Raw genomic sequence first — 110,660 nt, 5'->3', positions numbered from 1 at the left:
CGGAGAGCAGCGCGCGGCGCTTCTCATACTCGGCTTGCGACAGGCGGCCGCTGCTGACGGTGCGCTGCCAGTTCGCCTCGCAGCGCTTCAGGCCCCTGTCCAGCGCCTCCTGGCTCGTCTCGACGATGGTCACGGGCAGGCCGAAATTCGCCGCCGACATGGCGATGCCGCCGCCCATGGTGCCGCCGCCGATGACGACCAGCCTGTTCACCGGCAGCGGCTTCGCATCCGCCGGCAGGTCGGGGATGCGCTGCGCCTCGCGCTCACCGAAGAAGATGTGCCGCAGCGCCTGGCTCTGCTCGCCCTGGACGAGGCGGGTGAACTGCTCGCGCTCGACATTCAGCCCCTCCTCGAAGGGCTGGGTGAAGGCGGCGCGGACGGCGGCGACGCAGCCGAGCGGGCTCTCCTGCCCGCGGCTGCGCGCGGTCAGCTTCTTCGCGGCCTCATCGAATTTTGCGGCGTCGAAGCCCTCGATCTTGTCCTTCCGATGCCGCGCCAGGGTGAACTGCCTGCCGGCATTCTCCCGCGCCCAGGCGACCGCGGCATGCTCGAGGTCGCCGGGCAGCACCGCATCGACGAAGCCGAGCTTCTGCGCCTCCTCCGCCGTCACCGGCTCGCCTGACACGATGATGCGCAGCGCCTCCAGCCCGATGAGCCGCGGCAGGCGCTGGGTGCCGCCGGCGCCCGGCACGAAGCCGCGCTTGACCTCGGGCAGCCCGACCTGCGCGCCCGGGGTTGCGACGCGCGCGTGGCAGGCGAGCGCAAGCTCCAGCCCGCCGCCCAGCGCATTGCCGTGGATGGCGGCGAAGACCGGCACCTTCGACTGCTCGATGGCGTCGAAGACCTCGGGCAGCGAGGGCGGCTTCCGCGGCTTGCCGAATTCCGTCATCTCGGCGCCGGCCGAGAAATTGCGGCCGTTGCCGATCAGCAGGATCGCCCGCGCGCCTTCCCGCTGCGCCGCCTGGATCCCGTCCAGCAGCCCGGCGCGCACCTCGGTGCGCAGGGTGTTCACCGGGGGATTGGCGAGGCGGAGGACATGCACGTCGCCGTCGCGGGCATGCTCGACGAATTGCTCTCCGGCCATGGGGTCTCCTCTCCGGCACATTCTTGATTGCGGGTGTGGCGTCGGGCCGCACTCTCGTCCCGCCTGCCGCTTACGTCAACCGGCGGCGCCGATCATGCCGGCCTGCTGCAGCCCGGCATAGAGCATGGCGACCACCAGCAGCACCAGATAGGGACTGGCGCCGCGGACCAGCGCCGCCGTGCAGGCCGCGAGCACCGCCAGTTCCAGCCAGCCCGCGCCATCGGCCCGCAGCAGCGTCAGCACGCCGGCGAAGATCAACCCGACCGCGATGGGCGCCAGCCCGCGCTCGATCACCTTGCGCACCGGGCTGTCGCCCTTCCGCCGCCACCAATGCCCGACCGCCAGCAGCAGGAGCGTCGAGGGGAGGTAGAGCGCCAGCGCCGCCGCCAGCGCCCCGACGAAGCCCGCCGCCTGCCACCCGACCAGCGCACAGATCAGTGAGCCGGGGCCTGGCGCGGCGCGGGAGATGGCGAAGAGGCCGACGAACTGCGCATCCGTCATCCAGCCATGCACCTCCACCGCCTGGCGTTGCATTTCGGCGAAGATGGAGGGCCCGCCGCCGAGCGAGACGAGGGAGAGCGGGGCGAAGACCAGCACCAGGGCGAGCAGGCGCTCAGGCATGTGGCGTCGCCCGCCAGGCGAGCGCGATGCTGGCCGGCACCAGCACCAGCACCACGGGGATCATCGGCAGCCGCAGCAGGCCGATGGCGGCGAAGGTCAGCCCTGCCATGGCCCAAGGCCAGGCGCCCTTCATGCGGCGCGCGGTCTTGAGGCCGACGGTGAGCGAGTTCGCCAGCCCGGCCGCGGCCACGCCCGCCAGCACCACGCCGATCCCGGCCGCGCCGCCCGCCCAGGCATAGAGCAGCGCGAGGCCGAGGATGAACAGGAAGGGCGGCCCGAGGATGCCGAGGAAGGCGCAGGCCGCGCCGGGCCAGCCCCGCAATTGCTGCCCGATATAGAGCGCGAGGTTCACGCTGTTCGGCCCGGGCAGCACCTGCCCCAACGCGATGCCGGCGAGGAAGGCCTCCTCCGACATCCAGCGGCGCTTCTCCACCACCTCCCGATGCATCCAGCCGGGCAGGCCGCCACCGAAGCTCGCCATGCCGAGGGCAGTGAAGACGCGGAGGATGTCTGCAAGCTGCGCCTGCGGCCGCTGGGGGGTCGGGAGCATGGTCATCCGCATTGCTGTCGTCGCCTTGTCCCGCGCCGGCGCGCGGCTGTCGAGGCGCCGCCCCGCGGCCGCCATCATGCCGCCGCGGGATCGTCGCGCCGCGGGCGCGTTATGGCGGCGATGACCGGAGTGACCCGCATGCGCGCTGCCCTGCTGGCCCTGCTCGCCCTGCCGCTTGCCGCCTGCGTCTATGTCCAGGAGCCGGCCTATGCGCCCTATGCCTATGCGCCGGCGGTCGGGCCGAATGCCGGCACGGGCGCCGCGCTCGGCGCCGTGGCGGGCGGGCTGATCGGCGCCACGGCCGCCGGCCGGCATGACCGCGGCGCCGGGATCGTCGGCGGCGCCGCGGCCGGCGCGCTGCTCGGCGGCCTGGTCGGCAATGGCCTGGACCGGCAGGAGGCGGAGCGGACGCCGCCGCCCTATGCCGCGCCCTACCCGGCGCAGCCCGGCGATCCCCTGCCCTATGATGCCCAGAGAACCTGGCAGGAGGAGCCGCCCGAATCCCCCTACCGACGCTGGTAGCGCGGACCCTGGCGGGCAGGCCGCATCCCGCGCATCCTGTCTCCGAGACGAACGGAGGAAGCGCCGCGCAACCGGAGTCGCGCCGGGGTCCGGGCCTGCATCCCGGCCGAGGCAGGGTCCGGCCCGCGACCTGGGGCGCATGCTCCGCGCCGCCGCAGCCGTTCGGCACAAGGCCGGATCAGGGGGAAACGACCATGCGCAGACGAGCCATCCTCGGCGCCCTTGCGGCGCTGCCCGCGACACCTGCCCTGGCGCAACCGGCCTGGCCGAACCGGCCCATCCGCATCATCGTGCCCTATCCGCCCGGCGGGCCGAACGACATCATCGCGCGGCTCTATGCTCCCGCGCTGACCGCGGCGCTCGGCCAGACCGTGCTGATCGAGAACCGCGCCGGCGGCTCCGGCGTCATCGGCACGGACTATGTGCTGAAATCGCCGCCGGATGGCTACGTCGTCGGCATCGTCGATGGCGGCTCGCTGACCATCGCGCCGCATACCCAGCCGAGCATGCCCTACCGCGTGCCGGAGGATGTCAGCTTCCTCAGCGTGGTGACGAAGGTGCCGGAGGCGCTGGTGGCGAGCCCCGCCATCGGCGCGAAGACCCTGCCGGAGCTGCTGGACCTGGCGAAGCGCCGGCCGGGGACGCTCAACATCGGCACCGCGGGCGCGGCCGGCATCAGCCACCTGACGGCGCTGCGCTTCCGCATCGAGACCGGCGCGCAGGTCGAGGTCGTGCCCTATCGCGGCGCGGCGCCGGCCGTGACGGACCTGGTCGCCGGGCAGATCCAGCTCCTCTTCGCGGACCTGCCGGTCATCCTGCCGCATATCAAGGCCGGCGCGATCACCGCCATCGCGCTGGCGGCGCGGCAGCGCAGCCCCTCGCTGCCGGAGCTGCGCACGACGGTGGAGTACGGCGTGCCGCGGCTGCTGGCGGAGAACTGGTACTGCGCCGTCGCGCCGCGCGGCCTGCCGGCGGAGATCGCCGCGACGCTCTCCGCCGCGCTGAAGACGGCGAGCGGGACGGCATCGGTGAAGGACGGACTCTTTGCCCAGGGTGCCGAGGCGGCCTGGACCACGCCGCAGGACTTCGCCGCGCTGGCCCGGCAGGAATCGGCGGACTGGCGGCAGATCGTCGGCGCCTCCGGCGTGAAGGCGGAGTAGCGCGCTATTCCGCCGTGGCGCCGGCACGCCGCACCAGCGCGCCCCAGCGTGCCTGCTCCCGCGCGATCAGGGCGGCGAAATCGCCCGGACTGTCGCTCGACACCGCCTCGGTCGCGCTCTGGGCGAAGCGGCGGCGGAGATCGGGCACGCGCAACACCTCCCGCAGCACGCCATGCCAGCGCGCGAGGATCGGCGCCGGCGTGCCGGTGGGCGCCAGCATGCCCTGCCAGGAGCTGGCGACGAAGTCGCCGTATCCGCTCTCGACCATGCTCGGCACCGCCGGCAGCGATGCGGTGCGCGCCGCCGTCGTCACGGCCAGCGCCTTCAGCCGCCCCGCCTGCACCTGGCCGAGGGCCGAGGAGAGCGTGACGAAGAGACAGTGGACATCGCCCGCGACCGCCGCCGTCACCGCCGGCCCGGCGCCGCCGGGATAAGGGACATGCACCATGTCCAGTCCGCCGCCGCCCTCGCGCAGCAACTCCATCTCCAGCCGGTTCAGGCTGCCGGCGCCGGGCGAGCCGTAGTTCACCCGGCCCGGATTGGCGCGGGCATAGGCCACCAGCCCGGCGACGCTGTCGAAGGGCGCCGCGGGATGCGCGACCAGGGCGTCCGGCGTGTCGGAGACGAGGGAGATGGCGGCGAAATCCTCGGCCGGCCGCACCTTCAGCGTGCGGGCGAAGACGCTGGGGTTCACCGCCAGGGTGCCGACATTGCCGAGGAAGAGGGTGTAGCCGTCCGGCGCGGCGCGCGCCGCGGCCTCCATGCCGACATTGCCGGCGGCGCCGGTGCGGTTCTCGATGACAATGGGCTGGCCCAGCCCCTCCTGCAGGTGCAGCTGCAGGATGCGGGCGGCGAGGTCGCTGGCGCCGCCCGGGGCGAAGGGCACGATGAGGCGCACCGGCCGGTCCGGATAGGCCTGCGCCCGTGCCAGCCCCGGCAGGGCCAGCGGCGCCGCGAGCAGCGCGCGGCGCGTCGCCATGGCCTTCGGCATGGTCGTCCTCCCCCGTCTTTGGGAGGCAGGCTGGCTCAGCCGCGGCGGCGGTGCAATGCCAGCATGGCGCCACCGGCCAGCAGCCCCCAGAAGGCGCCGCTGATGCCGAGGACCGTGAGGCCGGAGGCGGTGGTGACGAATGTGATCACCGCGGCCTCGCGGCTTGCCGGCTCGGCCAGCGCCGCCTGCAACGACGCGGCGAAGGCGCCGAGCAGGGCGAGGCCGGCGACCGCCTGGATCAGGATGGGCGGCGCGGCGCCGACAAAGGCCGTGGCGGTGCCGGCCAGCAGGCCGAAGAGGATATAGACCAGCCCCGCCCAGACCGCGGCCTGCCAGCGCCGCCGCGGGTCCGGCTCTGCCTCCGGGTTCGCGCAGAGCGCGGCGGTGATGGCGGCGAGATTCACCGCATGCCCGCCGAGCGGCGCGGCGGCGAGGGTGAAGAGGCCGGTGACGGTGAAGAGCGGCCCCGGCGCCGGCCGATAGCCGTTCACGTTCAGCACCGCCATGCCCGGGATGTTCTGCGAGGCCATGGTCACCAGGAACAGCGGCAGGGCGATGCCGAGGATCGCCGCCGGCGAGAATTCCGGCATGACCAGGATCGGCACCGGCCCGGCGGCGCCGAGCAGCCCGGCCGGCAGGTCGATGGTCAGCAGGATGGTCGCCACCATCACCAGCACCGCCGCCGGCACGGCCAGCAGCCGGTTGATCCGCGCCATGAGCGCCCAGGCGAGCACGATGGCGAGGCCGGCAACCGGCGCCTCCGCCACCGCCTTCACCGGCGCGAGGCAGAGGCCGAGCAGCACGCCCGCCAGCATGGCATTGGCGAGCGGCGCGGGAATGGCCGCAACGCCGCGGCCGAGCGGCTTCCACAGCCCCGCCAGCACGATCAGCGCCCCCGAGACCAGGAAGGCCCCGACCGCCGCCGCGAAGCCGCCCGCCGGCAGGGCGGAGGCGGCGAGCAGCGCCGCCCCGGGCGTCGACCAGGCGACGCTGACGGGCATCCGCCGCCAGAGGCTGAGGACGATGCCGCAGAGTCCCATGGCGATGGAGAGCGCCATGAGCCCGGAGGCCGCCTGGGCCGGGCTGGCGCCCATGGCGGAGAGCCCCTGCAGGACGACGGCGAAGGAGGAGGCGAAGCCGACGAAGCCGGCCAGCAGCCCGGCGGCGAGCGCCGGGACCGAAAGAGAGACAGGCATGGTCGGTCCTGTAGCAGGGCCGCGCGGGCCGCGCTGCCTCCCCCTCCCCCGGCCTGGTATGTCGGGCGAGCCGATTCAGACCTTCGCGCCCTGCGGCCCTTCGGTCATCGGCGCGCCTTGTCTGTCGGGCGAGCCGTTTCAGACCTTCGCGCCCTGCGGCCATTCGGTCATCGGCGCGCCTTGTCTGTCGGGCGAGCCGATTCAGACCTCCGGGCCATCCGGGGCACCCCACGAAGCGCCGCTTCGTGGGGACCCCTTCGGCCCTTCGGTCATCGGCGCGCCTCAGGCCGCCGCGGCGATGAGCGCCGGGTCGATCTCCAGGCCCAGCCCGGGTGCCTGCGGCACGGCGACGTATCCATCGCGCGGGATCAGCGCGGGATAGGGCGGCTGCTCGAGGTCGGCGAAGTAGTATTCCAGCGGCTCCTCCACCTCCGCCGCGGCGAGGACATGCAGCGAGGCCAGCAGGCCGGGCCCGAAATAGGGGCAGTGCGGCACCAGCGCCGCGCCATGCCGCGCCGCCAGGTCGCGCACCGCGAGCATGGCCGAGATCCCGCCGACCTTGGTCACGCTCGGCTGCACCACATCCACCGCGCCGGCCGCCAGCATGGAGCCGATGCTCTCCGGGCTGCCGAGGCACTCGCCGGCGGCGATGCCGACACCGCCCGCTGCACGCACGGCGGCAATCGAGGAAAAATCCTCGGGCGGCCAGACCGGCTCCTCCACCCAGCGGACATTCATGCCCTGCACCGCGCGGCAGAAATCCACCGCCTCCTCCACCGTGTCGTGGTGGCAGTTGATGTCGAGCATCAGCGGCACCTCGGCCGGCGCCGCCTCGCGCGCCGCGCGGATGCAGTCGAGCCTGACCTCGTGCAGCTTGATCCGCCGGTAGCCGCGCGCGATCGCCTCCGCCGTGTTGCGCGCGACCAGCGCCGGGTCGCCGTAGCGCAGCAGGCTGGCATAGGCCGGCACCCTGTCCCGCTTCGCCCCGCCCAGCAGCGCGTGCAGCGGCTTGCCCGCCGCCTTGGCCGCGATGTCCCAGAGCGCGATGTCGATGCCGGAGAGCGCGAAGGTCGCCGCGCCGTTGCGGCCGAAATTGTGGAAGCGCCGCTGCAGCCGCCGCATCAGGCCACCGATGTCGCGCGCGTCCTCACCGATGCAGACCGGCGCGATCAGTTCCGTCAGCGCCTGCCGCGTCGTGCGCACCAGGTTGAAGCCGAAGCCCTCCCCCCAGCCGATGATGCCGGCATCGGTCTCGACCCGCACCAGCAGCGTGTCGATGTCCTTGAGGTGCAGGTTGCCGCCCCGGTTCGTGCCGTGCGGCCCTGCCGGGTTGCCGTAGGTGAATTTGCTGCTCAGCACATGGCCGGTGACCGCGGTGATGCGCATGGACGTCTCCCTTCCCGGCCGGCGATCCTCGCAGGCCGGCGGTCGGCGCGGAAGACCCCTGGCGGCGCCGCCCACCGCGAGTTGCCTCCGCCCTCACGCCCCGCCTAGGATTTCCGCAACGGGTCCGCGCCAAGGTCCCGCATCGGAGGGACATCCATGACCCGCAGAAGGCTCCTCGGCACCGCCGCGGCGCTGCCGCTCTTCCGCATCCTGCCCGGCCATGCCCAAGGGGGCGGCGCTGGCCAGGTATCCGACGGCGTCGTGAAGATCGGCGTGCTCAACGACATGACGGGCGTCTTCGCCGACCAGCAGGGCATGGGCGAGGTCGTCGCGGCCCGGCTGGCGATCGAGGATGTCGGCGGCAAGGTCCTCGGCGCGCCGGTCGAGCTCGTCCATGGTGACCTGCTGAACCGCGCCGATATCGGCATGGGCATCGCCCGCCGCTGGTTCGACCAGGAGAAGGTGGACATCATCACCGGCCTCGGCAACTCCGCCGTCGCGCTGGCCGTACAGACGCTATCGAAGGAGAAGCAGAGGATCGTCATCCCCATGTCGGCCGGCACCACCGACCTGACGGGCAAGGATTGCGGCCCCTGGACGGCGCACTGGGTCTACGACAACTACTCCGCCGCCAAGGGGCCGGTGACCGCGCTGTTCCGCGGCGGCAAGACGAAGTGGTTCTTCGTCACCTCCGACTACGCCTTCGGCCATTCGCTGGAGGCGAACGCGACCGCCATCCTGAAATCCCTCGGCGGCGAGGTGACGGGCAGCGTGCGCGCGCCGCTGGGGGAGACCGACTATTCCTCCTACCTCGTGCGTGCCGCGGCCTCCGGCGCGCAGGCGGTCGGCATCTGCGCCGGCGGCGCTGATATGATCAACATCGCCAAGCAGATGGGCGAGTTCGGCCTGATCCGGCGCGGCATCGTCCCCGCGGCGCTCAACTGCTCGCTGACCAATATCCGCTCCATCGGGCTCGAGACCGGCCAGGGCATGGTCTATGCGGCCAGCTACTACTGGGACCAGAACGAGGGCACGCGCGCCTTCGCCGAACGCTTCCGAGCCCTGCACGGCCGACCGCCGACCGCCTTCCAGGCCGGCTCCTACGGCGCGGTGCTGCACTACCTGAAGGCGGTGCAGGCGGCGGGGACGGATGCGACGGCGCCGGTCATGGCGAAGATGCGGGAGATGCCGATCAACGACTTCATGACGGTGAACGGCGTGCTGCGGCCGGATGGGCGCGTGGTCCGCGACGTCCACCTGCTGCGGGTCAAGCAGCCCAGCCAGTCCAGGGGCGAATGGGACCTGCTGGAGGTCGTGGGGACGATCAGCGGCGCCGACGCCTTCCGGCCGATGGACCAGGGGGGCTGCCCGCTGGTGAAGGCATAGGGCGTGCCTGGGTGGACCCGCCCAGGCGCCGCGCTTCGTGCGATCCGGCGGCAGGCCGGACCGGTCCGGCCTTTCCCAGGGGCGCGTCACGCGCGTTGACCCTGCCGGCGCCCTCCGGTAGGTCGCGGGCAGAACGAACAGCGGCCGCGACGCGCCGCGCGCCTCCTGGGGGAACTCATCCATGACCTCGCCCATCATCGGGCGCCGCGCCGCCCTGGCCGGCGCCATCCTGCTGCCCGGCCTCGCCCGTGGCGCGCTGCCCGACCGGCCGCTGCGCATCCTCCTCGGCTTCGCCGCCGGCAGCGGGCCGGACCTGCTGGCGCGCCTGGTCGCCGATGCGCTGAAGGAGGCGCTGCCGGCCGGCGTGGTGGTGGACAACCGGCCGGGCGCGGGCGGGCTGATCGCGGCGCAGGAAGTGGCGAGGACCGCCCCGGCCGACGGCTCCACCCTGCTGCTCGGCGAGGTCGGGCAGCTTGCGATGGCGCCCAGCACCTATGCGCGGCTGCCCTACGACCCGGCCAAGGACTTCGCCGCCGTGGCGCAGCTCGCCTCGGCCGATTTCGCCTTCGTCGTGCCCGCTAGCGTGCCGGCTGACGACCTGGACGGCTATATCCGCTGGGGCAAGGGCCAGGCGCAGCTCACCATGGGCACCTTCGGCGCCGGCACCCCGGGGCATTTCGGCGCGGCGATGCTCGGCGCCGCGGCCGGGCTGGCGGTGGAGCCGGTGCATTTCCGCTCGACGGGCGATGCGGTGGGCGCGGTGCTGAACGGCACCGTGCAGGGGATGTTCGGCTCCGTCGCGGTGGCCGCGCCGCATGTGAAGGCGGGGCGGCTGAAGGCGCTGGCGGTCACCGGCCCGGTCCGCTCGCCGGTGCTGCCTGACGTGCCGACCATGGCCGAGCTCGGCCGCCCGAGCCTGAGCTTCAGCGCCTGGTTTGGCCTCGTCGCGCCGGCGGCGACGCCCGCGCCGGTGCTGGAGGCGACCGAGGCCGCGGTGCTCCGCGCCCTGGCCGCCCCGGCGCTGATCGCGCGGCTGCAGGAGGCCGGCTTCCGCCCCTCGCCCGCCGGCCGCACCGCCTTTGCCGCGCTGATGCGGGAGGAGACGGCGCGCTGGGCGGAGGTGGTGCGCGCCACGGGCTTCAAGGCGATCGAATAGCTACACCGCGTAGATCCGCACCAGCACCGCCGAGGGCTGCCGCTCCCCGAAGCCGAGGAAGAGGCTCCGGTGCAGCCAGGCATGCGCCGGCGCGGCGGTCTCGAAGACCGGCGTGGTGCGGAAATAGACGCGCTCGGGCGGCACCGGCTCGCCGCGCAGCAGCCGCGCCATGTCCTCCGGCGCCGCGTGCCGGATGCCGCGGTTGACCACATAGACCAGCGCGCCGTCGTCCAGCTTCAGCGTGTAGCGCGCGACGATCTCCGTCACGCCGTCTCCGCGGATGACCTGGTAGTCGGCGCCGCCGGGCAGGATCTCGCCGGCGAGGCGCGGGCCGGTCACGCGCCCGCCCAGGATGGGCACGATCCGCCGCTCGCCCACCGGCCCCGCGCCTATGCCGAGGGGCGGCGCGACCTCGGCCTCCACCTGCCCGACGAACTCCATCCCTGGCGTCGCGTCCATCCCCTGCGTCCTCCTCAATCCGGCCGGATATCGGCGCGGCGCACCACCTCGCCCCAGCGCTCGGTCTCGGCGGCGATGAAGCGCGCCGCCTCCTCCGGAGTGCCGCCGATGATGCGCGCGCCCGAGGCCTCGTAGCGCTCGGCCGTCTCCGGCTGCGCCAGCGTTGCCTGCAGCGCGCGGGAGAGGGCGGCGATGCGCTCCGGCGGCACCCGCGCGGGCGCGATCAGGGCATACCAGTTCTCCACCTCCAGCCCCGGCTGCCCGGCCTCGGCCATGGTCGGGACCTCCGGCAGCACCGGGGCGCGGGCGGCGGCGGCCAGGCCGAGGGCGCGGAACTTTCCTTCCCGCACATGCGGCAGCAGCACCGGCAGGTCGAGGAAGGCCATGTCCACCTCCTCCGTCAGCAGTGCGGTAACGGTCGGCGCGGCGCCGCGATAGGCGACATGGGTGATGTCGAGGCCCGCCCGCAGCTTCAGCAACTCGGCCGCGAGATGCGGCGTCCCGCCCGGGCCGGTGCTGCCGAAGGTGAGCCGGCCCGGCTGCCGCCGCGCCATGGCGAGCAGCTCGCCGAAGTCTCCCACCGCCAGTCCCGGCCGCACCACGAGCAGCGAGGGCACGCCGATCACCATCCCGACCGGCGCCAGGTCGCGCCGCGGGTCGTAGGGCAGGCTCGGCATGAGCGTGACGTTCACGGCGACCGCGCCGGTGGAGCCGAGCGCCAGGGTCAGCCCGTCCGGCGCGGACTTGGCGACGGCATCGATGCCGACCGAGCCGCCGGCGCCCGAGCGGTTCTCGACCACCATGGGCTGGCCGAGCAGCGGGCCCATGGCCTGGGCCAGGATGCGCGCCGCGGTATCCACCGGCCCGCCCGGCGGGAAGGGCACGACCAGGCGCACCGGCCGGTCCGGGAAGCCCTGCGCCCGCGCCGCCGCCGGCGCGAGCCCCAGCGCGAATGCCGCGCGCCGCGTGATCCGTCCTGCCGCCATGCGCCCTTCCCCCCGGCGCGGAGTAGAGCCGCGCGCGGGGGACGGCGCAACCGCGCCCCATGTGTCGGGTGGGCCGGGCCACCGAACGGCCTTCGACAACCTCCGCACCTCACGGTGCGCCGGTGGTCGGCGCGCGTCAGCCGGCCTGCAACGCCGCCATCTCCGCATGCACCCGCCGCGCCAGGCTGGCTGGGTCGGTCAGGCCGCGCGCCGGGCAGTCGGCGCAATGAGCATTGAGCGCGCCGGTCAGGAGCTGCCGCCGCACCTCCCTGATCGCCGCGCCGTCCAGCGCGGCATCCAGCGACTCGCCAGGCGCGAGCGTCGCGACTGCGGGGTGCCAGCAGCAGGGCGCGAGGCTGCGGTCGGCATTGAACAACACGAAGAACCAGGGGTCCGTGCAGTCACGGGTGGAGCGCGCCGCATCCGGCGCCGCGGCGTAGCGCGTCGCGGCCGTCATGCCGCGACCTCCGCCGGCAGGCCGCGCCGCGCCAGTTCCAGCCGCAGCGTGTCCAGCAGCCCGGCCTGGATGGTCAGCGTCACGCCCTTCCGCGCCGCCAGCGCCCGGCCCTCCCGCAGCACATCGGCGAAGCGGAGCAGCTCGGCATCGGGCAGGGTCGTCGCATGCTCCGGCATCTCGACGCCGGGCAGGTCGGGGTAGCGCGAGAGGTTGCAGACATCGAAGGCGCGGACGCCAGCGGCGATGCCGAAGCGGAGATAGTCGGCGAAGTCGAGCGCGACCTTATCGCTCATCACGCAGCTCCAGGCGAAGACCGGCTGCGGCAGGCCGAGCGCCTCGGCGCGCGCCCGCACCCCGTTCATGTTCAGCAGGATGTTGCCGAGGTCGACGCGCCGGCGGACGGCGCGCAGCACCTCCGGCCGGTGGGTGTCCACGCTGACCTGAATGCTGGCGATGCGGGCCATGGCGTCCAGCTCCTCCTCCCGCAGCAGGCGGGCGAAGTTGCTGATGATAGCGAGCCGGAAGCCGGCCGCGGCCAGCGCCAGGATGCGGTGGTGCCAGCCCGGGATGCCGGTGGTTTCGCCATGGCCGTTGACCACCAGCGTCTGCACCCGGCGCGCCCGCAGCGTCGCAACCAGCGCGTCGAAGTCGCCGAGGTCCATGTCCTCGCCCCGGTAGTTCGGCTGGCTGACGGCGCAATAGGTGCAGCGCAGGTTGCACTGGCGCGTCATCTCCCAGTGCAGCACGCGCGTCACCGGGCTTTCCAGCAGCGCCTCGAGATCGGCGGGCGCAGGGGCAGCGTGGCTCTCCTGCCAGGCGGCGAGGCAGGCCGCGCTCGGCCGCACCGGCGTGCCGTCGGCGAAGCGCAGCTCGAGCCGCGCCGGGTCGAAGCCGGGCGTGTCCAGGCGGAAGCGGAAGGCGTGGCGGCCCTCGCCGAGGCCGGCCGCGGCGAGGTCGGGCCGGTAGCCATCCGCCAGCACCTCGACCGGCGCCGCGCCCGGATGCCGGGCGAGGAGGCGCGCCGGCCCATCGCGCCCGCCCTCCCGCGCCCAGCCCTGGACCCAGCCATGCCGGACATCGTCGATGCAGCCGATGGAGGGCTGCGCACCCATGCCGTGTTCCCCGTCGCGGAGGCGGCAAGGAAGCCGGGGCCGGTTGCCCGAAAGCTACCGGCAATCGTGGAAGCCGCCCTCCGGCAGCGGGGCGAGGGCGAGGATGCCGAGCAGCGCGAAACGGTCCCCGCCCGGCGCGACGACCAGCGCGGCGCCTTCGGGGAAGGCGCGGCCGGCGACGGCCTCGCCCGCGACCAGGATGGCGGGCGTACGATGGCCGACCAGGACGCGGTTGCTGCCGGCCGGCACGGGGGCGCCGAGCAGCCGGCGATGCTCGGACAGCACCCAGTCCAGGCGCCCGCCGGCATAATCGTCCGCCAGCAGCCCGTCCGTGACCGTTACGCGCGCCGTGCCGAAGGCAAGCTCGGCGGTGTCGCGCGCCCGGAAGACCGGGCCGGCGAGGACCGGGACCTCGATGGGAATGCCAAGCTCGGCGATGCGGGCGCCGATGCGGACGGCCTGGGCGCGGCCCTCCGGCGCCAGGTTGCGCTGGCCGGCGCGGTCGCCGATGCGGAAGCTGCGGTCGCAAGGCTCGCCGCGCGTATCGGCATGGCGGAAGAACAGCACCAGGCCGCCGGCGCGCAGCCGCGCGACCAGCGCCTCGGCCTCCGGCGTCCCGGCCTCCACGGCGCGCAGGCGGTCCTCGGCCGCGGCGGCGAGGGGCAGCAGGAGCAGCGGCAGGGCGCGGCGGGGCAGCGTCATCGCCCTGAGCTTGCCGCAGCCGGCGCGCCGGGCCAATCAGGCAGGCAAGGAATGCGGGAGGATGCAATGACGGATGCGCTGCTGGCGGGCGACACCGCGCTGGTGACCGGGGCCGCCAACGGGATCGGGCGCGCGGTGGCCGAGGCGCTGGCGGCGGAAGGCGCGCGCGTGGTGCTGGCCGATGTCAATGCCGACCAGGGCGAGGCGGTGGCCGCGGCGCTGCGGCATGCCGGGCGCGACGCGCGATTCATCGCGACGGACCTCGCGGCGCCGGGCGCGGCGGAGACGCTCTTCACCGCGGCGCTCGGATCACTCGGCCGCCTCAGCATCCTCGTCCATTGCGCCAGCCCCCGGAGGCACGAGACCGAGACGGCGCTGGAGGTCACGCCGGAGGCCTGGCGGCGGATGGTCGCGGTGAATCTCGAGGCCGGGTTCACGCTCGGCCAGCTCGCCGGGCGGCACATGCGCGACACCGCGACGGCGGGACCGCGCGGGCGGATCGTCCTCGTCACCTCGCTGCATGCCGAGAGCCCGCGCAACCTGCCGCATTACAGCGCCAGCAAGGCCGGGCTGACCATGGTGATGAAGGAGCTCGCGCGGGCGCTCGGGCCGCACGGCATCCGGGTGAATGCCATCGCGCCGGGCGCCATCGCGGGCGGCGGCTTCCAGGCCAATCCGGAATTGGCGGCGAGGATCGCGCTCGGGCGGCTCGGCGCGCCGGAGGACGTGGCGCGCGCCGCGGTCGGGCTGCTGGCCGAGCGCTTCTCGGCCTATGTCACCGGCACCACTGTCGTGGTGGATGGCGGCCTCGCGCTGCACAACTGGATCGCGCCGCCGGCCTGAAGGAGCGCACGCATGCACCGACGCTGCCTGCCGGCCCTGGCGCTGGCCCTCGCCGCCCGCCCAGCCCTCGCCGCCGAGATCCGCGTGCTGAGCGCCGGCGCGGTCGAGCCCGGGCTGGAGGCGGCGGTCGCCGGCTTCCGTGCCGCGACCGGCCAGGCCGTGCGCATCGCCTATGCGACCGCGCCAAGACTGCGCGAGCGGATTCTCGCCGGCGAGGCGCCGGACCTGCTGGTCGCGCCCGCGGCGCTGCTGGAGGACCTGGCGCCGCGCCTCGCCGGGCCGGCGGTGCCGATCGGGCGCGTCGGCGTCGGCATCGCGGTGCGGCCCAACGCGCCGGCGCCGGCGATCCGCGACGAAGCCTCGCTGCGGGAGGCGGTGCGGCAGGCCGATGCGGTGGTCTTCAACCGCGCCTCGACCGGCCTGTACATGGAAAGGCTCTTCGAGCGGCTGGGGCTGGCCGCCGAGGTCGCGCCCAAAGCGAAGCGCTACGCCACGGGCGCGGAGGTGATGGAGCACCTGCTGCACGGCACCGGTCGGGAGATCGGCTTCGGCGCCATCACCGAGATCAGGCTGGTCCCCGCCCTGCACTTCCTCGGCCCGCTGCCGCCCGGGCTGCAGAACACCACCGCCTATGGCGCGGCCGCGCTGCCCGGCAGTGGCGGCGCCGACCTGCTGCGCTGGCTCGGCGGGCCGGAGGCGCGGCGCGCCTTCGACGCCGCCGGCGTCGAGGGCTGAGCCCCGCCGGTCGGGGCGGCCTTCGCCGATTGCGGCCAGGCGGCACGCAGGCCCGGACCGGCCCGCCCGAGCCATCGTCGCCCCACCTGCGCGTGCGGCCGGGAACCGCCATCGACCCGCCCTGTTGCCTCGGCGAGCGGGCGCGACAGAGGAGACACCATCATGGCCGAGGCGGAGACGAAGGGCGTCCAACTCCAGGTCGCCAATGCGCGGGCGGAGGATGTCGGCAAGGGCGTCGCGCGCATTAGCCGCAAGGCCTTCCAGGCCCTCGGCATACGCAGCGGCGATGCCATCGAGGTCGCGGGCAAGCGCCACACCGCGGCGCTGGCGATGCCGCCGACGCCGGAGGACGAGGATCTCGAGATCATCCGCCTCGACGGGTTGCAGCGCGCCAATGCCGGGGTCACGGCCGGCGAGCGGGTCGCCGTGACGCGGTCCGAGGCGCGGCCGGCCATCCGCGTCACCCTCGCGCCGGCGCAGAAGAATCTTCGCCTCTCCGGCTCCTCCGAGGCGTTGCGGCGCACCTTCCTCGGCCGGCCGCTGGCGGCGGGGGATATCGTCTCGACCTCGGTCTACCAGCGGCGCCCGGGTGCCGAGGGGGTGCCGGAGGAGGTGGTGCGCCAGCTCCTGGGGCAGCAGGCCTATGCGCTGCAGGAAATCCGGCTGAGCGTGGTCGGCACCACCCCGCGCGGCATCGTGCGCGTCGGGCCGGAGACGGAAATCGAGCTGCTGCCCGAATTCGTCGAGGCGAAGGAGACGCGCCGCGCCGACGTCACTTATGACGATATCGGCGGCCTCGGCAATGCGGTGGACCAGGTGCGGGAGATGGTGGAGCTGCCGCTGCGCCACCCAGAGCTGTTCCAGCGCCTCGGCATCGACCCGCCGAAGGGTGTCATCCTCCACGGTCCGCCCGGCACCGGCAAGACGCTGCTGGCCAAGGCGGTGGCGAACGAGTCGGAAGCAAGCTTCTTCTCCATCGCCGGCCCGGAGATCATGGGCAGCCATTACGGCGAGAGCGAGCAGCGGCTGCGCGACATCTTCCAGGAGGCAGGGCGACGCGCCCCCTCCATCATCTTCATCGACGAGATCGACAGCATCGCGCCCAAGCGCAGCGAGGCGCGCGGCGAGACCGAGCGCCGCATCGTCGCGCAGCTCCTCACGCTCATGGACGGGCTGGAGCCGCGGCAGAACGTGGTGGTGATCGCCGCCACCAACCGCGTCGATGCGCTGGACGAGGCGCTGCGCCGCCCCGGCCGCTTCGACCGGGAGATCGTGATCGGCGTGCCCGACCAGGACGGGCGGCGGGAGGTGCTGGCGATCCATACCCGCGGCATGCCGCTTTCGGACGACGTGGACCTCGATGCGCTGGCGCGCACCACCTATGGCTTCGTCGGCGCCGACATCTCGGCCCTGGCGCGGGAGGCGGCGATCGACGCGGTCCGCCGCATGCTGCCACGCATCAACCTGCGCGAGGGCATCCCGCCCGAGGTGCTGGAGGAGCTGCGCGTCACCCGCGCCGATTTCGACAATGCGCTGAAGCGCATCCAGCCCTCGGCGCTGCGCGAGATCATGATCCAGGTGCCGAACGTGACCTGGGAGGATATCGGCGGCGTCAGCACGGCGCGGGAGCAACTGCGCGAGGGGATCGAGCTGCCGCTCAGGCACCCCGATGCCTTCCGCCGCCTCGGCATCCGCCCGGCCAAGGGGTTCCTGCTGTTCGGCCCACCGGGCACCGGCAAGACCCTGATGGCCAAGGCCGTGGCGCGGGAGGCGAATGCCAATTTCATCGCCACCAAGTCGTCGGACCTGCTGTCCAAGTGGTATGGCGAGAGCGAGCAGCAGGTCAGCCGGCTCTTCGCCCGCGCCCGGCAGGTGGCGCCGACCGTGATCTTCATCGACGAGATCGACAGCCTGGTCCCGGCCCGCGGCGGCGGGCTCGGCGAGCCGGCGGTGACCGAGCGCGTGGTGAACACCATCCTCGCCGAGATGGACGGGCTCGAGGAGCTGCAGGGCGTGGTCGTCATGGGCGCGACCAACCGGCCGAACCTGCTCGACCCGGCGCTGCTGCGGCCGGGCCGCTTCGACGAGCTGGTCTATGTGCCGGTGCCGGACGAGGCCGGGCGGCTGCAGATCCTCCGTATCCAGACCAAGGGCATGCCGCTGGCCGAGGATGTGGACCTGGCGCCGATCGCCGGCCGCACCCAGGGCTATACCGGCGCCGACCTCGGCGACGTGGTGCGGCGCGCCGGCCTCTCGGCGCTGCGGCAGGACCTCGAGAGCGCGACGGTCGGGCGCGAGGCCTTCGAGCAGGCGCTGCGCGACACGCGGGCCAGCGTCACGCCCGACATGGAGCGGGAGTACGAGGCGCTGCGCGCCAGCCTGAAGCAGCAGGGCCCGATGGCGCAGCGGCCGCGCATCGGCTTCGACATCGGCGGCGGCTGACCTCCGCCGCACGCGGCGTGCGCCAGGTCATATCGCGTCCCGGCGCCCATGCGTCAGCATGGGCCTGCCGGGACACGACCCTGGGAGGTTTCCGATGCGCCGCGCCTGGTTCCTCGCGCTGCTGACCGCCCTGCCCGCCCCCGCCCTGGCCTGGGACGGCACCGGGCACATGATGGTGGCGGCGGTGGCCTATGACCGGCTCACCCCCGCGGCCCGCAGCAAGGCGGATGCGCTGCTCCGCCGCAATCCGGACTATGCGTCCTGGGTGGCGAACGTCGCGCCGGCGGACCGCGCCCGCGCCGCCTTCGTGCATGCCGCGACCTGGCCGGACGACATCAAGGGCCGGCACGGCTACATCGCCGCCAGCGAGGACCCGAACGCCCCCGCCGCCATGCGCATCACCGGCTATGCCGACCGGCAGGAGCACCGGGAATGGCACTATGTGGACATCGCCTTCTCGCCGGACGGAAAGCGGGTGAACCCGCCGCCGAAGGCCAATGCGCAGGCCATGATCGTGGCGATGCGCGGCGTGCTGGCGACGGCGGACCGGACGGCCGATGCGCGGTCCTATTCGCTGGTCTGGCTGCTGCACCTCGTCGGCGACATCCACCAGCCCCTGCATGCGGCCGAGCGGGTGACGGCGGAGATGCCGGACGGCGACAGGGGCGGCAATTCGGTGCATGTCTGCACCACCTCCTGCGGCCACAACCTGCATGCGGTCTGGGACGACATCCTGGGGCAGAACCTGTCGATGGATGCCGTGCTCGCCAAGGCGAAGGCCCTGCCGGCCGCCCCCGCTCCGGCGGCGGCGAAGACGGACCCGGCCGCCTGGGCGCAGGAGAGCAATGCGCTGGCCCGGAGCGTCGTTTATGCGCCGCCGGTGCAGGCGGAGGGCCAGAACTTCCAGCTCGACATGGCCTACCTGCAGCGCGCGGAGGCGGTGGCGCAATCCCAGGTCGCGCTCGCCGGCGCCCGCCTGGCGCTGCTGCTGAACACGGCGCTGCGCTGACTCAGGCCGGGGTCCGGGGGGTCGCTCGACCCCCCGGCGGGGGTGCAGGGGGCAGCGCCCCCTGCGGCATCGTCAGAGCCCGGCCTGGCTGACGAACTTGGTGTTCAGGTAGGCCTCGATCGCCTCGGACCCGCCCTCCGAGCCATAGCCGCTGTCCTTGATGCCGCCGAAGGGCACCTCGGGCAAAGCGAGGCCGAGGTGATTGATCGTCATCATCCCGCTCTCGACCTTGGACGCGATGGCATTGGCGGTCTTGGCGCTGCGGGTGAAGGCATAGCTGGCGAGGCCGTAGGGCAGGCGGTTCGCCTCCTCGACCACCTCGTCGAAGTCGCGGAAGGGCGCGATCATGGCGACAGGGGCGAAGGGCTCCTCGTTCATCATGCGCGCGTCCTTGCCGACATTGGTCAGCACGGTCGGCTGGTAGAAATAGCCCTTGTTGCCGATGCGCTCGCCGCCGGCGCGGACATCCGCACCCTTCTGCCGGGCATCGGCCATCAGCCCGTCCACCCAGGGGATGCGGCGGTCATGCACCAGCGGGCCCATCTGGGTCCCCTGCTCCAGGCCATTGCCGACCTTCACGCCCTTGGCATAGGCGACGAACTTCTCGACGAAGGGCTCGTAGAGGCTCTCCTGCACCAGGAAGCGCGTCGGAGAGACGCAGACCTGGCCGGCATTGCGGAACTTCGCCGCCGCGAGCGTCTTCGCCGCGAGGTCGAGATCGGCATCATCGAAGACGATCGCCGGCGCATGGCCGCCGAGCTCCATCGTCACGCGCTTCATGTGCTGGCCGGCCAGCGCCGCGAGCTGCTTGCCGACGGGGGTCGAGCCGGTGAAGGTCACCTTCCGGATGACGGGATGCGGGATCAGGTACTCGCTGATCTCGGCCGGGTTGCCGTAGACCAGGTTGCAGACGCCCGCGGGCAGGCCGGCATCGATGAAGCAGCGGATCAGCTCGGCCGGCGAGGCCGGGGTGTCCTCCGGCGCCTTGACGATGATCGAGCAGCCGGCGGCGACGGCGCCGGAGAGCTTGCGCACGACCTGGTTGATCGGGAAGTTCCAGGGCGTGAAGGCGGCGACCGGCCCGACCGGCTCCTTCACCACGAGCTGGTAGACGCCCTCGGCGCGAGCGGGGATGACGCGGCCATAGGCGCGGCGGGCTTCCTCGGCGAACCAGTCGATGATGTCGGCGCCGGCCAGCGTCTCCATCTTCGCCTCGGGCAGCGGCTTGCCCTGCTCCAGCGTCATCATCTCCGCGATCGCGTCGGCCCGGCTGCGCAGGATATCGGCCGCCTTGCGCATCAGCTTGGACCGGTCGAAGGCCGAGACCTTCTTCCAGGCGGCGAAGCCCTTCGCCGCGGCCTCCAGCGCCTCGTCCAGGTCCTCCTTGCCGGCATGGGCGCAGGTGCCGATCACCTCCTCCGTCGCCGGATTGATGACCGGCAGGGTGCGGCCGGAACGGGCAGGGCGCCACTCGCCATTGATGTGCAACTGGACGTTCGGATAGGCCATCGACTGTCTCCTCCGGCCCGGCTGCGCGGCCGGGCGTCACGGGGGCGCACTCTGGCGCCGGGGCGGGCCCTGGGCAATGGGGGGTGCCCCGGCCCGATGGCAGCCCCATCCTGCCGGTCAGACCGCCGCCCGCAGCCGCTCCGCCAGCGCGTCCTGCTGCGCCGCGAGGTCGGCCGCGTAGCGGATGGCCATCAGCCGCGAGGCCTCGGCCAGGTCCGCCCGGAAGGCCGCGCTCCGCCGCCACTCCCGCATCAGCCCGACCATCTCCTCCGCGCCAGTGGCGCAATGGCCGGGATGCTCGGCCGGCAGGCCGGTGAAGGCATGGCGGGTGCCGAGCACGGGCCGGCCGAAGGCCAGCGCCTCGACGGTCTTGATCTTGAGGCCGGTGGCCGGGACCATCGGGTTCAGCACGCAGTCCACCGCGTCGTAGAAGGTGTCCGGCTCCGGCACCTGCGGCAGCCGCTGCGGCGCGCTGTGCAGCACCAGGTCGCGCCGCTGCAGGATGCGGCCGGCCAGGAGCCAGGGCAGGTCCGCCTCCCCCGTCAGCAGGGCGTCGAGCGCGCGGACGGAGGCGAGGTTCCAGGGATTGGCGCTGCCGAAATAGCCGAAGGGCGCCCGCACCGCGCCGGCAGCCCGCGGCTCGAGAAAGCGCAGCGGCGGCATGTGGCCGAGCGTCATGACCGGCGCCGGGCCGCGGCTGCGGAGGATCTCCGCCTCCTCGGACTGGATCGCCAGGACGAGGTCGGCGCGGGCGAGGCCACGCCCCTCCTCGGCCACCGTGGTGAAGAACCAGGAGGGATCGATGCCCGCGGCGCGGGCCACGAGATGGCGGTCGCCGAACAGGTCATGGGTGTCGATCAGGCGGAAGGTGCCCGGCACCGCCTCCAGCACCCGCGACATCCAGACATAGTTCACCAGCACCGCGTCGTAGCCGGCGCGGCGGTGCAGCGCCGCCACCTGCTCGCAGAGGCTCTCGTCGCACCAGTCATCCAGTGCCCAGACGCCGGGGAAGCCCATCCGTCCCGTCGGCACCGGCGGCATGACATGCAGCGCGTGCCAGAAGCCGGCCATGGCCTCGCGCTGCGCCGGCGCGCAGCCCTCGGTCGCGTAGTAGAGGAAGTCGCAGGCGATGCCGCGGGCCATCAGCGCCGCGCCCATCACCTGGATGCGGGCCGAATTGCCCTGGTCCGCCGGATGCGACGGCGCCGGGGAGACGATCAGCAGGCGCGGCGCGCGCGTCATGGCGCCACCTCCAGGCCGAGGATGGCGAGGCCCGGCGGCGCGGCCGCCGGCAGGGCGAGGCCGACCACGCCGGCCCGGTCCGGGCGGAACCGCGCCAGTGCCTCCAGCACCAGCACGCCCTCCTCCGTCGCGGACCGCGTGGCGAGCGGCAGGCCGTCGAGGAAGAGCGCCGGCGGCTGCGCCGGATCGGCGCCGCCCAGCTTCAGGCCCAGGCGGGACGGCAGGTCCGGCAGCGCGCCGAGCAGGATGCGGGCCTGTCGCGCGCTGCCGAGCGGCAAGGCATCGCCCTGCAGGAGGCCGGGCAGGTCGTGCCACAGCGCCTTGGCCGGCAGGACGAGCGGCGGCATGCGCTCCGGCCCCGTCGCCAGGATGCCGAGGCTGGCGAGTTGCCGCTGGGCGACGCGCCCGCCCACCTGCCAGCGCGCATGGCCGCCCAGCCTGGCGGCCAGGCGATGCGCCGCGACATGCAGCCGGTCGAACAGCGCGCCGACCGCGTCGCGCGGCACCAGCAGGTCCCAGCGCTCGATCCGGCCGGTGCTGCCGCCGAGCAGCATGATGCGCCCCCGCTCCGGCCCCGGCAGCGGCGCCTGGCCTTCGCTGCCGCCGCGCTGCAGCACCATGATGTCGCCCGCCTCCAGCGCGGCGGGGAGGCGCCGCGGCAGGCCATCCAGGACCAGCAGCCGGAACGCCCCTGCCGCCTGGTCCAGCCCGGCCGTGCCGTCCAGCCCGAGCACCCCGAGGCCCGCGCCGCCCAGGCGGAAGCGCCGCAGCAGCGCCGCCTCGGCCGGCGGCAGCGCCTCGGCATCGGCGACGCCGCAGCGCGCCCCGGGCCACCAGGGGAAGATGCGGCCGGCGGGCAGGCCGAGGTCGAGGACGGGCGTCTCCGGCAATGCCTCCTGCAGCAGCGTGCCGAGCACCGCGGCGGCGGTCATGCCGGCCATCCCAGTTCGAGGTCGAGGAGCAGTCCGGGCCGCGGCGCCTGCTGCACGCGGGTCGCCCGCAGCCGGGCCCCGAGCGGCAGCACCTCCGCCAGCAGGCGCGGGCGGTCGAGCGTGAGGCGGGCGAGGGCCGCGAGGTCCGGCAGGGCCAGCAGCAGGCGGCAGGGCCCCTGCCGGCCGGCCAGCGCGCGCGCGACCGTGCCGGCCTGCAACCGCGGCCCGGCCTCCAGCACCAGGAGCGGCGGCGGGCCGGCCGGGGCCGGCGCGGCGACCGGACGGTCCAGCGAGTCCTCGATGACCGCGCGGTAGCGCGCCGCGACGCCGGGCAGCGCCATCTCCGCCAGGGCATAGCGGCGCCCCCGCTCGCCGATCGCCCGGGCGCGCGCCGGGTCATGCGCCAGGGCGTGCAGCGTGCGCGCCAGCAGCGGGACGCTGTCGGTCAGCGGGACCTGCACCACGGTGTCGCGCGGGATCTCGGCATAGGCGGCGGTGTCGGAGACGATGCAGCAGGTCCCGGCGGCGAAGGCGCGGGCGAGCGAGCCGGAACTCTCGCCGCTCGAGGGGAAGCGGAGGTTGACCAGCACGTCGGCGGCGGCGACGTGGTCGTCCAGCCTGGCCTCGTCGAGATAGCCCGTCACCCTCGCGCGCCCGGCGAGCCCAGGACGGGCGGCGATCGCCCGGCTCAGGGCGAACTCCTCGGCGCGCTCGGCGCCGGCATGGATCCAGCGGGCCTCCGCCCCGGCGGCCATCGCCATGTCGAGGGCCTGGATGAGCCAGTCGAAGCGCTTGGCGCGGGTGGCGAAGCCGGCGGTGAGCACGAGGAACTCGTCGGCGCCGATGCCGAGCCGCGCGCGCGCCGCGGCGCGCTCCGGCATCCTGCCAGGCGGGAGGAAATGCGGGATGACGGCCACATGCGCCGTCGCGGCGGGCCCATGCACAAGCCGCAGGCGGTTCAGTGCATAGCGCGAATGCACGATGACCGCGCGCGACCGCGCCAGCGTCTCGCCGGCGAGGTCGAAGAGCAGGTGGTTGGCCACGGTCTGCAGGCCCTGCTCGCGGTGGTGCCGGCCATAGACCTGCGCGAGGCCGGGCAGCGCGGCCGCCATGCCGGCGCGGATGGAGCCCGCATCCTCGCCCGCCGTCTCGTAGAGGTAGAGCAGCCCGGGATCGTGCAGGGTGACGACGCCCGGCACGCGCCGCAGCGCATGCAACACGAAGCCATGGCCCGGGTTATTGCCGATCTGGTGCAGCACGCGCGGGCCGGCGTCGCGATGCGCCAGCGCCGCATCGACCACGGCGACGCCCGCGGGCGCGCTGGCCAGCCAGTCCTCGCAGGCCGCGCGGCAATCGTAGTGCGCCGCAAGTCCGCCGAGCAGGACATGGGCATAGTCGGCGATGCCGTTCCGTTCGGGCGGCAAGGGCGTCCACGCGGTCAGGCCGCTGCGCGCATCCGTCATCACCCGGCGAGCCACCCCAGTCGCTTGCTGCATTCCGCGACTAATGCGCGCGATGGTTTATGTCCAGCAATTGGATCGGCTTGAATGCCGCGCTGCGGCATGGTAGCCGGATCTTCCATGGATGGCATTGTAGCTGGACATTTCCCGTTTCTGGCGATCGGACTTGGCCAGGATGGCCTGTGCCTCCGCGCCATCCGCAATCTCGAGCGCGGTCGGACCCTCCTCCTGCACTGCCGGGGCATCGAGGTCGGCCGGCTCGTGCTGCCGCGGGCGGTGACCGAGGGGATGTCGATCGAGGTGCCGGTCACGCGCCTGCCCTGCGTGCCGCTGCCGGCCGAACTGCGCCTCTCGACCGAACTCGACGGTCCCGACCTCGCCGCGCCCTGGACGATCGACACCCCGCAATCCGCGCTGACGCTGCTCGGCGCGCCCGAGGTGCAGGTGGAGGACCTGCGCCTCGAGCACGGCGTGCTGCGCGGCACCGGGCGGGAAGCCCGCAACGGCCTGCTCGAGCCGGTCCTCTTCGCACGCATCAACGGCAGCGCCGCGCGCATGGTGACCGCCGAACCGCCGGTCGGCCTGCCGGAGGGCGGCTGCGCCTTCCGCTTCTCCCTGCCGATCCGTCCCGCCGACCTGCAGGACACGGGCCTGTCGGTCGAGCTCTACCTGATCGGCCGGGATGCGCCGATCGCCAGCTTCGGCTGGACGCGCGCCGGGGCGGGCGAGGCCGAGCGGCGCCTCGCCGAGCTCGAGAGCCGCCTGCGGCAGCTCGAGGAGGAGGCGCTCGCGCAGCAGCAGAGCCTGCAGGCGACGCTGCGCCGGCAGCTCGACATCCAGCAGGAACGGATCGACGCCTTCATCGCCGCCGCGGCCACGCTGCTGCTGGACCGCCTGGCCGCGGCCCCCGGATCGGAGCCGGAGGCGCTGCGCAGCCTGCTGGCGACCGGCGCGCCGGCGCATGCCGGCCAGCCGGTCTTCGACCGGACCGCGCCGCAACTGACGGTCCTGCCGGAGGACGGGCTCTTCGGTGCCGGCTGGCACACCGAGGAGTCCTATCCGAGCGGCTCCTTCCGCTGGATGAGCCTGCGCGGCCTGCTGCTGAACCCGGCGCCGGAGCGGCCGCTGGCCGCCGTCACCCTGCAGGTCTGCCATCTCTACAACGTCGAGGCCCCGGCGCTCTCCGCGATGCTGGACGATGCGCCGGCCGAGGCCGAGGTGAGCGCCGACGGCTATGGCGGCTTCACCCTGCGCCTCCGGCCCGCCGAAGGGCCGCGGCCGGTGCGGCTGGTGCGGCTGGAGAGCCTGACCGGCGGCAGCCCGGCCGAGGATGGCGAGAGCACGGACCGGCGCGTCCTCTCCTTCGCCGTCTCCTGCGTGGTCTTCGACTACGCGGGATAGCGCCCGCGCGGATTGACCCGACCGGGCTTTGGTCGGAGGGTCCCCGCCGCAATGCGACGGAGGGGGATGCGGCATGGACCTGCAGGGCATCGCGGCGCTGGTGACGGGCGGCGGCTCGGGCCTCGGCGCGGCGACGGCGGAGGCGCTGGCCGCGGCCGGCGCCAGGGTCGTGGTCTTCGACCTGCGGGCGGATGCGGCGGCGGAGGTCGCGGCGCGGGTCGGCGGCGTGGCGGCCGCGGGCGACGTCGCCGATCCGGCGGCAGTGGCGGCGGCACTCGATGCCGCGGCGGCGCTCGGGCCTCTCCGCCTCGCGGTCTCCTGCGCCGGCATTGCCCCGCCCGCCCGCGTGGTCGGCCGCGACGGGCCGCACGACCTCGCGCTCTTCGAGAAGGTCCTGCGCGTCAACCTCGTCGGCACCTTCAACGTCATGCGCCTCGCCGCGGCGCGCATGCAGGCGACGGAGCCGGCGGGGCCGGAGGGCGAGCGCGGGCTGATCGTCAACACCGCCTCGATCGCCGCCTATGAGGGGCAGTTCGGGCAATGCGCCTATGCCTCGAGCAAGGCGGGCGTGGTCGGCCTGACGCTGCCCGCGGCGCGCGAGCTGGCGCGGACCGGCATCCGGGTGATGACCATCGCGCCGGGGCTGATGGAGACGCCGATGCTGGCGGGCCTGCCGGACCCGGCGCGCGAGGCGCTGCTCAGGCTGCCGCTCTTCCCGCAGCGGCTCGGCGCGGGCGCGGATTTCGCCCGGCTGGTCCTCGCGATCGCGGCCAATCCGATGCTGAACGGCGAGACCATCCGGCTCGACGGCGCGCTGCGGTTGCCGCCGCAATAGCCTGACGGCCGCGGGCCGATCCGGGGCCCTGCGCCGGACAGCGCGCCGCGCGGCCATTGCCCGGCGCAGCACCCGCGGGCCGGCCTGGACATCCTTCGATTCAGACTCTGGTCATCGATGCTGTGCGCTGGCGCACATCGCGAGCCGACCACACGTGCCATTGATCGAGCCATGAGCGCCTTCGGCAATGATCTGCCGGGGTTGCACGGGGCAAGCGCATGGCAAACCACCGTCCGACCGATCCCGAACTGCCGCCTCGCCCGCGGCGCGGGCCGCCGCCGCGGCTCTACGTCATCGCCCGGCAGTCCCCCGTGCCCTGGCTGCGCATCCGCCGGCTCGGCGAGGCGGACCGCGGCGCCTTCGTCGCCCATCTGCTCGGCCTGGCGGCGGAGCAGGCGGGGCGGCACGGCGCGCCGGATCGCGGCGCCGTCGCCACGCTGTCCCAGGCGGTCGAGTTCCGCGCCGTCATCCTGTTCGGCGCCATCGCCGGCAATGCCGTCATCGCCGCGGCCTGCGGCCTGCCGGGGGCGGCGGGGCGGGAGGTGGTGGCGACCGAGGATGCCGGCTACCGGCAGCGCGGCCTCGGCGAGATGCTGATCCGGCAGGTGCTGGGCGCGCAGCCCATGGCCGAGGTCGCGCCGCGCCGCATCCCCGATCCGGCCGCGGCCCTGCCGGCGCTGATGCTCCGGCTCGGCGGCTGGTCCGGCACGGCGTTGGACGACGCGGCCGGGCCGGGCTGACGCGGCCGGCCCCCGGCGCGGCACGGGCCGGCCGTCAGGCCGTGATCGGCGGCTCCGCCGCGACCACCACGCCGCTGGCCGAGAGGGCGGTGATCTCCGCCGCGCCATAGCCGGCCTCGGCCAGCACCTCGGCATTGTGCTCGCCCATGCGCGGCGGCTGGCGGCGCAGCCGGACGCGGGCGCGGTCCTCGCCGAATTCCAGCGGCAGGGCCGGCAGCCCGACCCTGGCGCCGCCGCCGAGCGCCGAGATGGCGGTCTGCAGCAGCCCGTCCCCGGCCAGCAGGTGGGCGTCGTGGAACAGGTCGGCCGGCTTGCCGACCGGCGCCCAGGAGATGCCGGCGCCCTCGCAGAGCCGCTCGACCTCGGCCTGCGGCATGGTCTCGACCACCTCCTGCAGGGCTGGGATCAGCCAGGACCGCTCCTTCGCGCGCTGGGCATTGGTGGCCAGGCGCGGGTCCTCGGCCAGCGCCGGCAGCCGGAAGGCCCTGGTGAAGCGCGCCCATTGCTGGTCGCTGGTGACGCCGATGAAGAGCTGGCCGTCGGCGGTCTGGAAGGTGTCGTAGATGCCCCAGGCGCCGCGCCGCGCCGGCATGGGCGGCGGCGGCTCGCCGGTCGCGGCGGTGCCGGCCATGTGGCTGCCCATCAGGAAGACCGCGCTCTCGAAGAGCGAGGAGCAGACCCGCTGCCCCTGCCCTGTCGCATCCCGCTCCCGCAGCGCCGCGAGCGTCGCGGTGACGCCGAAGACGGCGCCGAGGATGTCGATGATCGAGGCGCCGGCGCGCAGCGGCCGGCCGGGCGGCCCGGTCATGTAGGCGAGGCCGGACTGGAACTGCACCACCTCGTCCAGCGCCGGCCGGTGCTCATAGGGCCCGGCGAGGAAGCCCTTCAGCGCGAGGTAGACCAGCCGTGGGTTGACGGCGCGAAGCTGCTCCCAGCCGCAGCCGAGCCGCTCCATGGTCCCCGGGCCGTAATTCTCCAGCACGATATCGGCCTGCGCGGCGAGGCGATGCGCCGCCGCCTGCCCCTCCGGCCGCTTCAGGTCCAGCGCCAGGCTGCGCTTGTTGCGGTTGAAGGTGGCGAAGAAGCCGGCGGCGAAGCCCGGCAGCCGGCGGGTATGGTCGCCCATCGGCGCCGGCTCCACCTTCACCACCTCGGCGCCGAGATCGGCCAGCAGCAGCCCGGCGCAGGGGCCCATGATGGTATGGCTGAACTCGAGGACGCGCAGACCTTTCAGCGGCTGCGGCCCGTCGATGGCGCGGCGGGGTTCGCTCATGCGGCCTTCCGGCGGAAGGCGTCGAGGCTGCCGGCGCGGATGAGCTCGGAGGGAAGCTGGTGGCCGACGATGCGCTCGGCCATGCGGCCGACCTCGATCAGCGCGTCGAGGTCGATGCCGGTCGAGATGCCCATCTCCTCGCAGAGCAGGACCAATTCCTCGGTGCAGATATTGCCCGCGGCACCCTTCTGCCCGGCGAAGGGGCAGCCGCCGAGGCCGCCGACCGTGCTGTCGAACTTCGTCACGCCGAGCCTGAGGCCGGCATGGGCGTTGGCGACGGCAAGGCCCCGCGTGTCGTGCAGGTGCAGGCCGATGCGCAGGTGCGGCCAGCGCTCCCGCACCGCGCCGATGCCGCGCTCGATCCGGATCGGCGTCGCCCAGCCCATGGTGTCGGCCAGCGACAGGTCGGTGATGGCGACGCCCGCCTCCGCGGCGATGGCGAGCCCGTCCGCCACCGTCCGCACCACCTGCTCCGGCGTGATGTCCCCCTGGTAGTTGCAGCCGAAGGCGGCCATGACGCCGAGGCGGGTGACCGGCGCGCCCGCAGCCAGATGGACCTGCGTCTGCTTGCGCATCGCCTCCAGGTTCTCGGCATGGCCGCGGTTGAGGTTCTTGCGGGAGAAGGCGTCCGAGGCGGCGAGCGAGATGGACCCGGTGATGCTCAGCCGGTCGCGGAAGGCGAGCGCCCGGTTCAGCCCGTTCTCGTTGAACCAGAGCGCGGCGTAGTGGATGCCCGGCTTCGGGGTGAAGCCGCCCGCCACGGTCTCGGCATCCGCCCAGCCCGGAACGAGGCGCGGATTGACGAAGGAGCAGATCTGGATGTGCCGGAGGCCGGTCTCGGCCAGCGCCTCGATCAGCGCGATCTTGTCGGTGGTCGGGATCGGGCCCGGCTCGATCTGGAAGCCCTCGCGCGGGCCTTCCTCATGGATGTCGACATGCTGCGGCAGGTCGGCCACGGGCCCCTCCCCTCCTATGCTGCGGGCCCAAGATGCCCCTGCCCCGGCCGGCGCGCCAGCCATCTTGCCCCCCGGCGCCTCGCCCGCCACAAGGCGGGCAAGCCAGGAGGAGATCGAGCGATGAGCGCCGCCGCGAAGACCCGGGACGAGGGACGCCTGCCCACCCTCTCCATCGACGGCAGCCGCGCCACGCTGCACCTGAACCGGCCGGAGGTGATGAACCGCATCCAGCCGGAGGACATCGCCGAGATCATGCGCATCCTGGCCGCGGTCGAGGCCGATCCGGAGATCCGGGTCCTGGTCATCGCCAGCACCGGCAAGTCCTTCTCCGCCGGCGCGCATCTCGGCGACATGGCCCGGCAGGCCGAGACCGGCGGGATCAGGGATACCGGCGGCGCCGGCTTCGAGGACATGATCAACCGCCTCGAGATGCTGACGGTGCCGACCATCGCCCGCCTGCATGGCGGGGTCTATGGCGGCAGCACCGACCTGGCGCTGGCCTGCGACTTCCGCGTCGGCGTGACCCCGGCGACCGTGATGTTCATGCCCGCCGCCCGCATCGGGGTGCATTATTACGAGAGCGGCTTGCGGCGCTACGTCTCCCGCCTCGGCTTCAACAACGCCAAGCGGCTGTTCATGCTGGCCGAGGAGCAGTCCTCCGAGGAGCTGCTGCGGATCGGCTACCTGACCGACCTGGTCCCGCCCGAGGCGCTCGACGCCCGGATCGACGCCATCGCCGCCCGGCTGGGCGAGCTTGCGCCGCTCGCGGTGCAGGGGGCCAAGCGGGCGATCAACGAGATCGGCCACCAGGCACTCGATACCGCCGCGCTCGAGGACCGGATCCGCATCGCCAAGGCGAGCGAGGACCTGCGGGAGGGGCTGACGGCCTTCCGGGAACGGCGCAGGCCGGTCTTCAAGGGGCGCTGAGGCGTGCCGACGACCGAAGGGCCGGATGGCCCGGAGGTCTGAATCGGCCCGCCCGACATATAAGGCGGACCGATGACCGGAGCGCCGCAGGGCGCGAAGGTCTGAATCGGCCCGCCCGACATGCAAGGCCGGCCGCCGCACAGGCAATTGGTCAGCGCCGGGCTTGACCCGGCCGCCCCAGCACGAAGCTTAGGGCCAGGGCAGGATGGCCGGGGCGCGCCCACCGGAGTCGAGGACAGGATGGACGAATACGATTGCGTGGTGATCGGCGCGGGCGTGGTGGGGCTGGCGGTCGCCCGCAGCCTGGCGCTGGCGGGACGCGAGGTGCTGGTGCTCGACGCCGCCGAGGGCATCGGCACCGAGACCTCCTCCCGCAACTCGGAGGTCATCCATGCCGGTATCTACTACCCCGCCGGCAGCCTGATGGCCCGCGCCTGTGTCGCCGGCAAGCACATGCTCTACGACTATTGCCGGGAGCGCGGCATCCCGCATGCGAACTGCGGCAAGCTGATCGTGGCGACCGACGAGGCCGAGGCGGAGCGGCTGGACGGGATCAGGGCCCGCGCCGCGGCGAACGGCGTGCCCGACCTGCGCAGGCTGACGCGAGCGGAGGCGCTGGACCTCGAGCCGGCGCTGCACTGCAGCGCGGCACTGCTCTCCCCCTCCACCGGCATCATCGACAGCCATGCCTATATGCTCTCGCTGCAGGGCGATGCCGAGAATGCCGGGGCGGTCTTCGTCTTCCACGCGCCGGTCACGGGCGGCCGGGCGACGGAGGACGGCGTCGTCATCGAGGTGGGCGGCGAGGAGCCGATGGCGCTCCGCTGCCGGACGCTGGTGAATGCGGCCGGGCTGCACGCGCCGAAGCTGGCGCGGGCCATCCAGGGCATGCCGAGCCAGCTCATCCCGACCGCCTACTACGCCAAGGGCAACTACTTCACTCTGACCGGGAAGAATCCCTTCTCCCGCCTGATCTACCCGGTGCCGGTGCCGGGGGGCCTGGGCACGCACCTGACCATCGACCTCGGCGGCCAGGCGCGCTTCGGGCCGGACGTGGAGTGGGTCCAGGCGATTGACTACGAGGTCGATCCGCGCCGCGGCGACAGTTTCTACGCCGCAATCCGGCGCTACTGGCCCGGGCTGCAGGACGGCGCCCTCGCGCCCGGCTATTCCGGCATCCGGCCGAAGATCGTCCCGCCCGGCGCGCCGGCGCAGGACTTCACCGTCATGGGGCCGCGGGAGCATGGCATCCCCGGCCTGATCCACCTCTTCGGGATCGAGAGCCCGGGGCTGACCGCCTCGCTCGCCCTCGGCGCCCTGGTCGGGGAGGTGGCGGCGGGTTGAGCGGTTTCCACGCCGCCTCCATGTAATTCTTTAAAATATTGATAAACGACATTTTTACCCGAAATTTGCCGCCCGATTGTCATCGGTCCGTGCGAGAACTCCGCGGGCCGGCCGGGCATGGAGCGGCAGCCACCAGACTGGGAATGACAGCGTGCCTGACGGTTTCGACCTGCTGACCTATCTCGCCGGGGAGCCCGGGCCGGGTGTCGAGCGGCCCCGGGTGGGTGATCCGGTGGAACTGCGGGTCCTCCAGGGGGGCCTGTCCATCGAGGCCTTCTCCGCCGCCGGGCAGCGGCTCGGCCGGTTGCCGCCCACGGAGCGCGACGCGCTGACGAGCATGCTGCCGGAGGGCCGCACCGCCTTCCATGGGCGGATCGCGGCGCTGGTCCCGCGGCCGCGGCAACTCGGCGATGGGCGCATCCATATCCGGGTCAGTGCGGGGTAGAGGGGGTCCGGCGGCGCGCCTCGGGGGCCGGAGGGTCCCGATTCGGCCCCTGCGACGAGTCGCCGCCGGCGCCCTCTCCGGCCAGGGGAAGACGACAACGGGGTGGACCGGCCGCCATCGGGACCCGCTCCACCGCACGGAAGGCCGGACCGGCCGAGGCGCGCCGATGAGGACGGGCTCAGCCCCGGGGCGAGCGGGTCCGGGCCGACAGCCTCACCAGAGGGTCCGGACCAGGATCGCCAGCCCGACCCAGAGGCCGGAAGACAGGGCGACCCCGAGCACGACGGCGCGGGCGGGATCCAGGGGATGCCCCGACAGGTCCTCCTCGGCCTCAATCACCCAGTTCAGGTTGTGCATATGCAGCCCCATCGACCCTGCGAGACCGCCTTCCGGCGCGGATGATGGCACAACGCAGTCCCGGCGCGTCCTTTGCGGGGCAGCTTCTTATTCAAATGTGAATGAACGGTTGGAACCATTCTGAGTTCTCCCCAACCGTTGCCGCCTTGTGCGGCGCCACAATCCGGCCGCAAGCGCGTCGCAATCCGGCGCTTCCGTTGCGGCATATCAGCACGATCCGGATGCGTCCCGGCCAGCCGGCCGGTCCCGCCCCGGGCAGTTTGGTCACCCCGCGTTCCGTGCCAGCGCGTGGTTCGAGGAAGGGCAGGCCGCCATGCTTGGCGTTGAGGTCTACCGGACGATGACACCCGAGGTCGCCATCCCCGCGCTGGCGGCACCCGGCTCCGCCCTGCCGCGGCACGGCCGCGCGCCGGTCCGCACCGCCGCGCCGCAACCGGCGCTGAAGCGCGCCATGGACATCCTCGGCGCCGCCCTGCTCCTGCTCGTCACCGCCCCGCTCTTCGCCCTGCTCGCGCTGCTGATCCGCGCCGATGGCGGCCCGGTCCTCTACGCGCATGAGCGGGTGGGGCGCGGCGGCAGGCGCTTCGGCTGCCTCAAGTTCCGCTCCATGGTGGTCGATTCGCAGGCCCGCCTGGCCGCCCTGCTCGCCGCCGACCCGGAGGCCCGGGCGGAGTGGGAGGCGACCCGCAAGCTGAAGGACGATCCGCGCGTCACCCGCATCGGCCGCTTCCTGCGCGCCACCAGCCTCGACGAGTTGCCGCAGGTGCTGAACGTGCTGCGCGGCGAGATGAGCCTGGTCGGCCCGCGCCCGGTCGTCGCCGCGGAGCTCGAGGAGCACTACGGCAAGGCCGCCGAGCATTACCTCTCGGTCCGCCCCGGCATCACCGGCCTCTGGCAGATCAGCGGCCGCAGCGACACCACCTACGCGACCCGCGTCGCCCTCGACATCGACTATGCCAGCAACCCCTCGCTGCTGGCCGATCTCAGGATCCTGCTGCGCACGCCGCTGGCCGTGCTCTCGCGCCGCGGCGCCTATTGACCGGCAGGGGCGGGGCTGCCACGCCCCGCCCCGCGCAGGAGGCAGGCCGGACCCGCACCCGCCCCGGGAACCCCGCCTGCCCCTCTCCCGAAAGGTTCGCATGGACCATCCCGAATCCCGCACCCGGGCGCGCACGATGGTCGCCGGGGTTGCCTGGAACGCGGCCGGCCGCGGCCTGCCGCTCCTCCTCGCCCTCCTTCTCACCCCCATCCTCGTCCATCAGCTCGGCGTCGAGCGCTGGGGCCTCTTCACCCTCGCCCTCGCCATGGTCGGCGTCTTCGGCGTCTTCGACCTCGGCGTCGGCCAGGCCCTGACCCGCGCCCTGTCGGAGCGGATCGGCGCCGGGCGCGGCGAGGAGGCTGCGGGGCTGGTGGGCGCCGCGCTCAGCGTCCTCGCGGCCTTGAGCCTCCTCCTCGCGGTCCTGCTCTGGCTCGGCGTGCCGCTGCTGGTCGAGCGGCTGCTGAGCGTCCCGCCGGCGCTGCAGCCGCAGGCGATCGCGGGCATGCGCGTCCTCGCCGCGGCGGCGCCGCTGGTGGTGCTGAACGCCGCGCTCTGGGGCGTGCTCGCGGCCTATCAGCGCTTCCGCGCGGCCAACCTGGTCAACATCCCGGTCAACCTCTTCTACTACCTGGGCCCGGTGCTGATCCTGCTGGTCTGGGACGACCTGACGGCCGTCATGCTGGTCCTGGTCGCGGTGCGGCTGGCCAATACCCTCTCCTACCTGCTGCTGCTCCGCCCCCTGGTCCGCCGGGTGCTCGCCACCCCGCTGCGCCTGCCGCTGGTCTATCCGCTGCTGCGCATGGGCGGCTGGATGACCTTCTCCGGCGTGCTGACCCAGGCGCTGCTCTATGCCGACCGCTTCCTGATCGGCGCCCTGCTCTCGCTGGCCGCCGTCGCCTGGTATGCGACGCCGCTCGACCTGGTGATCCGGGTCTGGATGGTGCCGGTCGCGGTGGCGCAGACGCTGCTGCCGGCCTTCGCCTCCGCCTATGCCACCCTGCCGCGGCAGACCGCAGCGCTGCTCCGCCGCGGGGCGCTGATGGTCATGGGCCTGGTGCTGCCCATCGCCCTCGTGCTGGCGGGTGGCGGGCGGGAGATCCTCGGCCTCTGGCTCGGCCCCGATTTCGCCGCGGGCGGGGGGATGGTGCTGCGGATCCTCGGCGTCGGCATCTTCTTCTCCTGCCTCGCCTTCGTGCCGGGCGCCTTCCTCGACGCCATCGGCCGGCCGGACGCGACGGCGCGCTTCGCCCTGCTGCAGGCGGTGCTCTACCTGCCGCTGGCCGCCCTGCTCCTGCTCTGGCAGGGGATCGAGGGCGCGGCGGTCGCCTGGACCCTGCGCTGCGCCGCCGACTGCCTCGGCAAGCTCTGGCTGGCGGCGCGGCTCTATCCGGATGCGGCCGGGGCGGTGCGGCGCCTGCGGCCGCCCCTGGCCGCGGCGGGGATCGGGCTCGCCGTCATGCCCGCCATGCCGGGCCATGCCGCCATGCTCGCCGCCGGCCTCGCCGCGCTGCTCGCCTTCGCCTGGCTCGCGCTGCAGGCGCTGGAGTCGGCGGAGCGCGGCATGCTGCGCGGCGCGCTCCGCCACCCCGGCGGGCTGCTGCGGGCCGCAGGCCGGCCCTGATGCCGATCGCCGTCAATGGCCGCTTCCTGTCCCAGCGGGTGACGGGCGTGCAGCGCTTCGCGCTCGAGGTGACGCGCGCGCTGGATGCCATGGCCGGGGCCGGACAACTGCCCGGCGCGCGGCTGCTCCGCCCCGCCGGCGGCCCGCCCTCGCCCTTCGCGCATCTGGCGGAGGACCGCGCCTCCATCCTCCGCGGCCAGGCCTGGGAGCAAGCCGAACTGCCGCTGCGCGCCCGCGGCAGCCTGCTGCTCAACCTCGGCAATACCGCGCCGCTCGCCGCCGGGCGGCACCAGGCGGTGGTGATCCATGATGCCGGCGCCTTCGACACGCCGGAGAGCTACTCGACCGCCTTCCGCGCCTGGTACCGGACCCTCCACCGGGCGCTGCCGCGGGTCGGGGCGCGGATCGTCACCGTCTCCGAGTTCTCGCGCGGCCGGATCGCGCATCACCTGCGGCTCGACCCCGCGCGGATCGGCGTCATGCCGGAGGGGGCGGAGCACATCCTGCGCGCCCCCGCCGATGCCGGCCTGCTGCAAAGGCATGGGCTGGCGCCGGGCCGCTACGCGCTCGTGGTCGGCAACCCGGCGGCGCACAAGAACCTCGCGGCGCTCGCGGACTGCGCCGGCCTGCTCGCCGCGCGCGGCTGCCGCCTCGCGGTCGTGGGCGCGGCCGACACGGCGGTGTTCCGCCAGGGGAACGGCCTCGGCGCCGCGGCCGGGCAGGCCGTGGCGGCGCTTGGCCGGGTGAGCGATGCCGAGCTGCGCGCGCTCTACGAATCGGCGATCGCGCTGCTCTTCCCCTCGCGCTACGAGGGCTTCGGCCTGCCGCCGGTCGAAGCCATGGCCTGCGGCTGCCCGGTGATCGCCGCCGCCGCCGGCGCGGTGCCGGAGGTCTGCGGCGATGCGGCGCTGTGGTTCGACCAGGACGGGCCGCGCCGCCTGCCGGCGATGCTGACCCGCCTGCTGGAGGAGGACGGCCTGTCCGGCAGCCTGCGCGCCCGCGGCCTGGCGCGCGCCGCCCGCTACACCTGGCGCGCGGCGGCCGAGGCCCTGCTCGCCCTGCTCCCCGAGGAATGCCAGACGTGAAGGTCGCCATCGTCCATGAATGGCTGGAGAGCTATGCCGGCTCCGAGCGCGTCGTCGAGCAGATGCTGCGGATCTGGCCGGAGGCCGAGCTGCACGCGGTCTGCGACGTGCTGCCGGAGGCCGAGCGCGGCTTCCTCGGCGGCCGGCAGGTCCGCACCAGCTTCATCCAGCGCCTGCCCTTCGCGCGCACGCAATTCCGCAAGTACCTGTCGCTGATGCCGCTGGCGGTCGAGCAATTCGACCTCTCGGCCTACGACCTCGTGCTGTCCTCCAACCACGCGGTGGCGAAGGGCGTCATCACCGGGCCGGGGCAGCTCCATGTCAGCTACGTGCACAGCCCGATGCGCTATGCCTGGGACCTGCAGCACCAGTACCTCCGGCAGGCCGGGCTCGAGCGCGGCCCGATGTCGCTCTACACCCGCTGGCTCTTCCACCGGATGCGGCTCTGGGACCACGCCACCGCCGACCGGGTCGATGCCATCGTCGCCAACAGCCGCTACATCGCCGAGCGGATCGAGAAGGTCTGGCGCCGCCCCTCGACCGTCATCCACCCGCCGGTGGATGTGGAGCGCTTCACCCTCGGCGCGGCGCGGGAGGACCACTACCTCATCGCCACCCGCATGGTGCCCTACAAGCGCGTGGAACTGGTGGCGGAGGCCTTCCGTGCCATGCCGGAGCGGCGGCTCGTCATCTGCGGCGACGGGCCGGGGCTGGCACAGGCGCGGGAAGCGGCGGCGGGCGCGCCCAACATCGTCTTCCGCGGCCGGGTGCCGCAGGCGGAGCTGGTGCAGCTCATCCGCACCGCCCGCGCCTTCCTCCATGCGGCGGAGGAGGATTTCGGCATCGGCATGGTGGAGGCGCAGGCCTGCGGCACGCCGCTGATCGCCTTCGGCCGGGGCGGCGCGCGCGACATCGTGCGGCCGGACACGGGCGTGCTCTTCCCCGAGCAGAGCGCGGCCTCGGTCATGGAGGCGGTGCGGCGCTTCGAGGCGCTGGCCCCCATGATCCGGCCGGAGGCCTGCCGGGAGAATGCGCTGCGCTTCTCCGCCGCGGCCTTCCGGGAGAGGTTCCGCGCCCATGTCGAGGCGCTGCTGGCAGCGCGCGAGGCGGCATGCGCGTCAGCCTGATCGTCGCCACCCGCGGCCGCGACCGCGAGGTCGGGGCGCTGTTCGAGAGCCTCGCGGCGCAGGGCGCGGCGGGGCTCGAGGTCATCGTGGTGGACCAGAATGCCGATGACCGGCTGGCGCCCGTCATCGCCGCCTGGCGGGACCGGCTGGCGCTGACCTGGCGGCGGACCGCGCGGGCGCATGCCAATCACGCGCGGAACCTGGGCCTCGCCCTGGCGCGCGGCGACCTCGTCGGCTTTCCCGACGACGACTGCATCCTCCCGCCCGGGCTGCTGGCGCGCGTTGTCGCCGCCTTCGCGGCCGACCCGGCGCTGGCCATCCTGACGGGGCCCGCGGCCTCGCCCGAGGGCGGACTCGGCTCCGGGCGCTGGCGGAGGGAGGCGGGGCTGATCGATGCGGGCAATGTCTGGACCAGCGTGATCGAGTTCAACCTCTTCCTCCGGCGGGAGGTGGCGCTCGCCCTCGGCGGCTTCGACGAGCGGCTCGGCCCCGGCACGCCGCTCGGCTCGGCGGAGGGCAACGACCTCGTGCTGCGGGCGATCGCGGCCGGGCATGCCGCGCGCTACGACCCGGCGCAGCAGGTCGTGCATCCCGACAAGCGGCTGACGCCGGTCGCGGTGGAGCGCGCCGCCCTCTATGGCCGCGGCATGGGCTTCGTGCTGCGGCGGCATGCGGCGCCGGCCGGCGTCTGGCTGCCCTTCATGGTCCGCCCGCTCGGCGGCATCGCGCTCTCCCTGCTGCGCTTCCGGCTGCTGGCGGCGCGCTACTATGCCGCGACGCTGCGCGGGCGGCTGGAGGGCTTCCTGGCACGCGATGCGGCGGCGGGCCTGCCGCTGCCGGCGCTGGCGGAGGCCTGACGATGCGCCTCGCCATCGGCATCGCCACGCGCGGCCGCGCCGCCATCCTGGCCGAGACGCTGGCCGAACTGGACCACCAGACCCGCCCGCCGGACCGGATCATCGTCTGCCACGTGACGCCGGAGGATGTCGGCGAGAGGCGGCCGGGCATCGAGTACCTCGCCGCCCCGGCCGGGCTGCCGCGGCAGCGCAACGCCATCCTGGAGGCCGCCGCCGACTGCGACCTGGTGCTCTTCCTCGACGACGATTTCCTGCCCGCGCCGGACTATTGCCGGGTGACCGAGGCCGTCTTCGCGGCGCGGCCGGACTGCGTGGTGACCACCGGGACGGTGCTGGCGGACGGCGCCAATGCCCCGGGCTATTCGCCGGCGGAAGGCCGGGCGATCCTGGCGCGGGACCGCTACGCGGGCGACCCGCTGGCCGCCCTGCCGCATTTCAACGGCTATGGCTGCAACATGGCGGTGCGGATGGCGGTGGTGCGGGCCGAGGGCATCCGGGTGGACGAGGCGCTGCCGCTCTATGCCTGGTACGAGGATCTCGACTTCACCCGGGCGCTCGGCCGGCATGGCGCGATCCTGCGGCTGGCCGGGGCGCGCGGGGTGCATCTCGGCACCAAGCTCGGCCGGACGCCGGGGCGACGGCTCGGCTACAGCCAGGTGGCGAACTCCGTCTATCTCGCGCGCAAGGGCACCTATCCCTGGTCGCATGCGCTGCCGAGCCTGCTGCGGCACACGCTGAAGAATGCCGCCCTCTCGCCCTGGCCGGAGCCCTGGGCGGACCGCTTCGGGCGGTTCCGCGGCAACCTGCTGGCGCTGGCCGACTGGGCGCGCGGCCGCATCGCGCCGGGCCGGATCCTGGAGCTCTAGCCGGCATGCAGGACCTGCTCTTCGTCCTCTCGAAGATCCTCTGGTGGCCGCTGCGCCCGGGCACCGCCGCCATCCTGCTCGGCCTCATCGGCCTCGCCGCCCTCTGGGGCGGGCGGCGCTGGGGCCGCTGGCCGGCCCTTGCCGGCCTCGGCTTCCTCGCCCTGCTGGCCCTGCTGCCGCTCAATGCCTGGGTCGAATTGCCGCTCGAGGACCGTTTCCCCCGCCCTGCCGCGGAGCCAGCCCATATCGACGGCATCGTCGTGCTCGGCGGCGCGGTGGAGCAGCGCCTCTTCGAGGAACGCGGCCTGCCCGCCCTGAACGGCGCCGCGGAGCGGATGGTCGAGCCGGTCGCCCTGCTCCGCCGTCACCCGGAGGCGCGGCTGGTCTTCACCGGCGGCTCCGCCAGCCTGGTCCCGGGCGCGCTCAGCGAGGCCGATGTCGCCCGGCGCCTCTGGCGCGACCTCGGCGTGCCGGAGGAGCGCATGCGCTTCGAGACGGAATCGCGGAACACGCACGAGAACGCGGTGAACACCCTCCGCCTCGTGCGGCCGCAACCCGGCGAGACCTGGCTGCTGGTCACCTCCGCGAGCCACATGCCGCGCAGCATGGGCGTCTTCCGCAAGGCGGGCTGGCAAGTCATCGCCTGGCCGGTGAATTACCGGACCGGACATGGCATCGCCTCCTGGCTGGAGACCGCCTTCCCGGTCCGGCTGCAGGAATTCGAATGGGGGACCCGGGAGTGGGTCGGGCTGCTCGCCTATTGGCTGATGGGACGGACGGACGCGCTCTTCCCGGCGCCTTGAGGCGCCGGGTTGCGTTTCGTCGCATGGATCGCGCGTGGGTTTGCCCCGGCCGGGGCGTAACACCCGCCGAAACCCGATGCCGATCCTGCTCGCCCAGCCCCGCCTGCCGCGCGCTGCCGCCGCGCCCCCGCCCGACCGGCCGGCCGGGCTGATGGTGCGCGGCGAGGCCAGCGATGCCACGCTCATGCGCTGGGCCGCCGCCGGCGACCGCGCCGCCTTCGGCGTGCTGGTGGAGCGCCATGGCGAGCGGGCGCTGCGCATCGCGCTCCGGGTGCTGCACGACCCGGCCGAGGCGGAGGAGGTGGCGCAGGAGGCCTTCCTCCGCGCCTGGCAGGCCGCCGCCGGCTTCGACCCGGCCCGGGCGCAGTTCACCACCTGGCTGCACCGGATCGTGCTGAACCTCGCCATCGACCGCACCCGCCGCCGCGCCGCGGCGCCCGAGGCCGGCGGGGCGGCGCTGCTCGCCCTGGCCGATCCGGGGCCGGGCCCGGAGGCAGCCGCCGCCGCCGCCGAGGACCGCGCGGCGCTCGCCGCCGCCCTGGCGCAACTGCCGGCCCGGCAGCGGGCGGCCATCGCCCTGGCCTATGAGGAGGGGTTGAGCGGCGCCGAGGCTGCCGCCGCCCTCGATGTCTCGGAACGCGCACTGGAAGGCCTGCTGCGCCGTGCCCGGCTGATGCTGAGGAGGATCCTCACCGCATGACGCGATCCCTGTCCCCGGGCCGCTTCGCCCGCCTGCTGGACACCCATGGCCCGCGGCCGGAGCGCTGGCCCGCCGCCATGCGCCCTGCCGCGGCCGCGCTGCTCGCCGGCTCGCCGGCGGCGCGCGCGCGGCTGGCGGAGGCGCAGCGGCTCGATGCCGGCCTCGCCGCCGCCCTGCCCCACCCGGCGCCGGAGGCGGTCGCCCGGCTGCGCGCCGCCGTCGCGCGGGAGATCGCCCGCACCCCGCTGCCGGCGCCGGCCACGCCCTGGGCGAGGCTGCTGGACCGGCTGCGCCCGGCGGCGCCGGCCGGCTGGGGCGCGCTCGCCGCGCTCGCCACCTGCGCGCTCTGGCTCGGCTTCTCGGCGGCGCCGGCGGTCGGCGACCCGCTGGCGCCGCTGCAGACGCTGCCCATCCTGGAGGACCCGCTCTGACCTTCTGGCCTTCCGGCCGCACCCTGCTCGCCGCGGCGCTCGGTGCCTCGCTCGCGCTCAACCTCGTGCTCGGCGGCCAGCTCTGGTGGCGCCCGGCCGGGGCGGAGCATCGCGGCCGTGGCCTCGACCGCCTGGTCGGCCGCATCGAGGCGACCCTGCCTGCCACGGACCGCCCCCGCTTCCGCGCCGTCATCGAGGGGGAGCGGGACCGCTACGCCGCCGAGCTCGCCGCCATGCGCGCCGCCGGCCGGGCGGTGGACGCGGCGATCGCGCGCGACCCCTTCGACCCGGAGGCGCTGCGCGGCGCCCTCGGGGACTGGTCGGCCCGCTGGTCCGACTTCAACGCCGCCTTCGCCGGGACCATGGTCCAGGCGCTGGAGGCCGTCTCGCCGGCCGGCCGGGCGCAGATCGCCGCCGCGCGCCGCCACGACCGTTAGGACTCCCATGCCCCATGCCTTCGGCCGCAGGGCGGCGCTGGTCGCCACCGCCGCGCTGCTGCCCGCCTGCTCCTGGCTGACGCCGCCCGCCACCACCTCCGGCATCGACCTGCCGCAGCGGCTGGCCGCCATCGACTCTGGCGCCCCGGTGCAATGGCCCGACCCGGGCTGGTGGCGCGGCTTCGGCTCGGCGGAGCTCGACGCGCTGATGGCCCGTGCGCTGGAGGCCAATACCGACATCGCCGCCGCCGTCGCCCGCGTCCGCCAGGCCGATGCGCAGGTACGTATCAACGGCGCCACCCTGCTGCCGACGGTGGACCTGACCGGCCAGGCCACGCGGCAGCAGACCGGCAGCGTGAACACCGCCAGCATCACCGGCCTCGTCAACCGGCGCGTCCGCGTGACCGCGGCCGACCGGCTGCAGCTCTCGGCGAGCTACGAGATCGACTTCTGGGGCAAGAACCGCGCCGCCACCGAGGCCGCGCAGCAGGCCGCCTTCGCCAATCGCTTCGATGTCGGCACCGTGACCCTGACCACCCAGGCCAGCGTCGCCAATACCTATTTCGCCCTGCTCGGCGCGCAGGACCGGCTGGCGCTGCAGCGGCAGAACCTGGAGATCGCCCAGCGCGTGCTGCGGGTCATCCGCGACCGCGTCTCGGTCGGCACCGGCACCGGCCTGGAACTGGCGCAGCAGGAGGCGGTGGCGGCGCAGCAGCAGGCGCTGATCCCGCCGCTGGTGCAGGAGGTCGAGACCAACCGCAACTCGCTCGGCACGCTGGTCGCGCTGCCGCCGGAGCGGATCGTGCTGCAGGGCGGGACCTTCAACCGGATCACCGTGCCGCCGGTGACGCCCGGCCTGCCGGCCGAGGTGCTGGCCCGCCGTCCCGACGTGCTCAACGCCGAGGCGACGCTGGCCGCCGCCAATGCCAATATCGTCACCGCCCGGGCGCAGCTCCTGCCCTCCGTCACCCTGACCGGCTCCGGCGGCTGGACCAGCCTCGCGCTCGAGACGCTGACCCGGCCGGAATCCCTGGTCTTCAGCCTGGCCGCCGGCATCGCCCAGCCGATCTTCCGCGGCGGCGCGCTGCGCGGCCAGGTCCAGTTGCGGGAGGCCCAGGCGGAGGAGCTGCTGCAGACCTACCGCTTCGCCATCCTCAATGCCCTGGTGGATACCGAGAACGCCCTGGTCGCGCTCCGCCAGACCACCGAGCAGGAGGCGCTGCAGGCCAATGCCGTCCGCATGGCCGAGCGGTCCTACGCCATCTCCGAGGCGCAGCTCGGCGCCGGCACCATCGACCTCATCACCCTGCTGAACACCCAGCAGACCCTCTTCTCCGCCCGCAATACCCTGGCGCAGGCAAGGCTCGCGCGGCTGCAGGCCGCGGTCGGGCTGTTCCGGGCGCTCGGCGGCGGCTGGGGCACGCCCGCGTGACACGCTTCGTCACGCGATCGGCGTATGGGATTGGCGGGGCGGAGGCGTATCTGAACCGTTCGCCCGAAAGGTCTCCATCCCACCCATGCGCCGCCTGCTCCTGACATTCCTTCTCCTCGCGCTGCTCGGCGGCGCGGGCGGCGGCGCCTGGACCTGGTGGCAGCACCACCAGGCGAAGCCCGTGGAGGCCGAGGCGACCGGCGGCCGCCCGGGCCGCGGCGGGCCGGTGCCGGTGACCGTCGCCGCGGCGCAGCGGCAGGACCTGCCGATCCGACTGGATGCCATCGGCACGGTGCAGGCCTTCAATACCATCACCGTCCGGGCGCAGGTGGACGGCCAGCTCCTCGAGATCGCCTTCCGCGAGGGGCAGATGGTGAAGAAGGGCGATGTCCTCGCCCGCATCGACCCGCGCAGCTACCAGGCGGCGCTGGACCAGGCGGTCGCCAAGAAGGCGCAGGACGAGGCGCTGCTGGCCAATGCCCGGCTGGACCTGCAGCGCTACACCTCCCTCGCGCAGAACCAAGGCGTCTCGAAGCAGCAGCAGGACACCCAGCGCGCCCAGGTCGCGCAGTACGAGGCGCAGGTGCAGGCCGACCAGGGCGCGATCGATGCCGCGCGCACCCAGCTCTCCTTCACCACCATCCGCTCGCCGATCGACGGCCGCGTCGGCCTGCGCCTGGTGGACCAGGGCAACATCGTCCGCGCCGGCGACGCGACCGGCATCGTCACCGTCTCGCAGCTCCAGCCCATCGCGGTGGTCTTCACCCTGCCGCAGCAGGAGCTGCCCCGGGTGCAGGACGCCATGGCGCGCGGGCCGGTGCCGGTGCAGGTGGTCCGCGCCGGGGAGACCGCCGTCCGGGCGGAGGGCGAGCTGCTGACCCTCGACAACGCGGTGGATGCGCAGACCGGCACGATCCGCCTCAAGGCCTCCTTCGCCAATGACGATTTCCGGCTCTGGCCCGGCGCCTTCGTCAATGTGCGGATGGAGGTGGACCGCCTGCCCGGCGTCACCACGGTGCCGCTGGTGGCCGTGCAGCGCGGGCCGGACGGGCCCTATGCCTTCCTCCTCAAGCCCGACCGCACGGTGGAGCAGCGCCCGCTCCGCCTCGGCGCCCTGACGCCGGGCGATGCGGTGGTGCGGCAGGGGCTGCAGCCCGGAGACCGCGTGGTCACCTCCGGCGCGCTCCGCCTCAGCCCCGGCGCGCATGTCCTGGTGAACGAGGAAGGCGCGCCCGCCCCCGGCCCGGCGCCGGGCGAGCGCCGCACGCGGCCGCGCCAGGCCGCGGATGCGAGGCCATGAGCCCGGCTGCCGACGGCTCCGCGGGCGGCCCGGCGCCCGGGCCCTCCTCGCGCTTCCGCGGCGTCTCGGCGCCCTTTATCGCCCGCCCCATCGCCACCCTCCTGCTGGCGGTGGCGGTGCTGCTCTCGGGCCTCTTCGGCTATCTGCGCCTGCCGGTCTCCGCCCTGCCGGAAGTGGATTTCCCGACCATCGAGGTGACGACGACGCTGCCCGGCGCCTCGCCGGAGACGGTGGCGCTGCTGCTGACCGCCTCGCTCGAGCGGCAATTGGCGCAAATCGGCGGGCTGACCGACATCGTCTCGACCAGCGGGCCCGGCACCTCCCGCATCACCCTGCAGTTCAACCTGGGGCGGGACATCGACGACGCGGCGCAGGACGTGCAGGCGGCGATCGATGCGGCGCGCGGCACATTGCCGAACAACCTGCCCTATCCGCCGACCTATGCGAAGGTGAACCCGGCCGACCCGCCGATCATCACCTTCGCGCTGACCAGCGACACGCTGCCGATCTGGCGCCTGTCGGACGCCGCCGACACGCTGCTGGCGCAGCGGCTGAGCCAGGTTTCGGGCGTCGGCCGCGTGCTGGTGCAGGGGACCATGCGGCCCTCGGTGCGGGTGCAGGTGGATCCGGTGCGGCTCGCGGCCTATGGCCTCTCGCTCGAGGATGTCCGCACCGCCATCGCCGCCGGCAACGTCAATACGCCGAAGGGCGTGGTGGACGGGCCGCGCCAGGCCTCCACTGTCATGGCGAACGACCAGATCCGCAGCCCGGAGGAGTTCGCCGGCCTCATCATCACCTGGCGGAACGGCGCGCCGGTCCGCGTCTCCGACATCGGCGACGTGGTCCAGGACCTGGAGAACACCCTCAACGCCGCCTGGCACAACGGCCGCCCGGCTGTCCTGATCGACGTGCAGCGCCAGCCCGGCGCCAATATCGTGGCGACGGTCGAGGATGTCCGCCGGCAGGTCGACCAGCTCGAGCGCGCCCTGCCGCGCGGGGCGAAGCTGACCATCGTCGCCGACCGCACCGCGACCATCCGCGCCTCGGTCCACGACGTGCAGTTCACCCTGGTACTGGCGGTGGCGCTGGTGGTGGCGGTGATCTTCGTCTTCCTGCGCAGCGGCCGCGCCACGCTGGTCCCGGCTGTCGCCCTGCCGCTGTCGATCATCGGCACCTTCGGGGTGATGGCGCTCTGCGGCTTCTCGCTCGACAACCTCTCGCTCATGGCGCTGACCATCGCCACCGGCTTCGTCGTGGACGACGTCATCGTCATGGTCGAGAACATCGTCCGACTGATCGAGCAGGGGAAGCGGCCGCTGGCCGCGGCCTATGAGGGCGCGGCGCAGATCGGCTTCACCGTCGTCTCGCTGACGGTCTCGCTGGTCGCGGTCTTCATCCCGCTGCTCTTCATGCCGGGCGTGGTCGGGCGGCTGTTCCAGGAATTCGCCCTGGTGCTGACGATCTGCGTCGTCGTCTCCATGTTCGTCTCGCTGACGCTGACGCCCATGATGTGCGGCCGGCTGCTGCGGCCGCAGGAGACGGACCGGCCCGGCCGCCTCGCCCGGCTGACGGAGCGGGTGCTGGACGGCATGCGCGATGCCTATGGCCGGAGCCTCGACTGGGCGCTGCGGCGCGAGGGGCTGATGCTGCTGGTGGCGTTGGCAACCTTGGCGGGCACCGTCTGGCTCTATGTCGTGGTGCCGAAGGGCTTCCTGCCCTCGCAGGATACCGGCCTGATCCTGGCGACGGTGGAGGGGCCGGAGGATGCCTCCTTCACCCGCATGTCCACCCTGCAGCGCATGGTCGGCGAGGCGATCCAGGCCGATCCGGACGTGACGGCGGTGAGTTCCGTGGTCGGGGCCGGGCTGGTGAACCCGGCGCAGAACACCGGCCGCATCACCGCCGTGCTCCGTCCGCGCGAGGAGCGGGCGGCGAATGCCGCCGAGGTCATCGCCCGGCTGCAGCCGCGGCTGGATGCGCTGGCCGGCGTCACCGTCCACCTGCAGCCGGTGCAGGATATCCAGATCGGCGCCCGCCCGGCCGCCACCGCCTACCAGTACACGCTGATGGACCCGGACCCGGTCGAGCTCTCCCGCTGGGCGCCGGTGCTGGAGCGCCGGCTGCGCGAGCTGCCGATGCTGCGCGACGTCTCCTCCGACCAGCGGGAGGGCGGGCTGCGGGTGACGGTGGATGTGGACCGCGACAAGGCCGGGCGGCTCGGCGTGACCATGCAGGGCGTCGACGACATCCTCTACGACGCCTTCGGCCAGCGGCAGATCAGCACCATCTACACCCAGTCCAACCAGTACCGCGTGGTGCTGGAGGCGACGCCGGCGCTGCGCGACGACCCGCAGATGATCGGCATGCTGCGCGTGCCGGCGACCGCCGGCCAAGCGGCGACGGCCCAGGGCACCCCGGTCTCCGCCCCCACCGGCACGCCGCAGGTGCCGCTGTCGGAGATCGCCGCCATCGGCCGCGCCGCCGGCCCGCTGGTGGTGACCAAGCAGAGCCAGTTCCCGGCCGTCACCCTCGGCTTCGACCTCGCGCCCGGCGCCGCGCTCGGCGACGCGGTCGCGGCCATCCGCGCGGCCGAATCCGAGATCGGCCTGCCCGAGACCATCGCCGGCAGCTTCTCGGGCGATGCCGCCGAGTTCCAGCGCTCGCTCGAGGGCGAGCCCTGGCTGATCCTCGCCGCCGTCATCGTCATCTACATCGTGCTCGGCGTCCTCTACGAGAGCCTGATCCACCCCATCACCATCCTCTCCACCCTGCCCTCGGCCGGCATCGGCGCGCTGCTGGCGCTGCGGCTCTTCGGGATGGACCTCTCGGTGGTGGGGCTCATCGGCATCGTGCTGCTGATGGGCATCGTGAAGAAGAACGCCATCATGATGATCGACTTCGCGCTGGAGGCGCAGCGCGACCATGGCCGCGACGCGCGCGAGGCGATCGAGGAAGCCTGCCTGCTGCGCTTCCGGCCCATCATGATGACGACGCTGGCGGCGCTGCTCGGCGCGCTGCCGCTGATGATCGAGAGCGGCACGGGCTCCGAGCTCCGCAACCCGCTCGGCGTCTCGGTGGTCGGCGGCCTGCTGCTGAGCCAGGTGATCACCCTCTATACCACGCCGGTGATCTATCTGGGGCTGGAGCGGCTGCGGGAGCGTGTGCAGCGCGCCCGGCGGCGGCGCGCCACGGTCGCGGCGGAATAGCGTGTCGATCTCGGCCCCCTTCATCCTCCGGCCGATCGCGACCGCGCTGCTCGCCCTCGGCCTCGCGCTCGCGGGCATCGCCGCCTATTTCCACCTGCCAATCGCACCGCTGCCGCGGACCGACATCCCGACCATCTTCGTCGGCGGCGGCCTCCCCGGCGCGGATCCGGAGACCACGGCCTCCGCCGTGGTCGGGCCGCTCGAGCGGCGGCTCGGCGCCATCTCCGGCATCACGGAGATGACCTCCTATTCCGCGCTCGGCGCCTATTTCATCGTCCTGCAATTCGACCTGTCGCGGAACATCGACGCCGCGGCGCGGGACGTGCAGCAGGCGGTGAATGCCGCGGGCAGCGACCTGCCGGCACTGCCCAACCCACCCTATATCCGCAAGGTCAATCCCGGCGACGCGCCGGTGCTGATCATGGCGATGGCGGCCGATACGGTCCCGCCCGGCACGGTCTACGACGTCGCCGACAGCATCGTCGCGCCGCGCCTCGCCCAGGTGCCCGGCGTTTCCCAGGTGCAGATCCAGGGCGCCGAGCAGCCGGCCATCCGCGTCACCATCGACCCGGCCGCGGCCAAGGCGGCCGGGATCAGCCTGGAGACGGTGCGCCAGACCATCTCCCAGGCCAATGTCACCCAGGCGACCGGGCTGGTCGACGGCCGCGACCAGATGGCGGCGATCCATGTCAACGACCGCCTGACCACGCCGGAGCAGTTCGGCCGCGTCATCGTCAAGCAGCAGAATGGCGGGGTGGTGCGCCTGTCCTCCATCGGCCGGGTCGCGACCGATGCGCGGGATCGCCGCCAGGGCGGCTCGGTCGACGGGCGCCCGGCCGTCATGATGACGATCTTCAAGCAGGCGGACGCCAACGTCATCGAGGTGGTGGACGGCATCAAGGCGCTGATGCCGCAGATCGAGCGCTGGATGCCGGGCGGGGTGACGATCACCACCTTGCGCGACCGCACCGAGACGATCCGCGCCAGCGTGCATGACGTGCAGCAGACGCTGCTGATCTCGATCGCGCTCGTCGTCCTGGTCGTGGCGATCTTCCTCCGCCGCGTCTCGGCCATCGCGGCGACCGCGGCGGCGGTGCCGCTCTCGCTGCTCGGCACACTGGCGGCGATGTGGCTCTGCGGCTACTCCCTCGACAACCTCTCGCTCATGGCGCTCACCATCTCGGTCGGCTTCGTGGTGGACGACGCCATCGTCATGATCGAGAACATGACGCGGCTGCGCGAGCGCGGCCTCGGCGCGATGGAGGCGGCGCTGGAGGGCGCGCGGCAGATCGGCTTCACCGTGCTCTCCATCACCGTCTCGCTGATTGCGGTCTTCATCCCGCTGCTCTTCATGGGCGGCATCGTTGGGCGGATGTTCCGGGAATTTTCCGTCGTGCTGGCCATCGCGGTCGCCATCTCCGGCGTCGTCTCCCTGACGCTCACGCCGATGATGGCGGCGCGCATGGCCCGGCGCGCGGCGCCGCCGCCCGGGCGCTTCGGCCGCGCGGTGGAGTGGTGCATGGACCGCATGACGCGCGGCTATCTCTGGAGCCTGCGGCACATCCTGCGCTGGCGGCGGCTGATGCTGATCCCGACCCTCGGCCTGATCGGCGTGACGGTCTGGCTCTATGTCATCGTCCCCAAGGGCTTCTTCCCGGATCAGGATACCGGCCTGATCATCGCCACGACCCGCGCGGCGCCCGATACCTCCTACCAGGCGATGCTCGGGCTGCAGGAGAAGGTGGTGGCGGTCCTGCGGAAGGACCCGGCGGTGGCCAGCGTCGCCTCGGCGATCGGCGCGGGCAACGGCAATGCCTCGGTCAGCCAGGGCCGCGTCTTCCTCAGCCTCAAGCCGCTCGAGGACCGCCCGGGCGTCTCCGCCAACGACGTCATCAACCGGCTGCGGCGGCCGCTCAACGGCATCCCCGGCATCCAGACCTTCATGCGGGCGGTGCAGGATGTCGGCATCGGCGGCCGGGCCGGCAATGCCTCCATCCAATTCGTGCTGCTCTCGCCCGAGATCGCCGACCTGCAGCACTGGTCGCAGGTGCTGGTGGACAGGCTGCGCACCCTGCCGCAGATCCAGGACGTCAATTCCGACCAGCAGAATGCCGGCCTGGTGACACGGCTGGTGATCGACCGGGAGGCGGCGGCGCGCACCGGCGTCAGCGTCGCCGCCATCACCTCCGCACTGAACAGCAGCTTCTCCCAGCGCCAGGTCTCGGTCATCTACCGCTCCCGCAACCAGTACCGGGTGGTGCTGGAGGTGGAGCCCGGCCTGCAGCAATACCCCGAGCAGGTGGACGACATCTGGCTCTCGGGCAGCGGCGGCGTGCAGGTGCCGCTCTCCTCCCTGGTGAAGGTGGAGCGCAGCACGGCGCCGCTCTTCATCACCCACCAGGGGCAATTCCCGGCCGCCACCATCACCTTCAACCTCTCGCCCGACGTGGCGCTGAGCGACGCGACGGCGGCCGTCGAGAAGGCGGCGATGGAGGCCGGGCTGCCCGACACCATGCGGACGGAGTTCGCCGGCAATGCCCGCGCCTTCCAGTCCTTCACCCGCGGCCAGCCCATGCTGATCCTGGCGGCGCTGGTGACGATCTACATCGTGCTCGGCATGCTCTACGAGCACCTGCTGCACCCCATCACCATCCTCTCGACCCTGCCGACGGCCGGCATCGGCGCGCTGCTGGCGCTGCTGGCGACCAACACGCCCTTCTCCGTCATCGCGCTGATCGCCATCATCCTGCTGATGGGCATCGTGAAGAAGAACGCCATCATGATGGTGGACTTCGCGCTGGAGCATGAGCGCGAGCAGGGTGTCGGCGGGATGGAGGCGATCCTGGAGGCCTGCCGCGAGCGCTTCCGGCCGATCCTGATGACGACGCTGGCCGCCGTGATGGGCGCGGTGCCGCTGGCGCTCTCGACCGGGCCGGGGTCGGAACTGCGCCAGCCGCTCGGCATCGCGCTGATCGGCGGGCTGCTGCTGGCGCAGGTGGTGACGCTCTACACCACGCCGGTCGTCTACCTCGCGCTCGACGGCAAGCGGAAGAAGACGCGTGTGCGGGTGCCGCAGGCGGTGCCGGCGGAGTAGCTCAGGCCGGCGTCAGGGGCACGAGCAGCGCGCTGACGTCGGGCAGCGTCTCCAGCCGGTCGACCAGCCCGATCAGCGCCTCGGCGCTGGCCGGATCCAGCGGCTCCGCGGCATAGGTCCAGCACGCCCGGAACTTCGACAGGTGTGCCTCGCGCGGGAGAGGGCGGGCGGGGCTGGCCAGCATCTGATCGACGCGGTGGGTCAGCACGCGGCCGTCGCGCAGGCGCACCTCCATCACCTGCGGCAACAGGGCGTTAGGGTTCGGGTCGTCCACCCGTGTCACCGTCACGCGCCGCGCCAGGTCGTAGGTGACCGGGTCCGCCAGCGCCGCGCCGCGGAACTGCGCCAACTCGATCCGGCCGTGCTGCAGCAGCTTGGCCAGCACGAAGGGTAGGCAGAGCCGGGCATAGGCCGCGCCCGGCGCCGGCAGGGCCGGGCGGTTGACGAGCTGGTTGATCAGCGGCGGCGCGGCGATCGTGATGCTCTCCACCTCCTCCGCCGCGAAGCCATGCGCCGCCTGCAGCGCCATCAGCGCATCCACGCCGCCATGCGTGGCGCGGCCGCTCGGGAAGGGCTTGTGGCTCAGCTCCGTCACCCGCCAGGTCCGGCCGAGCGCGTCCAGCACCTCCGTGCAGTCCCAGGCGCCCTCGAAGAGCGGCAGGTAGCCGAAGCGCCCCTCGAAGGGCGCGTCGAGGCCGGGGAAGCCGGCCGCCGCCAGGTCGCAGCTCTGCATCGCGGCGCGGGCATTGAAGCCGATCTGCAGCGGCAGCAGCGGGCTGCCCTCCGTATGCGCCTGCATGGTGCCGCTGGCCTGGCCGAGCTGCATCCCGAAGGCCGCCAGCGTCCGTGCCGCATCATAGCCGCGCAGCCGGGCGAGGCCGGCGACCGCGCCGAAGCCGCCCGAGGTCGCCGGGCGGAAGAAGCGCCAGCCCTGCCGCGCCGCGAGGCCGAGCGAGCAGGCGACGTCCACGCCGGCGACCACGGCCGCGATCAGGTCCTCGCCGGAGACCGGGCGGCTCTCCGCCTCCGCCAGCAGCACGGGCAGCAGCGTCGCCATGCTGTGCAGCACCGCGCCCTCGTGCAGGTTGTCGAATTCCTGGCAATGGACCTGGAAGCCGTTCACCAGCGCGGTGGCGCCGGGCGCGAGGCGCGCACGGCTGCCCCAGACGCGGGCCGCGCTCCCCTCGCCCCAGCCGCGCGCGGCCGCCAGCAGCGGCGCGGCCTCCGGCACGCTGCCCCCGGCGATGCCGACGCCAAGCGTGTCGAGGATGAAGGTCTTCGCCTTGTCCACCGCCTCGGGCGGGATGTCGGCGAAGCGCAGGCCGGCGGCATGGGCGGCGAGGCGATGGGCGGCGTCGGGCGGGCTCATCGGCGCATGATGCCGGGATGGCGCGGAAGCTGCTATCCCGGGCGGGACAGGATGGGGAGCGGCGGGATGCAGCCGGTGGTGGTGGCGGTGGCGAGCAGCCCGGGCCATGGCTTCAGCAAGGCGGCGACGGAGGCGATCCGTCTGCTCGCGGGCCTCGGCGTCGAGGGCGACGCGCATGCCGGGGTGACGGTGAAGCACCGCTCGCGCGTCGCGCGCGACCCGACGCAGCCGAACCTGCGGCAGGTGCACCTGCTGCATGCGGAACTGCTGGAGGAACTGGCAGCGCGCGGCTTCGCGCTACGTCCGGGCGATATCGGGGAGAATATCCTGACCAGCGGCCTCGACCTGCTGGGCCTGCCGACCGGCACGCGGCTGCGGATCGGCGCGGCCGAGATCGAAGTCACCGGCCTGCGCAATCCCTGCGCCCAACTCGACAGGTTCCAGAAGGGGCTCACGGCCGCCTGCCTGGACCGCGCGCCGGATGGCGGCCTGGTGCGCAAGGCGGGCGTGATGGGCGTGGTGCTGGCCGGCGGCGAGGTGCGGCCGGGCGACGGCATCGCCGTCATGCTGCCCGAAGGCCCGCACCGGCCGCTGCAGCCCGTCTGATCGAAGGCGGACAGCGCGTCGCGCGCCGTGGCGTCCGCCCGGCGCGCGCGTCAGTCCACCTGGATGACGCGCAGGCCGGGCGCGAGCGCCTCCGGCTCCTCGCGCGCCGCCAGCCGCGCCAACGCCTCGCGCATGCGCTCCTCGCCGGCGCGCCAGCGGTCGCGCAGCGTCGCCTCGGAGAAGTCGAAGGCCTTGCCCAGCCCCGCCTCACCGAGCGCTGCGCGGTAGCCCAGCATCACCACCACCGCCCCATGCGCGCCCTCGGCCGCCTCGTGCAGCCGCTCGGCCACCTCGGGATCATGCCGCACCGCCTCCGGCAGATGCTCCGCCAGCTCCGCGACCAGCGCCCGTAGCCGGTGCTCGCGCACCCGCCCCTCCAGGATCCGCCGCGTCTGGTTGCCGAAGGCGAGGTCGCCGGCGCGCGAGGCTGAGGCCGCGAGCGTCCGCGGCCGGCTGCCGGCCGGCGCGAAGAGCTCCACGACGAAGCACTCCAGCTCCCCTTCCCCCGGCTCGTCCAGCACCAGGTCGAGCGGGACATTGGAGGACAGGCCGCCATCCGCCAGCAGCCGCCCCTCCAGCTCGATCGGCGCGAAGAGCGGCAGCAGGGCGCAGGAGGCGACGATGTGCTCCGGCCCGATCCGGTCGCCGCGGCCCGTATCGAAGACCACGCGCTCGCCGCTCACGACATCGGTCGCGGCGACGGTCACGCGCATCGACCCATCGTTCAGCCGGTCGAAATCCACCAGGTCGCGCAGCCGCTCCAGCAGCGGCTCGAGGTCGTAGAGCGCCGGGACCCGCCCGATCCGCGGCGCCGGCATCAGTCGCGGCCGATAGAGGCCCGGACGGCCGACCAGCAGGCTCTGCATGACCGCCGCCTGGTTGTAGGCCTGCCGCCACGGTCCCTCCGGCGGCGGCTGGCCGAACCAGAAGGTCGTCGCTGGCGTCGGGTCCGCGGCCACGCCCTTCCAGAACTCGCGCAGGCGCGCCGCCCGCCGGCCCGGCGGATTGCCCGCGATCAGCGCGGCGGCGACGGCCCCGGCGGAGGAGCCCGCGACCCAGCCGATCGGCGGCCCGCCCGCCTCCTCCAGCGCCGCGCAGGCCCCCGCCTCGAAGGCGCCGAGCGCGATCCCGCCGGCGAGGACCAGGGCGCGCGCCGGGCGCGTCCCCTGCATCGCGGCTGCGGTGGGCTGCATCATGTCCATGCTACTTCGACACCGGCCCGGGCTTCGCCGCCGGGGCCAGCATCTCCAGCATCCGCGCCACCGCCGCGAGGCTGGCATCCGCCATGCGCAGCGCCATGGTGGCGAAGTCGATCGGCCAGGCCGCGAGCGAGGTCAGCGCGGCCAGCGGCGGGCCGCCGCTCTCCGGGTTCTCGCGCCAGCCGCCGGTCACGCCCATTCCGTCCGGCCAGCTCTCGAACAGCGCACCGCTCGTGTCGGCGCTCGGCGTCTCGGAGAGGAACCCCGCATGCAGCGTGCGGCCGGTCATCCAGGTGGAGAAGGTCGGCGCGATCCGCTCCTGCACCGCGGCCAGCTTGCCGAAGCCGCCGACGATCACCTCGGCCTGCGGGTGGTCCACCAGTTCCAGCACCGTCTCGGCCACTTCCTCCGGCGCATAGACCGGCGGCGCGGCGCGCACGCTGCGGCCGCTGTAGTTCGCGGCATGATGGAAGAAGGGCGTGTCGATGACGGAGGGCAGCACCGTGCAGATCTGGATCTCCGGCTGATCCAGCACCTCCTGCCGCAGCGCCTCGGAGAAGCCGCGGATGGCGAATTTGCTGCTGGCATAGGGCGTGCCGTCCGGCTTTGCGGTGCGCCCGACGATCGAGGCATTCTGCACCAGCACGCCATGGCCCTGTCGGCGGAACTGCCGCATGGCGACCTTGGCGCCATGGACATAGCCGAACAGGTTGGTCTCGATGACGCGGCGCCAGGCCTCCATCGGGATGGATTCGAGCCGGCCGAAGGCGGCGATCCCGGCATTGTTGAACCACGCGTCGAAGCGGCCGAAGCGCTGCAGGGCGCGCTGGCTAAGCGCCTCCACCTGCTCCTCCTGCGTCACGTCGGTCGGCACGGCGATGGCGGTGCCGCCGAGTTCGGCGCATTCGCGCACGGCCTCCTCGAGCATCTCGGCCCGCCGCGCGGCCAGCACGAGGGAGGCGCCGCGGCGGGCGAAGGCATGCGCGGTGGCGCGGCCGATGCCGCTGGAGGCGCCGGTGATGACGACGGTCTTCGGAACGTCCCGGGGAGGCATGCAGGAATCCCACGATGCGCGGCAAGGCGCGGGCCGCAGCAGCCCGATGCAACCATGCTGCAATGCGATATGGGACTCCCAACGGGCGGCGATGCGCGACGGTTCCTTCCGGCGGGCGGAGAACAGCCGGCGCTCCGCCGCGTTGCGCCTGCCATGACGCAGCGATGGCCGGACCGGCTCTGGGTGGTGCGGCATGGCGAGAGCGCGGGCAACCTGGCCCGTCGCGCCGCCATGGCCGCCGGACGAACGCATATCGACACCAGCGGCCGCGATGCCGACGTGCCGCTCTCGGCCCTCGGGGAGCGGCAGGCGCGTGCGCTCGGCCGCTGGTTCGCCGGCCTGCCGGAGGAGGAGCGGCCGGAGGTGGTGCTGAGCTCCCCCTACCGCCGGGCACGGCAGACCGCCGGGCTGATCCGCGCCGAGGGCGGCCTGGTCGCCGCGCCGGTGGACGTGATGGTGGATGAGCGGTTGCGCGAGAAGGAATTCGGCGTGCTCGACCGCCTGACGACGCGGGGCATCGCGCGCCATCACCCGGAACAGGCCGAATTCCGCCGCGTGCTCGGCAAGTTCTATCACCGCCCGCCGGGTGGCGAGAGCTGGTGCGACGTCATCCTGCGGCTGCGCAGCGCGCTCGACACCCTCTCCCTGCGGCATGGCGGCGCGCGGGTGCTGATCGTGGCGCACCAGGTCGTGGTGCTCTGCCTGCGCTACCTCATCGAGAACCTGGACGAGGAGGCCGTCCTGGCGATCGATGCGGCGGGCGACGTGGCGAATTGCGGCGTCAGCGAATACGCCTTCGATCCCTCGCGCGGACGGGACGGCGCGCCGGTGCTGCGACGCTGGAACTTCGTCGCCCCGCTGCAGGAGCAGGGCACGCCCGTGACGGCCGAGGCCGATGCGCCGATGGGGGCGCGGTGAGCGCGCCGGTGCCGGTGACGGAGGACCTCCTCCGCAGCATGCCCCTGCCCCGCCACCAGGAAGGCGAGGACAAGGACGAGCGCGGCCGCGTGCTGGTCGTCGCCGGCAGCGTCGAGGTGCCGGGCGGCGCGCTGCTGACGGCGCTCGGCACGCTCCGCGCGGGGGCCGGCAAGGTGCGCATCGCCACCTGCCGCAGCGTCGCCGTGCCGCTCGCGCTGGCGATGCCGGAGGCGCGGGTGATCGGCCTCGCCGAGACCCAGGCCGGCGGTATCGCAGCGGAGGAGGCGGAGCCCCTGGCCCGCGGCGCCGCCGAGGCCGATGCGGTGGTGCTCGGGCCCGGCATGATCGACACGCAGGCCGCCGCGGCGCTGACGGCCGGCATCCTGGCGGGCAGCGCCGATGCCGGCGTGCCCTTCGTGCTGGATGCCGCGGCGCTGCGTGGCCTCAGCGCCGGGGAGACGCCACGCAGCCTCGCCGGTCGGCTGGTGATCACGCCGCATGCCGGGGAGATGGCGACGCTGCTCGGGATGGAGCGCAAGGCGGTGCTGGCCGACCGTCTCGCCGCCGCGCGCCGGGCCGCGGCCGCGTTCCAGGCGGTGGTGGTGATGAAGGGCGGCTGCAGCTACATCGCCACGCCGGACGGCTCCGCCTGGGCCTGCGACCGCGGCAATGTCGGCCTCGCCACCTCGGGCTCCGGCGACACGCTGGCCGGCATCATCGGCGGGCTGCTGGCACGCGGCGCGCCGCCGGTCGCGGCGACGCTCTGGGGCGTCTTCCTGCATGGCGAGGCCGGGGCGCGGCTCGCGCGGCGGCAGGGGCTGGTCGGCTTCCTCGCGCGGGAATTGCTGGCCGAGGTGCCGCCGATCATGGCGGGGCTGGCGCCGCCGGGCTGAGCGCCGCGGCGCCGGCGCCATGCCTGTGGCGTGAGGCTGTCCCGGCAGGGCCTGGCCGGACCCTCAATGCGTGGCCCGCCCGGCCCCATCCTCCTCGTCGTCCTCGTCATCCGGCGCGACCCAGGCGCCGGCCGGCGCCTCGACCTCGGGCGTCTGGTTCTCCGCCAGGATGAGGGCGGTCGTCTCGTCGAAGGCCTCGATCCGCGCCTCCTCCGCGGCCGGCGACAGGCCGAGTGCGGCGAGCGTCCCCGCGACGACCCGCGCGGCCAGCGCCGCCGTGCGCTCGTCGCGGCATTCCACGACCGGCTCGATGGAATCGCCGTCGCCGCGGATCAGTTCGACCAGCAGGAACTGCGGGCCTTCGCGGGAGCCGGACTCCCAGATCCCCTCCTCCGTCCGGTGCATGGGCGTGATGGCGATGGAAAGTCCCCGGCTGCTGTCGGACATGGCCTGTCTCCGCATGGTCCCGCTCAAGCGCGGCAGCAGGGCGCGGGATGCACCCGGCAGCCCCGCGGGCATCCCGGCCGCGCCGCGCCCGTTCTGTGGCGCAGGAAATCTCCGGAGGACACGCATGCCACCCGTCTCCGAGCAGCGCCTCTTCGACGCTCTCGCCACGCTGAGCCGCGCCTTCGCCGATGGCGGGGTGCCCGACATTGCGGGGGAGCCGCATGCCGCCGCCCCCTCCCCCGCCATCGCCGCCATGGATGCGGAGGCGCGGGAGGTGCTGGGCGAGGCGGCGCTGGCCGTCGCCTTCGGCGCCTTCGCCTCGCGTGGCGGCGATGGCGGGCCGGTCCACCTGCTGATCGGTGCCATGGGGCTGATGGCGCTGCTCTGCGGCGAGGAGCCGGACCCGCCGGCCGAGATCATGGGCATCGCCGCGGAGGACGCGCGGGTGGAGCAGGAGGTCGACCGCGCCGGCGAGGCGGTGGATGCCGAGTTCGGCCGCGACGCGACCTGCGAGGCGGTGACCGGCGCGCTGGAGGCAAGGCTGATCGGCACCGCCATCCAGCTTGCCGGCTGCACCCTGCCGGAGGGGGTGCAGGGCCAGGCGGTGGTGCGGCTGCGCGCGGCGCGCTGCCTGGCGCGGCTGGCGGCAGGGCTGCTGGCGATGAACGTGGCGGGGTCGAACACCCCGGGCGTCGCGCCGGGCGCCCCGCCAGCCGCACCGTGACCACGTCGCTGCCACCGGCGCGCGGCACCGCCGGCAGGCGTAGGTCTGGCGGCGCTCGCGTCCTCACCTCGCCCGCGCAGGGCGGCGGCCAAGGCCATCCGGGCGAGCGCCGGCTCCGGCGCTGCCCGGGCCCGAGCCTCGAGGGGCATGCCCGGCCCCTGCCCAGGCGGGCCGGCCAGCCGCCCTAAGCAGACTTTCGCGGGTTGGGCCACACTTCGTGCGGCCCAACCCTTTGAAGCGAAAGCCTGCTTAGGGTTTTGTTGCAGCGCAAACCCCGAGGGGTTTGCTTAGGCAGCGCGCCGGCGGTGCCCCGGCGCCAGCGCCGCGACCAGCGCCGCGGCATTGGCCAGCCGTGCCTCCGGCGTCGCGCCGGGACGGCGCAGCAGCAGCCGCTCACCGCGGCGCTCCAGGCCCGGCGCCTCGGGCATGGGGCCGCGCGGCGTCGCCGCCGCGGCCTCGGGGCCGACCTCCAGCCTGGCGATGCCGAGCCGCCGGCACCGCGCCGAGAGCCGCGCCAGCGCGAAGAGGTTGCGCAGCGGCTCCGGCGCCTCGCCGAAGCGGTCCGCCAGCTCGTCCTCCAGCGCCTCCACCGCGGCCGCGTCGCCGGCCCGCAAGGCGCGGCCGAGCCGGGCATGGATGTCCACCTGCAGCGCTTCCTCCGGGATGTGGTCCTCCGGCACATAGGCATCGACACCGAGGATGACGGCGGGGCTCCAGGCCTCGGGCGGCGTCTCGCCGCGCGCCCGGGCCAGCGCGCGGTCCAGCAGGTGGCGATAGAGCTCCATGCCGACCAGGCGCATATGCCCGGCCTGCTGCTCCCCCAGCAGCTCGCCCGCGCCGCGCAGGTCGAGGTCGCGGGCGCTGATCGCGAAGCCGGCGCCGACGCGGTCCAGCGCCTCCAGCGTCTTCAGCCGGCGGATGGTGGCCTGGGCCGGCTTCGTCGCCGGGTCGGTCAGCAAGTAGATCACGCCCCGCGCCCGGCCGCGCCCGACCCGGCCACGAAGCTGGTGAAGCTGCGACAGCCCGAAGCGGTCGGCATGCCAGACCAGCATGGTATTGGCCCGCGGCACGTCGAGCCCGGTCTCGACGATGTTGGTCGAGAGCAGCACGTCGGCCCCGCCATCGGCGAAGCGCACCATCGCCTCGTCCATCTCGGTCCCCGGCATGTCGCCATGCGCCTCGATGATCGAGAGCTCCGGGACGAGGCCCGCGATGCGCGCGCGCATCGGCGCGATGTCCTCGATGCGCGGGCAGACCACGAAGCTCTGGCCGCCGCGCCGCGCCTCCCGCCGCAGCGCCTGGGCCAGCAGCGCGTCGTCGAGCGGCGCGCGCAAGGTGCGCACGGGCTGGCGCCGCGCCGGCGGCGTGGCGATGACGGAGAGGTCGCGCAGCCCGACCAGCGCCGCCTGCAGCGTGCGCGGGATGGGCGTGGCGGTGAGCGTCAGCACATGCAGCCCCTCCTGCCCGCGCAGGCCCTTCAACTGCGTCTTCTGCCGCGCGCCGAGTCGCTGCTCCTCGTCCACCACCAGCAGGCCGAGGTCCTGGAAGCGCACGCTCTTGGCCGCCAGCGCCTGGGTGCCGACGACGACCTGCACCGAGCCGTCGGCGAGGCCGGCGCGGACGCGCTTCGCCTCGGCCGGCGGCGTCAGGCGCGAGAGCATCTCGATGGAAAGGCCGAGGCCGGCGAAGCGCCGCCGCAGCGTCTCCAGGTGCTGGCGCACCAGCACGGTGGTCGGCGCCAGCAGCGCCGCCTGCTTGCCGGCGAAGGCGGCGACGGCGATGGCGCGGATCGCCACTTCCGTCTTGCCGAAGCCGACATCGCCGCAGACCAGGCGGTCCATCGGCCGGCCGGAGGCCAGGTCCTTGAGCACCGCCCCGGTCGCCGCGGCCTGGTCGGCGGTCGGTTCATAGGGGAAGCGGGCGACCAGGCGGGGGTAGCGCCTCCGCTCCGGCCGCAGCACCGGCGCGCGCGCGGCGTCGCGCTGCCGCACGAGCTCGAGCAACTGCGTCGCGCTCCGCGCCACCTCGCGCTCGGCCTCGGCGTGGCGCTTCTCCCAGCTCCCGCCCTCCAGCCGGTCGAGGCTCAGCCCCTCCGCCGTCGCGCCGTAGCGCCAGAGCCGGTCGAGTTCGTCGAAGGGCACGAGGCGGCTGCCATCGGCATAGTCGAGGCGCAGGCAATCGACGCGCGCCCCGCCGGTATCCACCGCCTCCACCCCGCGCAGCGCGGCGAGGCCGTGGTCGAGATGGATCACAGCATCGCCCGGGGCAAGCGTGGCGCTGGCCTCGATCAGCGCCTCGGCGCCCTGGTCGCTGCGCGCCTGGACGGAGGCGCCGCCGCCCGGTCGTATCGCGGCGAAGGGGACGAGGACGGCCTCCTCGCTCTCGAAGCCTGGGATGTCGGCGGGCGCGGCGAGCAGCGCCAGGCTGCCCGGCGGCGTCTGCCGCAGCGCGCACCAGTCCGCGACCTGCCGCGGCTCGGTGCCGAGTTCCTCCGCCGCGCGCCGCGCCAGGCGCCGCGCGCCATGGCCGATGCCGCCGGCGATGGCGATCCGGCGGCGCTGCGCATGCTGCCGCCCTGCATAGGCGAGGAAGGCCTCCTCCGCCTCGGGCTCGGCCGCGAAGCGCGGCGGCACGGCGACGGCGTCCTCCTCCACCTCCTGCACCGCCTCGGGCCCGCGCCCACCGAGCCCGTCGTTCCAGCCCTTGTCGTCCAGGTACAGCGCCTCGGGTGGCGGCAGCGGCGGCTCCCCCTCGCGCGGCGGGCGGACGGTCAGGCGGGTGCGGAAGGCCTCCGAGACCTCGGCGCGGCGGCGCTCCAGCGCCTCCGCCGCCGCCACGTCCAAGACCACTTGCGCCCGCGGCAGCAGCGCGAGCGGCGCGGCCAGATCCGGATGCCAGTGCGGCAGCGCATGCTCCAGGCCCGGCGGGCGCGCCTCGGCCAGCGGGTCGTCCTCCGGCAGCACCAGTTCGGAGGCCGGGCGGATCTCCAGCGCCTCGACCTCCTCCTCGAGGCTGCGCTGGGTCAGGATGTCGAGGCGCTGGATCGCCTCGATCCGCCCTTCCTCGTGCCGGACGCGCCAGGCCGGGTCGCCCGGCACGCCCGCGGGCAGGATGTCGAGCACGCCACCATGCAGCGCCGCATCGCCGGGCTCGTCCGCCTGTTCCTCCAGCCCGTAGCCGAGGCGGAGCAGGCTGCGCCGCACGGCATCGGCATCGAAGGCCCCACCGGATTCGAGCCGGAGGACCGCGGCAGGATCGGGCCGCGGCAGGCGCTGCGACGCCGCCTCGGCCGAGAGGAGGAGCAGCACGGGGCCATCCGGCGCCGTCATGAGAGCGCGCGCGACCGCCTGCCGCTGCCCCATGACGCCGCGCGAGGGCGAGACGCGGTCATAGGGCAGGCAGTCCCAGCCGGGCAGCAGCAGCACCTGCAGCGCCTTCGGCGCCAGGGTGCGGGCCGCGCGATGCAGCCTGGCCGCCCGGGTCTCGCTGCGGGCGACGAAGACCAGTCCGTCCGGCCCTGCCGCCAGCGCGGCCTCCACCAGGCGCGCGGCGAGCAGGCCTTCCGGTTCGGCTGGGAGCATGTGGCGGCGGGTCCTTCGGCGCGGGTGCCGTCAACGCGGCGCGACGGCGAAGGACGCAGGCGGGCCTGCGGAACGGGACGGCCATGCGGCCGCTCGGGAGATCACGGCACGCTCGCCCGGGCCATCGGGACGGCCCCGACGCGGACGAAGGCGCCGGAAGGCGCCTTCGCTGCAAGCCAGCCTCTCGCGCGTCGTGCGCGGCATGCGACCCGGGCGGGCTCTCCCTCACATGGCCTGGCCCGCGGGCGGTGCGGGCCAGGCCGGGAAAGCCCGGCTCGGGCGCCGCGCCTCAGGTCGGGCCGACGCGCGGCGAGCTTTGCGATGTGGAGGCCTGCTGCGCCGGCTTCGGCGTCGCACCTTCCTCGCGCTTCGGCTGCTCGCCCATGGCATTGCGCGCCTCGCCGGCCAGGTCCTGCGCCGCGTCGCGCACCACGCCGCGCACCTCGCGCGCCGCGCCGGTCAGCGCCGCGCCGATGCCGCCCGCCTGGCCAGAGGCCTGGCTGACCGCGCCCTGCACGCGCTCGAGGTGCTCGCCGGCCTTGTCCTTGACGCGCTCGTAGCCTTCCTGCGCCACGGACTGCACCCGGTCCGCCACCTGGTCGCGGGTCTCGCCCATCAGCCGGTCCTCGGCCTCGGTGCCCGGCAGCAGCGCACCCACCGCCGCGCCCAGCGCGATGCCGATCGCGCCCAGCACCAGCGGCTGCTCCCGCATCAGCCAGCCGATGCCCTGCTGCGCCTGCTGCGTCGCCTGCGCCGCGCCATGGCGCATGTCCTGCGTGGCATCGCCGACCCGCTCGGCCGCCGTGTTCGCCGCGCCGCGCAGGCTGTCCGCGACCGAGGAGGCCGTATCGCGCAGGCTGCCGGCCGCGGAGGAGGCGGCGTCGGAGGCGCTGCGATAGGCCTGGCCGGCCTTGTCGATCGCCTGGTCGGCCGCGCCGGCGACGCTGTCGCGCGCGCTGCCCATGGCGGCGGAGGCGCGACCGGTCAGCGACTCGCCGTCATCGGCCGCGCCATGCACCCGGAAGCGCGCGCCCGCGCCGGCGGAGCGCCCGGAGGAGACGGCATTCGTCGTGCCGCCATAGCCCGTGCCGCCGCGCTGCGCGCCGCCGCCCAGCATCAGCCAGCCGATGCCGGCGCCGATCAGCAGCAGGGGCAGCGGGTTGTCGCGCACCTGCTGGCCGAGGTTGCGCACCATGTCGTCGCCGCCGGAGCTGCGGACATAGTCCACCGCCTGCTCGAAGAGCTGGCTCGGCGAGGCGCGCTCGCGCAACGCGTCCAGGGTATTGGTCAGCCCGGCGCGGGTCTGCTCCACCTCGCGCTCGATCTCCGCGGCGGAACGCGGGCCGGGATCGGTATCGCTCATGCTCATCGAACCTGCTCCTTCGCCACCTGCGCATCGCGCGAGAGCTGCGTGGTCGTGCGCTCCGGCACGAGGTTGGAGGTCTTGAGTTGCGAGAGGCCGCTGCGGATCAGCCCGTAGCCGACCAGCGCGGCGAAGAGGCCGACGATCAGCTCCGCATAGCCCTCGGCGATGCCGAAGGACATCAGCAGCGAGACGAGGGCGAAGAGCAGGATGATGAGCGCGCCGAGCAGCAGGCCGCCGCCGGCCGCGATCGGCGTGATCGCGCCCGTGGCATGGCCGAGCTTCTCGCCCATCTCGGCGCGGGCAAGCTGGATCTCCTGCCGGAACAGCGTCGAGATCTGGCCGATGGCGCTGCCGAAGAGATCGGCGACGCTGGCGCGGTCGCGCTCCGGCGTGTGCGGGATGTCGGATGGCATCGCGGCGCTCCCTAGCCGGCCTCGTTCACGGGCCGGGTCTGGCCCGCCTGGGCGGTGCTGCGCGCCGCGGCGCCGCCGAGCGAGGCGGCGGCGACGGTGGCCGGCCGCGGCGTCTCGCCGGGCTTGCCCTGCACCCAGCCGGGCGCGCCGCCGGCCGTCGAATGCGGCACCGGCGTGCCGCCGCCGATGGCGGCCGGCTCCTGCCCGCGGCCATGGGATGCACCGGAAGTCGCACCGCCGAAGGACGCGCCGCCATGGGACGCACTGCCGTACTGCGTCCCCTCGGCCGAGGCCTTGGCGAAGCGGGCGAGCGCGAAGCCCGCCAGCACGGCGGCGCCGAAGAAGGCGACGGGCTGGCGGCGCGCCATGGTCTCGAGCCGGCCCAGGAGCTGGCCGGGGTTGCTGTCACGCAGATTGCGCGCCAGGCCGTCCACCGCCGAGGCGGCCTCGTGCACGTAGTGCGCGATCTGCGGCGAGCTCTGCTGCAGTTGGTCGGCGGCACCGTGGACGGCGCGGGCCAGGCCCTCCGCCTGCTCGGCGCCGGCGCGCTGCTGCGTCTCGACGAAGCCCTGCGCGCGGTCCTTCGCGGCCTCGGCGAGGCCGGCGCCCTCGGCCTTGAGGTCCTGCACCGCGCCAGCGGCTTCCTGTTTCACCTGGCCGGCGGCAGCGCTGGCACCGGTAGCGGCCTGGGCACCGGCGAAGCGGCCCTGCTCGGCCGCACGCCCTGCCGCTTCCGACGGGTTCCGCATGGGCTCGCCCGGGGTCCTGGTGTCGCTCATCCGCGACTCCTCCCTGCTGTGGCGCGGCGCACCGCCGGAAGGCGGGTCCGCAGACCCGGCGACAACAGCGCCCGTGGCGCGACGTTCCGAGAGGGTCGGGAAAAAGGCGGCGCTGCCATGGGCCGCCGGGCAGGCATGCGCGGCGGCCAGGACCAGGCCGCCGCGGCGTGGATAGGGAGGCTGCCGGGCCGTTCCCGGCCCGGCGCGGGGCTCAGCGCAGGCCGGGGCCGCCAGGGCCCTGCCGCGGGCCGGAGCCGCCGCCGGCCAGGCTGCCGAGCAGGTCGCCCAGCCCGCCGCCGAGCTCCTCCTCCCGCTGCGGCAGGCGGCCCTGCGGGGTCATGCGGTCGACCACCTGCGGCAGCATGGCGCTCAGCTCCTGCAGCAGGGTGTTGCGGTCGGTGCCGGCGCGGCGGGCGGCCTCGTCCAGCTCCGCCGGGTCGAAGCTCCGCTCCAGCTCCTGCGGCGAGACCGGCTGGTTGGCGCCGGTCGAGACCCAGGAATCCACGTGCTGGCTCAGGCCCTGGCCGCGCAGCCCGCCGAGCAGCCCGCCGAGGCCGGCCAGCACCCCGCCGCCGGCGCCGCCGCGGAGCATGTCCCACAGGCCGGGGCTCTGGCTGCCGGCCGGCGCCGCGCCCGCCTGGCCCCAGGCGCCACCCTGGGCGCCCGCGGGCTGGCTCCCTTGCTGGCCCCCCTGCTGGCCCCCCTGCTGGCCCCAGGTGCCGGGCACGGGCGGGCTGCCCGCCGGCTGGCCCCAGGCGCCGCCCTGGCCGGCACCCTGCTGCCCCCAGGGGCCCTGGGCCGGGGCCTGCTGCCGCGGCGGCTCCTCCCCGCCGCCGAAGAGCCCGCCCAGCAATCCGCCGAGCCCGCCGCCGAGGATGCCCCCGAGGCCGCCGCTCTCGGCGGGCGCCTGCGGCGCCGGCGCGGCCTGCGAGCGGGAATGCTTCATGAGCTGGTGGACCAGCAGCGCGACCGCGGCCAGCTTGACGCCGTTCGGCAGGTTGCCGACCAGGCCGCCGCCCGACCGGCCGAAAAGGTTCTCGCTCATCGTGTCGTGTCCCGCGTTTGCATGCCCGGGGAGAACGCGGGCCGGTCGCGGCTGTTGCGCCGGCACGCTCCTGCAATCGCGTTGGCGCACGGTCGCGTGAGTGCTAGAATGTATACCATGTTCCACAACCGGGCCACGAAACGCCCAGAGGCCGCCGGCGGGGCCGACCGCAGCCGCCAGGCGCCGGTGCATATCCTGCTCCTCGGCCTTTCGGTCCTGCTGCCCCTTGCCCTCTTCACCTGGACCGCCTGGAGCGAGCACCGCCAGGCGCTGGCCGAGGCCGAGCAGGGCGCCGCCCGCACCGTCGCCGCGCTGCACGAGCATGCCGCCCGCGTGCTGGAGACCAACGAGCTCGTCCTCTCCGAGGTCACGCGCCAGACCGAGGGCCGGCCCTGGGAGGAGATCGCGCGCGACGGCCGGCTCTGGACCTATCTGCTGCGCGTCGCCGCCGACCTGAACCAGCCGGTCGACATCACCCTCGCCGATGCCGAGGGGCGGGTGCGGATGACCACCACCCGCTTCCCGGCCGCGCGCGGCGACAGCCTGGCCGGGCAGGAGGATTTCGAGGTGCTGTGCAGCCGCCAGGGCTGGACCCATGTCGGGGTGCAGGCCGCGACGGCCGTCGCGCCGCGGCAGATCACCCTCAGCCGCCGGCGGGTCGCGCCCGATGGCCGCTTCGACGGCATCCTCCGCGTGGGCGTGCCCGTCGGGCAGTTCACCGCCTTCTGGGGCCGGTTCGCGCCGAACATCCGTTACGTCGTCACCCTCGCGCGCAGCGACGGCCAGGTGATCAGCCGCTGGCCGGCGCAGAGCTATCCGGAACGGGTCCCCACCGACGGACCCTTCCTCCGCAATGCCCTAGCCCAGCGGGAGGGGCATTTCAGCGCCCGCTCCCTGATCGACGACGTCGAGCGGATCAGCGCCTATGCCCAGGTGCGGGACTATCCGCTGCACCTCGTCTTCTCCGTGGATACCGCGGCAGTGCTGGAGGGCTGGCGCGACCGGGTGCTGCTGCTCGGCCTCTATACCGCGCTGGCGGTGGTGGCGCTGCTCGGCATGGCGATCATGGCGGTGCGGCAGTACCGCGAGCAGCGGGACATGGTGCGCCAGCTCGAGGCCGAGAGCGCACGGCGCGAGCAGGCCGAGGCGGCGCTGCGCCGGGCCCAGACGCTGGAGGCGGTCGGGCAGCTCACCGCCGGCGTGGCGCACGACTTCAACAACCTGCTGCAGGCCATCCGCAGCGGCCTCTACCTGCTCTCGCCGCGGGTGCCCGAGGCCTCGCGCAAGGTGCTGGATGCCAGCCTGCAGGCGGTGGACCGCGGCGCCAAGCTGGTGCGGCAGCTCATGGTCTTCTCCCGGCGGGAGGCGCTGCAGCCCCGGCCGGTCGATCCGCGCGCGCTGATCGCGGGCGTCGGCGAGCTGCTGCAGAAGGCGGTCGGCGCGCCGGTCGCGATCGAGACGGCGATCGCGGCGGATGTGGCGCCGGCGATGGTGGACCCGACCCAGGCCGAGCTCGCCATGCTGAACCTGGCGATCAATGCGCGGGATGCCATGCCGCAGGGCGGCAGGCTGACCATCGGCGCCTGCAACGCCCGGCTCGAGCAGCCGCAGGGCGCGGCGCCGGCGGGCGAGTATGTCGTGCTCTCGGTCGCCGATACCGGCATCGGCATCCCGCCGGAGGTGCTGGAGCGCGTGCTGGAGCCCTTCTTCACCACCAAGGCGGTCGGCAAGGGAACCGGCCTCGGCCTCGCCATGGTGCATGGCTTCGTGACCCAGTCGGGCGGCGACATGCGGATCGAGAGCGCGCCCGGCCACGGCACCACGGTCAGCCTCTGGCTGCCGCGCGCCGCCGCCCCGGTGGAGCCGGAGCCGCCGGCCGAGCCCATCCAGGCGCCGGGCGGCGCCTGCTGCAGCCTGCTGCTGGTGGACGACGACGCGCTGGCCCGGCTGGCGACCGCCGCGGCGCTGCGCGAGCTGGGCCATGAGGTGGCGGAGGCGCGCGACGGCGAGGAGGCGCTGATCGTCCTCGGCCAGCGGCACGACCTCCGGGTGATGGTCACGGATTACGCCATGCCGCAGATGAACGGGGCGGAGCTGGCGCGGGTCGCGCGGCGCGGCCGGCCGGACCTCGCGGTCATCATGATCACCGGCTATGCCGCGGGCCTGCCGGGCGGCCGGCCGCCGGAGGTGCGCGGGCTGCTGCGCAAGCCTTTCCGGATCGAGGAACTGGACGCCGCGGTGCGCGAGGCGGCCGGGCTGGAAGCGGTGGCGGGCTGACGCGACTGCGGAGGGATGCCCCAGCCGGCGGACTCCGGCGGCCGCAGGCAGGTCCCGATGCCGGCCGGAAGGACCCGAGCAAACCGCTCGGGGGTCCGGGCCGCGCGAAGCGTGCCCCGACCCGCGAGAGCCTGCTCAGGGCCAGGCCTTCACCAGCCGCCGGATCGCCGTCGCGGCGGGACGGCGGCCCTCGCCGACATAGTCCTCGTGGTGCTCCTCGATGCGCGCGGGGTCGTAGAGGTAGTTCACCATCAGCCCGGCGCTCTCCTTCAGTCCCTTGTCGGAGACGTCGCCGCGCCAGTTCAGCCGCTCCACCCGCGCGCCGTTCGAGAGGTGGAAATGCGCGACCGGATCGCGCGCCCGCTGCGGGCTGCGCGGATTGGCCTCGTGCAGCAGGTAGCCGGCGCAGAGGCGGGTCAGCACCGGCTCCATGGCCTTCGCCACCGCCTCCTCCCGATGCCAGCCGCGATGCGAGAGGATGCGCTGCAACGTCTCGGCCGGCGCCTCGGCCAGCACCAGCGCGCTCGCCGCCCCGCCCGCGGCCGGCGCCGGCAGGGAGGACTGGGCGGGCGCCGCGGCGCGCAGCGCGGCCGCCTCCTCGTCGCTCAGCAGCGGCCTGTCGCGCTCCGCCAGCCGCCCCTGCAGCCAGCGCATGAAGCCCGGGATGGGCGAGAGCGTGGCGAAGCTGCGGAGGTTCTTCAGCTCCCCGCCGAGCAGCGCCACCACGCGCTTGATCAGGAAATTGCCGAAGCTGATGCCGTCCAGCCCGCGCTGGCAGTTGTTGATGGAATAGAAGATCGCGGTATCCGCCTGCGCCGGGTCCAGCACCGGCGCCTTCTCGTCCAGCAGGCGCTGCACGCTGTCCGCCATGCCCTTGACCAGCGCCACCTCGACGAAGATCAGCGGCTCCTCCGGCATGCGCGGGTGGAAGAAGGCGTAGCAGCGCCGGTCGCTGTCCAGCCGGTTCTTGAGGTCGCGCCAGGTGCGGATGCGGTGCACCGCCTCGTAGCGCACCAGCTTCTCGAGCAGCGCGGCCGGCGAGTTCCAGTCGATCCGCTTCAGCTCGAGGAAGCCGACGTCGAACCAGCTCGCCAGCAGGCCCTTCAGGTCGGTCTCGAGCGCCTGCAGCAGGGCGTCGCCGTCCATGACCTGCAGCAGCTCGGCGCGCAGCTCGACCAGGAACCGCATGCCGTCGGGGATGGTGGAGAACTGCGTCAGCAGCCGCACCCTCGGCGCCTCCAGCGCCCGGCGCAGGGCGGCCTTGGCGGTGGCGCGGCCCGCGGCGTCCCTGGCGCGGCCGACCCGCTCCATCGCCGCCTGCAGCGCCGCCTCGTCGGAATCGAAGCCGGCCAGGGTCTGCAGGAAGTCCAGCCGCCCCGCCGCATCCAGCGCCAGATAGGCCTGGGCCAGCCGCGCCGCCCGGTTCCGCGCCGAGACCTCGCCGCCCTTCCCTTCCAGGCAGGCACGCATCTGCTCGGCGATCGTCTCCGCCTCGCTGCCCGTGACCCGCTCGGCCATGTCGCGCCAGAGCGTGGTCACGCGCCGCAGCGCGCGGTCGAGGATCCCCGTCTCCAGGGCGAGGTCGGACATCGCTTCGGCTCCCCCGCGTCACCCTGGGAAACATGGTGAAACGGCGCGCGATTATCGAGGCACGCCGGGGTTGAGGCGAGCGTTTTCGATAGCGGTTGGCAGGTGATTGATCAGGTCCTCGGCAATCAGGCCCGGCCCGTGCCGCCGCGCCGCCTCCCCATGCACCCAGGCGCCGCAGCAGGCGGCCTCGAAGGGCGGCATGCCCTGGGCCAGCAGCGCCGCGATGGTGCCGGCCAGGACGTCGCCGGTCCCGCCCGTCGCCAGGCTCGGCGGGGCATTGTCGTTGATGGCGGCGCGGCCGTCCGGCGCGGCGATGACGGTATCGGCCCCCTTCAGCAGCAGGACGGCCCCGGTCACCGCGGCGGCGGCGCGGGCGGCGGACAGTTTGTCGTCGCCGATCGCGCCGAAGGCGCGCGCGTACTCGCCGGCATGCGGCGTCAGTACGGCGCAGCCCGCGAGCGCCTCCGGCCGGCCGGCGCAGGCGGTCAGCGCGCCGGCATCGGCCACCACCTGCCGCCCGGCCTCGACCAGCCGGCGCAGCGCCGCCTGCGTCGCCGCATCGCCGGGCAGGCCGGGCCCGATCAGCCAGGCGCGCCGGCGGTCATCGGCGAGCAGGGCGTCCAGCCCCGCCTCGCTCACGATCGTCCCCGGGTCGCCGGCGCGATAGAGCGCGGCCGCGGCGGCATCGGGCGCCAGGATCGTCACCAGCCCGGCCCCGGCCCGGTGCGCCGCCCCGGCGGCCAGGCGCGCGGCGCCGGTCATCTCGCCGCCCGCGACAATGGTCAGGTGGCCGCGGCTGTACTTGTGGCTCTCCGCCCCGATCGCCGGCGGCTGCCAGCGGCCCGGCGCGTTCCGGAAAGCGCGCGGCGCGACCGCCGTCAGCACGGCATCCGGCAGGCCGATATCGGCCAGGAGCGTCCCGCCGCAGAGATCCCGCCCCGGCAGCAGCAGATGGCCCGGCTTGAGGCGGAAGAAGGTGACGGTCAGCGCCGCCCGCGGCGCGAAGCCGCGCACCTGCCCGGTCGCGCCGTCGAGGCCGGAGGGCACGTCCACCGCCAGGACCGGCGCCCGCACCGCCCGCAGCGTCGCCGCCACGATCCCCTCCACCGCGCGGGCAAGGCCGGCGCCGAAGACGGCATCGATGACGAGGCCGGCGCGCGCCGCCGCCTCCGGGCCGAAGGGCACCATCGGCCCGCGCCAGGCGGCCGCGGCCAGCGCCGCGTCGCTGCCCGGGCGGGGCGGTGCGAGTGCGGCGACCGCGACCGGCCAGCCCGCCTGCTCCAGCAGGCGCGCCGCGACATAGCCGTCGCCGCCATTGTTGCCAGGGCCGGCCAGCACCAGCGTGCGCACCGGCCGGAAGCGCCGCAGCGCCGCCCGCGCCACCGCCCGCCCCGCCGCCTCCATCAGCGTGATGCCGGGAATGCCGGAGCCGATGGCCAGCGCATCGGCGCGGCCCATCTCCTCCGGCGTCAGCAATTCCAGGCGTGGCGGCAGCGGCATGGCGGGCCCTCCTCGGCCCGCCAGCCTGCCCCGCATCCGCCCGCCGGCGTCAAGGCGGCGGGGCGATCCGTTGCGGGGCGCGGCCGCCCGGGTCAGGCCGGCCTGCTGGCGGCAGGCAGGGATGCACGAGGCAGGCGAACCGCGGGCCGTCCCGGGCGCTTCCGCCGCGCCGGGCCGAAGTCCGGCACCCATGCTGTCCGGGGGATCGCCCATGCCACGCCTCTCGCTCGCCGCCATCATCCCGCCGCTCCTGGCCGCGGTGGTGGTGGTGCTGTTCCTGCACCGCTGGACCGGTGGTCCGGACACGCCCCAGCCGGCACCCAATACCGCCGCCTACCGCGAGGCTTCCGGCTCGACCGCCACCGGCGGCTCGGTGGAGCCGCCCTCGGCCAGTTCGATCCCGCCGCCGGCGGCGATGAACCCGGTGCCGGCCGGCACCTCGAATGTCGAACCGCCCGGCAATCCGCCGGCCGCCGCGACGCCGCGGGCGCCCTCCGGCGAGCCGGCGCGGGGCCAGGGCGGCGGCTGATCCGGACGACCGGCGTCGGCGCCGTGGCGGATCGCCGGTCGGCAGCCTTCGGAGCCATGGCGGGGGCATGCCGCCGGCGTGACACCGCTCCGGGGACCGGCAGGGGTCGCCGCAGTGCAGCGAAAGGGGCTAGCCTGCCGGCATCCTCGGTGGAGTCGCAGGCATGGCCTTCGTGGTGGCGGTGGCGCAGCAGAAGGGGGGCGCCGGGAAATCGACCGTGGCGGCCAATCTCGCCGCCGCCCTCGCCGGCGAGGGCTACCGCGTGGCGCTGCTGGACATAGACCCGCAGGCCTCCCTCGCCCGCTGGCATGGGGAGCGGTTGAAGCAGGGCGGCAAGGCCCGGCCGCTCTCCTTCGAGGCCTCGGCGGGCTGGCGGGTGCCGGCCACCCTCGACCGACTGCGCGGGGCGCATGACGTCGTCATCCTCGACACCCCGCCGCATGCCGAGACGGAGGCGAAGGTCGCGATCCGCGGCGCCGACCTGGTGCTGATGCCGCTGCAGCCCTCCCCGGCCGATCTCTGGGCCAGCGAGGCGACGCTGAAGCTGGCGAAGGAGGAGCGGCGGCGCGTCGCCGCCGTGCTGAACCGCGCCCCGGCGCAGGGCAAGATGAAGGCCGGCATCCTGGCGGCGCTGGACCGGCAGGGCGTGCCGGTGCTGGACCAGGCGATCGGCAACCGGGTGCAATTCGCCAATGCCTTCCTCGATGGCCTGGCGGTGACCGAGGCGGCGCCGAAGAGCCCCGCCGCGGCCGAGATGCGCGCGGTCGCCGCCGAGATCCTGGCGATGACGAAGAAGGCATAAGGGACGGGAATGCTGGGCAAGCTGCTCTATGTGCTGCACCTGCTGGGGGCGGTGCTCTGGGTCGGGGGCATGGCCTTCGCGCTGCTGGCGCTGCGGCCGGCGCTCGCCGCGCTCGAGCCGCCGCAACGCCTGCTGGTGCATGAGGGCGCGCTGCGGCGCTTCTTCCTGATCGTCTGGCACGCCATGCCGGTGCTGCTGCTGACCGGCTATGCCCTGCTCTTCGGCTGGTATGGCGGCTTCGCCGGCGCGGGGTGGCACATCCATGCCATGCACCTGACGGCGATCATCATGGCCGGAGTTTTCGTCGCGCTCTTCACCGGGCCGTGGAAGGAGTTCCGGGCGGCGCAGGCGGCGGGCGACCGGCCGAAGGCCGCGACCGCGATGGACCGCATCCGGCAACTCGTCGCCATGAATCTCGGGCTCGGGCTGCTGACGGTCGCCGCCTCCGCCTGGGGGCGCTTCGGCGGGTGACACCCGGCCTCGCTTTCCACCAAGGGGCAACACTGATGCGGCAGGCTGCGTTGCAAGGGCGGAGCCGGTCCGGGAATATTGTCGAGACATGAACGCCAGCGGCATCCAGATCAGCGAGGACGACTATCCCGAGATGGAGGCGGTCACCGCCATCCAGCGCGGCCTGCACGCCTTCAACCAGGAGATGGGCGGCCCCTATGATCGGGAGCCGGTGACGGTGCTCGCCCGCGACGCGCAGGAGGCGGTGCGCGGCGGGCTGCTGGGGCTGACCTACTGGAACTGGCTGTTCATCGACTGGCTCTGGCTGGCGCGGGACATGCGCGGCAAGGGCATCGGCAGCGAGTTGCTGAAGCGCGCCGAGGAGATCGCCCGCCAGCGCGGCTGCACCGACGCCTATACCGACACCTTCAGCTTCCAGGCGCCGGAATTCTGGGTCGGCAACGGCTACGAGGAATTCGGCAGGCTCGACCACATGCCGCGCGGGCATTCGCGCATCTGGTTCAAGAAGGCGCTGTGACGGCCGGGCTGGCGCTGGAGGTCACCGCGACCCCCTCGCGGGAGGACCGGGCGGCGGTCGGCAAGGGCCTCGGCGCCTACAACCGCGCCGCCTATGGGCGGCTGCGCGGCGCGGCGCGCTGGATCCTGGCGCGCGACGCGGCCGGCACGGTGCAGGGCGGCGCGAAATGCGAACTCGCCTGGGGCTGGGTCTATGTCGACTGGCTCTGGGTCGCCGAGGGGCTGCGGCGGCAGGGCCTCGGCGCGCGGCTGCTGGCGGCGGCCGAGGCGCTGGCGCGGGAGCATGGCTGCGTCGGCGTCCACCTCAATACCTGGTCCTTCCAGGCGCCGGATTTCTACCGCCGCCAGGGCTTTGCCGAGGTCGGCCGGGTGGAGGACATGCCCCCGGGCGCCGTGCGGTACTGGTTCGCGAAGCGGTTCTGAGGTCCACTCCCCGCCGACTCGCCAGGGGGAGATGCCATGAAGGCCGCCATCGTCACCGAACAGGGCGTGCAGGTCCGCGACCTGCCGGAGCCGCAACCCGGCCCGCAGGAGGTGCTGGTGCGCGTGCGCGCCGCCGGGCTGAACCGCGCCGATCTCGGCGTCGCCGCCGGCCAGGCGCATGGGCGCATGGGCGGCGCCGGGACCATCCTCGGCCTGGAATTCGCCGGCGAGGTCGCGGCGGTGGGGGCCGAGGTGCCCGGCCATATCCGCCCTGGCATGCGGGTGATGGCCAGCGGCTCGGGCGGCTATGCCGAATACGCCGTCGCCGACTGGGGCCGCTGCAGCCCGCTGCCGGACGCCAATATGGGCTGGGTTCAGGCGGCGACCCTGCCCGTCGCGCTGCAGACCATGCACGATGCGGTGGTGACCAATGGCAGGCTCGCGGCCGGCGAGAGCATCCTCATCCAGGGCGCGAGTTCCGGCGTCGGGCTGATGGGCATGCAGATCGCCAGGGCCATGGGCGCGAAGCTGGTCCTCGGCGGCTCGCGCAACCCGGCGGCGCGGGCGCGCTTCGCCGAGTTCGGCTGCGACCTGGCGGTGGACACCGGCGACGCGGCCTGGCCCGAGCGGGTGCTGGAGGCGACCGGGGGCCGCGGCGTCGAGGTCATCGTGGACCAGGTTTCGGCCAGCGTCGCCAATGCCAACCTGCGCGCCTGCGCCATCCTCGGGCGGATCGTGAATGTCGGGCGGCTCGGCGGGGCGAAGGGCGAGTTCGACTTCGACCTGCATGCGCTGCGGCGCATCAGCTACATCGGCGTGACCTTCCGCACGCGGAGCGTCGAGGAAGTGCGGGAGATCAACCGCCGCATGCGCGCCGACCTCTGGGGCGCGGTGGAGGCGGGCCGGCTGCGGCTGCCGGTGGACAAGGTCTTCCCGCTGGCCGAGGCAGCGCAGGCGCTCGCGCACATGCAGGCCAATGCGCATTTCGGGAAGATCGTGCTGGAGTGCTGAGACGCAGAGGGGGCCCTGCCCCCTCTGCACTTCCCCGCCAATGGGGTTGGACGCACTGCGTCCAACGGCCATTGGAACCCAGGAGTTGGGCAGAATAGGAAAAAATACAATCAATGCCACCCAAGCCGGCTGAATTCGGCTCAAGAGAGCTGAGTCCGATCCGGTCCTTTCTGCCACCTTTGCTGCAAATTCAAGGGTTTTCAGAAAAGGCATTTTAGAATTTAGGAATTGAGCGCCTTTATCGATCGCCCGGTCCGCCCTGCCGGCCGCGCCCGGGGCGTTGACCATATTCCTATATCATCAGGAGATCGCGTGGGACAATGGCCATGATCGTGCCAGCTTGCCGAAGGCGCGCTCGCAGGCGCCGAGGCAATGGCATCGTTGCTCCCTACCCCCTCGCCGCCAGCACCACCCCGCCCAGCGTCAGCACCAGGGCCACCAGATGCCGCACCCCGAGCGGCTCCCCCAGCAGGGCAGCGCTGGAGAAGACCCCGATCACCGGGATCATCAGGCTGCCGATCGCCGCCGTCCCCGCCGGCAGGATGCGCAGCGCCCGGAACCAGGCGAGATAGGCCGCGCATTGCGCGACGACGGCCACATAGGCCAGGCATCCCCAGCCCAGCCAGGTGACGCGGGAAAAATCCAGGCTCTCGAAGCCCAGCGCGATAGCCCAGACCGGCAGCGTCCCGATGGCGATCTGCCAGGCCACCAGCGGGACAGGAGCCATCTGCAGCGGCCAGCGCTTGGTGAAGACCGCTCCGCCCGCGAACATCAGCGCCGTCGTCAGGATCGCCGCCGCCCCCGGCAGCTTGCCCCACAGCGACGCCCATCCCCCGCCGGCCAGCGCGCCGGCCATCAGCAGCGTCACGCCGGACAGGCCGAGGCCGAGCCCCGCCACCCGCCGCCGGGTCGGCCGCTCGCCCAGCACCGGCCAGGCCAGCACGACAGCCCAGACCGGCATGGTATAGGCAATGATCGCCGCCTCCGCCGCGTCCAGCCAGAACAGCGACAGCGGCGCCACCACGGACCAGGCGGAGACGTTCAGCACGGAACTGACGACCAGCCGCCCCCATTGGTCCCGCCGCGGCCACAGCCCATCACCCTGCGCCCGCGCCACCGCCATCAGCAGCCCGACCGCCCCCAGCGCCGCGAAGATGCGGAAGGCATAGGGCGGCCAGTCCCGCATCAGCAGCTTCATCACCGGCCAGTTCAGCCCCCAGGCGAAGGCCGTGACGCCGAGGAAGGCGAAGCCCCGGAGCGGCGGGGCGGCGGCGCGCGCCTCGGTCGCGGCGCTCACGCCAGCAGCGCGCCGATGCGCTCCACCGCCGCGGCAGGCAGCGGCCCCGCCTCCGCCGCCGCGATCGCCGCCTCCAACTGCCCGACCGAGGCCGTGCCGATCAGGGCGCAGCCCATCCCAGGCGCGAAAATGGCGTAGCGAAGCGCAAGCTCGGCCAGCGAGCCGGCGATGCCCTCCTCCACCAGCGGCCGCAGCCGCAGCGCGGCGGCGACATCGGCCGCGAAGCTGGGGCCGGAGGCGATGGGCGGCACGGACTGCATCGCCACCGGATGCCGCTCGGCCGAGCCCGTCAGCGCCCCGGCCGCCAGGATGCGGATGCCGATCATCCCCACCCCATGCGCCGCCGCGACCTTGCCCAACTGGCCAAAATCCTGTCCCGCGACGCCGGCATGGGCCGGCGCCAGCCAGCTCGGGTTGAGCGCGTTGAAGGGGACCTGCGCGGTGTCGAAGGCCCCACTCTCCAGCACCGCCCGCAGCGCCGGCACCGCGCCGAGCGCGGTGATCCCGAGGAAGCGCGTCTTCCCCTGCTCGCGCAGCCGCTGCAGGGCGGGCAGCGCCTCCTCCAGCACCTGGGCGGTGGTCAGCCCCTCCGCCCCGCCGATGTCGTCGTGGAGCTGGAACAGGTCGACGCTGTCCCGCCCCAGCCGCTGCAGGCTCGCCTCCAGCGAGGCCGCGATGGCAGCGCCGATGTCGCCGCGCGTCCCGGCGGGCAGCCGCACCTTGGTGCCGAGCAGCGGCCGCGCGCCCAGAGCCTTCAGCGCCCGGCCGAGGTTCCGCTCGGACTCGCCATTGCCGTAGAGCGCGGCGGTGTCCACATAGGTGATGCCGGCCTCGAAGGCCCGGGCCAGGCTGCGCTCCTGCTCATCCGGGGTGCCGCGGACCATCAGCCCGCCCACCGCCCCGGCCCCGTAGCCCAGCGCCGAGACCTTCAGCCCCGTCCGCCCCAGCACGCGCTGTTCCATCGCCTGTCCCTCCCCTCGCGCTTCGGTGCCGCCATGGCCCGGCCGCGCCTGTTCCAGCCGGGGCCGCCGGCCGCTACAGCAGGCGCCGTCACCACGCACCATTGCCCGGGCCCGCCCGCCGGTCCACCGCAGCCCCGAGACCCATGATCCGCCTCACCGAGCTTCGCCTGCCGCTGAACCATCCGGAGACGGCGCTCCGCCCCGCCATCCTGCAGCGCCTCGGCATCCCCGATGCGGCGCTCGAGAGCCTCACGGTCTTCCGCCGCGGCTACGACGCACGGAACCCGCGGGCGATCGTGCTGGTCTATACCCTGGACCTGGCAGTGGCGGACGAAGCCGCGCTGCTGCGGCGCCATGCCGGCGACCCGCGCATCGGCCCAGCGCCCGACACACGGTACCAATTCGTGGCCCGCGCGCCGGAGGGGCTGCCACGCCCCGTCGTCATCGGCACCGGCCCCTGCGGGCTGATGGCGGCGCTGGTCCTGGCGCAGATGGGCTTCCGCCCCATCATCCTCGAGCGCGGCAGGCTGGTGCGCGAGCGGACCAAGGACACCTGGGCGCTCTGGCGGCGCGGCGTGCTGACGCCCGAGAGCAACGTGCAATTCGGCGAGGGCGGCGCCGGCACCTTCTCCGACGGCAAGCTCTACTCCGGCATCAAGGACCCGCGCTTCTACGGCCGCAAGGTGCTGACCGAGTTCGTCAAGGCCGGCGCGCCCGAGGAGATCCTCACCGTCTCCAAGCCGCATATCGGCACCTTCCGCCTGGTGACGATGGTCGAGAGCATCCGCGCGCAGATCGAGGCGCTGGGCGGCGAGTACCGCTTCGGCACCAGGGTGATGGACCTGGTCGTCGAGACGGACGCGGCGGGCCGGCGCCGCGTGCGCGGCGTGGTGCTGGAGGATGGCGGGACGCTCCGCACCGACCAGGTCGTGCTCGCCATCGGCCATAGCGCGCGCGACACCTTCGCCATGCTGCGCGACCGCGGCGTGTTCCTGGAAGCCAAGCCCTTCAGCATCGGCGTGCGCATCGAGCATCCACAATCGATGATCGACCGCGCCCGCTTCGGCGCGAATGCCGGCAACCGGCTGCTCGGCGCGGCCGACTACAAGCTGGTGCACCACTGCCGCAACGGCCGCAGCGTCTACAGCTTCTGCATGTGCCCCGGCGGCCGCGTGGTGGCCGCGACCAGCGAGCCCGGCCGCGTCGTGACCAATGGCATGAGCCAGTACAGCCGCGCCGAGTTCAACGCCAATGCCGGCATCGTCGTCGGCATTTCTCCGAGCGACTACCCCGACCACGTCCTCGCCGGCGTGGACTTCCAGCGCAGGTGGGAGAGCCTGGCCTATGAGGCCGGCGGCGGCGGCTACCGCGCGCCGGGCCAGCTTGTCGGCGATTTCCTCGCGGGCCGCGCCAGCACGGCGCTCGGCGAGGTCGAGCCGAGCTACAGGCCGGGCGTAACGCCGACCGACCTCGCGCGCTGCCTGCCCGATTTCGCGGTGGAGGCCATGCGGGAGGCGCTGGTCGCCTTCGATGCGCAGCTTCCCGGCTTCGCCCGCGCGGATGCGGTGATGACCGGCGTCGAGACCCGCACCAGCAGCCCCATCCGCATCCGGCGCGGCCCCGACCTGCAGAGCGTGAACACCGCCGGCCTGTTCCCCGCCGGCGAGGGCGCGGGCTATGCCGGCGGCATCCTCTCCGCCGGCGTGGACGGCATCCGGGTGGCGGAGGCGCTGGCCTACCTCGCCACCGGCCGGGAGGTGCCGCGGGAACTCAGCCGCGGGACGGAGACCCCCGTCTCCTACGGCTGAGCCTTGCGGTCAGGCGAGGACCGCGTCCTTCATCGCCACGCCATGCAGCGCCAGCGCGGCGTGGTCGCTGTCATGCACGGCCAGGTCCGTCGTCAGGACCGTGGTGTCGAGCAAGGGATGCGCGGCATCCGGCACCGGGCCGGCCAGCACGAAGTCCTGCGCCGCATGGTCCGTCGCGGCCGACGACGTGTCCGCATGCAGCGTCACCGGCAGCGCCGCCTGGGCCGGATCCAGCGCGGTGGCCAGGTCGGTGGCGGGATGCGCGGGCGGCACGGTGGTGGCCTCGGTCGCCGCATGGGCGGGTGCCGGCGCGACGTCGGCGACCTTGGCAGCCGGTGCCGAATGCCCGGTCTCGGCAGGCACGGTAGCCAGACCCTTCGCCGCCCCGGCGGGATCCGCCGGCGCGGGGGCGGCGGCAGGCGTGGCCGGCCCCTGGACCGCGGGCTCCGTCCCGGTCGCCGTGGCGAGGACCACATGCGCCGCATCGACGGCCTGCGCGGAGGCGTGCCCGGTCTCGGCCGGCGTTGCGCCAGCATGCGCGCTGCTGCCCGCTCCGGCGGATGCGGGCGCCTCGGTGCCCGCATGGCCCGTGGCCGCCGCGGCAGGTGGATCCGCGGGCACCGGCGCCGCATGCGTGTCGGTGGCCACCGGGAGGCTGGCGACCACCTCGGCCGCCTTGCCGGCCACGGCCTCCGCCGGTGCGCTCGGGGTGCCCGCTGCTGCGGCGGCATGGGTCTCCACCGCAGCCGGCAGACTGGCGACCACCTCGGCCGCCTTGCCGGCCGCGGCATCCGCCGGTGCGCTCGGTGTGCCCGTCGCCGCGGCGGCATGCGCCTCCGCCGCAACCGGCAGGGTGCCTGCCACGTCAGCCACCTTGTCGGCAGGGTCCGATGGCGCGGCCGCATGGCTGCTGGCCACCTCGACCGCCTTGCCCGCGCTCTCCGCCGGCGCGGCCGCGTGTGCCTCGGGCGTGGCCAGGAGGTCGGTCGCCGCCGCGGCGATCTTGCCGATGGCCGTCCCCACGCCTGCGGCCGCCGTGCCGGGGGTATCCGGCGACGAGGCCGCATGCGTCTCGGCAGGTGTCGGTGCGCTGCCCGCCGCCACCGCGGCCGGCGCGGCGGCATGCGCCTCGCCCGTGGCCGCGACGCCACTCGCCACCTCGACGACCTTCGAGACGACGCCGTCGACCAGGGCAGCCGCCTTGCCCCCGGCATCCGCCGGCGCCGCCGATGCGCTGCCCGCTGCCGGCGCGACCTTCACGGCACCGTCCGCGGCCGCCGCCAGGTGCGTGTCGCCCGTCGCCGGAACACCGGTCGCCGCCGCGGCGGCCGTGCCGGTGATGGTCCCCACCACCGCCGCGACCGCCTTGACCGCGGTGTCCGCCGTCGTCGTCGCAAGCGTGCCGACCGCCGAGGCATGGCCCGGATCCGCAGCCGTCTTGCCGGTGCTGTCCGCGCCCGCGGCCTGATGCGCCTCGCCGGTTGCCGGAACGGTGGGCGCCGCCCCGGCAGCCTTGCCGGTCGTCGCGTCCACCGACGCCGTCGCGCCGCCCGCCACGGCCACGACCTTGGCGGCGGTGGCGTCCGCCGCCGTGGCTGCCTTCCCGGCCAGGGCCGTCGCGCCGGGATCCGCCGCGCCGAGGCTGCCGGCGGCCGTCGCAGCAAGGCCGGTCGTGGCACCCGCGGCCGCGGTGCCGGCCTTGGCCGAGAGGGTCGTGCCGGCCGCCACGGCATGGTCCGTCGCCGCCGCAACACCGGCCGCCTTCGCGGCGGTCGCATCCACGGCCGTGCCGGCCTTGGACGCGGCGGCGGTGTCGACCGCCGCCTTGGCGGTCTCGGCCAGTTGCGTCGCATTGCCGGCCGCCACCTCGGCGGTCGCCTTCACGGCGGCGCTCTCCGCCGCAGTGGCCACCGCATGCGCCTGCGCCGCCTTGACCTGGGCCGTCTTCGCCAGCGCGAGGCCGACATCGCCGCTGCCCGACAGGTCGGACAGGTCCGCCGCCGTCTTCGCCTGCCCATTCGCCACGGCCAGCATCGACGCCGGATCGGCCGCGCGGGCGAGGCCGGCCTGGGCGCTGCCCTCCTGCCCGGCATGCCCCTGTGCCGGGTCTACGACCGTCGCGGTCCGCAGCACCGAGGACGAGTCCTCCGACCGCGCCGCGGGCTGGCTGCGCGCCACCGCGACCGGCGCGCTCACCGGCTCCGGCGCCGGGGCCACCGCCGCCTTGGCCGGCGCAGCCTCCACCCGGTCCGGCGCGGCCGCGGCGTCGTTCGCCTGCACCGCCTTGGTGGCCGCCTCCACCTGCGCGGCCCGCAGCGTCAGCGCCGCGGCCTTTGCCGCCTCCGCCCGCGCCGCGGCGGGCGAGGCCTCCCGCACCAGGTCGGCACCCGGGTCGTAGGGCGCGTCCTCGGCGCCGCCCTGCACCACCGCGCTCAATACCCGCGGCGCCGTCTCGGCCTTCGCCTCCGGCAGGCCGAGCACGGTCATGACCACCGCCTCGGCCGAGGCGAGCGCCGTCGCCGCGAAGCCGCCCGAGCCATGCGGGCCGGCGGCCGGCGCCGCGCCCGGCACCGCCGCCGCGCCCTCCGTCGCCTCGTCGCCCGCGGCCGCCCGCAGCACCGCCTCCGCATGCTGCGCCGCCACGTCGGACCCGCCGCGTGCCATGACGGGCGCGGCCTTGACGGCGTCGGAGGCGCTCTCCTCCGTATTGGCATGTCCGGCCCATTGCCGGCCCAGCATCAGGCTGAGCAGGATGCCGTAGAGCCCGATGCCGGCGGCCTCCTCCCCGCTGAAGCGGCCGCGCAGCGACTGCCCGAGCCGCGCCCGCGACCAGGCGGCATGGCTTTCGGCCTCCTCCTTGCGGGTGATGACGCGGGCGGGGCGGCCGGGCTTCGGCCGGTAGGGCAGGCTCTCGCCTTCGGCGAAGAAGGGCTCGTCGCGCTGGCTGGCCAGGCGGATGCGGAACCGGATGCGGCCAGGCCGGTAGTGCACCATGGGCGGCGTTCCCCTCGAATTGCGTGGCCTGGCGGAGCGTGCCGGCCTGGCACCCGGAATAGTATACGAATCCTGCCCTAGGCCACCCGGCCTCACTCACGAAGCAGTGGGACGGAAGCGCTTCCCCGCGGGTGCGACCACCGCGCGACGCCTTGCCGCCCCGCCCGGCCCCTGCGAGGCTCCACGACGCAACGACAGCCGGGCAGGCCTCGCGAGGGTCTCGTCCGGAAGAACGTCCCAAGGGAGAGGAACGCCATGCGCGTCGCCAACAAGGTCGCCCTCGTCACCGGCGCCGCCAGCGGCATGGGCGCCGCAACCGCCCGGCTGCTGGCGCGGGAGGGCGCGAAGGTCGCCGTCGCCGACCTGCTCGAGGCCGAGGGCAAGGCGGTGGTGGCCGAGATCGAGAAGGCCGGCGGCACCGCGATGTTCGTCACGCTCGACGTCGCCGAGGAAGCGCAGTGGGAGGCCGCGGTCGCCGCCGTCACCGGCGCCTGGGGCCGGCTCGATGTCCTGGTGAACAATGCCGGCATCTCCGGCAGCAACACCAACAACCTCTACGACACCGCGCTCTGGGACCGGATCATGGCGGTGAATGCGCGCGGCGTGTTCCTCGGCGTGAAGCACGGCGTCGCCGCCATGCGCGCGGCGGGCGGCGGCTCCATCATCAACTTCTCCTCGATATCGGGCGTGGTGGGGCAGGAGCGCATCCATTGCGCCTACAACGCCTCCAAGGCCGCGGTGCGGCTGCTGACGAAGTCCATCGCGGTGCAGGAGGGGCCGGCGAAGATCCGGGTGAACAGCGTGCATCCCGGCCTGATGCCGCCGATGCGCACCAGCGGCGCGACCGCCGATCCGGTCTTCCGGGCGAAGATGCTCGGCCATGTGCCGCTCGGCCGCTCCGGCGAGGTGGACGAGGTGGCGCAGGCGGTGCTGTTCCTGGCCTCCGACGAGAGCTCCTACATCACCGGCGCCGAGATCCATGTGGATGGCGGCTACCTCGCCTGCTGAGGGCCGGCGCGGCGCCGCGTTCGCGCTCGCCGCACTGCTCGCGCTCGGCCCCATCGCGGCGCGGGCGGAGGGGGACCCGCTGGAGGCGGTGAACCGCCGCGTCCATGGCTTCAACCGGGAGGTCCATGCGCGGCTGCTGCAGCCGTTGCTGGACGCCTATCGCGCCGTCGTGCCGGCACCGGTCCGGCAGGGCTTCGCCAATGCGGTGGGCAACCTGTCGGAGCCCGTGACGGTCGCCAGCAGCCTCGCCGCCGGGCGCTTCGACCTGGCCTGGAACGCCGCCGCGCGCTTCGGCCTCAACTCGACCCTCGGCCTCGGCGGCGCCTGGGACGCGGCGGCGGCGCGGGGCTATCCGCGCGAGGTCTTCCGCGTCGCCGATGCGCTCTGCCATTGGGGCCTGCCGAGCGGGCCCTACCTGGTGCTGCCGCTGCTCGGCCCGTCCAGCCTGCGCGACGCCGGCGGCATGCTGGCGACCGGCGCCGCGCTGTCCCAGGCGGTGGGGAGCGACGCCCTGCTCGCCTGGAGCAGCGCCGACGCGCTGGTCAGCTTCGCCGAGGTGGACCCGGCGCTGCGGCAGGTGGAGCACGACTCGCTCGACCCCTACGCTGTGCTGCGCAGCGTCTACCGCCAGCGCCGTGCCCTGCGCTGCGCGGTGGACCGGGACCCGGAGGACTGAGTCCCGGGGCGGGGCGGCGGCGCGCGCCGGCCGGCGCCTCTCTCGTGCTCCTGCGCGCGCGGCCTCCGGCGACGGCGCGAGTCTTCGCCGGCGTATCGCCGCACAAGGCGCACTCGACAGCTCACTCCAGCACATAGTTCCGCGGCTGCAGCGGCGGCGGGAGGTCGGGCTCGCCCAGCGCCTCCCGCAGCTCGATCTCGATGGCGCGGCAGAGCGCGGTGAGCGGCAGGTCGTTGGGCAGGGTGCCGAAGGGCTCCTCGATCTCGTCGCCCAGCGCGTCCAGCCCGAAGAAGGTGTAGGAGACGAGCCCGACCATGACAGGCGTCGCCAGCCCGACCGTGTCCACCAGGCCGAAGGGCAGCATGAAGCAGTAGAGATAGGCGGTCCGGTGCAGCAGCAGGGTGTAGGAGAAGGGGATGGGCGTGCCCCGGATGCGGTCGCACCCCGCCAGCACCCGGTCGAAGGCGGTCAGCGTCTCGTCGATCCGCGCCGCCAGCGGCCCGTCGACACGCCGCTCGCGCAGGCAGGCGCCGAGCTCGCGGCCCATGGCCCGCAGGATCGCGCCGGGCGGGTTGCCGGAGCGCAGCGCGGCCTCGAGCTCCGCGGGCGGCAGCAGCGGCGCGAGTTCCGCCGCCGGGTCGGTGCCCCGCAGCCGGTGCCGCAGCGCATGCGCGAAGCCGATGGCGCGCCAGGCCATGCGCCGGCGGAGCGCCGCCTCGCCCTCCCCCGGCGCCAGCAGGCTCTCCATCTGCCGCGCCAGCACCCGACACGCGATGCGCAGCTCGCCCCAGAGGATCCGCCCCTCCCAGTAGCGCGCATAGGCGGTGGTGTTGCGGAAGCCGAGGAAGATCGACAGCGCCAGGCCGATGATGGTGAAGGGCGCGGCGGTGAAGGCAAGGCTGTGGTCGAACAGCACGCCATGCGTCCGGCTGACCACCAGCGCGAGGAGCACCGAGCCGAGCACCTGCGGCGCGACCTTCGGCGCGACCGAGCCGCGCAGCACGAAGAAGAGCCGCCAGCCGGAGGGGCGTTCGCGCAGGATCACGGCACGGGCCGGCGCGGCGTCACGACGGCGCCCGCGCCCCGGCACGGCGCGGCATGAGGTCGGCGGAGCCGCGGATCTCCGCCGTGGCCTGCCGCCAGGCGGCCAGCCGCTCCGGACCGGCCGGATGGCTGTCCAGGAGGCCGGCGGTCTCGCCCGGCCCGCCGCGCGTCAGCCGCACCCAGACCAGCCCGGCGCGGTCGAGGTCGTAGCCGGCGCGCGCGACGAGATAGGCGCCGAGATAGTCGGCCTCCCGCTCCTCCTCCTTGGAGAAGGCAAGCTGCGCCGCGGTCGAGCCGGCGAGCGCCGCGCCCTCCCCCAGCGCCCAGCCGGCCAGGCCACCGAAGGGCACGAGTGCGCCGAGCAGCGTGCCGGCCGCGGTGCCGGCGAGCGTGCCGCGGGCGAAGCGGCGGCCGATATGCCCGGCGATGTGGTGGCCGAATTCATGGCCGACCACCGCCGCGACCTCCGCCTCGCTGGCGAGCAGCCGGACCATGCCGAGGGTCACCACCGCCCGGCCCCGCGCGGTCATATAGGCCCTTGGCTCCGCCGCGGGATCGAGCGCGACCTGGAGCGTGCAGCCGGAGGGGCAGAGCGGCTGCGCCGCGGCGGCGAGGCGCTGCGCGACGGCGCCGAGCACCGCCTCGGCCTCTGCCGGCGTCTCCGCGACCGCGGGCGCGGGTGCCGTCGCGGCGATGGTCGCGCGCGCCGCGGCAAGCGAGTCGGGCCCGGCCGGCGGCGGCGCGAAGCGGGCGCCGCAGGCCGCGAGCAGGAGGGCCAGGCAGGGCGCAGACCGCCGGAACAGCCAGGCCTCCGGCATGGCGAAGCCGGGAGGCCGGGCCTGCCCTGCGGTCCCGGACCAGGCGAGGGTGGTCGTCGCGGCGGCGTCCCTCACCGGCGGCGCGCTGCGCCAGGGCGTGGCCGCGCCCCGGCCCGGGCGGCCCCGCCATCGCCCCGGCCCCTGCCGCCTCTCCGCGGATCGGTCCCGCTCGCCCTGCTCATCCGCCTGCCGCTCCCGCCGGCCGCGCCGCTGGCGCGGCTGCCCGCCCCAAGGCGCTGCGGCGGCCCCGGTTCCGGCCGGAACCGCGGGGCGCGGGCCGGTGTTGGCGTGCCGAGGCGCGATGGAGGACAGCGATTTTGGCTTCCGACTCCTGGCATGACCGCGACCGCCTGTCCGTCGACGGGCTCCTGGCGGAGGGGCTGCTGGCCGGCCTCGCCGGCGTGGCCGCCATGACGCTGGCGGAGAAGCTGGAACAGGCCGTCACCGGCCGGCCGAATTCCTATGTGCCGGCGCATACGCTGGAGCGTCTGCTCGGCCTGCCGCGCCGGCCGGACCGCGAGCGGCTCGGGCTGAACTGGGCGATGCATTGGGGCCAGGGGATCGTGCTCGGCCCGGTGCGGGCGCTGATGGCGCGGCGCGGCATGCGGGGCCCCATGGGCTCCTTCCTCTTCCTCAATCTCCGCCTGCTGAACGACCAGAGCCTGGAGAACGCGACCGGCGTCGGCGCGCCACCCTGGACCTGGCCGGTGGAGGAGCAATGGGTCGACCTGCTGCACAAGGGCGTCTACGCCTTCGTCGCCGGCGCGGTGGCGGACCGGCTGGTGCGGCGCGGGCGGCATGCCAGCGGCGACCTGCGGCGCGGCATGCCCGGCACCGCCTCCCGCGCGCGCCATGCCGAGGCGGGCAGCGACCTCGACCGGCTGCCGCGCCGCCTCGCCGCCTGAGGCTCAGGCCGAGGCGCCGTCGATCACCGGCCCGAAGCGCTGCCACATCCTGCCGTCCCAGCGCGCGAGCTGGAGCTGCTGCAGCGGCCGGTAGTCGGTCGGCGAGGTGTCCACCCGGATGCCCGGCAGCAAGGTCGGGATCTCGAGGCCGCGGAGGTTCGCGGCCTCCTGCATGATCCGCTCGCGCCTGAACTCGCCCCCGCATTGCCGGAGGATCTGCAGCAGGGCGAGCGAGACCGTGTAGCCATAGGTGTAGTAGATGTCGGTGGTATCGGCCTCCGGCAGCCATTTCGCCATGAACCGCCGGTACTCCGCCATGCCGGCATCGCCCGCCCAGGCCGGGTCGTTCGGGTCCTTGAGATAGGCCGAGGTGATGGTGCCGGTCGCGCGCTCCACGCCCGCGGGCTGGATGACGCCGGCGACGGAACTGGCGCCGGAGGCGATGTAGTGCGTCGCACGCCAGCCGAGCTCGTGGATCTTGCGGATGGCCATGGCGGCGAATTTGGCCGTCACGCCGGAGACGAGCACATCGGCCCCCTGCAGGGCGATGAGCTGGCTGTCCACCGTCGGGTCCGTCACCTCGTAGGAGGCGACGCGCACCCGGCCGTCATAGGCGCTGCCGAGCACGTCCTTCAGCCCGGCGATGTAGTCCCGGCCGAAATCGTCGTTCTGGTGCAGCAGGGCGAAGCGCGCCTCGGGCTTTTCCGACAGCGCGTGGCGGGCGAAGACCTGCGCCTCGGTCCGGGCGGAGGGCGCGAAGCCCATGGTCCAGGGATTGGTGGCGTAGTCGCCCCATTTGTCGCCGTTCACCGAGAGGAAGAGGTGCGGCACCTTGCGCTGGTTGACGTAGCGCACGACGGCGTTGTTGGGGGCGGTGCCGAGCATGTTGAAGAGAAAGGCGACGCGGTCCTGCTCCACCAGGCGCCGCACCTGCTCGAGCGTCTTGGGCGGTGAGAAGCCGTCGTCGTAGAGGATGTAGGTGAGCCGCCGGCCGGCGATCCCGCCCGCCTCGTTCACCGCGCGGCAGACGCCCTCCACGGCGCGGCACTGCACGCCGAGCGCGGAGACCGGGCCGGAGAGCGCGGTGGTGCCGCCGAAGCGGATCTCGGTGGCGGTGACGCCCGGCGTCTCCTCTGCGCGGGCGATGCGCGGCGCCGCGAGCAGGACGGCTCCCGCGGCGAGCAGGCCTCGACGTTCCATGCTTCCCTCCCCGTCCCGCGCCGGTTGTTGGGTGGCTTCGCGGCTCCGGACCCTGCGGCCCTTCGGCGAACCGCCCTATCGCGCGGGATCCACCAGCACCTTCACCTGGTCCGCCGGCCGGCGCAGCGCCTCGAAGCCGGCCGGCAGCGCCCCGAGCCCGATCACCTCGGTGACGAAGTCTTCGACGCGGATGGCGCCCGCCTCGACATGGCCCAGCACCGCCGCGAAGTCGGCGCGGGTATAGGCGAGGACGAAGCGGAAGCTCAGTTCCTTGCGGATCGCCATGCGCGGGCGGAGGCGGTCCTCCTCCATGCAGACGCCGACCACCACGATGCGGCATCGCGGCGGCGCCAGCTCGACCATCCGCTGCAGCATGCCGGGAATGCCGACGCACTCGAAGATCAGGTCGGGCGGGCCGCCGGCGGCCTCCGCGAAGGCCTCGGCCAGCGGCGCGGCATTCGGGTCGAGCACCGCCGTCGCGCCGAGCCGCGCCGCCCGCGCCCGCCGCGCCGAGGCCGGCTCGCTGACCACCACCGCGCCGGCACCCGACAGCCGCGCCATGACCGCGACCGCGAGGCCGATCGGCCCCGCGCCGGTGACCAGCACGCGCGCGCCGGGCGGCATCTCCGCCATCGCCACGGCATGCGCGCCGACGGCCAGCGGCTCGAGCATCGCCCCCGCCTCGAAGCCGACGCCGTCCGGCAGGCGCAGCGCCTGGCTGGCGCGGATGCGGACGCGTTCGGCATAGGCGCCGGGCGCGGCCGGCGAGAAGCCCTGGCCCCGGATGCCGGGACAGACCGCGGCCAGGCCCTTGCGGCACTCGCCGAAGGGCTCGCACTCCGCGCAGGGGGCGAAGGGGATGCCGGCGAGGCGGTCGCCCGGCCGGAAAGCGGGATCGCCCGAGGCGATCACGGTCCCGGCGAATTCATGGCCCAGGATGGTGCCGGGCTGCAGCCGGTAGTCCGGCACCTCGCTCGCGTGCAGGTCGCTGCCGCAGATGCCGCAGAGCGCCACCTGCAGCAGCAGGTCGCCCGGGCCGATCTGCGGCTCCGGCACCTCGCGCAGCGCGAGCGGTCGGCCGATCCCCTCGAAGACGGCGGCGCGCATGGGACGTGTCCTCGCTTTGATAGCAGGCTAGGCTTTTGCCGGCCGCGCCTGCAAGCGGCGCGAGAACGGGGAGGACAGGGGATGGCCAGGTTCGAGGGCAAGGCGGTGCTCGTCACCGGCGGCGGCTCCGGCATCGGCGCCGCGGCAGCCGCGCGCTTCCTGGCGGAGGGCGCCTCCGTCTGCATCGCCGACAACCGGGCGGAGGCGCTGGCGGCGCAGGTGGAGGCGCTCGGCGCCGGCACCCGGCTGCATGCGGTGGAGTGCGACGTGACGGAGGAGGCGGCGGTGAACTCGCTGGTCGCCGAGGTCGTCACGCATTTCGGCCGGCTCGACGTGCTGGTGAACAATGCGGGCTTCGGCAGCTTCGCCCGGGTCGAGGACCTCTCGACCGAGAACTGGCGGCGCGTGCTGGCGGTCTGCCTCGACAGCGTCTTCTTCGGCAGCCGCGCCGCCATGCCGCACCTGAAGGCGCGCGGCGGCTGCATCGTCAACACCGCCTCCATCAGCGGGCTCCGCGGCGACTACGGCTTCGCCGCCTACAACGCGGCCAAGGGCGGCGTGGTGAACCTGACGCGCAACATGGCGATCGACCATGCGCGGGACGGCGTGCGGGTGAACGCGGTCTGCCCGGGCCTGACCGCGACGCCGCTGACCACGAAGTTCACCGGCCGGGCGGACATCATGGCGGAATACGACCGCCGCATCCCCCTGCGCCGGCCCGGCAGGCCGGAGGAGATGGCGGCGGCCATCGCCTTCCTCGCCTCCGAGGATGCCTCCTATGTCACCGGGGTGACGCTCGCCGTCGATGGCGGCCTCACCGCCGCCACGGGCCAGCCCAATTTCCTCGATCTGCTGTAGTCCGCAGAAGCGGCGTGACCCGGGCGGGCAAAGCTGGCATGACCGCCGCCGCGCGGCCCCCCGCCGACCCCCGGCCCCCACCCGGAAGGGGGGGTTCGGTCCGGCTGGCAGGCCTGTTATGCTGCAGTGCGGCAAGAGGCCCGGCGGGCCCTGCCGCCCGCCGGCACGGCGCAATATTCGGAGAACACCATGCGTATCGACGCCATTCCCATCGGCAAGAACCCGCCCGAGGACGTCAACGTCATCGTGGAGGTCGCCATCGGGGGCGAGCCCATCAAGTACGAGATGGACAAGGAGGCCGGCACGCTGATCGTGGACCGCTTCCTCTACACGCCGATGCGCTATCCCGGGAATTACGGCTTCGTCCCGCATACCCTGTCCGAGGACGGCGACCCGATCGACGTGCTGATCGCCAATACCCGCCCGATCGTGCCGGGCGCGGTCATCGCCGTCCGCCCGGTTGGCGTCCTCAAGATGGAGGACGATGGCGGCGGGGACGAGAAGATCATCGCCGTGCCGGTGCCGAAGCTGACCAAGCGCTACGAGCGGATCCACAACTACTCGGACCTGCCGCAGATCACGCTCGACCAGATCCAGCACTTCTTCGAGCACTACAAGGATCTCGAGCCCGGCAAGTGGGTGAAGGTGGCGGGCTGGGGCGATGCCGCCGAGGCGAAGCGCCTGATCCTCGAGGCCATCGAGCGCAACAAGAGCAGCAAGGGCTGAACAGAGGTGGCACGCGGCCGTCGCGGCCCTCGCAGGCAGCGGCGCGCCGCCCCATCTGGCGCGCCGATGACGAAGGATGAGACGGCCGGGCCCGCCCCCGAAGGCGGCGCAATCCCGGCGCGCGCGGCCGCGGCCGTGCTGGAAGACGAGCGGCCGGAGGACCCCACGGGGTCTATGGCGGCGCCACCCCCCCTGACCCTGCGCCCGGCGGCCGTGGCGCCGGAGGGCGCCGCCGCGGCCCCACCCCCACCCCCGCCGCCGCGGAGCATCGCCGTCGCCGATCCGGACGCGCCGCTGCGGCGCGCCCTGGCGCGGCACCGCGCCATCGCCACCGGCCTGCTGCTGATGATGGTCGGGATCATGCTGGGCGCCTACCAATTGCCCCCGGGCTACTGGGCCGACCTGCTGCAGGCCGCCGCCAAGGCCGGCGTGGTCGGCGGCATCGCCGACTGGTTCGCGGTGACGGCGCTGTTCCGCCGGCCGCTCGGCCTGCCGATTCCGCATACCGCCATCATCCCGCGGCAGAAGGAGCGGCTGGGCCAGGGCCTCGGCCGCTTCGTCGCCAACCATGTCTTCACCGAGGCCGAGGTGGCCCGCGTGCTGGGCCGGCTGGACCTCGCCGGCATTCTCCGCGGCTTCATGGCCGACCCGGCGACCGCCCGCCCGGCGGCCGAGGCGATCGCCACCGCCATGCCGCGGCTGCTGGCGAGCCTCGAGGACGGCCGCGCCCGGCGCCTGATGGGCCGGCTGCTGCCGCGCCTGGCCGGCGGCCCGGGCGGCGCCCGGATCGTGGCCCGGGCGCTCCGCACCCTGGTCGAGGGCGGCAAGCACCAGGAGGTCTTCGACCTGGCGATCCGCGAGCTCCGCCGCCTGCTGGTCGAGAAGGAGGACCAGCTCCGCAACGCCATCGAGGTCCGGGTGCGCGAGGAGGGCGGCCGCCTGGTCGGCTGGGCGCTGGGCGCGGCGGTCGCCGGCCGGGTGCTGGCGGCGGTGAATGCCGAGCTCGCCCGGATGGAGGCGGATGACAGCGACCTCCGCCACGCCTTCGAGGAATGGATCAAGGGCGAGGTCGAGCGGCTCGAGACCGACCCGGAGCGGGCGGCGGCACTCGGCCGGGCCATGCGCAGCGCCATGTCCCATCCGACCGTCACGGCCTGGCTGGGCGATGTCTGGGACCGCCTGCGCGCGGCGCTGGTCGCCGATGCCGCCAACCCGCAGGGCCGGACCGTGACTTTGCTGGAGGGCGCATTCCGCAATGCCGGCAACCTGCTGGCCGAGGATCCCGCGGCGCGGGAGCGGCTGAACCACGGGGTGCAGCGCTTCCTGGCCACCCTGCTGCCCTCGGCGCGGCAGCAGCTTGCGGGCTTCATCGCCCAGGTGGTGGCGGGCTGGGACACGGCCCAGGTCACCGACAAGATCGAGCTGCGGGTGGGCCGCGACCTGCAATATGTCCGGATGAACGGCACGCTGGTCGGCTTCCTCGTCGGCGGCGCGCTGTTTGCCGCGCTGACGGCGCTGTTCGGTCGGGTGGCGTTCTGAGTTCTTGTGTATTATGCGGGGAAGTGGTACACATCGGCCCATGCGCACGAACATCGAGATCGACGATGCCCTGATCGCCGAGGCGATGCGCCTGGGCGCCCACCCGACCAAGAAGGCGGCCGTCGAGGAAGGGCTGCGCCTGCTGGTCCGGCTGGCGCGGCAGCGGGAGGCGGTGCAGGCGCTCTGGGGGAGCGATCCCGACTGGCAGGCGCCGCCCGAGGACGAACCGCGGGACTGGGCCTTGCACGAGGACCAGGCGAAGCTCCCCTGATCGCCGTCGATACCAGCGTCCTGATCGACGTCATCCGGCGGGTGGACTCTCCGGCCGCTCGCGCCTTCATCCGCCTTGCCGCCAGCGAGCGCATCGTCGTCGGCGACATCGTGCTGCTCGAGGCCTTGCAGGGCGCCTCCAGCGAGGACCGGGCGCGCAGCATCGAGCGCTGGCTGCGCAGCTTCGACATCGCCGCGATGCTGGATGACGCGCTCGCCGTACAGGGCGCCGCGCATTATCGGCGCCTGCGCGCCCTCGGCATCACCCCGCGCCGCACGCCCGACCTGATCATCGCGACTTGGTGCATCGCCCATGCCGTGCCGCTGCTGCAGAGCGACCGTGACTTCGCCGCCATGGCGAAGCCTCTCGGGCTGCAACTCGTCGTGGTGACCTGACGCACGGACCTCCCGCGGCCTTGTCTCCGGCCCGGTCCGATCCGGCGCTAGCGTTCTTCTCGCAAGGCGGAGGAGCCGCGCATGCCAGCAGGGGTCCCGGGTATCACTCTCACAGGCGGGGACGGACCGGACGTCCTCTTGGGTAAGGCGAACGACGACAGGCTCGACGGCGGACGAGGCAATGATCTCCTCCTCGGCCATGGCGGCAACGACTTCCTGACCGGCGGGCCGGAATCGCCCTATGGGCCGGACGGCAAGATCGTCGATCTGCCGGACAACGACACGCTGCTGGGCGGCGCCGGCAGGGATACCCTGGCCGGCGGCATCGGCAACGACTACCTCTCGGGCGGGTCGGGCGACGATTCCCTCTCGGGCGGCTGGGGCAACGACACGCTGCTGGGCGGTGCCGGCAACGATACCCTGGTCGGCGGCCGCTACGGGCTGGAGACCTTCCCGGACGACAACCTGCTGATCGGCGGCCGGGGCGATGATTCGCTCGAAGGCAATCTCGGCAACGACACGCTGCTGGGCGGCGCCGGCAACGATACCCTGTTCGGCAGCGGCGGCGCCGACATCCTGGTGGGCGGCGGGGGCGCCGACGTGTTCCGCCTGGGATATTTCGCGCCGACCCTGCCCGGGACCTGGATGGACAAGTCCGACCGGATCCTCGACTTCCAGGACGGCGTGGACAAGCTGGACGTCTCCCTGCTGCGGACCGGCAACAACACGGCCCTGCCCTTCACCTTCCTCGGCGAGGCACCCTTCACCGGCACCGGGCCGGAGATCCATGTGGTGCACACCGATGATGCGACGCTGGTCGAAGTGAACTTCATCTTCCTCGGCCAGCTCCACGGGACGCCGGACGACCCGGGCGGCATCCTGCGGCTCGACGGCTACCACGCCCTCTCGGCCAGCGACTTCATCCTGTAGAGGTACCCTTCCCGGCGGGGATGGCACCGCTACACTCCGGGGCATGAGCCTCGGCCTTGCCATCCTCGACCAGTCCACCATCGCCTCGGGCCGCGGCGCGGACGAGGCGATCCGGGAAACCCTCGCCCTCGCCCGCCTCGCGGATGACTGGGGCTATGGCCGCTACTGGCTGGCCGAGCACCACAACAGCGGCGCCCATGCCGGCGCGGCGCCCGAGATGCTGGTCGCCGCCATCGCCGCCACCACGCGGCGCATCCGGGTCGGCACCGCCGGCGTCATGCTGCCGCACTATTCCGCGCTGAAGGTCGCCGAGCAGTTCAAGGTCGCCGAGGCCATCGCGCCGGGGCGGATCGATCTCGGCCTCGGCCGGGCGCCGGGCAGCGACGGCCGCACCGCCTTCGCGCTGAACCCGAACGCCAATGAGGCCGCCGAGCGCTTCCCGAACCAGGTCATGGACCTGCTGGGCTGGCTCGGCGACGGGCTGCACGAGGGCCATCCCTTCCGCGCCGTCGCCGCCAATCCGCAGGTGCCGACGCGGCCGCAGGTCTGGATCCTCGGGTCCAGCGACTACGGCGCGCAGGTCGCGGCCTGGTTCGGCCTGCCCTACTGCTTCGCGCATTTCATCGGCGAGCGCGGCAGCGAGCAGGCCATGGCGACCTACCGCGAGGGCTTCCGCCCCTTCCCCCACCTGCCCGGCCGCCTCGCCGCGCCGCAGGCCGCGCTCGGCGTCTTCGCCCTGACCGCGGAGACCGAGGCGGAGGCCTGGCGGCTCTATCGCTCGCGCGAGCTCTGGCGGCTGTTCCGCGACACCGGCCGCTTCCCGCCGCTGCCGAGCGTCGAGGAGGCCGAGGCCTATCCCTATTCCGAGGCCGAGCGGGCGCATCTCGCGCCGCTCCGGGCGCGCGCCATCGTCGGCGCGCCGGAGCAGGTGAAGGCGAAGCTCGAGGCGCTGGCCGCGGCGCATGGCGCTGACGAGGTCGCGGTGCTGACCCCCTGCCATGATCCGGCGGCGCGCCAGCGCAGCTACCGGCTGCTGGCGGAGGCCTTCGGGCTCAGCGCTGCCCCGGCGGCGGCGTAGCCCCGCCGGCATTGGCCCCGCCGCCCTGCACGGCCGGCGCCGCCATCGGCGCGCCCGCCTGCCCCGCGGCCGAGACCACCTGCCCGCGCAGGTCCGAGAGCACCTGCAGCGCATCCTGCGCGGCGGTGTCGGCCTTCTCCTTGGAGAGCGAGCGGTCCGGCCCGACCTCGCCGAATTCCTGGCGCATGCGCTGCTGCGCCGACTGGTAGGCCTCCGTCTCGGCGAAGGCGGGCGGCACCCGCTGCATGTCGTGCCAGGCGCCGCGCAGGGTCTGCATCAGGTCGATCCGCTCCTGCGAGAAGGCGCCCTCCTGGCTGGAGGTGCGCCCGGCCGCATGCCGCTCCTTCGCCTGGGCGAGGCGCTGCTCGGCCCCCTGCAGCACCAGCGCATAGGCCTGCAGGTCGGCGGCCGGGCCGGTGGCGGGGGCCGCCTGGCGGGCCGTCTCCTGCTGTGACTGCGCCGGCGGGGACTGCGCCAGCACCTGGGCCGGCGCCCAGGCCAGTAGGGCGGCCGCCGTCACGGCCAGGACTCTGCGCATCGCCATCTCCTCCATCGTCGCGGCGGCGAACGCCGCGCGGGAGGCGACGGTTGCCCCGCTCAGTCCGCGCGGATGGCGTTGCTGCGGACCACGCCGCCCCAGACCTCGATCTGGCGATCGAGAAAGGTCCGCAGCCCCGCCGGGTCCGACAGCACCAGGCGGGCCTGCTGCGTCTCCTCCATCTGCCGGCGCACCCGCTCCTCCGTCAGGCTCTCGCGCAGCGCCGCGTTCATGCGGTCGATGCCGGAGGTCGGCGTGCCGGAGGGCGCGAAGACGCCCCACCAGGCCTCCGCCTGCAGGCCGGGGAAGCCGGCTTCCTCCGCCGTCTCCACCGGCGCCAGCGCCGGCAGCCGCGTCGGCCCGAATTGCGCCAGCGCCCGCAGCGTGCCGCCGGCGATATGCGGCGCGACGAGGGCGGCGCTGCCGATCATGGCATCCACATGCCCGGCCACCGTGTCGTTCACCGCGAGGCCGCCGCCGCGATAGGGCAGATGCGCCATGCGCGTGCCGGTCCGCGACTGCAGTAGCACCATCGTCAGGTGCCCGATGGTGCCGTTGCCGGTCGAGCCGTAGGAGATCGCGTCCGGCTGCGCCTTCGCCGCCGCGACGAACTCCGAAAGGCTGCGGAAGGGCCGGTCCGGCCGCGTCGCCAGGACATAAGGCGCGCCGCCGATCAGCATCACCGGGTCGAGGTCGCGGGTGATGTTGAAGGCGAGGTTCGGCAGCAGCGCGGGCAGCACGGCATGGCTGTCGAAGGTGAGCAGCCAGGTCTGGCCGTCCGGCGCCGCCTTCACCACCGCCTCCGTCCCGATGGCGCCGGCGGCGCCCGAGCGGTTCTCGACGATCACCGGATGGCCGAGCCGCTGGGTGAGGCCCGGCGCGGCCAGCCGCGCGACCGCGTCGGTGGAGCCCCCGGGCGCGAAGGGGACGATGATGCGGATGGCGGCGGACTGGGCGCGGAGCGCCGGCGCGGCCAGCGCGGCACCGGCGAGGCCGAGCGCGAGGCGGCGGCCGAGGCGCGGTGGCCCGGAGCGGCCCGCCCGATGGTTAAGGCGATGGGTCATGCGGTTCCTCCCCCGCCGGTCGGGCCGGCGGCGTCCGGCATTCTGTAGCGGAGCAGAACGGCATCGCCCAGGACGGTAAGGATCCGGTCACCCGCGCCTGCCAAGCGGCATGGCAGGGCCTTGACCCTCACGGCACTTGCCGCGCCGCGGCCTCCGCCCGACATTGCCGACCTGGACGCAACGGACGCGCATGAGCATCAATCAGCCCCGCCATATCCGCCTGACCTCGCACCCGGAGCCGCAGGCGCATCGCTGGCAGCTCGCCTGGGGCGCCGCGACGCCGGCCACGCGCGGGCCCGTCATCGGCTCGGTCACGCGGCCGCAGGACCGCAACGTCATCGGCACCCATGGCGGCTCCTACTCGCTCTACCGGGCGCTCGCCGTCTCCTCCGGCGCGCTCTCCCCGCTGCAGCGGCCGGACCTGTCGAACACCCATCCCGTCACGCCCATCGGGCCGTACCCGCAATGGACGGAGCCGGGGAAGATCGTCTCCCTCGACCCCTGGGGCCATGTGGTGGGCGAGGCCTTCGGCGACGCGATCGCCGAGGGCATCGACATCCGCCCGACCATCGCGATCACCCGCGCCCGGCTGAACATGGCCGAGCTGAACGCCCTGCTGCCGACCGGCGATCTCCGGCCGGACGGCGTCATCCTGCATCCCGGCGGCGACATCTCCGTCACCAAGGCCGCCGTCGATCCCGTCTGGTGGCTGCCCGGCATCGCCGAGCGCTTCGGCGTGCAGGAACACCAGCTCCGCCGCACGCTCTTCGAGCAGACCGGCGGGATGTACCCGGAGCTCGTCACGCGCCCGGACCTCTCGGTCTTCCTGCCGCCGATCGGCGGCATCAGCGTCTACATCTTCGGCGACCCGGCGAAGCTCGCCGACCGCCGCGTGCCGCTGACCTGCCGGGTGCATGACGAGTGCAATGGCTCGGACGTCTTCGGCTCCGACATCTGCACCTGCCGGCCCTACCTGATCCACGGCATCGAGGAGAGCGTGCGCGCGGCGCAGGAGGGCGGCGTGGGCCTCGTCGTCTACAACCGCAAGGAAGGCCGCGCGCTCGGCGAGGTGACCAAGTTCCTCGTCTACAACGCCCGCAAGCGGCAGGAGGGCGGCGACCAGGCCGCGACCTATTTCGAGCGGACGGAATGCGTCGCCGGCGTGCAGGATGCGCGCTTCCAGCAGCTCATGCCGGATGTGCTGCACTGGCTCGGCATCACGAAGATCCACCGCCTCGTCTCCATGTCCAACATGAAGCACGACGCCATGGTCGGGCAGGGCATCGAGATCGGCGAGCGCGTGCCCATCCCCGCCAACCGCATCCCGCCCGATGCCAGCGTCGAGATCGAGGCCAAGAAGGCCGCCGGCTACTACGCGCCGGAGGTGCCGGACGAGGCGGCGCTGCAGCGCACCGTCGGCCGCGCCCTGGGCGAGACCTGATGCGCCCGGAAGCCACCGCCGCCGCGGCGCTGCTGACGCCGGAGGCGGTGCGGGAGCGCGCGCAGGAGCTCTACGGCCTCGGCCTCGACCACCGGCTGCAGGGATGGCTCGTGCAGCCGGAGGCGATGGCGGCGACCGCCGACCTGGTCGCCGAGGTGGTGCGGGCGAACTACCCCGACCTGCAGGTGCCCTTCCACGCCCGCTGGCGCCACTTCGCCGCCGGTGGCCATGACCGCTGGGCGGCGCTGCGCGCGCGCCTGCCGGAGGACGCCGCGGAGCGCGCCCGGGCGGCTTTCGACCTCGTCATCCTCTCCGTCCTGCTCGATGCCGGCGCCGGGATGGCCTGGCACTACCGGGAGGCGGCGACGGGCGATGAGTATTCGAAATCCGAGGGGCTGGCCGTCGCCAGTCTGGCCATGTTCGCGGACGGCCTCTTCGGCCCGGGCCGGGCGGATCCCGAGCGGCTGACGGACCTCACCGCCGAGGACCTGGCGCTAGGCTTCCAGGCCGGGCCCGAGAACCCGCTGGTCGGGCTGGACGGCCGCGCCGACCTGCTGCAGCGCCTCGGCCGCACGCTGATCGCCGCCGGGATGGACCGGCCCGGCGCGCTCTTCGACCTGCTGGCCGCCGAGGCGGTGGACGGCGCCCTGCCCGCCCGCGCCATCCTCGTCGCGCTGCTGCGGCATCTCGGCCCGATCTGGCCGGGGCGCGAGGTGCTGGAGGGCGTCAATCTCGGCGATTGCTGGCGGCACCCCGGCATCCGCCGCGCCGACGCGACGGCCGGCCTGATCCCCTTCCACAAGCTCTCGCAATGGCTGGCCTATTCGCTGGTCGAGCCGCTGGAGGAGGCGGGGATCCGCGTCACCGGCCTCGATGCGCTGACCGGCCTGCCGGAATACCGCAATGGCGGGCTCTTCCTCGACATGGGCGTCCTCCGCCCGCGCGAGGAGGGCATCCTCGCACGCGAGCATGCGCCGGGCGACATCCTCGTCGTCGAGTGGCGGGCGCTGACGGTCGCGCTGCTGGATGCCATCGCGCCCATGGTGCGGGCGCGGCTGGGGCTTGCGGCCGAGGATTTCCCGCTCGCCCGCGTGCTGGAGGGCGGCACCTGGCATGCCGGGCGGCGGCTGGCGCGGGAACGACGCGCCGATGGCGGCCCGCCGCTGAAGGTCGTCAGCGACGGCACGGTCTTCTGACGCCTATTCGCGCAGCACCGGCAGCGCGGCCAGGCGCGGCACGGCGACATCGAGGAAGGCGCGCACCCGCGGCGGCAGCAGCCGCGCCGAGGGGAAGACGAGCTGCACCGGCAGCGGCGCCGTCTCCCAATCCGCCAGCACCGGGACCAGCGCGCCGGAGGCCAGTTCCTCGGCCATCTGGTAGGACAGCGTGCTGACGATGCCCTGGCCGGCGACGGCCGCGGCCACCGCCGCCCGCGCCTCGTTCACCGAGAGGCGCGGCGCGATCCGCACCGTCATCTCCTGCCCCTCGGGCGAGATGAACCGCCAGTCCGGCGGCATGGCGCGGGCGAGGAAGACCACCGTGTCATGCCCCGCGAGGTCCTCCGGCCGCAGCGGCGTGCCGCGCGCCGCGAGATAGGCGGGGCTCGCCGCCAGCCGCCGCCGCACCTGGCCGACCCGCCGCGCCACCAGGCCCGTATCGCCAAGCCGGCCGATGCGGAGCGCCACGTCGATCGCGTCCTCCAGCAGGTCGACATTCTGGTCGGAGAGCAGCAGTTCCGCCGTCACCTCCGGCTGCGCGGCCAGGAAGGCCGTGACGATGGGCGCGACATGCAGCCGGCCGAAGACCAGCGGCGCGGCGACGCGCAGCGTGCCGCGCGGCGCCTTGCCCTCGCCCGCGGCCTCGGCCATGGCCTCGGCATAGTCGGCGAGCAGGCGGCGGGCCTGGTCCGCCAGCCGCCGGCCGGCCTCGGTCGGCGCCAGGCGGCGCGTGCTGCGCTCCAGCAGCCGGACGCCGAGGCGGTCCTCGAGCCCCGCGACCATGCGGGTCATCGCCGGCGGCGACTGGCCGTGGCGCCGCCCGGCCGCGGCGAGGCTGCCCGCCTCCACCGCCGCGACGAAGAGGCGCAATTCCTCCAGCCGATCCATTCTTCCGTCCAGAGCAAGAGTGCCTTACGATCGGACGATATTCTTGGCCGGACAGGCAAGGCCCATTCTCCCGCCACGCCCCGGGGCAGGAGACAGAGCCATGAACCGCAGACACCTCTTCCAGGCCGGCGCCGCGCTCGGCTCGGCCCTCGCCATCCCGGCCGCCGCGCAGACCGGTGCAGCGGAGGCCGGCCGGATCCGCTACCGGATGGTCCAGGTCGACGGCCTCGACATCTTCTACCGGGAGGCCGGGCCGGCGGATGCGCCCGCGCTGCTGCTGCTGCACGGCTATCCCACCAGCTCGCACATGTTCCGCGACCTGATCCCGCGTCTTGCGCATCGCTGGCGGGTGGTGGCGCCGGACCTGCCGGGCTTCGGCTTCTCCGCAGCGCCCGACCGCGCGGACTTCGCCTATAGCTTCGACCGGCTGGCGCAGGCGATCGAAGGCTTCACCGGCGCGGCGGGGCTGCCGCGCTACGCCCTCTATGTCTTCGACTACGGCGCGCCGGTCGGCTGGCGGCTGGCCACGGCGCATCCCGAGCGGGTGACCGCCATCATCACCCAGAACGGCAATGCCTATGAGGAAGGGCTGCTGGAGGCCTGGGCGCCGATCCGCGCCTACTGGTCGGCGCCCGACGACGCCGCGAAGCGCGAGGCGCTGCGGCCCTTCACTAGGCTGGATGCGACGGTCTGGCAGTACACCCATGGCGTGCCCGACCCGGCGCTGGTCTCGCCCGATGGCTGGACGCATGACCAAGCGCGGCTCGACCGTCCCGGCAATGCCGAGATCCAGCTCGACCTGTTCCGCGACTATGCCAAGAATGTCGCGCTCTACCCCGCCTGGCAGGCCGCCTTCCGCCGGCATCGCTGGCCGACCCTGGTGGCCTGGGGCAGGAACGATCCCTTCTTCGGCCCCGCCGGCGCCGAAGCCTTCCGGCGCGACCTGCCGGTGGAGGGCCTCCATCTGCTCGACACCGGCCATTTCGCGCTGGAGACGCATGCAGCCGAGATCGCCGGGCTGATCGACCCCTTCCTGGCGAAGCACGCCACGCGCTGACCAACCCCGAAGCAGGAGGCAAGTCCATGGGCAGGCATTTCGCGCAGATCGCCTTCACACCCGCCGTTCAGGCGGAGCAGGCGGCGCTCGGCTCCCGCGACCACTATGCCAAGGTGGAGGAGCGTGGCCGGGACGACAGCCAGCTTTCGACGCAGGAAGCCGCCTTCATCCAGGCGCGCGACAGTTTCACCATGGCCACCGTTTCCGAGACCGGCTGGCCCTATCTGCAGCATCGCGGCGGGCCGCCGGGCTTCGTGCGCGTGCTGGATGCGCGGACCATCGGCTTCGCCGACTTCAGCGGCAACCGGCAGCACATCTCGGTGGGCAACCTGGCGATGGATGACCGCGTCTCGCTGTTCTTCCTCGACCAGGCCAATCGCCGGCGGTTGAAGCTGCTCGGCCATGCGCGCGTCGTGCGGGACGATCCCGCGCTGCTGGCGCGGCTGACGCCGGCGGGCGCCGAGGACATCGCCGAGAGCGCGGTGCTGATCGAGGTCGCCGGCTTCGACTGGAACTGCCCGCAGCATATCACCCCGCGCTTCACGGCCGAGGAATGGGCCGCGCTGCGGCCGGGCTGATGCGGGACGTGCGGCGGAACACAGCGCCGCGGCCGCGGCTGGGCCAAGGTGTGTGTGGGCGATCGATTGATCCGTCCCTTCCCCTCCCTGACAAACTGGCCCATCGGAGCGATCCGGTGGGCCTCTTTTTTCGCGGGCGGCGGCCGCACCCGGTCAGTCCGGCCGGATGCCGGCGGCCTTGACCACCTGCGTCCAGGCCGCCGTCTCCCTTGCCATGCGCGCGGTGACGGCCTCGGCCGGGGCGAAGGCGGCGAAGGTGCCGGCCTCCTCGGCCCGGCGCTGCACCGCGTCCTGCGCCAGGACCTGCCGCACCTCCTCCTGCAGCCGGGCCAGGATCGGGGCCGGCGTGCCGACCGGCGCCATCAGCGGGAACCAACTGTCGATCGGGATCGGCTCGAAGCCCTGCTCCGCCAGGGTCGGCACCTCCGGCAGGGCGCGGTGGCGCGCCTCGCCGGTGGTGGCGATCGGGCGCAGGCGGCCGTCGCGGAAGAAGGCCAGCACCGGCGGCGGGCTGTTCATGTAGAACTGGATGCGGCCCGCCAGCAGGTCGGAGATGGTCTCGCCGGTGCCGCGATAGGGCACGTGCAGGATGTCGATGCCGGTGCGCAGCTTCAGCAACTCGCAGCCGAGATGGTGCAGCGAGCCATTGCCGGAACTGCCATAGGCGAGCTTCCCCGGATGCGCCCTGGCATGCGCCACGAACTCCGTCAGCGTGGAGACCGGCACCGCGGGATGCACCATCATCACCTGCGGCGAGTTGGTGACCTGCGCGATGGGCAGCAGGTCGCGCGCCGGGTCGTAATCGGAGACGCCCTCCACCGCCGGCTTGCCGGTCAGCGTGCCGGAATAGCCGACGAGCAGCGTGTGCCCGTCCGGACGCGCGCGGATGGCGGCCAGCATGCCGATGGCGCCATTGCCGCCCGGCCGGTTCTCGACCACCACGGACTGGCCGAGGCGCTGGGCCAGCGGCTCGGCCAGCAGCCGCGCGGCGAAATCGGTGCCGCCGCCGGCGGGCGAGGCGACGATCAGCGTGACGGGCCGGCTCGACCAGGCCTGCGCCCGCGCGGGCGCCGCCAGCAGCGCCGGCGCCGCGAGCAGCGCGCGGCGGCGCATCACACCGGCCCGGCGGCGGTGAAGCCGCCATCCACGACGATCTCCGTCCCTGTGACGTATTTCGCTTCCTCGCTGACGAGGAAGAGCACGGCATGCGCGATGTCCCAGCCGGTGCCCATATGGCCCATGGGCACGCTGGCATGGCGCTTGGCGATCAGCGCCTCGGCATCGTTGGCGCCGAGCTGGCGGACCAGGCGGTGCTCGACCAGCGGCGTGTGCATCAGGCCGGGGACGACGGTGTTGCAGCGGATGCCCTTGCGCGCATAGCCCATGGCGACCGACTTGCTGAAGCCGATGATGCCGGCCTTGCTGGCGGAATAGGCGGTGTGGACACGGCCGGTGCCCATGCGCAGCCCGGCGACGGAGGAGATGTTCACGACAGCGCCCTTCCCCTGCGTCTCCATCTGCGGGAGGACGTATTTGCAGCCGAGGAAGGCGGTCTTCAGGTTGAAGTCGATCTGGAGGTCCCAGGTCTCCTCCGGCATGTCCACCGGGCCGCCGGGGGCGGAGCCGCCGACATTGTTCACCAGGATGTCGATGCGGCCGAAGCGGGCGAGGCATTCGGCGACCGCGGCCTCCACCTGCGCGGCGTCCAGCATGTCGGCCCGGTGCGCGATGGCGGTGCCGCCTTCGCCCGCGATGATGTCGCGCGTCTCGGCCGCCGCGGTCTCGTTCACGTCGATGCCGAAGACCCGGGCGCCGGCGCGGGCCAGCACCACCGCGGTCGCCTTGCCGTTGCCCCAGCCCGGTCCCACCGAGCCGGCGCCGGTGACGATCGCCACCTTGTCGTCCAACCTGAACACGTTCCCTCCAACACTTCTTTGACTCAGGCCGGGTCCAGGGGTCGCTCGACCCCCCGGCGGGGGTGGAGGGGGCGGGGGCACCCCATCGCCCCCTCCCTGTCCGGTCAGGTGGCCGTATGCCTGAACATGATCTTCCGCGCCTCCTCGTCCATCTCGGTCTTGAAGGCGTGCCGGTCCTTGATCGCCGCCGCGCGCTGCGCCGCCGGCCTTTCGCTGATCGCCGCGAAGTGGCGCTTCACGTTCGTCAGCTTGTCGAAAGCCTCCTGCCCCAGCGCGAAGGGCGCGGCGCGCTCCCAGCCCCAGGCCGCCATGTCGACGATCGAGTAGCTGTCGCCGACCAGCCAGTCGCGGCCGGCGAGCCGGTCGTTCAGGATGCCCCAGTGGCGCTCGGCCTCGAAGACGTAGCGCTTGACGGCATAGTCGTTGCCGGGCGGCGCGAAGTGGCGGAAATGCACGCACTGGCCGCTATAGGGGCCGATGCCGGTGGCGATGAACATCAGCCAGGACAGGGTCTCGCCGGCAAAGGCCGGCTCCGGCAGGAACTGGCCGGTCTTCTCCGCGAGGTAGAGCAGGATCGCATTCGAGTCGAAGACCGGCTTGCCGTCATCGACGATGGACGGCGCCTTGGAGTTCGGGTTGATGGCGACGTATTCGGGGGTGAATTGCTCGCCCTTGCGCGTATCGAGGGGGATCGCCTCGTAGGGCAGGCCGCTCTCCTCGAGGAAGAGCGCGACCTTCATCGGGTTCGGTGCGGTGTTGTAGTAGAACTGCAGCATCTGGTCCCTCCGGACTCGGGCGAGGGATGGGAGCGCACACGGCGCTCCCCCGCAAGCGCTGCGTCACTCGCCTGCAACGGGCATGGCCCGGCCGGCCGGCGCCGGCGCATGCAGGTCGCGGTCGATCTCCTCGATGGAGCGCCCCTTCGTCTCGATGCCGAGGAAGAGGTAGATCGCGCCGGCGAGCACGAACCAGGAGGCGAGGTAGAGGAAGGCGGGCATGATGTTCTCGACGCTCGCCTCCGGCTTGATGACGTTGCTGCTGCCGACGACGAGGGCGAGGCCGAGCGGCCCGATCACCTTGCCGATGCCGCCGAAGCCATAGGCCGAGCCCATGCCGGTGGTGCGGAGCTGCGCCGGCCAGACCTCCGCCGCATAGGGCCCGACCACGGCGAAGCCGCCATCGGCGAAGAAGAAGGCGGCGATCAGCAGCAGCCAGAGCGCGCTGAACCCGAACCACATCTGGTCGTGGTAGATCCCCGCCAGCGCGATCAGGATCGCCGCGCCGAAGCCGAGCAGCCCGCCGGCGCGGCGGCGCCCGATCCCCTCCGACAGCAGCGCGAAGCAGACGCGGCCGGCGAGGCCGCCGAGGGTCAGCCCGATCATCAGCTTGGAGGCCTCGGCCGGCGGCACGTGCAGGATCAGCATGAAGAGCGTCGGCGCCCAGAGCGTGACGCCGTAGACGCCGGTCTGCGCGCCGAGATTGCCGCCCCAGGAGACGATCAGGCTGCGCGGGTGGCGGAACAGGTCGGTCCAGCGCGTGCGCGGCTCGGCATAGTCCTCCGGCCGCGGCAGCGGCAGGCTCTCCGGCTTCACCTCCAGTGCCCAGGCGAGGGCGGCGCGGGCTTCCTCCGGCCGTCCCTGGCGGGCCAGCCAGCGCGGGGATTCCGGCACCCACATCCGGACCAGGAAGACCAGCAGGCCCGGCAGCACGCCCGCGGCGAAGAGGCCGCGCCAGCCGATCTCGGGCGCGAGATAGGCGCCGAAGAGGGAGCCGATGAGGACGCCGACCGGGATGAAGACGGTGACGAGGCCGCCGACCAGGCCGCGCTTGCGCGACGGCATGAACTCCTGCACCAGCGGCAGGTCGACGCAATAGAGGCCGCCGACGCCGAAGCCCACGACGAAGCGGAAGATGGTGAGGAAGATCCAGCCATGCTCCGGCGTGAAGGCCAGCGCGCCGGTGGCGAGGGAGAAGTTCAGGATCGTCAGGTTGAAGACCGGCCGCCGGCCGATGCGGTCCGCCATCCAGCCCCAGAAATAGGCCCCGCCGATCGCGCCGAAGCCGGAGGAGAGCAGGATGATGGCGGACTGCCCGAAGGTCAGGCCCCAGGGGCCGACGACGAAGGCCAGCACGAAGCCGATCAGGAAGTAGTCGAAGAATTCCAGCATGTCGCCGAGCACGGCGGCGGCGATGATGCGCTTCTGGTTGCCGGTCAGCCGCGTCCGGCGGTCGAGTTCCTCGAACATCGCGTATCCTCCCGCGGCGGGCTCGGTGCCGCCTGGTGTCCCGTCAGGCGGGCCGTCTGCGCGGCCCTGTATGGGAGCGTCGGACGACCGACCATGCCACGTCAACCCAATCCGGCCCGCCGCGTTGGCGCCGCCGAGGCGGGAGCAGGCGCATGGGCGAGAGCACGACGCGGCGAGGGATCATGCGGGCGGGCGGCGCGGCGGCGGCCGGGCTGGCGGCGGGCGCCGCCGGCGTGCCGGGCTACCCTCCCCCCTCGCCCATCGATGCCGGCGGCGTGCAGGAAGGCCGCGTCGCCTTCCCGCCCTGGCGCGGGGAGGCCGATCCGCCGGGCGAGCCGCCGCCGGCGCCGCTGCCGCCGGAGGAGCGCGTCGGCTTCGCCATCATCGGCCTCGGCCGCATCGCGCTCGAGCAGGCGCTGCCCGCCTTCGCGGAGTGCCGGATGGCGCGGCCGGTCGCACTGGTCAGCGGCTCGCCGGAGAAGGCGGGGCTGGTCGCGCGGCAATACGGCATCCGGCCGGAGGCGGTGCTGGGCTACGCGCAGTTCGAGCGGCTGCGCGACATGCCGGAGGTGCAGGCGGTCTATATCGCGCTGCCCAACGCCATGCATCGCGAGTTCACCGAGCGCGCCGCAGTGATCGGCAAGCATGTCCTGACCGAGAAGCCGATGGCGACGAGCAGCGAGGACTGCGCCGCCATGATCGCCGCTTGCGCGCGCGCGAAGGTGCGGCTGATGGTCGCCTATCGCTGCCAGTACGAGCAGGTGAACCGCGCCGCCATCCAGGCCGCGCAATCGGGCGCGCTCGGCCGGCTGCGCTTCTTCCATGCGACCAACCTGCAGTCCAACGGTCCCGGCCCGCAATGGCGCTACAGCCGGCGGCTCGCGGGCGGGGGCGCGCTGCCCGATATCGGCCTCTATTGCCTGAATGCCGCGCGCTATCTGAGCAACGAGGAACCGGTCGAGGTCATCGCGCAATCCTTCACCCCGGCGGGCGACGAACGCTACCGCGAGGTGGAGGAGAGCATGTCCTTCACGCTGCGCTTTCCCTCCGGCCTGCTGGCGCAGGCACAATCGAGTTACGGCGCCTATCAGGAGAAGTCCTACCGCCTCTCGGGCGAGCGCGGCAGCCTGCTGCTGCAGGACGCCTTCTCCTACCAGGGCCAGCAACTGCACCTGTTCCGCCGCGAGGGCGCGCGGGGGATCGAGCAGCATCCGCAGATCCATCCGCGCAACCAGTTCGCGCTCGAGATCGACCACATGGCGCGCTGCGTGCGGGAGTCGCGGCGGCCGCATACGCCGGGGGAGGAAGGGCTGCGGGACCAGCAGATCATGGAAGCGATCTACCGTTCGGCGGAAAGCGGCCGGCCGGAGCCGATCCCGGCATGGCCGGCGGAGTTGCCGGTGCGCGGCCCCGCACCCGATCCCGCCTGAGCCGCACACGCTTTGCGGCGCTGCATGAACCGAACCGGTGCTGGCGCGCTGAGGCGCGGCCGCAACGTCACGGAGAGATATGATGCCCGTTCTTCGCCTGATCCTGCCTGCGCTGCTGCTGCTCGGCCTCGCCGCCTGCCAGCAGGAAGGCCCGGCGGAACGTGCCGGCCGCAGCCTCGACCGCGCCGGCCAGTCGGTGCGCGACACGGTGGACCCGCCGCGCGGGCCGGTGGAGCGCCTTGGCCGTTCCGTGGATCGTGCCGTCAACTGACGGCGCGCGCAGGCGGGCTAGATGCGTCGCTCGGCGCCCTGTGCGGCGGGCGGCACATCGTGCCCGTCGCCGGCGCCGATCATGTCGTGCAGCACCGCCGCGGCGAGCGACGGCGTGAATGGCTTGGCGAGGAAACGCGAGCCATCCACCGCCTGACCATCCTCCGCGCCGCCGTAGCGGCCCGAGGCATAGACCACGGGCAGCGCCGGACGGATCACGCGCGCCGCGCGTGCCAGCGCGAAACCATCGGAGCCGCCGGGCAGGTTGATGTCGGTCAGCATCGCCGCGATGTCGTCGCGGTCGCACACGAGCGTCAGCGCTTCCTTCGCATCCGCCGCTTCAAGCACTTCGAATCCGCCGTCGCTCAACGCATCGACCAGCGTCAGGCGTACGAGGAAATCATCCTCCACGACGAGCAGAACGGGGGGTTCGGCCTGCATTCCCTGGGTTCCCTGCCTCGCCTTACGCAAGCGCCCAAGCCCTGTGGCGTTGCCCGCGTAGCGTGTGACGAGCGCGTGACCATCTCGTAGGCTTCGATCACGCCGGTCCCACATCACGGGCGGTACGCCAGAGTCCTGAGATGGCGTAACGCCTCGCTCGCATCAGGGATGCACGTTATGCGAGTGGTCGTGTTTGCAGTTCGCGCGCCGCTCGGCTTGCGGGCAGGACACATAATGGTGCGATCGCCGAGCTGCGCTGCGACGGCAACGGCGTTGGCATCGCGCGGGTTGCGGATTCTCCGGCATCCCGACGCCGTGCACCCGCAGACACGCATCGCGACATTCCGTCACGAACTGCTGGCGCCCGCATGGATGGAGGCTGTCCGGACGGGGTGCTTCGTGCCGCAAGCGGCACGCGGTTCCTGCATGCGCGTCATGCGCGATGTCTGCGGCGCGCCGGGACTGTATTGATTGCATCGGCCGCGCCGCGGAAAACCGCTTATGGCGACAGCGATTCCGCGGCGCGGAGGCACCCGGCGCGCTGCGCGCAATGGCCTGCGCCGCAGATCCTGCCCGGGCCCCGCCTGCACGGGGCACCCGGATCAGCGAGCCGGCATCTCCGCCACGCTCAGCAGCGCCTCGCCGTTCCGGCGATCCCGCGCCAGGCTGCCGGCGCAGCCGGCATCGGCCAGCACGGGCGAGCCGGGCGAGGTCACCTCGAGCTTCGCCCGGACGCGGCAGAGCACCCGCCGCGTGCTGGCGGGAGAGCCGCCATGCCAGCGCGCCAGCGCCGTGGTCCAGCTTCCCGTCTCCACCGCCCAGCGGCGCAGCAGGCCGCCGGCCCAGTCGGCGGAGCGCTCGGCATCCAGCGGCCAGTCGCTTCCCCGCGCATGCACCCTGGCGTTCACCTGCACGCAGCCGGCCATGACGGCGGCGCTTTGCGGCGCCGCGGCCAGCAGGGCGCGCGCCTCCTCCGCACTCTCCGGGAAGGCGGTGCGGCCGCCGATGTTCAGGGCATGGGCATGCAGGCCGCTCTCCGACATCGCAATGGCGACGAGCAGCCCGTCCGGCAAGCCATGGATCCGCTCGGCGCGGCGGGCGGCGGCGAGGCAGGCGGCGCGGGGCGGGAGAGGCGCGGGCGCGAGCTGGAAGGCCGGCGTCAGCCGGGGCGGGGGCAGCAGGTCCATCGGCGCGTCGGGCAGAACCGGCGCGCGGGCGATGCGCGGCGCCTTCGCGCCGGCGCGATGGGCATGGCGCGCCGCCGGCCGCTTCGCCTTGGCCCGATGCGCCAGGGTCTTGCCGGCATGCACGGCATCCCGCTTCGCCGCGGCCGGGCCGGGCAAGGATTTCGCGGCGAGGGCGGGCGGCGCTGCCAGTGCCGCGGCAAGGAGGGCGAGGCTGAACACCCGGGCCGCGCTGGCGGCACGAGGTCCTGGCCCCTGGATGAGGGCGCCCCTGGCCTGGTCGTCACCCAGGCCCGGGAACGCCGCTGAGGGTCGCCGGGAGTTGCCCCACGGCAGGCCGTTCGCGGACGTCATCGCGAAGTTGCTAGCACGGTAACAAGAGGTGAGCAAGTTTCGGGCAGGAATCCGGCCAGTGCGGTGCCTCCCTTCCGCCGCAAAACGGACCAGATGAGGCGGCTAGGGTGAGGCAGAACCGGGAGAGCCACCCATGCGCGGCGCGACACGTCGTTGCCTGCTCGCGACCCTGCCCTGGCTGGGCGGGGCCGGCCTTGCGCGCGCCGGCGAGGCAACCCCCTACCCCGCCGCCCCCATCTCGCTGGTGGTGCCCTTCACCGCCGGCGGCGCGGCGGACATCGCGGGGCGGTTGCTGGCGAAGCACGCGGCGCGGCACCTGCCGAATCCGGCGGCGCAGCTCCGCGTGGAGAACCGGGCGGGCGCCTCCGGCGCGCTCGGCACCCAGGCCGTCGCCCGGGCCCGGCCGGACGGGCTGACCCTGCTGCTGGCGCGCGTCGCCTCCTCCGCCATCCTCCCGGCGACCGATCCGCGCACGCCCTATGGCTGGGACGACTTCACCATCCTCGGCCTGCTGGAGGAGACGCCCTTCGTCGTCTGCGTCCGCGCCGATGCGCCCTGGGACCGGCTGGCGGAATTGCTGGCCGCGCTGCGGGAACAGCCGGGGCGGCTGGCCTTCGCCACCTCCGGCGCCGCGACCCTGCTGGACCTCGGCGTCCGGCACCTCTTCATCGGCGCCGGACTGCCGATCGACGCCGCCATCGCCCGGCCCTTCCGCGGCGGCGGGGAGGCGGTGAAGGCACTGCTGGACGGCCAGGTGCAGTTCATCGGCATGAACCTCAGCGAGGCCCTCCCCGCCCTCAGGGACGGCACCCTGCGCGGCCTGGTGATCGGCACCAAGGAGCGGCTGCGGATGGTCCCCACCATCCCGACGGCGCGGGAGGCGGAGGTGCCCTCGCTTGCCGCCGTGACCGGGTGGAGCGCCCTCTTCGGCCCGCCCGGGCTCGAGGAGGCACCGATGCGCGCCTGGCAGGCCGCCCTGGCAGCGCTGCGGGAGGATGCCGCCTGGCAGGACGAGTTGCGCGCCACCGGCAGCATCCCCCGCCTGCTGCGACCGGAGGAGACCCGCGCCTTCATCCGCGCCCAGGTCGCGCTCTACCAGGAGATCGGGCGGCGCCTCGGCCTGATCTGAGCGGGCGCTTGCCAGGGCACCCGTTCCCGCTAGCCTCGGCGCGAAACGAGGAGCGGACCGATGGACGGCATGACCACCTCCCCCCGGGAAACCCCCACCCAGCAGGCGGCGCTCGCGGCGCGCTACGGCGCGGCGCCGCCGCCGGCCGGGCCCTGGAACGCGACCATCGCCGGGCTGCTCGACCACCGCTCGGTCCGCGGCTACCGGCCGGACCCGCTGCCGCCCGGCACGCTGGAGACGCTGGTGGCGGCGGCGCAGTCGGCGGCGACCTCCTCCAACCTGCAGACCTGGTCGGTGGCGACCGTCGAGGACCCCGCGGCGCGCGCCGTCATGGCCGAGGTCGCGGGGGGCCAGAAGCACATCCTGGAATGCCCGCTCTTCCTCGTCTTCCTCGCCGATGTCTCGCGCAACGACCGCCTGGGCCGGGAGGAGGGCAGGCCGCTCGAGGGCTTGCCCTATCTCGAGACCTTCCTCGTCGCGGCGATCGATGCCGCGCTCGCGGCGCAGAACGCGGTGGTGGCGGCCGAGAGCCTCGGCCTCTCGACGGTCTATATCGGCGCGCTGCGCAACGACCCGGTGCGGGTGGCCGAGACGCTCGGCCTGCCGCCGGGCGTCATGGGCGTCTTCGGCCTCTGCGTCGGGACGCCCAAGCCCGGCGCGGAGGGCGAGGTGAAGCCCCGCCTGCCGCAATCCGTGGTGCTGCATCGCGGCCGCTACGACGTGGCCGGCGAGCCGGCGGCGCGCGCCGCCTATGACGCGGAGATGAGCCGCTTCTCCCAGCGGAACGAGATGGCGGCCGATAGCTGGACGCAGCGGGTCATCGCCCGCATCGGCACGGTGAAGGCGCTGCGCGGCCGCGACCGGCTGGCGGCGGCGCTGCAGGCGCTCGGCTTTCCGCTGCGGTAGCATGCGACGGGCGGGGCCGGGCGGTTTGCGCCCGGCCCCGCCCCCGCCTATCTCCGCGCCATGACCACCCCTCCCCTCCGGCTGGAGACCCTCTCCGGCGCGGCGCTGCAGGCCGCGCTGCCGGCGCTGTCGCGGCTGCGCGTGACGGTCTTCGCCGAATGGCCCTACCTCTATGCGGGCGATGCGGCCGCGGAGGCGCGCTACATCGCCGCCTATGCCGCCGACCCGCAGGCCGCGGTGGTCGTCGCCTTCGATGGCGAGACGCCGGTCGGCATGGCCACCTGCCAGCCCATGACCACCGCGCACGGGCCGGTCGCGGCGGCCTTCCGCGCCCGCGGCTTGGACCCGGCGCGCTTCTGCTACCTCGGCGAGAGCGTGCTGCTGCCGCCATACCGCGGCCGCGGCGCAGGCGTCGCCTTCTTCGCGGCGCGCGAGGCGCATGCGCGCGGGCTCGGCCTGCCCGCCACCGCCTTCTGCGCCGTGGTCCGCAACCCGAACGACCCGCGCCGCCCGAAGGACTACGTGCCGCTCGACGGTTTCTGGCGGAAGCGCGGCTATGCGCCCCGGCCCGATCTCTCCTGCGTCTTCCAGTGGAAGGAGATCGGCGACGACCGGGAGACGACGCATGTCCTCTCCTTCTGGCTGAAGGACCCGGC

Annotated in this window: 104 protein-coding genes (2 of these 104 cut by a window edge); 59 read left to right on the top strand and 45 right to left on the bottom strand. The window is 73.9% G+C overall.

Annotation, left to right across the window (positions count from 1 at the left end; all coding sequences use genetic code 11):
* From Q7A36_RS00765 to Q7A36_RS00755, 3 genes are all read right to left on the bottom strand, one after another.
* Positions 1-1,084: the 5' portion of a 3-hydroxyacyl-CoA dehydrogenase NAD-binding domain-containing protein gene (locus tag Q7A36_RS00765; protein ID WP_305101725.1), read on the bottom strand. The gene continues 1,001 nt to the left of window position 1, outside the view; the window shows 1,084 of its 2,085 coding nt (coding positions 1-1,084); it begins with the start codon at positions 1,082-1,084; the stop codon falls past the left edge of the window.
* A 75-nt stretch (positions 1,085-1,159) separates the two neighbouring features.
* Positions 1,160-1,705, bottom strand: coding sequence for a chromate transporter (locus tag Q7A36_RS00760; RefSeq protein ID WP_305101724.1), 546 nt, complete (start codon positions 1,703-1,705; stop codon positions 1,160-1,162).
* Complete coding sequence (locus Q7A36_RS00755; RefSeq protein WP_305101723.1) at positions 1,698-2,255, bottom strand: chromate transporter; 558 nt, start codon at positions 2,253-2,255, stop codon at positions 1,698-1,700. The genes Q7A36_RS00760 and Q7A36_RS00755 overlap by 8 nt, the downstream gene beginning before the upstream one ends.
* 138 nt (positions 2,256-2,393) lie before the next feature.
* Between Q7A36_RS00755 and Q7A36_RS00750 the strand changes: the two genes are divergently transcribed.
* Both Q7A36_RS00750 and Q7A36_RS00745 read left to right on the top strand, forming a co-directional pair.
* Positions 2,394-2,777, top strand: coding sequence for a glycine zipper domain-containing protein (locus Q7A36_RS00750; protein WP_305101722.1), 384 nt, complete (start codon positions 2,394-2,396; stop codon positions 2,775-2,777).
* Between the two features lie 194 nt (positions 2,778-2,971).
* Positions 2,972-3,937: a Bug family tripartite tricarboxylate transporter substrate binding protein gene (locus Q7A36_RS00745; protein WP_305101721.1), complete on the top strand. Its 966-nt coding sequence runs from the start codon at positions 2,972-2,974 to the stop codon at positions 3,935-3,937.
* Positions 3,938-3,941: 4 nt separating this feature from the next.
* Here Q7A36_RS00745 and Q7A36_RS00740 read toward each other — a convergent pair whose 3' ends face one another.
* From Q7A36_RS00740 to Q7A36_RS00730, 3 genes are all read right to left on the bottom strand, one after another.
* Positions 3,942-4,928, bottom strand: coding sequence for a Bug family tripartite tricarboxylate transporter substrate binding protein (locus tag Q7A36_RS00740; RefSeq protein WP_305101720.1), 987 nt, complete (start codon positions 4,926-4,928; stop codon positions 3,942-3,944).
* Between the two features lie 35 nt (positions 4,929-4,963).
* The gene (locus tag Q7A36_RS00735) at positions 4,964-6,124 is read right to left on the bottom strand and encodes a benzoate/H(+) symporter BenE family transporter (protein WP_305101719.1); all 1,161 of its coding nucleotides are present in this window, start codon (positions 6,122-6,124) and stop codon (positions 4,964-4,966) included.
* Between the two features lie 282 nt (positions 6,125-6,406).
* Positions 6,407-7,510: a mandelate racemase/muconate lactonizing enzyme family protein gene (locus Q7A36_RS00730; RefSeq protein ID WP_305101718.1), complete on the bottom strand. Its 1,104-nt coding sequence runs from the start codon at positions 7,508-7,510 to the stop codon at positions 6,407-6,409.
* Between the two features lie 156 nt (positions 7,511-7,666).
* Here Q7A36_RS00730 and Q7A36_RS00725 point away from each other — a divergent pair, with 156 nt between their 5' ends.
* Together Q7A36_RS00725 and Q7A36_RS00720 are read left to right on the top strand one after the other, a co-directional pair.
* Positions 7,667-8,896, top strand: coding sequence for an ABC transporter substrate-binding protein (locus Q7A36_RS00725; RefSeq protein WP_305101717.1), 1,230 nt, complete (start codon positions 7,667-7,669; stop codon positions 8,894-8,896).
* 181 nt (positions 8,897-9,077) lie between these two features.
* Positions 9,078-10,052, top strand: a complete 975-nt coding sequence (locus Q7A36_RS00720; protein WP_305101716.1) for a Bug family tripartite tricarboxylate transporter substrate binding protein — start codon at positions 9,078-9,080, stop codon at positions 10,050-10,052.
* On the opposite strand, the gene Q7A36_RS00715 is transcribed toward Q7A36_RS00720, so the two are convergent.
* The 5 genes from Q7A36_RS00715 to Q7A36_RS00695 form a co-directional block, all read right to left on the bottom strand.
* Entirely contained in the window at positions 10,053-10,511 is a 459-nt protein-coding gene (locus Q7A36_RS00715) for a DUF3237 domain-containing protein (protein ID WP_305101715.1), read from the bottom strand.
* Positions 10,512-10,525: 14 nt separating this feature from the next.
* The gene (locus Q7A36_RS00710; RefSeq protein ID WP_305101714.1) at positions 10,526-11,497 is read right to left on the bottom strand and encodes a Bug family tripartite tricarboxylate transporter substrate binding protein; all 972 of its coding nucleotides are present in this window, start codon (positions 11,495-11,497) and stop codon (positions 10,526-10,528) included.
* Positions 11,498-11,633: 136 nt separating this feature from the next.
* Positions 11,634-11,954, bottom strand: a complete 321-nt coding sequence (locus tag Q7A36_RS00705; protein ID WP_305101713.1) for a hypothetical protein — start codon at positions 11,952-11,954, stop codon at positions 11,634-11,636.
* Positions 11,951-13,066: a radical SAM protein gene (locus tag Q7A36_RS00700; protein ID WP_305101712.1), complete on the bottom strand. Its 1,116-nt coding sequence runs from the start codon at positions 13,064-13,066 to the stop codon at positions 11,951-11,953. Before Q7A36_RS00700 ends, Q7A36_RS00705 begins: the two co-directional genes overlap by 4 nt.
* A gap of 54 nt (positions 13,067-13,120) precedes the next feature.
* Positions 13,121-13,768, bottom strand: a complete 648-nt coding sequence (locus tag Q7A36_RS00695; protein WP_305101711.1) for a histidine phosphatase family protein — start codon at positions 13,766-13,768, stop codon at positions 13,121-13,123.
* Between the two features lie 51 nt (positions 13,769-13,819).
* Between Q7A36_RS00695 and Q7A36_RS00690 the strand changes: the two genes are divergently transcribed.
* From Q7A36_RS00690 to Q7A36_RS00675, 4 genes are all read left to right on the top strand, one after another.
* Positions 13,820-14,611: an SDR family NAD(P)-dependent oxidoreductase gene (locus tag Q7A36_RS00690; protein WP_305101710.1), complete on the top strand. Its 792-nt coding sequence runs from the start codon at positions 13,820-13,822 to the stop codon at positions 14,609-14,611.
* Positions 14,612-14,623: 12 nt separating this feature from the next.
* Positions 14,624-15,346, top strand: a complete 723-nt coding sequence (locus Q7A36_RS00685; protein ID WP_305101709.1) for a substrate-binding domain-containing protein — start codon at positions 14,624-14,626, stop codon at positions 15,344-15,346.
* 162 nt (positions 15,347-15,508) lie between these two features.
* Positions 15,509-17,788 carry a CDC48 family AAA ATPase gene (locus tag Q7A36_RS00680; RefSeq protein ID WP_305101708.1) on the top strand — a complete coding sequence of 760 codons (2,280 nt, stop codon included), beginning with the start codon at positions 15,509-15,511 and terminating at the stop codon, positions 17,786-17,788.
* Between the two features lie 94 nt (positions 17,789-17,882).
* Positions 17,883-18,797, top strand: a complete 915-nt coding sequence (locus tag Q7A36_RS00675) for a S1/P1 nuclease (RefSeq protein WP_305101707.1) — start codon at positions 17,883-17,885, stop codon at positions 18,795-18,797.
* Positions 18,798-18,869: 72 nt separating this feature from the next.
* On the opposite strand, the gene Q7A36_RS00670 is transcribed toward Q7A36_RS00675, so the two are convergent.
* The 4 genes from Q7A36_RS00670 to Q7A36_RS00655 form a co-directional block, all read right to left on the bottom strand.
* The gene (locus Q7A36_RS00670) at positions 18,870-20,306 is read right to left on the bottom strand and encodes an NAD-dependent succinate-semialdehyde dehydrogenase (protein WP_305101706.1); all 1,437 of its coding nucleotides are present in this window, start codon (positions 20,304-20,306) and stop codon (positions 18,870-18,872) included.
* A 117-nt stretch (positions 20,307-20,423) separates the two neighbouring features.
* Entirely contained in the window at positions 20,424-21,548 is a 1,125-nt protein-coding gene (locus Q7A36_RS00665) for a glycosyltransferase family protein (RefSeq protein ID WP_305101705.1), read from the bottom strand.
* The gene (locus Q7A36_RS00660; protein ID WP_305101704.1) at positions 21,545-22,480 is read right to left on the bottom strand and encodes a hypothetical protein; all 936 of its coding nucleotides are present in this window, start codon (positions 22,478-22,480) and stop codon (positions 21,545-21,547) included. The genes Q7A36_RS00665 and Q7A36_RS00660 overlap by 4 nt, the downstream gene beginning before the upstream one ends.
* Positions 22,477-23,958 carry a glycosyltransferase family 4 protein gene (locus Q7A36_RS00655; RefSeq protein ID WP_305101703.1) on the bottom strand — a complete coding sequence of 494 codons (1,482 nt, stop codon included), beginning with the start codon at positions 23,956-23,958 and terminating at the stop codon, positions 22,477-22,479. Before Q7A36_RS00655 ends, Q7A36_RS00660 begins: the two co-directional genes overlap by 4 nt.
* Positions 23,959-24,060: 102 nt before the next feature.
* Here Q7A36_RS00655 and Q7A36_RS00650 point away from each other — a divergent pair, with 102 nt between their 5' ends.
* The 3 genes from Q7A36_RS00650 (at position 24,061) to Q7A36_RS00640 (ending at position 26,916) form a co-directional block, all read left to right on the top strand.
* Positions 24,061-25,341, top strand: coding sequence for a hypothetical protein (locus Q7A36_RS00650; RefSeq protein ID WP_305101702.1), 1,281 nt, complete (start codon positions 24,061-24,063; stop codon positions 25,339-25,341).
* A gap of 73 nt (positions 25,342-25,414) precedes the next feature.
* Positions 25,415-26,176, top strand: a complete 762-nt coding sequence (locus Q7A36_RS00645; protein ID WP_305101701.1) for an SDR family NAD(P)-dependent oxidoreductase — start codon at positions 25,415-25,417, stop codon at positions 26,174-26,176.
* A 218-nt stretch (positions 26,177-26,394) separates the two neighbouring features.
* The gene (locus Q7A36_RS00640) at positions 26,395-26,916 is read left to right on the top strand and encodes a hypothetical protein (protein ID WP_305101700.1); all 522 of its coding nucleotides are present in this window, start codon (positions 26,395-26,397) and stop codon (positions 26,914-26,916) included.
* A 34-nt stretch (positions 26,917-26,950) separates the two neighbouring features.
* On the opposite strand, the gene Q7A36_RS00635 is transcribed toward Q7A36_RS00640, so the two are convergent.
* Together Q7A36_RS00635 and Q7A36_RS00630 are read right to left on the bottom strand one after the other, a co-directional pair.
* Complete coding sequence (locus Q7A36_RS00635; RefSeq protein ID WP_305101699.1) at positions 26,951-28,189, bottom strand: CaiB/BaiF CoA transferase family protein; 1,239 nt, start codon at positions 28,187-28,189, stop codon at positions 26,951-26,953.
* Positions 28,186-29,145 carry a hydroxymethylglutaryl-CoA lyase gene (locus Q7A36_RS00630; RefSeq protein WP_305101698.1) on the bottom strand — a complete coding sequence of 320 codons (960 nt, stop codon included), beginning with the start codon at positions 29,143-29,145 and terminating at the stop codon, positions 28,186-28,188. Before Q7A36_RS00630 ends, Q7A36_RS00635 begins: the two co-directional genes overlap by 4 nt.
* A 120-nt stretch (positions 29,146-29,265) precedes the next feature.
* Here Q7A36_RS00630 and Q7A36_RS00625 point away from each other — a divergent pair, with 120 nt between their 5' ends.
* From Q7A36_RS00625 to Q7A36_RS00615, 3 genes are all read left to right on the top strand, one after another.
* On the top strand, positions 29,266-30,072 hold the full coding sequence (locus Q7A36_RS00625) for an enoyl-CoA hydratase/isomerase family protein (protein WP_305101697.1): 807 nt from the start codon (positions 29,266-29,268) through the stop codon (positions 30,070-30,072).
* Between the two features lie 240 nt (positions 30,073-30,312).
* On the top strand, positions 30,313-31,416 hold the full coding sequence (locus Q7A36_RS00620; RefSeq protein WP_305101696.1) for an NAD(P)/FAD-dependent oxidoreductase: 1,104 nt from the start codon (positions 30,313-30,315) through the stop codon (positions 31,414-31,416).
* Between the two features lie 151 nt (positions 31,417-31,567).
* The gene (locus Q7A36_RS00615) at positions 31,568-31,861 is read left to right on the top strand and encodes a hypothetical protein (protein WP_305101695.1); all 294 of its coding nucleotides are present in this window, start codon (positions 31,568-31,570) and stop codon (positions 31,859-31,861) included.
* A 213-nt stretch (positions 31,862-32,074) separates the two neighbouring features.
* Here Q7A36_RS00615 and Q7A36_RS00610 read toward each other — a convergent pair whose 3' ends face one another.
* Positions 32,075-32,230: a hypothetical protein gene (locus Q7A36_RS00610; RefSeq protein ID WP_305101694.1), complete on the bottom strand. Its 156-nt coding sequence runs from the start codon at positions 32,228-32,230 to the stop codon at positions 32,075-32,077.
* Between the two features lie 301 nt (positions 32,231-32,531).
* Between Q7A36_RS00610 and Q7A36_RS00605 the strand changes: the two genes are divergently transcribed.
* The 14 genes from Q7A36_RS00605 to Q7A36_RS00540 all read left to right on the top strand — a co-directional run bounded on the left by Q7A36_RS00605 (position 32,532) and on the right by Q7A36_RS00540 (position 50,216).
* The gene (locus Q7A36_RS00605; RefSeq protein WP_305101693.1) at positions 32,532-33,257 is read left to right on the top strand and encodes a sugar transferase; all 726 of its coding nucleotides are present in this window, start codon (positions 32,532-32,534) and stop codon (positions 33,255-33,257) included.
* A gap of 100 nt (positions 33,258-33,357) precedes the next feature.
* On the top strand, positions 33,358-34,878 hold the full coding sequence (locus Q7A36_RS00600; protein WP_305101692.1) for a flippase: 1,521 nt from the start codon (positions 33,358-33,360) through the stop codon (positions 34,876-34,878).
* A complete protein-coding gene (locus Q7A36_RS00595) occupies positions 34,878-35,963 on the top strand; it encodes a glycosyltransferase family 4 protein (protein ID WP_305101691.1) in 1,086 nt (361 codons plus the stop codon). The genes Q7A36_RS00600 and Q7A36_RS00595 overlap by 1 nt, the downstream gene beginning before the upstream one ends.
* The gene (locus Q7A36_RS00590) at positions 35,951-37,090 is read left to right on the top strand and encodes a glycosyltransferase (protein ID WP_305101690.1); all 1,140 of its coding nucleotides are present in this window, start codon (positions 35,951-35,953) and stop codon (positions 37,088-37,090) included. Before Q7A36_RS00595 ends, Q7A36_RS00590 begins: the two co-directional genes overlap by 13 nt.
* Positions 37,075-37,947 carry a glycosyltransferase family 2 protein gene (locus Q7A36_RS00585; RefSeq protein ID WP_305101689.1) on the top strand — a complete coding sequence of 291 codons (873 nt, stop codon included), beginning with the start codon at positions 37,075-37,077 and terminating at the stop codon, positions 37,945-37,947. Before Q7A36_RS00590 ends, Q7A36_RS00585 begins: the two co-directional genes overlap by 16 nt.
* A 2-nt stretch (positions 37,948-37,949) precedes the next feature.
* Positions 37,950-38,813, top strand: a complete 864-nt coding sequence (locus Q7A36_RS00580) for a glycosyltransferase family 2 protein (RefSeq protein ID WP_305101688.1) — start codon at positions 37,950-37,952, stop codon at positions 38,811-38,813.
* A 5-nt stretch (positions 38,814-38,818) separates the two neighbouring features.
* Entirely contained in the window at positions 38,819-39,616 is a 798-nt protein-coding gene (locus Q7A36_RS00575) for a YdcF family protein (protein ID WP_305101687.1), read from the top strand.
* Positions 39,617-39,692: 76 nt separating this feature from the next.
* Complete coding sequence (locus Q7A36_RS00570; protein ID WP_305101686.1) at positions 39,693-40,316, top strand: sigma-70 family RNA polymerase sigma factor; 624 nt, start codon at positions 39,693-39,695, stop codon at positions 40,314-40,316.
* Positions 40,313-40,747, top strand: a complete 435-nt coding sequence (locus Q7A36_RS00565) for a hypothetical protein (RefSeq protein ID WP_305101685.1) — start codon at positions 40,313-40,315, stop codon at positions 40,745-40,747. The genes Q7A36_RS00570 and Q7A36_RS00565 overlap by 4 nt, the downstream gene beginning before the upstream one ends.
* A complete protein-coding gene (locus tag Q7A36_RS00560) occupies positions 40,654-41,184 on the top strand; it encodes a periplasmic heavy metal sensor (RefSeq protein WP_370655623.1) in 531 nt (176 codons plus the stop codon). Before Q7A36_RS00565 ends, Q7A36_RS00560 begins: the two co-directional genes overlap by 94 nt.
* Before the next feature lie 7 nt (positions 41,185-41,191).
* On the top strand, positions 41,192-42,616 hold the full coding sequence (locus tag Q7A36_RS00555) for an efflux transporter outer membrane subunit (protein WP_305101684.1): 1,425 nt from the start codon (positions 41,192-41,194) through the stop codon (positions 42,614-42,616).
* An 85-nt stretch (positions 42,617-42,701) separates the two neighbouring features.
* The gene (locus tag Q7A36_RS00550; RefSeq protein ID WP_305101683.1) at positions 42,702-43,916 is read left to right on the top strand and encodes an efflux RND transporter periplasmic adaptor subunit; all 1,215 of its coding nucleotides are present in this window, start codon (positions 42,702-42,704) and stop codon (positions 43,914-43,916) included.
* Positions 43,913-47,122: an efflux RND transporter permease subunit gene (locus Q7A36_RS00545; RefSeq protein ID WP_305101682.1), complete on the top strand. Its 3,210-nt coding sequence runs from the start codon at positions 43,913-43,915 to the stop codon at positions 47,120-47,122. Before Q7A36_RS00550 ends, Q7A36_RS00545 begins: the two co-directional genes overlap by 4 nt.
* A 1-nt stretch (position 47,123) precedes the next feature.
* Complete coding sequence (locus Q7A36_RS00540; RefSeq protein ID WP_305101681.1) at positions 47,124-50,216, top strand: efflux RND transporter permease subunit; 3,093 nt, start codon at positions 47,124-47,126, stop codon at positions 50,214-50,216.
* A gap of 1 nt (position 50,217) precedes the next feature.
* Here Q7A36_RS00540 and Q7A36_RS00535 read toward each other — a convergent pair whose 3' ends face one another.
* Positions 50,218-51,585 carry an MmgE/PrpD family protein gene (locus Q7A36_RS00535; protein WP_305101680.1) on the bottom strand — a complete coding sequence of 456 codons (1,368 nt, stop codon included), beginning with the start codon at positions 51,583-51,585 and terminating at the stop codon, positions 50,218-50,220.
* 66 nt (positions 51,586-51,651) lie between these two features.
* Here Q7A36_RS00535 and Q7A36_RS00530 point away from each other — a divergent pair, with 66 nt between their 5' ends.
* Positions 51,652-52,191, top strand: coding sequence for an MOSC domain-containing protein (locus Q7A36_RS00530; RefSeq protein WP_305101679.1), 540 nt, complete (start codon positions 51,652-51,654; stop codon positions 52,189-52,191).
* A gap of 50 nt (positions 52,192-52,241) precedes the next feature.
* Here Q7A36_RS00530 and Q7A36_RS00525 read toward each other — a convergent pair whose 3' ends face one another.
* Together Q7A36_RS00525 and Q7A36_RS00520 are read right to left on the bottom strand one after the other, a co-directional pair.
* A complete protein-coding gene (locus Q7A36_RS00525; RefSeq protein WP_305101678.1) occupies positions 52,242-53,387 on the bottom strand; it encodes a patatin-like phospholipase family protein in 1,146 nt (381 codons plus the stop codon).
* 7 nt (positions 53,388-53,394) lie between these two features.
* A complete protein-coding gene (locus Q7A36_RS00520; RefSeq protein ID WP_305101677.1) occupies positions 53,395-54,444 on the bottom strand; it encodes an SDR family oxidoreductase in 1,050 nt (349 codons plus the stop codon).
* A gap of 153 nt (positions 54,445-54,597) precedes the next feature.
* Between Q7A36_RS00520 and Q7A36_RS00515 the strand changes: the two genes are divergently transcribed.
* Together Q7A36_RS00515 and Q7A36_RS00510 are read left to right on the top strand one after the other, a co-directional pair.
* Positions 54,598-55,362 (top strand): histidine phosphatase family protein, encoded by a 765-nt coding sequence (locus tag Q7A36_RS00515; RefSeq protein WP_305101676.1) that lies wholly within the window; start codon positions 54,598-54,600, stop codon positions 55,360-55,362.
* On the top strand, positions 55,359-56,255 hold the full coding sequence (locus tag Q7A36_RS00510) for an NAD(P)H-hydrate dehydratase (RefSeq protein WP_305101675.1): 897 nt from the start codon (positions 55,359-55,361) through the stop codon (positions 56,253-56,255). Before Q7A36_RS00515 ends, Q7A36_RS00510 begins: the two co-directional genes overlap by 4 nt.
* Before the next feature lie 63 nt (positions 56,256-56,318).
* Here Q7A36_RS00510 and Q7A36_RS00505 read toward each other — a convergent pair whose 3' ends face one another.
* Positions 56,319-56,702: a hypothetical protein gene (locus tag Q7A36_RS00505; protein WP_305101674.1), complete on the bottom strand. Its 384-nt coding sequence runs from the start codon at positions 56,700-56,702 to the stop codon at positions 56,319-56,321.
* Between the two features lie 124 nt (positions 56,703-56,826).
* Here Q7A36_RS00505 and Q7A36_RS00500 point away from each other — a divergent pair, with 124 nt between their 5' ends.
* On the top strand, positions 56,827-57,426 hold the full coding sequence (locus tag Q7A36_RS00500; protein WP_305101673.1) for a hypothetical protein: 600 nt from the start codon (positions 56,827-56,829) through the stop codon (positions 57,424-57,426).
* 287 nt (positions 57,427-57,713) lie between these two features.
* Here the strand turns inward: Q7A36_RS00500 and Q7A36_RS00495 are convergent, their stop codons facing one another.
* The 5 genes from Q7A36_RS00495 to Q7A36_RS00475 all read right to left on the bottom strand — a co-directional run bounded on the left by Q7A36_RS00495 (position 57,714) and on the right by Q7A36_RS00475 (position 64,610).
* Positions 57,714-61,007, bottom strand: a complete 3,294-nt coding sequence (locus Q7A36_RS00495) for a DEAD/DEAH box helicase (protein ID WP_305101672.1) — start codon at positions 61,005-61,007, stop codon at positions 57,714-57,716.
* 289 nt (positions 61,008-61,296) lie between these two features.
* Positions 61,297-62,376 carry a DUF3618 domain-containing protein gene (locus Q7A36_RS00490; RefSeq protein WP_305101671.1) on the bottom strand — a complete coding sequence of 360 codons (1,080 nt, stop codon included), beginning with the start codon at positions 62,374-62,376 and terminating at the stop codon, positions 61,297-61,299.
* A complete protein-coding gene (locus Q7A36_RS00485) occupies positions 62,373-62,786 on the bottom strand; it encodes a phage holin family protein (RefSeq protein ID WP_305101670.1) in 414 nt (137 codons plus the stop codon). The genes Q7A36_RS00490 and Q7A36_RS00485 overlap by 4 nt, the downstream gene beginning before the upstream one ends.
* An 11-nt stretch (positions 62,787-62,797) precedes the next feature.
* On the bottom strand, positions 62,798-63,565 hold the full coding sequence (locus Q7A36_RS00480; protein WP_305101669.1) for a hypothetical protein: 768 nt from the start codon (positions 63,563-63,565) through the stop codon (positions 62,798-62,800).
* A 211-nt stretch (positions 63,566-63,776) separates the two neighbouring features.
* Positions 63,777-64,610, bottom strand: a complete 834-nt coding sequence (locus Q7A36_RS00475) for a YidB family protein (protein WP_305101668.1) — start codon at positions 64,608-64,610, stop codon at positions 63,777-63,779.
* Between the two features lie 117 nt (positions 64,611-64,727).
* Here Q7A36_RS00475 and Q7A36_RS00470 point away from each other — a divergent pair, with 117 nt between their 5' ends.
* The gene (locus Q7A36_RS00470) at positions 64,728-66,887 is read left to right on the top strand and encodes a hybrid sensor histidine kinase/response regulator (protein ID WP_305101667.1); all 2,160 of its coding nucleotides are present in this window, start codon (positions 64,728-64,730) and stop codon (positions 66,885-66,887) included.
* Positions 66,888-67,022: 135 nt separating this feature from the next.
* On the opposite strand, the gene Q7A36_RS00465 is transcribed toward Q7A36_RS00470, so the two are convergent.
* Both Q7A36_RS00465 and Q7A36_RS00460 read right to left on the bottom strand, forming a co-directional pair.
* Positions 67,023-68,477: a malonyl-CoA decarboxylase gene (locus Q7A36_RS00465; protein ID WP_305101666.1), complete on the bottom strand. Its 1,455-nt coding sequence runs from the start codon at positions 68,475-68,477 to the stop codon at positions 67,023-67,025.
* Positions 68,478-68,528: 51 nt separating this feature from the next.
* Positions 68,529-69,977, bottom strand: a complete 1,449-nt coding sequence (locus Q7A36_RS00460) for an NAD(P)H-hydrate dehydratase (RefSeq protein WP_305101665.1) — start codon at positions 69,975-69,977, stop codon at positions 68,529-68,531.
* A 211-nt stretch (positions 69,978-70,188) separates the two neighbouring features.
* Between Q7A36_RS00460 and Q7A36_RS00455 the strand changes: the two genes are divergently transcribed.
* The 6 genes from Q7A36_RS00455 to Q7A36_RS00430 all read left to right on the top strand — a co-directional run bounded on the left by Q7A36_RS00455 (position 70,189) and on the right by Q7A36_RS00430 (position 73,729).
* Positions 70,189-70,506: a hypothetical protein gene (locus Q7A36_RS00455; protein ID WP_305101664.1), complete on the top strand. Its 318-nt coding sequence runs from the start codon at positions 70,189-70,191 to the stop codon at positions 70,504-70,506.
* 163 nt (positions 70,507-70,669) lie between these two features.
* The gene (gene parA, locus Q7A36_RS00450) at positions 70,670-71,308 is read left to right on the top strand and encodes a ParA family partition ATPase (RefSeq protein ID WP_305101663.1); all 639 of its coding nucleotides are present in this window, start codon (positions 70,670-70,672) and stop codon (positions 71,306-71,308) included.
* A gap of 9 nt (positions 71,309-71,317) precedes the next feature.
* Positions 71,318-71,779 (top strand): CopD family protein, encoded by a 462-nt coding sequence (locus Q7A36_RS00445; RefSeq protein ID WP_305101662.1) that lies wholly within the window; start codon positions 71,318-71,320, stop codon positions 71,777-71,779.
* A gap of 88 nt (positions 71,780-71,867) precedes the next feature.
* Positions 71,868-72,296, top strand: coding sequence for a GNAT family N-acetyltransferase (locus Q7A36_RS00440; protein WP_305101661.1), 429 nt, complete (start codon positions 71,868-71,870; stop codon positions 72,294-72,296).
* The gene (locus Q7A36_RS00435) at positions 72,293-72,718 is read left to right on the top strand and encodes a GNAT family N-acetyltransferase (protein WP_305101660.1); all 426 of its coding nucleotides are present in this window, start codon (positions 72,293-72,295) and stop codon (positions 72,716-72,718) included. Before Q7A36_RS00440 ends, Q7A36_RS00435 begins: the two co-directional genes overlap by 4 nt.
* 36 nt (positions 72,719-72,754) lie before the next feature.
* Entirely contained in the window at positions 72,755-73,729 is a 975-nt protein-coding gene (locus tag Q7A36_RS00430; RefSeq protein ID WP_305101659.1) for a zinc-binding dehydrogenase, read from the top strand.
* 388 nt (positions 73,730-74,117) lie between these two features.
* Here the strand turns inward: Q7A36_RS00430 and Q7A36_RS00425 are convergent, their stop codons facing one another.
* Together Q7A36_RS00425 and Q7A36_RS00420 are read right to left on the bottom strand one after the other, a co-directional pair.
* Positions 74,118-75,026, bottom strand: a complete 909-nt coding sequence (locus tag Q7A36_RS00425; protein WP_305101658.1) for a DMT family transporter — start codon at positions 75,024-75,026, stop codon at positions 74,118-74,120.
* Positions 75,023-75,988, bottom strand: a complete 966-nt coding sequence (locus tag Q7A36_RS00420; protein WP_305101657.1) for an aldo/keto reductase — start codon at positions 75,986-75,988, stop codon at positions 75,023-75,025. Before Q7A36_RS00420 ends, Q7A36_RS00425 begins: the two co-directional genes overlap by 4 nt.
* 143 nt (positions 75,989-76,131) lie before the next feature.
* On the opposite strand from Q7A36_RS00420, the gene Q7A36_RS00415 reads away from it, so the two are divergent.
* Positions 76,132-77,796 carry an NAD(P)/FAD-dependent oxidoreductase gene (locus Q7A36_RS00415; RefSeq protein ID WP_305101656.1) on the top strand — a complete coding sequence of 555 codons (1,665 nt, stop codon included), beginning with the start codon at positions 76,132-76,134 and terminating at the stop codon, positions 77,794-77,796.
* A 9-nt stretch (positions 77,797-77,805) separates the two neighbouring features.
* On the opposite strand, the gene Q7A36_RS00410 is transcribed toward Q7A36_RS00415, so the two are convergent.
* Positions 77,806-80,790 carry a hypothetical protein gene (locus tag Q7A36_RS00410; protein WP_305101655.1) on the bottom strand — a complete coding sequence of 995 codons (2,985 nt, stop codon included), beginning with the start codon at positions 80,788-80,790 and terminating at the stop codon, positions 77,806-77,808.
* Positions 80,791-81,045: 255 nt separating this feature from the next.
* Between Q7A36_RS00410 and Q7A36_RS00405 the strand changes: the two genes are divergently transcribed.
* Both Q7A36_RS00405 and Q7A36_RS00400 read left to right on the top strand, forming a co-directional pair.
* The gene (locus Q7A36_RS00405; protein ID WP_305101654.1) at positions 81,046-81,798 is read left to right on the top strand and encodes an SDR family NAD(P)-dependent oxidoreductase; all 753 of its coding nucleotides are present in this window, start codon (positions 81,046-81,048) and stop codon (positions 81,796-81,798) included.
* On the top strand, positions 81,776-82,474 hold the full coding sequence (locus Q7A36_RS00400) for an MlaA family lipoprotein (protein ID WP_305101653.1): 699 nt from the start codon (positions 81,776-81,778) through the stop codon (positions 82,472-82,474). The genes Q7A36_RS00405 and Q7A36_RS00400 overlap by 23 nt, the downstream gene beginning before the upstream one ends.
* A 121-nt stretch (positions 82,475-82,595) precedes the next feature.
* On the opposite strand, the gene Q7A36_RS00395 is transcribed toward Q7A36_RS00400, so the two are convergent.
* Both Q7A36_RS00395 and Q7A36_RS00390 read right to left on the bottom strand, forming a co-directional pair.
* Positions 82,596-83,519: a bestrophin family protein gene (locus Q7A36_RS00395; protein WP_305101652.1), complete on the bottom strand. Its 924-nt coding sequence runs from the start codon at positions 83,517-83,519 to the stop codon at positions 82,596-82,598.
* A gap of 19 nt (positions 83,520-83,538) precedes the next feature.
* Positions 83,539-84,411 (bottom strand): M48 family metalloprotease, encoded by an 873-nt coding sequence (locus Q7A36_RS00390; RefSeq protein WP_305101651.1) that lies wholly within the window; start codon positions 84,409-84,411, stop codon positions 83,539-83,541.
* Between the two features lie 242 nt (positions 84,412-84,653).
* Here Q7A36_RS00390 and Q7A36_RS00385 point away from each other — a divergent pair, with 242 nt between their 5' ends.
* On the top strand, positions 84,654-85,241 hold the full coding sequence (locus Q7A36_RS00385) for a hypothetical protein (protein ID WP_305101650.1): 588 nt from the start codon (positions 84,654-84,656) through the stop codon (positions 85,239-85,241).
* Positions 85,242-85,244: 3 nt separating this feature from the next.
* Here the strand turns inward: Q7A36_RS00385 and Q7A36_RS00380 are convergent, their stop codons facing one another.
* Positions 85,245-86,441 carry an ABC transporter substrate-binding protein gene (locus tag Q7A36_RS00380; protein ID WP_305101649.1) on the bottom strand — a complete coding sequence of 399 codons (1,197 nt, stop codon included), beginning with the start codon at positions 86,439-86,441 and terminating at the stop codon, positions 85,245-85,247.
* 75 nt (positions 86,442-86,516) lie between these two features.
* Positions 86,517-87,548 (bottom strand): zinc-binding dehydrogenase, encoded by a 1,032-nt coding sequence (locus Q7A36_RS00375; protein ID WP_305101648.1) that lies wholly within the window; start codon positions 87,546-87,548, stop codon positions 86,517-86,519.
* Positions 87,549-87,629: 81 nt separating this feature from the next.
* Between Q7A36_RS00375 and Q7A36_RS00370 the strand changes: the two genes are divergently transcribed.
* The 7 genes from Q7A36_RS00370 (at position 87,630) to Q7A36_RS00340 (ending at position 93,345) form a co-directional block, all read left to right on the top strand.
* Positions 87,630-88,406, top strand: coding sequence for a meso-2,3-butanediol dehydrogenase (locus tag Q7A36_RS00370; protein WP_305101647.1), 777 nt, complete (start codon positions 87,630-87,632; stop codon positions 88,404-88,406).
* Between the two features lie 189 nt (positions 88,407-88,595).
* Positions 88,596-89,132, top strand: a complete 537-nt coding sequence (gene ppa, locus Q7A36_RS00365; RefSeq protein WP_305101646.1) for an inorganic diphosphatase — start codon at positions 88,596-88,598, stop codon at positions 89,130-89,132.
* Between the two features lie 66 nt (positions 89,133-89,198).
* On the top strand, positions 89,199-90,671 hold the full coding sequence (locus tag Q7A36_RS00360; RefSeq protein WP_305101645.1) for a DUF445 domain-containing protein: 1,473 nt from the start codon (positions 89,199-89,201) through the stop codon (positions 90,669-90,671).
* Between the two features lie 40 nt (positions 90,672-90,711).
* Entirely contained in the window at positions 90,712-90,942 is a 231-nt protein-coding gene (locus Q7A36_RS00355; RefSeq protein WP_305101943.1) for a type II toxin-antitoxin system VapB family antitoxin, read from the top strand.
* Entirely contained in the window at positions 90,855-91,337 is a 483-nt protein-coding gene (vapC, locus tag Q7A36_RS00350; RefSeq protein ID WP_305101942.1) for a type II toxin-antitoxin system VapC family toxin, read from the top strand. The genes Q7A36_RS00355 and vapC overlap by 88 nt, the downstream gene beginning before the upstream one ends.
* Before the next feature lie 81 nt (positions 91,338-91,418).
* The gene (locus Q7A36_RS00345) at positions 91,419-92,267 is read left to right on the top strand and encodes a calcium-binding protein (protein WP_305101644.1); all 849 of its coding nucleotides are present in this window, start codon (positions 91,419-91,421) and stop codon (positions 92,265-92,267) included.
* 43 nt (positions 92,268-92,310) lie between these two features.
* The gene (locus Q7A36_RS00340; RefSeq protein WP_305101643.1) at positions 92,311-93,345 is read left to right on the top strand and encodes an LLM class flavin-dependent oxidoreductase; all 1,035 of its coding nucleotides are present in this window, start codon (positions 92,311-92,313) and stop codon (positions 93,343-93,345) included.
* Here the strand turns inward: Q7A36_RS00340 and Q7A36_RS00335 are convergent.
* Together Q7A36_RS00335 and Q7A36_RS00330 are read right to left on the bottom strand one after the other, a co-directional pair.
* Positions 93,320-93,883 carry a hypothetical protein gene (locus tag Q7A36_RS00335; protein WP_305101642.1) on the bottom strand — a complete coding sequence of 188 codons (564 nt, stop codon included), beginning with the start codon at positions 93,881-93,883 and terminating at the stop codon, positions 93,320-93,322. The genes Q7A36_RS00340 and Q7A36_RS00335 overlap by 26 nt on opposite strands.
* Before the next feature lie 59 nt (positions 93,884-93,942).
* Positions 93,943-94,947, bottom strand: coding sequence for a tripartite tricarboxylate transporter substrate binding protein (locus Q7A36_RS00330; protein ID WP_305101641.1), 1,005 nt, complete (start codon positions 94,945-94,947; stop codon positions 93,943-93,945).
* Between the two features lie 190 nt (positions 94,948-95,137).
* On the opposite strand from Q7A36_RS00330, the gene Q7A36_RS00325 reads away from it, so the two are divergent.
* Both Q7A36_RS00325 and Q7A36_RS00320 read left to right on the top strand, forming a co-directional pair.
* Positions 95,138-96,388: a GTP cyclohydrolase II gene (locus Q7A36_RS00325; RefSeq protein ID WP_305101640.1), complete on the top strand. Its 1,251-nt coding sequence runs from the start codon at positions 95,138-95,140 to the stop codon at positions 96,386-96,388.
* Entirely contained in the window at positions 96,388-97,584 is a 1,197-nt protein-coding gene (locus Q7A36_RS00320) for a DUF1688 family protein (RefSeq protein ID WP_305101639.1), read from the top strand. The genes Q7A36_RS00325 and Q7A36_RS00320 overlap by 1 nt, the downstream gene beginning before the upstream one ends.
* A gap of 3 nt (positions 97,585-97,587) precedes the next feature.
* On the opposite strand, the gene Q7A36_RS00315 is transcribed toward Q7A36_RS00320, so the two are convergent.
* Positions 97,588-98,493 carry a LysR family transcriptional regulator gene (locus tag Q7A36_RS00315; RefSeq protein WP_305101638.1) on the bottom strand — a complete coding sequence of 302 codons (906 nt, stop codon included), beginning with the start codon at positions 98,491-98,493 and terminating at the stop codon, positions 97,588-97,590.
* A gap of 100 nt (positions 98,494-98,593) precedes the next feature.
* On the opposite strand from Q7A36_RS00315, the gene Q7A36_RS00310 reads away from it, so the two are divergent.
* Complete coding sequence (locus Q7A36_RS00310) at positions 98,594-99,550, top strand: alpha/beta fold hydrolase (protein WP_305101637.1); 957 nt, start codon at positions 98,594-98,596, stop codon at positions 99,548-99,550.
* Between the two features lie 26 nt (positions 99,551-99,576).
* On the top strand, positions 99,577-100,128 hold the full coding sequence (locus Q7A36_RS00305) for a pyridoxamine 5'-phosphate oxidase family protein (RefSeq protein ID WP_305101636.1): 552 nt from the start codon (positions 99,577-99,579) through the stop codon (positions 100,126-100,128).
* 153 nt (positions 100,129-100,281) lie between these two features.
* Here Q7A36_RS00305 and Q7A36_RS00300 read toward each other — a convergent pair whose 3' ends face one another.
* The 4 genes from Q7A36_RS00300 to Q7A36_RS00285 form a co-directional block, all read right to left on the bottom strand.
* Positions 100,282-101,241: a Bug family tripartite tricarboxylate transporter substrate binding protein gene (locus tag Q7A36_RS00300; RefSeq protein WP_305101635.1), complete on the bottom strand. Its 960-nt coding sequence runs from the start codon at positions 101,239-101,241 to the stop codon at positions 100,282-100,284.
* Complete coding sequence (locus Q7A36_RS00295; protein ID WP_305101634.1) at positions 101,241-102,044, bottom strand: SDR family NAD(P)-dependent oxidoreductase; 804 nt, start codon at positions 102,042-102,044, stop codon at positions 101,241-101,243. The genes Q7A36_RS00300 and Q7A36_RS00295 overlap by 1 nt, the downstream gene beginning before the upstream one ends.
* A gap of 104 nt (positions 102,045-102,148) precedes the next feature.
* Positions 102,149-102,820, bottom strand: coding sequence for a glutathione S-transferase family protein (locus tag Q7A36_RS00290; RefSeq protein WP_305101633.1), 672 nt, complete (start codon positions 102,818-102,820; stop codon positions 102,149-102,151).
* Positions 102,821-102,883: 63 nt separating this feature from the next.
* Positions 102,884-104,290 (bottom strand): MFS transporter, encoded by a 1,407-nt coding sequence (locus tag Q7A36_RS00285; protein WP_305101632.1) that lies wholly within the window; start codon positions 104,288-104,290, stop codon positions 102,884-102,886.
* A 152-nt stretch (positions 104,291-104,442) separates the two neighbouring features.
* On the opposite strand from Q7A36_RS00285, the gene Q7A36_RS00280 reads away from it, so the two are divergent.
* Together Q7A36_RS00280 and Q7A36_RS00275 are read left to right on the top strand one after the other, a co-directional pair.
* Positions 104,443-105,720 (top strand): Gfo/Idh/MocA family protein, encoded by a 1,278-nt coding sequence (locus Q7A36_RS00280; RefSeq protein ID WP_305101631.1) that lies wholly within the window; start codon positions 104,443-104,445, stop codon positions 105,718-105,720.
* An 82-nt stretch (positions 105,721-105,802) separates the two neighbouring features.
* Entirely contained in the window at positions 105,803-105,991 is a 189-nt protein-coding gene (locus tag Q7A36_RS00275; protein ID WP_305101630.1) for a hypothetical protein, read from the top strand.
* Positions 105,992-106,008: 17 nt separating this feature from the next.
* Here Q7A36_RS00275 and Q7A36_RS00270 read toward each other — a convergent pair whose 3' ends face one another.
* Together Q7A36_RS00270 and Q7A36_RS00265 are read right to left on the bottom strand one after the other, a co-directional pair.
* Positions 106,009-106,431 carry a response regulator gene (locus Q7A36_RS00270; RefSeq protein WP_305101629.1) on the bottom strand — a complete coding sequence of 141 codons (423 nt, stop codon included), beginning with the start codon at positions 106,429-106,431 and terminating at the stop codon, positions 106,009-106,011.
* Positions 106,432-107,033: 602 nt separating this feature from the next.
* Positions 107,034-107,837 (bottom strand): transglycosylase, encoded by an 804-nt coding sequence (locus Q7A36_RS00265; protein WP_305101628.1) that lies wholly within the window; start codon positions 107,835-107,837, stop codon positions 107,034-107,036.
* A gap of 265 nt (positions 107,838-108,102) precedes the next feature.
* Here Q7A36_RS00265 and Q7A36_RS00260 point away from each other — a divergent pair, with 265 nt between their 5' ends.
* The 3 genes in view from Q7A36_RS00260 to Q7A36_RS00250 are tightly spaced (at most 60 nt apart) and all read left to right on the top strand, a layout consistent with a single transcriptional unit that may run on beyond the window.
* Positions 108,103-109,098 carry a Bug family tripartite tricarboxylate transporter substrate binding protein gene (locus tag Q7A36_RS00260; protein WP_305101627.1) on the top strand — a complete coding sequence of 332 codons (996 nt, stop codon included), beginning with the start codon at positions 108,103-108,105 and terminating at the stop codon, positions 109,096-109,098.
* A gap of 60 nt (positions 109,099-109,158) precedes the next feature.
* Entirely contained in the window at positions 109,159-110,004 is an 846-nt protein-coding gene (locus tag Q7A36_RS00255; protein WP_305101626.1) for a nitroreductase family protein, read from the top strand.
* Between the two features lie 60 nt (positions 110,005-110,064).
* On the top strand, positions 110,065-110,660 hold the 5' portion of the coding sequence (locus Q7A36_RS00250) for a GNAT family N-acetyltransferase (protein WP_305101625.1). Its footprint extends 4 nt past the window's final position; 596 of the gene's 600 nt are visible here — the first part of the coding sequence; its start codon is at positions 110,065-110,067; its stop codon lies off the right edge, out of view.

The organism is Paracraurococcus lichenis (genome assembly GCF_030657435.1).
Classification (GTDB): domain Bacteria; phylum Pseudomonadota; class Alphaproteobacteria; order Acetobacterales; family Acetobacteraceae; genus Paracraurococcus; species Paracraurococcus lichenis.
Note: the sequence above shows the minus strand (reverse complement) of the source record. Positions and strands in the feature narration are given on the sequence as shown.

Coding starts and splice junctions, on each gene's coding strand:
- Q7A36_RS00760 (WP_305101724.1), bottom strand. CDS start 1,705: ATGCCTGAGCGCCTGCTCGCCCTGGTGCTGGTCTTCGCCCCGCTCTCC.
- Q7A36_RS00755 (WP_305101723.1), bottom strand. CDS start 2,255: ATGCTCCCGACCCCCCAGCGGCCGCAGGCGCAGCTTGCAGACATCCTC.
- Q7A36_RS00750 (WP_305101722.1), top strand. CDS start 2,394: ATGCGCGCTGCCCTGCTGGCCCTGCTCGCCCTGCCGCTTGCCGCCTGC.
- Q7A36_RS00745 (WP_305101721.1), top strand. CDS start 2,972: ATGCGCAGACGAGCCATCCTCGGCGCCCTTGCGGCGCTGCCCGCGACA.
- Q7A36_RS00740 (WP_305101720.1), bottom strand. CDS start 4,928: ATGCCGAAGGCCATGGCGACGCGCCGCGCGCTGCTCGCGGCGCCGCTG.
- Q7A36_RS00735 (WP_305101719.1), bottom strand. CDS start 6,124: ATGCCTGTCTCTCTTTCGGTCCCGGCGCTCGCCGCCGGGCTGCTGGCC.
- Q7A36_RS00730 (WP_305101718.1), bottom strand. CDS start 7,510: ATGCGCATCACCGCGGTCACCGGCCATGTGCTGAGCAGCAAATTCACC.
- Q7A36_RS00725 (WP_305101717.1), top strand. CDS start 7,667: ATGACCCGCAGAAGGCTCCTCGGCACCGCCGCGGCGCTGCCGCTCTTC.
- Q7A36_RS00720 (WP_305101716.1), top strand. CDS start 9,078: ATGACCTCGCCCATCATCGGGCGCCGCGCCGCCCTGGCCGGCGCCATC.
- Q7A36_RS00715 (WP_305101715.1), bottom strand. CDS start 10,511: ATGGACGCGACGCCAGGGATGGAGTTCGTCGGGCAGGTGGAGGCCGAG.
- Q7A36_RS00710 (WP_305101714.1), bottom strand. CDS start 11,497: ATGGCGGCAGGACGGATCACGCGGCGCGCGGCATTCGCGCTGGGGCTC.
- Q7A36_RS00705 (WP_305101713.1), bottom strand. CDS start 11,954: ATGACGGCCGCGACGCGCTACGCCGCGGCGCCGGATGCGGCGCGCTCC.
- Q7A36_RS00700 (WP_305101712.1), bottom strand. CDS start 13,066: ATGGGTGCGCAGCCCTCCATCGGCTGCATCGACGATGTCCGGCATGGC.
- Q7A36_RS00695 (WP_305101711.1), bottom strand. CDS start 13,768: ATGACGCTGCCCCGCCGCGCCCTGCCGCTGCTCCTGCTGCCCCTCGCC.
- Q7A36_RS00690 (WP_305101710.1), top strand. CDS start 13,820: ATGCGGGAGGATGCAATGACGGATGCGCTGCTGGCGGGCGACACCGCG.
- Q7A36_RS00685 (WP_305101709.1), top strand. CDS start 14,624: ATGCACCGACGCTGCCTGCCGGCCCTGGCGCTGGCCCTCGCCGCCCGC.
- Q7A36_RS00680 (WP_305101708.1), top strand. CDS start 15,509: ATGGCCGAGGCGGAGACGAAGGGCGTCCAACTCCAGGTCGCCAATGCG.
- Q7A36_RS00675 (WP_305101707.1), top strand. CDS start 17,883: ATGCGCCGCGCCTGGTTCCTCGCGCTGCTGACCGCCCTGCCCGCCCCC.
- Q7A36_RS00670 (WP_305101706.1), bottom strand. CDS start 20,306: ATGGCCTATCCGAACGTCCAGTTGCACATCAATGGCGAGTGGCGCCCT.
- Q7A36_RS00665 (WP_305101705.1), bottom strand. CDS start 21,548: ATGACGCGCGCGCCGCGCCTGCTGATCGTCTCCCCGGCGCCGTCGCAT.
- Q7A36_RS00660 (WP_305101704.1), bottom strand. CDS start 22,480: ATGACCGCCGCCGCGGTGCTCGGCACGCTGCTGCAGGAGGCATTGCCG.
- Q7A36_RS00650 (WP_305101702.1), top strand. CDS start 24,061: ATGGATGGCATTGTAGCTGGACATTTCCCGTTTCTGGCGATCGGACTT.
- Q7A36_RS00645 (WP_305101701.1), top strand. CDS start 25,415: ATGGACCTGCAGGGCATCGCGGCGCTGGTGACGGGCGGCGGCTCGGGC.
- Q7A36_RS00640 (WP_305101700.1), top strand. CDS start 26,395: ATGGCAAACCACCGTCCGACCGATCCCGAACTGCCGCCTCGCCCGCGG.
- Q7A36_RS00635 (WP_305101699.1), bottom strand. CDS start 28,189: ATGAGCGAACCCCGCCGCGCCATCGACGGGCCGCAGCCGCTGAAAGGT.
- Q7A36_RS00625 (WP_305101697.1), top strand. CDS start 29,266: ATGAGCGCCGCCGCGAAGACCCGGGACGAGGGACGCCTGCCCACCCTC.
- Q7A36_RS00620 (WP_305101696.1), top strand. CDS start 30,313: ATGGACGAATACGATTGCGTGGTGATCGGCGCGGGCGTGGTGGGGCTG.
- Q7A36_RS00610 (WP_305101694.1), bottom strand. CDS start 32,230: ATGGGGCTGCATATGCACAACCTGAACTGGGTGATTGAGGCCGAGGAG.
- Q7A36_RS00605 (WP_305101693.1), top strand. CDS start 32,532: ATGCTTGGCGTTGAGGTCTACCGGACGATGACACCCGAGGTCGCCATC.
- Q7A36_RS00600 (WP_305101692.1), top strand. CDS start 33,358: ATGGACCATCCCGAATCCCGCACCCGGGCGCGCACGATGGTCGCCGGG.
- Q7A36_RS00595 (WP_305101691.1), top strand. CDS start 34,878: ATGCCGATCGCCGTCAATGGCCGCTTCCTGTCCCAGCGGGTGACGGGC.
- Q7A36_RS00590 (WP_305101690.1), top strand. CDS start 35,951: ATGCCAGACGTGAAGGTCGCCATCGTCCATGAATGGCTGGAGAGCTAT.
- Q7A36_RS00585 (WP_305101689.1), top strand. CDS start 37,075: ATGCGCGTCAGCCTGATCGTCGCCACCCGCGGCCGCGACCGCGAGGTC.
- Q7A36_RS00580 (WP_305101688.1), top strand. CDS start 37,950: ATGCGCCTCGCCATCGGCATCGCCACGCGCGGCCGCGCCGCCATCCTG.
- Q7A36_RS00575 (WP_305101687.1), top strand. CDS start 38,819: ATGCAGGACCTGCTCTTCGTCCTCTCGAAGATCCTCTGGTGGCCGCTG.
- Q7A36_RS00570 (WP_305101686.1), top strand. CDS start 39,693: ATGCCGATCCTGCTCGCCCAGCCCCGCCTGCCGCGCGCTGCCGCCGCG.
- Q7A36_RS00565 (WP_305101685.1), top strand. CDS start 40,313: ATGACGCGATCCCTGTCCCCGGGCCGCTTCGCCCGCCTGCTGGACACC.
- Q7A36_RS00555 (WP_305101684.1), top strand. CDS start 41,192: ATGCCCCATGCCTTCGGCCGCAGGGCGGCGCTGGTCGCCACCGCCGCG.
- Q7A36_RS00550 (WP_305101683.1), top strand. CDS start 42,702: ATGCGCCGCCTGCTCCTGACATTCCTTCTCCTCGCGCTGCTCGGCGGC.
- Q7A36_RS00545 (WP_305101682.1), top strand. CDS start 43,913: ATGAGCCCGGCTGCCGACGGCTCCGCGGGCGGCCCGGCGCCCGGGCCC.
- Q7A36_RS00535 (WP_305101680.1), bottom strand. CDS start 51,585: ATGAGCCCGCCCGACGCCGCCCATCGCCTCGCCGCCCATGCCGCCGGC.
- Q7A36_RS00530 (WP_305101679.1), top strand. CDS start 51,652: ATGCAGCCGGTGGTGGTGGCGGTGGCGAGCAGCCCGGGCCATGGCTTC.
- Q7A36_RS00525 (WP_305101678.1), bottom strand. CDS start 53,387: ATGATGCAGCCCACCGCAGCCGCGATGCAGGGGACGCGCCCGGCGCGC.
- Q7A36_RS00520 (WP_305101677.1), bottom strand. CDS start 54,444: ATGCCTCCCCGGGACGTTCCGAAGACCGTCGTCATCACCGGCGCCTCC.
- Q7A36_RS00515 (WP_305101676.1), top strand. CDS start 54,598: ATGACGCAGCGATGGCCGGACCGGCTCTGGGTGGTGCGGCATGGCGAG.
- Q7A36_RS00505 (WP_305101674.1), bottom strand. CDS start 56,702: ATGTCCGACAGCAGCCGGGGACTTTCCATCGCCATCACGCCCATGCAC.
- Q7A36_RS00500 (WP_305101673.1), top strand. CDS start 56,827: ATGCCACCCGTCTCCGAGCAGCGCCTCTTCGACGCTCTCGCCACGCTG.
- Q7A36_RS00495 (WP_305101672.1), bottom strand. CDS start 61,007: ATGCTCCCAGCCGAACCGGAAGGCCTGCTCGCCGCGCGCCTGGTGGAG.
- Q7A36_RS00490 (WP_305101671.1), bottom strand. CDS start 62,376: ATGAGCATGAGCGATACCGATCCCGGCCCGCGTTCCGCCGCGGAGATC.
- Q7A36_RS00485 (WP_305101670.1), bottom strand. CDS start 62,786: ATGCCATCCGACATCCCGCACACGCCGGAGCGCGACCGCGCCAGCGTC.
- Q7A36_RS00480 (WP_305101669.1), bottom strand. CDS start 63,565: ATGAGCGACACCAGGACCCCGGGCGAGCCCATGCGGAACCCGTCGGAA.
- Q7A36_RS00475 (WP_305101668.1), bottom strand. CDS start 64,610: ATGAGCGAGAACCTTTTCGGCCGGTCGGGCGGCGGCCTGGTCGGCAAC.
- Q7A36_RS00470 (WP_305101667.1), top strand. CDS start 64,728: ATGTTCCACAACCGGGCCACGAAACGCCCAGAGGCCGCCGGCGGGGCC.
- Q7A36_RS00465 (WP_305101666.1), bottom strand. CDS start 68,477: ATGTCCGACCTCGCCCTGGAGACGGGGATCCTCGACCGCGCGCTGCGG.
- Q7A36_RS00460 (WP_305101665.1), bottom strand. CDS start 69,977: ATGCCGCTGCCGCCACGCCTGGAATTGCTGACGCCGGAGGAGATGGGC.
- Q7A36_RS00455 (WP_305101664.1), top strand. CDS start 70,189: ATGCCACGCCTCTCGCTCGCCGCCATCATCCCGCCGCTCCTGGCCGCG.
- parA (WP_305101663.1), top strand. CDS start 70,670: ATGGCCTTCGTGGTGGCGGTGGCGCAGCAGAAGGGGGGCGCCGGGAAA.
- Q7A36_RS00445 (WP_305101662.1), top strand. CDS start 71,318: ATGCTGGGCAAGCTGCTCTATGTGCTGCACCTGCTGGGGGCGGTGCTC.
- Q7A36_RS00440 (WP_305101661.1), top strand. CDS start 71,868: ATGAACGCCAGCGGCATCCAGATCAGCGAGGACGACTATCCCGAGATG.
- Q7A36_RS00430 (WP_305101659.1), top strand. CDS start 72,755: ATGAAGGCCGCCATCGTCACCGAACAGGGCGTGCAGGTCCGCGACCTG.
- Q7A36_RS00420 (WP_305101657.1), bottom strand. CDS start 75,988: ATGGAACAGCGCGTGCTGGGGCGGACGGGGCTGAAGGTCTCGGCGCTG.
- Q7A36_RS00415 (WP_305101656.1), top strand. CDS start 76,132: ATGATCCGCCTCACCGAGCTTCGCCTGCCGCTGAACCATCCGGAGACG.
- Q7A36_RS00410 (WP_305101655.1), bottom strand. CDS start 80,790: ATGGTGCACTACCGGCCTGGCCGCATCCGGTTCCGCATCCGCCTGGCC.
- Q7A36_RS00405 (WP_305101654.1), top strand. CDS start 81,046: ATGCGCGTCGCCAACAAGGTCGCCCTCGTCACCGGCGCCGCCAGCGGC.
- Q7A36_RS00400 (WP_305101653.1), top strand. CDS start 81,776: ATGGCGGCTACCTCGCCTGCTGAGGGCCGGCGCGGCGCCGCGTTCGCG.
- Q7A36_RS00380 (WP_305101649.1), bottom strand. CDS start 86,441: ATGGAACGTCGAGGCCTGCTCGCCGCGGGAGCCGTCCTGCTCGCGGCG.
- Q7A36_RS00375 (WP_305101648.1), bottom strand. CDS start 87,548: ATGCGCGCCGCCGTCTTCGAGGGGATCGGCCGACCGCTCGCGCTGCGC.
- Q7A36_RS00370 (WP_305101647.1), top strand. CDS start 87,630: ATGGCCAGGTTCGAGGGCAAGGCGGTGCTCGTCACCGGCGGCGGCTCC.
- ppa (WP_305101646.1), top strand. CDS start 88,596: ATGCGTATCGACGCCATTCCCATCGGCAAGAACCCGCCCGAGGACGTC.
- Q7A36_RS00360 (WP_305101645.1), top strand. CDS start 89,199: ATGACGAAGGATGAGACGGCCGGGCCCGCCCCCGAAGGCGGCGCAATC.
- Q7A36_RS00355 (WP_305101943.1), top strand. CDS start 90,712: ATGCGCACGAACATCGAGATCGACGATGCCCTGATCGCCGAGGCGATG.
- Q7A36_RS00345 (WP_305101644.1), top strand. CDS start 91,419: ATGCCAGCAGGGGTCCCGGGTATCACTCTCACAGGCGGGGACGGACCG.
- Q7A36_RS00340 (WP_305101643.1), top strand. CDS start 92,311: ATGAGCCTCGGCCTTGCCATCCTCGACCAGTCCACCATCGCCTCGGGC.
- Q7A36_RS00335 (WP_305101642.1), bottom strand. CDS start 93,883: ATGCGCAGAGTCCTGGCCGTGACGGCGGCCGCCCTACTGGCCTGGGCG.
- Q7A36_RS00330 (WP_305101641.1), bottom strand. CDS start 94,947: ATGACCCATCGCCTTAACCATCGGGCGGGCCGCTCCGGGCCACCGCGC.
- Q7A36_RS00325 (WP_305101640.1), top strand. CDS start 95,138: ATGAGCATCAATCAGCCCCGCCATATCCGCCTGACCTCGCACCCGGAG.
- Q7A36_RS00320 (WP_305101639.1), top strand. CDS start 96,388: ATGCGCCCGGAAGCCACCGCCGCCGCGGCGCTGCTGACGCCGGAGGCG.
- Q7A36_RS00315 (WP_305101638.1), bottom strand. CDS start 98,493: ATGGATCGGCTGGAGGAATTGCGCCTCTTCGTCGCGGCGGTGGAGGCG.
- Q7A36_RS00310 (WP_305101637.1), top strand. CDS start 98,594: ATGAACCGCAGACACCTCTTCCAGGCCGGCGCCGCGCTCGGCTCGGCC.
- Q7A36_RS00305 (WP_305101636.1), top strand. CDS start 99,577: ATGGGCAGGCATTTCGCGCAGATCGCCTTCACACCCGCCGTTCAGGCG.
- Q7A36_RS00300 (WP_305101635.1), bottom strand. CDS start 101,241: ATGCGCCGCCGCGCGCTGCTCGCGGCGCCGGCGCTGCTGGCGGCGCCC.
- Q7A36_RS00290 (WP_305101633.1), bottom strand. CDS start 102,820: ATGCTGCAGTTCTACTACAACACCGCACCGAACCCGATGAAGGTCGCG.
- Q7A36_RS00285 (WP_305101632.1), bottom strand. CDS start 104,290: ATGTTCGAGGAACTCGACCGCCGGACGCGGCTGACCGGCAACCAGAAG.
- Q7A36_RS00280 (WP_305101631.1), top strand. CDS start 104,443: ATGGGCGAGAGCACGACGCGGCGAGGGATCATGCGGGCGGGCGGCGCG.
- Q7A36_RS00275 (WP_305101630.1), top strand. CDS start 105,803: ATGCCCGTTCTTCGCCTGATCCTGCCTGCGCTGCTGCTGCTCGGCCTC.
- Q7A36_RS00270 (WP_305101629.1), bottom strand. CDS start 106,431: ATGCAGGCCGAACCCCCCGTTCTGCTCGTCGTGGAGGATGATTTCCTC.
- Q7A36_RS00260 (WP_305101627.1), top strand. CDS start 108,103: ATGCGCGGCGCGACACGTCGTTGCCTGCTCGCGACCCTGCCCTGGCTG.
- Q7A36_RS00255 (WP_305101626.1), top strand. CDS start 109,159: ATGGACGGCATGACCACCTCCCCCCGGGAAACCCCCACCCAGCAGGCG.